The following is a 92,156-nucleotide window of genomic DNA, read 5'->3' on the forward strand; positions in this document are numbered from 1 at the left end:
GCGCTGCGCAGCCGCTGCGCCGGATGCAGCACGGTGTCGCCGCTCATTTCACCCGCTTCATCGCAAGCGAGCAGCGGACCGCCCATGTCGAGTGCCTGCACGGCGCCCACGACTCAGACCTTCTCGCGCTTCTTCGGCAGCAGCCCGATCTGCTGCTGCGAGAAGTCGCGGTAGCGCTGCTGCCATTCCGACGGCTGGGTCACGCGGGTCACCTCGACCGCGGTCACCTTGTACTCGGGGCAGTTAGTCGCCCAGTCCGAGTTGTCGGTGGTGATGACGTTGGCACCCGATTCCGGGAAGTGGAAGGTGGTGTAGACGACGCCCGGCTGCATGCGCTCGGACACACGCGCGCGCAGCACCGTCTCGCCGGCGCGCGAGGTGATGCCCACCCAGTCGCCTTCGTTGATGCCGCGCGTTTCGGCATCGGCCGGATGGATTTCCAGGCGGTCCTCGTCGTGCCACATCGAATTCGGTGTGCGGCGGGTCTGCGCACCCACGTTGTACTGCGACAGGATGCGGCCGGTGGTCAGGATCAGCGGGAAGCGTTTGGAAGTGCGCTCTTCGGTCTGCACGTACTCGGTCAGCATGAAACGTCCCTTGCCGCGCACGAACTGGTCGATGTGCATGATGGGTGTGCCTTCCGGCGCCTGTTCGTTGCACGGCCACTGGATGCTGCCCAGCTCGTCCAGCCGCGCGTAGCTGACGCCGTGAAAGGTGGGCGTGAGCCGCGCGATCTCGTCCATGATTTCGGACGGGTGGCCGTAGTCCATCGGGTAGCCGAGTGCATTCGACAGCATGCAGGTGACCTCCCAGTCCTCCTTGCCGGCCAGCGGCGGCATCACCTTGCGCACGCGCGAGATGCGGCGCTCGGCATTGGTGAAGGTGCCGTTCTTTTCAAGGAAGCTGGAGCCCGGCAGGAAGACATGGGCGAACTTCGCGGTTTCGTTCAGGAACAGGTCCTGTACCACCACGCATTCCATCGCGCGCAGCGCGGCTTCGACGTGCTGCGTGTTCGGGTCGGACTGCACGATGTCCTCGCCTTCGCAGTACAGGCCGAGGAAGGTGCCGTCCATCGCCGCCTCGAACATGTTCGGGATGCGCAGGCCCGGCTCCGGTTGTGGCTCCACGCCCCAGGCGTCCCTGAACAGCGCGCGCGTGGCCGCGTCCGACACGTGACGGTAGCCCGGCAGTTCGTGCGGGAAGCTCCCCATGTCGCACGAACCCTGCACGTTGTTCTGGCCGCGCAGCGGATTCACACCCACGCCTTCACGACCGATGTTGCCCGTCGCCATCGCCAGGTTGGCGATGCCGATGACGGTGGTCGAGCCCTGGCTGTGCTCGGTCACGCCGAGACCGTAATAGATCGCGGCGTTGCCGCCGGTGGCGAACAGGCGCGCGGCGGCGCGCACGTCGGCGGCCGGAACGCCGGTGTGGATTTCCATCGCTTCCGGCGAGTTCTCCGGTCTGGCGACGAAATCACGCCACTGTTCGAACGAATGCCACTCGCAGCGCTCGCGCACGAAGTCCTCTTGGACCAGATCTTCGGTCACGACCACGTGCGCCATCGAAGTGATCAGCGCGACGTTGCTGCCCGGCTTCAGCTTCAGGTGCTGTTCGGCGCGGATGTGCGGTGAGCGCACGAGGTCGATGCTGCGCGGGTCGACCACGATGAGTTTCGCGCCTTCGCGCAGGCGGCGCTTCATCTGCGAGCCGAACACCGGGTGACCGTCGGTCGGGTTGGCGCCCATCACCATGATGACGTCGGCCTTCATGACCGAATCGAAGGTCTGGGTGCCGGCGGACTCGCCCAGCGTCTGTTTAAGTCCGTAGCCGGTGGGCGAATGGCAGACGCGGGCGCAGGTGTCGACGTTGTTGTTGCCGAAGGCGGCGCGCACCAGCTTCTGCACGAGGTAGGTTTCTTCGTTGGTGCAGCGGCTGGAGGTGATGCCGCCGACCGATTCACGGCCATGCGTCGCCTGGATGCGCTTGAACTCGGACGCGGCGTAACTGATCGCCTCGTCCCAGCTCACTGGCTGCCAGGCGTCCTCGATGCTCCTGCGTATCATCGGCGTGGTGATGCGGTCGGCGTGGGTGGCATAGCCGAAGGCGAAGCGGCCCTTGACGCATGAATGGCCGTGATTGGCGCCGCCGTCCCTGCTCGGCACCATGCGTACCACGGTCGTGCCTTTCACCTCGGCATCGAAGGAGCAGCCCACGCCGCAGTAGGCGCACGTGGTGGTGACCTTCTTTTCGGCCTGACCGTGTTCGATCACGCCCTTTTCCATCAGCGTTGCGGTCGGGCAGGCCTGCACGCAGGCGCCGCAGGACACGCATTCCGATTCCATGAAGGGCTGGCTTTCGCCCGGGCTGACGCGCGAATCGAAGCCGCGGCCGGAAATGGTGAGCGCGAACGTGCCCTGTGTTTCTTCGCAGGCGCGCACGCAGCGGTTGCAGACGATGCACTTCGACGGGTCGTAGCTGAAGTAGGGATTGGATTCATCCTTTTCCTTCGTCAGCGCCGACAGCAGGTCGAAGTGGTTCTTGCCCTTCATGCCGTAGCGCACTTCGCGCAGGCCGACAACGCCGGTCATGTCCTGCAGTTCGCAGTTGCCGTTGGCCGAGCAGGTGAGGCAATCCAGCGGGTGGTCGGAAATGTAGAGCTCCATCACGCCGCGGCGGATGTCTGCCAGTTTCGGCGTCTGCGTACGCACCTGCATGCCGGCTTCGGCGATCGTCGTGCAGGACGCCGGGTAGCCGCGGCGGCCTTCGATCTCGACCAGGCACAGGCGACAGGAACCGAAGGGCTCCAGACTGTCGGTCGCGCACAGCTTGGGAATGCTGTTGCCGCACTCCTGCGCGGCGCGCATGACCGAGGTGCCGGCCGGCACCGTCACTTCGATGCCGTCGATCGACAGCGTGATGTCCTTTTCGGACTCGCGGGCAGGCGTGCCGTAATCGGTTTCTCTGGGTAGTGACATGGCTGTTCTCCTCGTTCTGTGCTCAGGCCGCTTCGGTCTTGTCGACGCCGAAGTCTTCGGGGAAATGGTTCAGTGCCGACAGCACCGGGTAGGGCGCCATGCCGCCGAGCGCGCACAGCGATCCATTCAGCATGGTGTCGCACAGCGACTGCAGCAGCGCGATGTTCCTGCCGCGCTGCTCGTTGGCGACGATGCGGTCTATCACCTCGACGCCGCGTGTCGAGCCGATGCGGCAGGGCGTGCACTTGCCGCAGGATTCGATGGCGCAGAACTCCATCGCGTAGCGGGCCATGTGCGCCATGTCGACCGTGTCGTCGAACACCACGATGCCGCCGTGGCCGATCATCGCGCCGTGCTTGGCGTATTCCTCGTAGTCGAGCGGCAGGTCGAACTGCGACGCTGGTACGTAGGCGCCGAGCGGTCCGCCGACCTGCACCGCGCGCACCGGACGGCCGGACAGGGTGCCGCCGCCGAAGTCGTGGATGAGCTCGTTCATGGTCACGCCGAAAGCCTTCTCGACCAGACCGCCGCGTTTGATGTTGCCGGCGAGCTGGAAGGGCAGGGTGCCGCGTGAGCGGCCCATGCCGAAGTCGCGGTAGAAGGCGCCGCCCTGGGCCAGGATGGTGGGCACGGAGGCGAGCGAAATGACGTTGTTGATGACCGTCGGCTTGCCGAACAGGCCCTCGAGCGCCGGCAGTGGAGGCTTGAAGCGCACGATGCCGCGCTTGCCTTCGAGGCTTTCCAGCAGCGAGGTTTCTTCACCGCAGATGTAGGCGCCGGCACCGAGGCGAACCTCGAGTTCGAAGGCCTTGCCGGAGTTGCGTACGTTGTCGCCCAGCCACCCGGCGGCGCGTGCCCGGTGGATGGCTTCCTTCAGCGTGGCGAAGGCGTGCGGATACTCCGAGCGCAGGTAGATGTAGCCTTGGGTCGCGCCGACTGCGATGCCGGCGATGGTCATGCCTTCGATCAGGCAGTAGGGGTCGCCCTCCATGATCATGCGATCGGAGAAGGTGCCGGAGTCGCCCTCGTCGGCGTTGCACACCACGTATTTGCGGTCGGCGACCGCGCCGAGCACGGTGTTCCACTTGATGCCGGTTGGAAAGGCTGCGCCGCCGCGGCCGCGCAGACCGGATTCCGTCACTTCCTTCACCACGTCGGCGCCGCTCATCGCCAGCGCGTTGTCCAGGCCGACGAAGCCGCCGTGGTCGATGTAGTCGTCCAGGCTCAGCGGGTCGGTGAGGCCGATGCGCGCGCTGGTCAGGCGCTCCTGGTTCTTCAGATAGCCGATCTCATCGGTCAGGCCGAGTGACAGCGCATGCGAGCCACCGGTGACGAGGCCGGCGTCGAACAGCGCGGCGACATCCTTCGGCTGCACCGGGCCGTAGGCCACGCGGCCGGCGGGGGTCTGCACCTCGACCAGCGGTTCGAGGAAGAAGGCGCCGCGCGAGCCATTGCGTACCAGCTCGATCGCGATGCCGCGCTTTGCCGCCTCGGCAGCAATGGCCTGCGCCACCTTGTCAGCGCCCAGCGACAGCGCGGTGGAATCGACGGGGACGTAGATGCGGGTGTTCATGCGCTCACCTCCGCGCGCAGCTCCGCAACGATCGCGTCGAAGCGCTCCGGTGTGACACGGCCGACGATATCGTCATCGACCCGCAACGACGGGCCGACCGCGCAGTTGCCGAGGCAGTACACCGCCTCCAATGTCACCGCGCCGTCGGCGGTCGTTTCGTGGAAGTCGATGCCGAGGCATTTCTTCGCGTGCGCTTCGAGCGCAACGGCACCGACGGCCTGACAGGCTTCCGCCCGGCAGACCTGCACTACGTGGCGGCCGGGCGCGTGGCTGCGGAAGTGGTGATAGAAGGTGATCACGCCATGCACTTCGGCGCGCGACAGGTTCAGCCCCCTGGCGATGACCGGGACGGCCTGTTCCGGCACGTGGCCGAATTCGTCCTGGATGGCGTGCAGCATCGGCAGCAGCGCGCCGGGCAGATCGGCGTGGCGGTCGACCAGCGACTGAAGCTGTCGCCCGTCGACACCGGGAGCGGGGTGGTGCGATGACATGGCTCTCTGTCTCCTGCTGAATTCCTAATTGGAACTCTTGTTCATAATTGCTAATCAGCCATCATCAAGGTCCAATAATGGCTTCGCAATGCAGGTTAGCAGCCGATCTTGCTTTTAACGATATGAAAACAAATGCCTAACATGCGCATCCAGATCGAGCCTGCATGGCGCTTCCGAAACGCCGAGGGCCGCGAGATCGATCCTTTGCTGTTCCGCGTGCTGGCGGCCGTTCAGCGCAGTGGAAAACTGACCGAGGCGGCGCGCGAGGTCGATTTCTCCTACCGCCACTGCTGGAACCTGATCCGCACTTGGTCGGCCTTCTTCGGCACGCCGCTGGTCGAGCTGTCGCAGGGCAAGGGGGCGGAACTGACGCCGCTGGGCGAGAAGCTGACCTGGGCGGCGCAGCGCATCCAGGCGCGATTGACGCCGCAACTGGAAAACCTGTCGGTGGAGATCGACCGCGAGATCAATGCGGCGCTGATGGACACCCACCCGGTGCTGCGGCTGCATGCGAGCCACGGCTACGCGATCGCCCTGATGCCAGAGCTGATGGAGCGGGTGGCCGGCGTGCGGCTGGAACTGCAGTACCTCGGGTCGATCGACGCGCTGGGTTCGATGTCACGCGGCAGCTGCGACATCTGCGGCTTCCATCTGCCCAGCGGGCGGGTTACGCCGGAACTGGCGGCGCGGCTTAGCCGCTACCTGAAGCCGCGCGCGCACCGCGTGATCCGACTGGTCACGCGCACGCAGGGCCTGTTCGTGGCCGCAGGCAATCCGCTGAACATCCGCTCGCTGCAGGATCTGGTGCGTCCCGACGTGCGCTTCATCAATCGTCAGGCCAGCGCCGGCACGCGCGTGCTGCTTGACCTGCTGCTGGCCGAGCAGACCATCGATGCGGACGACATCAGCGGATACGAGACGGTGGAGTTCACGCACGCAGCGGTGGCGGCACACATTGCCAGCGGCATGGCCGACACCGGCTTCGGCGTCGAGGCCGCCGCCAGCCAGTTCAAGCTGGATTTCGTGCCGGTCGCCGAGGAGCACTACTTCCTCGCCTGCCGGCTGGAGACGCTGGAGCTGCCGTCGATGCAGCGCATGCTCGATGCGCTGAAGTCGGCTGACTTCGCGAAGGCGGTGTCGACCCTGCCCGGCTACGCGCTCAATTCGCCGGGCGAGGTGCTGTCGGTGGTCGAGGCGCTGCGCGCCTGAGCGGACGGCACAAAAGAAAAACGCCGCAGTGTGCGGCGTTTTTCCGTCAAGGCCCGGAGTCGGTTCATCACCCGCGACGCATCGCGTCGAAGAACTCCCCGTTGCTCTTGGTGGCCTTGATCTTGTCGAGCAGGAATTCGATCGCTTCCAGATCGTCCATGTTGTACAGCAGTTTGCGCAGGATCCAGATCTTCTGCAGGATTTCCGGCTTCAGCAGCAGCTCCTCGCGGCGCGTGCCCGAGCGGTTCACGTTGATCGCCGGATAGACGCGCTTCTCCGCCATGCGCCGGTCAAGATGGATTTCCATATTGCCGGTGCCCTTGAATTCCTCGTAGATCACGTCGTCCATGCGGCTGCCGGTTTCGATCAGCGCAGTGGCGATGATGGTCAGGCTGCCGCCTTCCTCGACGTTGCGCGCAGCGCCGAAGAAGCGCTTCGGCTTCTGCAGCGCGTTGGCGTCCACGCCACCGGTCAGCACCTTGCCGGAGGCCGGCTGCACCGTGTTGTAGGCGCGGGCGAGGCGGGTGATCGAGTCGAGCAGGATGATCACGTCCTTCTTGTGTTCGACCAAACGCTTGGCCTTCTCGATCACCATCTCGGCGACCTGCACGTGGCGGGTGGCCGGTTCGTCAAAGGTCGATGCAACCACTTCGCCCTTCACCGAACGCTGCATTTCGGTCACTTCTTCCGGGCGCTCGTCGATCAGCAGCACGATGAGCAGCGCTTCCGGGTGATTCACGGTGATCGCGTGCGCGATGTGCTGCATCATCACCGTTTTGCCGGTCTTCGGCGGCGCCACCAGCAGCGCGCGCTGGCCCTTGCCGATCGGCGCGATCATGTCGATCACACGCGAGGTCGTGTTCTCTTCGCCACGCATGTCGCGTTCGAGCTTCAGCGGCTCGGTCGGATGCAGCGGCGTGAGGTTCTCGAACAGGATCTTGTGCTTGGTCGCCTCCGGCGGCTCGCTGTTGATGCGATCGACCTTGACCAGCGCGAAGTAGCGCTCGCCGTCCTTGGGCGTGCGGATTTCACCCTCGATGGTGTCGCCGGTATGCAGGTTGAAGCGGCGGATCTGGCTCGGCGACACGTAGATGTCGTCGGTTCCCGCCAGATAGCTCGCTTCCGGCGAACGCAGGAAACCGAAGCCGTCGGGCAGCACTTCCAGCGCACCGTCTCCGAAAATGCTCTCGCCCTTCTTCGCCCGGTTGCGCAGGATGGCGAACACGAGTTCCTGCTTGCGCAGCCGGTTGGCGCCTTCGATCTCGAAGGACTGGGCCATTTCGAGCAGCTGGCTGACGTGGAGTGCTTTCAGTTCGGAAAGGTGCATGGTGAAGATCTGCGACAGGCGGGGTGGGGAGATGGAGCGGTCTTCCGCTCCGGCGGGCTGGGCGCGGATTCGCGCCCGCCGCGGGGTAGGCGTTACAGGTGGCTGTCCAGGAAGGCGGTCAGTTGGGACTTCGACAGGGCGCCGACCTTGGTGGCCTCGACATTGCCATCCTTGAACAGCATCAGCGTCGGAATGCCGCGAATGCCGAAGCGCGCAGGCGTTTCCTGGTTCTCGTCGATATTGACCTTGGCCACGCGCAGCTTGCCGGCGTAGTCACGCGCCACTTCGTCGAGGATGGGAGCGATCATCTTGCACGGACCGCACCACTCGGCCCAGTAATCGACCAGAACCGGCAGGTCGGCCTTGATGACCTCGGCTTCGAAACTGGCGTCGGTAACGTGGTGGATGTGTTCGCTCATTGTTTCCTCGCGGTGCTTGACTGGGGAAGTGGATTCGGTGAATCGGAAGGTCTTCGGGGGTGTATCTGGAAGAACCGGATGCCTCGTGCCGGACGCCACGGTTCGGGACGCCTGCAGGACTGGATGGATGTTGCGTGCCGAAAGGTGGGTGTCGGGTCGCTGGACTGGGTTTTCCGGCCACTCACCGAGCGGCCCGATTCGGAGCTTGCTGAAACCCGGCCGCCGGGGTGATCACGGTATCGGCGTCCCCTGCGTCGGAGTTCAGGGTTTCTGCACTGTTTGCAAGATGCTAATACAAAAAACAGTCGGGCGTGCAGAGGCAGATGGCAAGGAAATACAAAAAGTCATGGCGACATGTCGCAGCGGCACGACAGCGTGGGCGAGGTGCCGCCCCGCCCCGGTGCTAAACTCCCGCGTCCGGAAGAGGTGCGGCGCGCCTGTGTTTCGCAGTCTGCAGGCTGCCCCCGCGCGCCGAAGCCCCTCGTGAATTCAGCCTTTTTCAGCCCATGCATGGCCTGCCTGCGAGTGCAGAGCCCCCGCCCAACGGAGAAATCATGACCTACGTCGTCACCGAATCCTGTATCAAGTGCAAATACACCGACTGCGTCGACGTGTGCCCGGTCGATTGCTTCCGCGAAGGCCCGAATTTCCTGGTGATCGATCCGGACGAGTGCATCGACTGCACGCTGTGCGTCGCCGAATGTCCGGCCGAAGCCATTTTCGCCGAGGACGACGTGCCGGCGGACCAGGTGCAGTTCATCGAACTGAATGCCGAACTGGCCAAGGAATGGCCGGCCATCATCGAGCGCAAGGACGCGCTGCCCGACGCCGACGACTGGGCCAAGGTGAAGGACAAGCTCGGCATGCTCGAGCGCTGAGCGCGCTCCCCGTTTCCTTTGTTCGCCCGCGCTGACGCATGAGCGGAGCGGGTTTCGACTCCGTCACGCTGCCCCCCGGTCCGGACCTGTTCGGCCGGGTGGCACGCATCCTCCTCGATCGCCACGGCGACGCGCTCGCCGACTGCGACGTCATCCTGCCGTCCATCACGCTGGCACCGGCGCTGCGCAGCGCGCTGTCGGCGGCGGCCGGCCGTGCGCTGTTCATGCCGCGCGTGCTTACGCCGCAGCTGCTGGCCGCGCGCTGGCGGGGCGATGCGGCGACCGATCCCGATTCGCGGCGTCTGCTCGGGCTGGTCGCCCAGTTGCGTCGGGTCGGCTGGCTGGGTGACGCCGACCTGTGGGCGGTCGCACGCGAGCTGATGGATCTCGCCGACACGCTGGCCGATGTGCCGGTGCCGGACGAGGCCGCGCTGGAGGGCGCATTCGCCCGGGCGCACGCGCTGCACGATAGCGCGGCGCTGTCGCTGGAGGCGCGGCTTGTTCACGCGGTGTGGCTGGCCGACAGCACCGGCACGCCCGGTCACGCCCGGGCAACGACGCAGGCGCTGTATCGCGCAGCCGCGTCTGCGCGGCGGCCCGTGGTGCTGCTGGCCGACACGCTCGATCCCGCTCCGGACTGGCTGGCTGCGTTCGCGCGACGCGTTCCGGTGCTGCACATCGGCGTACGGCGGGCGGCGGGCGAAGACGCACTGTCGCGCGCGCTCGATGCCGCCTGGCCGGTTGCCGCCGACGATGTGCGCACGCTGTGGTCGCGCCGCGTGCCGGCGGATGCGGCGCAGCGCCTGCGCGACCGTGTGCGACTGGTCAGTGCGCAATCGCTGGAGCAGGAGGCGCAGCACGCTGCCGCCTGCATCGCCCGCTGGCTGGCGGAGGGGCGCCGCCGCATCGCCCTGGTCGCCAGCGACCGCGAAGCCGCCCGTCGTACCCGTGCGCTGCTCGAACGCCGGCAGGTACTGCTGGCTGATGAAACCGGCTGGAAGCTGTCGACCACGCGCGCCGCTGCAACGGTCGATGCCTTTCTGCAGTGCCTGGCGTCCGACGGCTATCACCGCGATCTGCTCGATCTGGTGCGCTCGCCCTATGTCGCGGGCGACATGGATGCCGACACGCACGCGCGGGCGATCGCAGAGGTCGATCACTGGGTGGTGCGGCGCAATCATGTCGACGGGCTGCAGGCCTTGCTCGCCGACGCGGCGCGCGAACTGGCCGGACGGGCGGGTGCGGCGCTGATGGTCCCGTTCGCGCAGGCGGCGAACCTGATGCCGACACAGGCCGCGCCCGCCGCCTTCTGGATCGAACGGCTGCTGGCCGCGCTCGACGCGCTGCAGGCGCGCACGGCGTTGCTGCAGGACGCGGCCGGCGCACAGGTGATCGCGCTGCTCGAACAGCTGCGCGCCGACAGCAGTGGCGTATCCCTGGCGCTGACCTTTGCCGATTGGCGTCAGTGGCTCAACGGCGAGTTCGAACGGGCGCTGTTCCGCGACACCGCGATCGACAGTCCGGTCGTGCTGACCCATCTTGCGGCGACCCGGCTGCGCGTGTTCGACGCCGTGTACGTGATCGGCGCCGATGGCGAACATCTGGCGCCGCCGCAATTGCGCGGCGTGCTCGGTCACGAGGGGCTGCGACGCGAACTGGGGCTGGCCGATACGCAGCAGGCGGCACGCCAGCTGCGCGAGGACCTCGCCGGGCTGATCCTGAACAGTGACGAAATCGTGTTCAGCTGGCAGGCGCAGCGCAACGGCGAAGCCAATCTGCCCGGTGCCGACCTGCAACTGCTCGACCTGATGTTCGTGCGTGCCGGGCTGCCGAGTGCGGTCAGCGCCGCGCCGGCACAGCCCGATCCCGAGCCGGCCGCACTGCCGCGCCAGACCAGCGCACCGGTGCTCGACGCCGGACGGGTGCCGCAGCGGCTCACCGCCAGCGCGATGGCCGATCTGATGGCCTGCCCCTACCGCTACTACGCGCGCCGCGTGCTCGGTCTGGGCGAGGGCGACGAGGTCGAGGAAACGATGGGCAAGGGCAGCGTGGGCGAACTGGTGCATGCGCTGCTGCACGATTTCCATGTTGCGCATCCGCGCCTGGACAGCGAGACGCCGCAGGCGCTGGCAGGCGACATGCGCGCGCGCATCGCCGCCGCCTTCGACGGCGCGATCGGCCGCAACTTCCAGGAGCACGTGTGGGCCGATCGCCTGCACGACCGCGCCGACGCCTACGTTGCCTGGGCCTGCGCGCGCGAGGCCGAGGGCTGGGTGTTCGACAGCGGCGAGCAGTCGCGCGCGCGACCGCTCGACCTGTCGGACGGCGGTGCGCTGTCACTCGAAGGGCGCATCGACCGTATCGACCGTGGTGCGGCGGGCGTGTCGTTGCTCGACTACAAGCTGCGCAGCAGCGAAGCCGTGAAGAAGAGCTTGCAGGGCGGGGAAGACCTGCAACTCGCCTTCTACACGCTGCTCGAAGGTGACACGGTGAGCGAAGCCGCCTATCTGGCGCTCGACGAGCCGGCGCCGGTTCCGCACCCGCAGGCCGAGCCGCACGCGGCGGCCGAAGCGCTGCAGGGACTGATCGGAACGCTGTTCCCGGCGCTGCGTGCCGGTGCTGCGCTGCCTGCGCATGGCGACGACCGCGCCTGCGCCTACTGCGAAATGCGTGGCCTGTGCCGCAAGGACTGGCGCACATGAACGACGGCCTGCGCGCGCTCGATCCATCCGCCAGCGTCGTCGTCGAGGCCTGCGCCGGCAGCGGCAAGACGTGGACGCTGGTGTCGCGGCTGATCCGCCTGTTGCTCGCCGGCGTGGCGCCGGGCGAGATACTGGCCATCACCTACACGCGCAAGGCGGCGCGCGAGATCGACGAGCGGCTGCAGCACTGGCTGGGCGAACTGGCGGTGGCGGACGACGCCGGCGTGATCGCCTTCCTCGATCAGCGCGGGGTCGATGCGCGCAACGACGCGGCGCTGATCGAGCGTGCGCGCGGCCTGTTCGAACACGTCGCCAGCGCCCGTCCGGGGCTGACCATCAACACCTTCCACGGCTGGTTTTCGTCGCTGCTCGGCGCCGCGCCGCTGTCGGCCGGCCTCGGCGGGCTGCAACTGGCAGAGCGCACCGCACGCCTGCGCGACCAGGCCTGGGGTGTGCTGATGCGGCGTGCCGGCAGTGCGCCGGACGGCGAACTGGCGCAGGCGGTGCGCTGGCTGCTCGCACAGGCCGGTCTCGCCGGCGCGCGCAGCCTCGCCGAATCGCTGATCGAACGGCGCGCCGAGTGGCAGGCCTGGCTGGCTGCGCACGACGGACTCGATGGTGTGTTCGCGCATCTCGAATCCTTTTTCGGCGCCGATCGTGAAGCACCGGTCGATGCACTGGCGCAGGACGCCGCGCTGCGCGCCGCAGTGCTGGAACTCGCAAAGCTGCTGGGGCAGGGCACGGAGGCGCAGCAGCGCAAGGCGGTGGCGCTGGAGACGGCCGCCAGCCAGCACGACGCCCAGGCCTTTTTCGACGGGCTGTGCGCCGAACTGCTGACCCGCGCCGGTGTGCCGATCGCCTTCAAGCCGGGCAAGTCGATGGAAAAGATCGGCGCAGCCGAGCGCACGCAGCAGTTGTTCGAGTCCTGCGCCGAGCGCCTGCTGGCCTGCCTGCACGCGCTGAGCGACCGCGCCGCCTGGGAACTGAACCGACACGCGCTGACCGTTGCTTCGGCCATGCTCGACGCCTACGACCAGGTCAAACGCGGCGCTGGCGTGCTCGATTTCGGCGACCTCGAATGGCACGCGGCGCGCCTGCTCGGCGACGCGCAGACCGGCCCCTTCGTGCAGGCGCGGCTCGACGCGCGCTACACCCACCTGCTGCTCGATGAGTTCCAGGACACCAATCCGCTGCAGTGGCAGGTGCTGATGCACTGGCTCGACGCCTACGCGCCGGATCAGGTGCAGCCGCGCGTGTTCGTGGTGGGCGATCCGAAGCAGTCGATCTATCGCTTCCGCCGCGCCGATCCGCGCATCTTCGCGCATGCGCGCGCGGCTTTCGCCGAGCGCTTCGGTGCCATCGACATCCGGCGCAACGAAACGCGGCGCAGCAGCCCGGCGGTGGTCGAGGTGGTCAATGCGCTGTTCGGCGCGCTCGATGTGTTCGAAGGTTTCGCGCCACACGGCACGACGCAGGTCGGCCTGCCCGGCGCGGTCGAGGTGCTGCCGGCTTTCGGCCACGACGTCGATGCGCCGGACGAAGCGACGTCTTCCGATTCGGGTCTGCGCAATCCGCTCACCACGCCGCGCGTGACGGCCGAGGACAGCCGGCGCCGTCGCGAGGCCGACGCGATGTGTGCGCGACTGCAGGCAATGGTCGGGCGGGTTGCCGTGCGCGATGCGCACAGTGGCGCGGTGCGGCCGGCGCGCTACGGCGACGTGATGATCCTGCTGCGCCGACGCACCGGTCTCGCAGTGTATGAGGCGGCGTTGCGCGCACACGGCATTCCGTACTTCGGGGCCAGCCGCGGCCGACTGCTCGACACGCTGGAGGCGGCCGATCTGCAGGCGCTGCTGCGCTTCCTCGCTGCGCCGGCCGATGCGCTGGCGCTGGCGCACGTGCTGCGCAGCCCGCTGTTCGCGTTGTCCGACGCGCACCTGCTGCGCCTGACAAGCGCCGGCCCCGCACTGTGGGCGGCGCTGCGTGCTGCGCGGGGTGGCGACGACGCCGAACTGACGCGTGCGGCGTCGCTGCTGAGCGACTGGCTGGCCGCGGCTGCGCAGCTGCCGGTGCACGACCTGCTCGACCGCGTGTTCCACCGTGGTGAGCTGATGCAGCGCTATGCCGCCCAGGTCGATCCGATGGCCTGGCCGGGCGTGCGGGCGAATCTGGACGCTTTCATGGAGCTCGCGCTCAAGGTCGATAGCGGCCGCTTCCCCAGCATGCCGCGCTTTCTCGACGAGCTTGCACGATTGCGCAACGAGGACGACGAGGCGCCGGACGAGGGGCTCATCCTCGGTGAGGACCCGGCACGCGGCCGCGTGCGCGTGCTCACGGTGCATGCGGCGAAAGGGCTGGAGGCGCCCATCGTCTGGCTGGCCGACGCCATCGCGAAGCCGCGCGCCGACAGCGGTGCGCGCGTACTGCTCGCCTGGCCGCCGGGCGCGCCAGCACCCGAACACCTGTCGCTGCTGCAGCGCAAGGATAACCAGGGGCAGGCGCGCGCCCGGTTCATCGACGCCGAAGCCCGCGCTGCGGCGCGGGAGGACGCCAATCTGCTGTACGTCGCGGTCACCCGGGCGCGGCAGTTCCTGTTCGCCAGCGGCGTCAGCCCGGCGCGGGGCGTGGCCGACGACAGCTGGCTGGCGCGTTTGCAGACGGCCCTGCGTGGATGCCCGTCGGTACAGACCGCCGACGACGGTGCGCTGCGCCTGAGTACAGGCACGGCCGATGCATGCCCCGACATCGATACGGTTGCCGCGGCGCCAACGGTTGCCGAAGCGCTTCCATCGACACCGGTGGGCGAGCGCCGCGTCATGGTGCCGATGAACGACGCGCAGATCTGGGGCACCGGCCTGCACGCCTGGCTGGAGGCGCTGGCCTGCGGCGAGCCGCCGCCGCCGCGTCCGCCGGCGCTCGATGCGGCCCGCTGGAGCGAACTTGAACGCCTTGCGCGCGCCATGACCGGCAGCGCTTCGCTGCGCCGATTCTTCGATCCGGCGCTGCATCGCTGGGCGGCCAGCGAAGTGGAATTCGTGCTGCCCGACGGCAGTCTCGGCCGCATCGATCGGCTGGTCGAGTTCGACGACGAGATCTGGATACTGGATTACAAGAGCGGGGAAGGCGTGGGATTCGCCGAGGAATATGCCGAACAGCTGAAGCGTTACGCCGAGTCGGTAGGCCTGATCCGCCCCGGAAAGACGCCACGAGCGGCGTTGCTGCGTCCGGATGGGCGTCTGGATTGCCTGTTCTGAACGCCGGCGCTTTGCGGCGCCGACGCTTTTGACTACCATCGACGCATGGTTATCCGCAGCGTGCACCCCGTGCCCGCGCGGCGAGGAGGAGAGTGGCAACCATGCAAGTACATGAAATCCTGCGTATCAAGGGCACCGTGCTCTACACGGTGGCACCGCAACAGACGCTGGGCAACGCAGTCGTCACGATGACCGACCTCGACGTCGGTTCGCTGGTGGTGATGGAGCATGGCCGCATGGTTGGCATGCTCACCTTCCGCGAAGTCCTGCGCTCGGTGCGGGCGTCTGGCGGCGACTGGCAGTCGCTGACCGTGTCCGCCGTCATGCATCGCGATCCGGCGACCGCCCACCCGGACATGGAAGTCGACGAACTGCGCCGACTGATGCTCGAGAATCGCTGCCGCTATCTGCCGATCATGGAAGGCGATACGTTGATGGGCGTGCTGTCCTTCCACGACGTCGCGCGCGCGATGCTGGAGGAACAGAGTTTCGAGAACCGAATGCTGAAGAGCTATATTCGCGACTGGCCGATGGAAGACATGTCGGGTTGATGCCCGGCCGCACGATCATGCAGCACGCTGCCGCGTTCGCACGGCAGCGGCACGACGACGCGAGGAGGCGGTAATGGAGAAGGTGTGGCTCAAAAGCTACCCCAAGGGTGTTCCGGCCGAGATCGATCCGTCGGAGTTCATGTCGGTCGGCGAGGTGTTCGAGCGCAGCTGCCGCGAGTTTGCGGAGCGCGATGCCTATGTCTGCATGGGCAAGGCCATCACCTATGCGGAACTTGACCGCCTGAGCGCCGCCTTCGCGGCCTATCTGCAGTCGGTGCTCGGTCTCGCGCCGGGGTCGCGCGTCGCGATCATGATGCCCAATGTGCTGCAGTACCCGGTGGCGATGTTCGGCGCGTTGCGTGCCGGCTACACGATCGTGAACTGCAACCCGCTGTACACGCCGCGAGAGCTCGAACACCAGCTCAACGACAGCGGTGCGGAAGTCATCGTCGTACTGGAGAACTTCGCGTCGACGCTGCAGCGCGTGATTGAACGCACTTCGGTGCGCCACGTCGTCGTGACCGCGCTGGGCGACCTGCTGCCGGCGCCCAAGGGCTGGATCGTCAATCTGGTCGTGCGCCACGTGAAGAAGATGGTGCCGTCCTTCGACCTGCCGTCGGCGGTCCGCTTCAACGAGGCGATCAAGCTGGGGCTGGCGCACAGGCTGAATCCGGTCAATGTCGTGCACGAAGACATCGTCTTCCTGCAATACACGGGCGGCACGACCGGCGTGGCCAAGGGCGCCATGCTCACCCATCGCAATATCGTGTCCAACATGATGCAGGCCGACGCTTGGATACGGCCCTTCATGAGTGGGCCGCAGATCGTCATCACGGCGTTGCCGCTGTATCACATCTTTGCGCTGACCGCGAATTGCCTCGTATTTCTGAAGCTTGGTGCAACCAACATACTGATCACCAATCCACGTGACATTCCAGGCTTCGTCAAGGAACTTCAGAAATACCGTTTCACGGTCATTACCGGTGTCAATACACTGTTCAATGCGCTGCTGAACAATCCGGATTTTGCGAAGCTCGATTTTTCCGGGTTACGCGTTTCGCTGGGCGGCGGCATGGCAGTGCAGCGGGCGGTTGCCGAACGCTGGAAGAAAATCACCGGTCAGCCCCTGATCGAAGCCTACGGCCTGACCGAAACCTCGCCAGCGGTGTGCATCAATCCGCCGGATCAGAAGGAATTCAACGGCGCGATCGGGCTACCGGTTCCCTCTACCGAAATATCGATACGTGACGACGAGGGGCGGGAAGTGCCGCCGGGTGAAACAGGCGAATTGTGCGTGCGCGGCCCGCAGGTGATGAAGGGGTACTACCGTCGTCCGGCGGAAACCGCCCAGGTGATGACGGCAGATGGATTCCTGCGTACCGGCGATGTCGCCACCGTCGATGAAGCCGGTTTCGTACGTATCGTCGACCGCAAGAAGGACATGATTCTGGTGTCCGGCTTCAACGTCTATCCGAACGAGGTCGAGGACGTCGTCGCCGCCTGTGCCGGCGTGCTCGAGTGCTGTGCGATCGGGCTGCCAGACGCGCATTCGGGCGAGGTGGTGAAGGTGTTCGTCGTCAGCTCGGACGCGACGCTGACCGCCGATGCCGTGATCGCCCATTGCCGTACCCAGCTCACCGCATACAAGATTCCGCGTCACGTTGAATTCCGCAGCGAACTGCCGAAAACGAATGTCGGAAAGATATTGCGCAGGGCGCTCAAGGAAGAGGCCGCGGCGGCGCGGAAGCAATGAATGAAAAAGGCACCTTGCGGTGCCTTTTTTGTGCGCGACCGAATCGAAGTCAGGACACGCGGGCGGCAGCAAGTTCGTCGGCACTCATCGCTGCAAGCCAACCCGGCTTGCGGCCGGCAGCACCGACTTCCTTGATTTCGCCGGTGGCCGGATTGCGATATTTGCCGGGTGCGATCTTCACCTTGGCTGCTGCAGCCGGACGACCCGAGCGACGTGCCGCGCCGCCGGCAAGGCCGACATCGGAAGCCGACAGATTGTATTTCTTGATTTTGGCACGCACGTCCGAAATGACTGCTTCGAGCTCCGCCCGGCGCACTGCTTCAGCCTGCTGCTGCAGTTCCGCGATTTTTGCCATCAATTCGTCGTAGCTCTGACCGGACATTGCGTTGTCTCCATGGGTTGAGGAAATCGAATGATAAGCGCGGAAATTCATTCCGTAAATTGATTTGATCGAATTTCCGCTCGTGATTCGATCAGGGTGCAATATCATTTCTCGCGGGAAAATGCGGCCGGCATCGGTGCACACGCTGTGACGGTGAAAGACGGTGAAACGATAGGCCGCTTGACGTGGGTCAAGACCCGAAAGCGGGCGAGCACATAACCTTCGGGCCGGATCATGCGTGCGTGCGCCCATGCGGGCGTGGCGGTGCAATTTCAATGTGGGAGCAGGCAAAAATGAAAACAGAAGCAATGGGGTCCGTTCACGGCACCTACGACTACCGGGTGGTGCGGCAGTTCGCACTGATGACGGTGGTGTGGGGCATCGTGGGCATGCTGGTCGGCGTCGTCATTGCCGCCCAGCTGGTCTGGCCGCAACTGAACGTCGGCGAGTGGTTCCACTTCGGCCGACTGCGGCCGCTACACACCAACGCAGTCATCTTCGCCTTCGGCGGCTGTGCGCTGATGGCGACTTCGTTCTTCGTCGTCCAGCGCACCTGCCACACACGGCTGTTCGCGCCGTGGCTGGCCGAATTCGTGTTCTGGGGCTGGCAACTGGTGATCGTGCTGGCCGCGGTCACGCTGCCACTGGGCTACACCTCGGGCAAGGAGTACGCCGAACTCGAGTGGCCGATCGACGTGCTGATCACCCTGGTCTGGGTGGCCTACGCCGTCGTGTTCTTCGGCACCATCGCCAAGCGCCGCACCTCGCACATCTATGTTGCGAACTGGTTCTACGGCGCCTTCATCCTGACCGTCGCTGTGCTGCACCTGGTCAATAGTGCAGCCATCCCGGCCGGCTTCTGGAAGTCCTACTCGGCCTACGCTGGCGTGCAGGACGCCATGGTGCAGTGGTGGTACGGCCACAACGCGGTCGGCTTCTTCCTGACCGCCGGCTTCCTCGGGATGATGTATTACTTCGTGCCGAAGCAGGCCGAACGTCCGGTGTATTCCTACCGCCTGTCGGTGGTGCACTTCTGGGCGCTGATCTTCACCTACATGTGGGCGGGTCCGCACCACCTGCACTACACCGCGCTGCCGGACTGGACGCAGTCGCTGGGCATGGTGTTCTCCCTCATCCTGCTGGCACCGAGCTGGGGCGGCATGATCAACGGCATCATGACCCTGTCGGGCGCCTGGCACAAACTGCGCACCGATCCGATCCTGAAGTTCCTGATCACCTCGCTGTCCTTCTACGGCATGTCGACCTTCGAAGGTCCGATGATGTCGATCAAGACGGTCAATGCGCTGTCGCACTACACCGACTGGACCGTGGGCCACGTGCATTCGGGCGCGCTGGGCTGGGTGGCGATGATCTCGATCGGTTCGATCTACTACCTGATCCCACGCCTGTTCGGCCAGGAAAAGATGTATTCGGTGCCGGCCATCAGCATCCACTTCTGGATGTCCACCCTCGGCGTCGTGCTCTACATCGCCTCGATGTGGATCGCCGGTGTGATGCAGGGCCTGATGTGGCGCGCGATCAACGACGACGGCACGCTCACCTACACCTTCGTCGAGAGCGTCAAGGCCAGCTATCCGTTCTGGTTCATCCGCTTCCTCGGTGGCGCGCTCTTCCTGTCCGGCATGTTCGTCATGGCCTGGAACGTGTGGAAGACCATCGCCGGCCAGAAGCCGTACAACGCACCGGTGGTGGCGCCTGCTGCCGCGCACGCCTGATCACTGGAGAAAGACATCATGGCTGCATCCAAACACGAAGCAATCGAACGCAACGTCGGCCTGCTGGCGATCCTGACGGTGATCACCATCGCCATCGGCGGTCTGGTCGAAATCGTTCCGCTGTTCTTCCAGCACTCGACCACCGAACCGGTCAAAGGCGTCGAGCCGTACAGCCCACTGCGACTGGCCGGTCGCGATATCTATGTGCGCGAAGGCTGCTACAACTGCCACTCGCAGATGATTCGTCCGTTCCGCGCCGAAACCGAGCGCTACGGCCACTACTCGGTCGCCGGTGAGTTCGTCTATGACCGTCCGTTCCAGTGGGGCTCCAAGCGCACCGGTCCGGATCTGGCGCGCGTCGGTGGCCGCTACTCCGACGAGTGGCACCGCGTTCACCTGATCAATCCGCGCGACGTCGTGCCGGAGTCGAACATGCCGGGCTTCCCCTGGCTCGACCGGCCGGTCGATGCCAGCACCATCGAACAGCGCATGCGAGCGCTGACCGTGGTCGGCACGCCCTACACCGAGGAACAGATGAAGGGTGCGGCGGCGGAGCTGAAGGGCAAGACCGAGATGGATGCCCTGATCGCCTACCTGCAAGGTCTGGGCACCGCGATCAAGCGTGTGAACTGAGGGAGCCCTTCATGGAACTCGACATCAACGCACTGCGCTCGGCAGTCACCGTCGCGGGCTTCGCCTGCTTCGTCGCCATCGTGATCATGGCTTGGCGTCCGGGCGCGCAGCGCGCCCACAACGAGGCAGCGATGCTGCCCTTCGCCGACGACGATCGCGCGCACACCGAAACCGGAGAACAAAAGTGAGCGACTTCATCAACGACTTCTGGAACATGTACGTGGTGGTGCTCGTCGTCGCCAGTATCGCGTTTTGTGCCTTCATCATCCTGTCCAACCGTGGCGCCCGTCCGAAGGGACAGGTCGAACTGCACGGTCATCAGTGGGACGAAACGCTGGCCGAGTGGAACAACCCGCTGCCGCGCTGGTGGGTGTGGCTGTTCTGGATCACCATCGTGTTCGCCATCGTCTATCTGGCAGCTTACCCGGGCCTGGGCAACTTCGGCGGCAAGCTTGCGTGGTCGTCCACCGGCGCCTACGACAAGGAAGTGAAGGAAGCCGAAGCCAAGGTGGCGCCGCTGTTCGAGCGCTACGCCGGTCTCGACGTGAAGGAAGTGGCGGCCGATCCCGAAGCACGCGCCATGGGCGAACGTCTCTACCTGAACAACTGCGCCCAGTGCCACGGCACCGACGCACGCGGTTCGCGCGGCTTCCCCAACCTGACCGACGCCGACTGGCTGTACGGCGGCGAGCCCGAGGCGATCAAGACCACGCTGGTCAATGGCCGCAACGGTGCGATGCCAGCCTTCGGCGCCATCCTCGACGGCGAGCAGCAACGCGACGTGGTGCATTACGTGCGTTCGCTGTCCGGTCTGGCGGCCGATGGCGTGCGCGTGCAGCGCGGCAAGGCGGTGTTCGGAGCGAACTGCGCGGCCTGCCACGGCGCGGACGGCAAGGGCAACCAGATGGTGGGCGCGCCCAACCTGACCGACGGCATCTGGCTGTACGGCAGTACCGAAGCGATCGTGCTGCAGTCTGTGGCCAAGGGTCGCAACGGTCACATGCCGGCACACGGTGAACTGCTTGGCGACAAGAAAATCCATCTCGTCGCTGCCTACGTCTGGGGCCTGTCGAACAACGCGGGTGGAGCGAAGTAAATGGCGTCCAATCCCTCTCCCGGCGACAGTACGTCCGGTAACGAAGCAAAGCGGGCGGCACGGGTGATTCCGATCACCGACCTGTCGTCGGACGAGGGAGATCTGTACGCGGCGCGCAAGAAGATCCAGCCGCGCAGCATCAAGGGGCGCTTCAACACTGTGCGCTGGGCCATGGTGTGGATCACGCAGCTGGTGTTCTACGGCCTGGCCTGGCTGCCCTGGAACGACAGACAGGCCGTGCTCTTCCACCTGGTGGAGCGCAAGTTCTACATCTTCGGGCTCGTCCTGTGGCCGCAGGACGTGCTCTTCCTCGCGCTGCTGCTGATCATCAGTGCGCTTGGACTGTTTCTGGTCACCGCGGTGGCCGGGCGGGTGTGGTGCGGCTACGCCTGTCCGCAGTCGGTCTATACAGAAATCTTCATGTGGATAGAGCGGCACATCGAGGGCGACCGCTCGGCCCGCATGAAGCTCGACGCAGCGCCGATGAGCGCGCGCAAGCTCGGTCTGCGTGCCGCGAAATTCGGTGCCTGGGGTGCGCTGGCCTTGTGGACCGGCTTCACCTTCGTCGGGTACTTCACGCCCATCCGCGAACTGGCCTCGGAGATCGCCTCCTGGTCGCTCGGTCCGTGGGAGGCGTTCTGGATGTTCTTCTACGCCGCCTTCACCTATGTGTTCGCCGGTCACATGCGCGAGCAGGTATGCAAGTACATGTGCCCGTATGCCCGCTTCCAGGGCGTCATGTTCGATCCCGACACCCTGATCGTCAGCTACGACGCCAATCGCGGCGAGCCGCGCGGCAACAAGAAGAAGGCGCGCGAGGGGCAGTCGGTCGGCGACTGCGTCGATTGCGACTGGTGCGTGCAGGTCTGTCCGACCGGCATCGATATCCGTAACGGCCTGCAGTACGAGTGCATCGGCTGTGCGCTCTGTATCGACGCCTGTGATCAGGTGATGGACAAGGTCGGTCGCCCGCGCGGACTGATCGCCTACACCACCGAACGCACCTTGCTTGCGAAGAAGCCGGCTCACGAGGGCTGGCGAGAGGTGATGGCGCACATCCTGCGACCGCGCGTCATCCTGTACACCAGCCTGCTGGCCATCATCGTGTCCGGTTTTGCCTGGGCACTGTTCACCCGCACTCCGGTCAAGATGAACGTGCTGCGCGACCGCGCCACGCTGGCGCGCGAGGTCGAGGGCGGCAAGATCGAGAACGTCTATCGGCTGCGCATCATGAACACCTCTGAAGTGGCGCGGCGCTACGTGCTTGCCGTCGAAGGCCTGCCGGGTGCGGCCATCGCCGATCTGCGCGAAATCGAGGTCGAAGCGGCCGGCTCGCGTGACATCGCCGCACGGGTACAGGTCGACGCCGAAGCCCTGCAGCCGGGTTCCCACGAAATCTATTTCAATCTGCAGGCCGTCGATGCACCGGATGTCCGCGTGCACGAGAAGACGTCCTTCCTGCAGCCGAGGTAAGCCGCATGAACAACGACGCATCGATGCAGTTGCCGTGGTACCGCCACCGCTGGCCGTGGATACTTGCGGCCGGGCCGGTCACCGTCATCATTGCCGGCGTGATCACCACCTGGCTGGCCGCGACCGGCAATACCGCACTGGTCGCCGACGATTACTACAAGCAGGGTCTGACGATAAATCGCACGATAGAACGCGAGCGCAAGGCGACCGAACTCGGGGTCGAACTGACCGTGTCGGCGACGCCGGCCGGCGCCGATGACACCCGCTTCGAGCTGGTTCTGCGCATGACCGATGCGACGGCGATGCCGGCGCGTCTGCGCGTGCTGCTGGCGCACCCGACGCGCAGCGAACTCGACCGCGAACTGCTGTTCGATGGGCGGGACGGGCATTTCGGCGGTGTCGTGCGTGCCCTGCAGCCGACGCACTGGAAGCTGGTGATCGAGGACGAGGCGCGCAGCTGGCGCGTGCAGCAGTCCCTGTCGGTGGAGGCGAGCGGTGGCTAGGGAAATCGATATCGAGGAGGTCGAGACGCGGCGCGTGCCCGGACGTTTCGGCCGCCTGTTCGCGCTGGTGTCCTGGCCATCCTTCCTGGTTGCCGCGGTCGCGGAGACCGTCTTCTTCAGCCTGATCAACCCGCGGGAGCTGTATCTGCTCGGAGAGCCGGTGCATTTCTCGCCGCTGGCGACCTACACCATCGGCTTCTTCGGCTTCTGGTGCGTGGCTGGTGCGTCCAGCCTCATTTCATCGTGGATGGCCGAGAAGATGCCCGCCTGCGCCGACCGCTGCGTCGGCCGCAAATGAAAACGGGGATGCCGTCGCCGGCATCCCCGTCCTTTTCCGCCGGTCGCGGTCGCGTCGCTCAGCGATAGACCAGCACCGGAATCTTCGAATTCGACAGCACCTTCTGCGTCACGCTGCCCAGCAGCAGGTTGGCCAGACCGCGGCGGCTGTGCGACGCCATGAAGATCACGTCGGCGTTGCGCTTCAGCGCCACCTCGATGATGGCCTTGTGCGGCTCGTCATGGGTCACCGCAATGCTGTCGACCTGGACACCATCGGCTTCCGCTTCAGCGCGTGCCGACTGCAGAATGCGGTCGGCGTGGGTACGCATTGCGTCGGTGAAGTCGTTCGGTGCAATCGGGTCGATGTTCTCCTCGTCCTGCTCGCTGTGCAGCGCCGATACGTGATAGTCCTTCATCACGTACAGGAAAGTGACGCGACCCTTCACGTCCTTGGCGAAGCAGACGGCATGCTTGACTGCGGCCTTGGAAAGATCCGAACCATCGATCGGTACGAGTACGTGGCGAAACATCCTTGACTCCTTCTCGTTGTTATTGGCCGGCACCGCCACGGTGTCCGGCCGTGCTCCACTGCATGGCTCCTGCAAATTCTATCGGCTAACCGCACATTATTTTGAGGGTATGCCGGCGATTTGGTTTGATCCAAGTAAAAAGCCGGAAGTGCGACGCACTTCCGGCTTCCAGGGTGCAGCGAATGCGTATCAGATCGCGTAAGACTTGAGACGCATCGAGAAGTCCTGCAGTTGCTTGATGCCGCTGGCTTCGGCACGCGCGCACCAGTCCTGCAACTGCTTCAGCAGCTGTTCGCTCGACGCAGTGGAGCGGGCCCACAGCGCGGTCAGCTCCTGACGCATCGTGTGCACCGTTTCCAGACGGCTGCTGTGCGACAGCATCGAAGCCATTTCGGCGTCGTCACTGGTCGGCTGCGCGTTCTCGCTGCGGTTCAGCCAGCGCTTGAATCGTTGATAGCGCTCGCTGTCCGCCAGCGCGGCGTTCGACGCGCGCAGCTTCTCGACTTCCTCGGCGTAGATCGAGCGCAGCGACTTCATGTAGCGCGTCATCACGTCGTAGCGGTGAGTGATGACTGCTTCCAGCGTCTGCGTATCGACCACGTTGCGTGCTTCGAAACGCGGCTGCGGAATGGTCTTCTTAGCCTTGGCCAGACCGAGGATCTCGAGGATGCGGATGTACATCCAGCCGATGTCGAACTCGTACCACTTCGACGACAGCTTGGCCGAGGTCGCGAACGAGTGGTGGTTGTTGTGCAGTTCCTCGCCGCCGATGATGATGCCCCAGGGCACCAGATTGGTCGCCGCGTCGTTGCAGTCGTAGTTGCGGTAGCCGATGTAGTGGCCCAGACCATTGACGACGCCGGCCGCCCAGATCGGAATCCATGCCATCTGCACGGCCCAGATCGTCAGACCGAGCGGGCCGAACAGCAGCACGTTGATGACGAGCATCAGCTTGATGCCCAGCGCCGAGCGACCGGTGTACAGATTGCGCTCAAGCCAGTCATCCGGCGTGCCATGGCCATAGCGGCTCATGGTTTCCTTGTTCTTCGCTTCGGCGCGGTACAGCTCGGCGCCTTCGAACAGCACCTTCTTGATGCCGAGAACCTGCGGGCTGTGTGGATCCTCCGGCGTTTCGCACTTGGCGTGGTGCTTGCGGTGGATGGCTGCCCATTCCTTGGTGACCATGCCGGTCGTCAGCCACAGCCAGAAGCGGAAGAAGTGGCTCGGAATGGCATGCAGCTCAAGCGCACGGTGTGCCTGGTGGCGGTGCAGAAAAATCGTCACCGACGCGATGGTGATGTGGGTGAACACCAGCGCAACGACGATATAGCCCCACCAGGGCAGGTCGATAAGACCATTCAACATTAAGGATTTCCCTTGATACACGATTTGAAGATGCGGATTCTACGCGAGAGTGGCTAGCGGTCAATTTGCGCAGCGTCAAGCCTTGGCGTCACACAATGCAACATTGCCGGTGTCCCCCAGTATTCTTATTTCGCGCTGGGGGAAGGGTATTTCAATCCCTTCGGCACGGAAACGGCGCAGGATTTCGAGCTGTACGGCCGAGCGGATGCCCAGCGTACCGTTCTCGGGGTCGGTGATCCATACGCCCAGTTCCAGATTGATGCCGGAATCGCCGAAGGAATGCAGGAAGGCACGTGGCACCGGTTCGGACAGCACGCGCTCGTGCGCGCGGGCGCATTCTTCCAGGATGACCATTGCCCGCTCGACGTCGTCGGCGTAACTGACCTGGACCGATATCGCCACGCGTACCTCGCGATCCGACAAGCCTTCATTCTGTACGACCGAACTGACCAGTGTTTCGTTCGGCACGATGGACTGAACGCCCGACGGGCTGCGCAGTACCGTGTAGCGGGTGGTGATCTGCTGCACCTGTCCTCGGTCGCTGCCGACCGAAATGAGATCGCCGATGCGGATCGAGCGGTCGAGCAGGATGATGAAGCCCGACACGTAATTGGCCATGATCTTCTGCAGGCCGAAACCGAGACCGACGCCGAGCGCACCACCGAACACCGACAGCGCGGTCAGGTCGATGCCGACCAGCGGCAGCGTGATCATCAGCGCCAGGAACATCAGCGCAACCTTCGACAGCCGCGCCAGCACGATGCGCAGATTGCTGTCCAACGGAGCGCGCATCAGCTTGCGTTCGACCGAACCGGACAGCCAGACGGCGGCAATCAGTGTCACCAGCACCCAGGCGCCGCCCTGCAGCAGCGCCCACAGCGACAGCTTCTGCGTGCCAAGCGCGACTTGCTGACCGTCCAGCCATTCGATCACCTCGGGCAGGATGTCGAGCGCGTGCAGCACCCAGGCCGACCAGATCGTGAGGCTGATCAGCAATTCGAAGGTGCTGAGCCAGCCGGCCGGAGAGAACACCTGACGCAGTGCATAGACGATCAGGCGGATGACGCCCATGGCCACCAGCAAGGCGATGACCAGGTGCATCAGCACCGGCGGTTGCTGCAGCAGTTCGATCACGAGGCGGGCAATCGACAGCAGGGCGATGCCCACGAGCGGGAACAGCAGGCGCTGCAGACCTTCAAGCCCGAGGCGGGCGGTGGCGCCGAGCGTCTCAACACCCGCCTGCCGGCGCTGGCGCCGGATGAGCAGGCGAGTGATCAGGCCGGCCAGCGCCAGACAGACCGCCACCACGGCAAGCTCGATGCGCGTGCTGTTCAGCGACAGCATGTGCATCAGCGCGTCGAACGAAATTTCCGTCATTGAGCTGCCGCGTCCTTCGCCTGGGTCTGCACCACCGCGTCGGCGAAGCTCATCGATTTCGCGCGGTGGCGTTTCCAGTTCTCCAGATAGGTCTGTGCCAGCGCGCGATGGCCGCTCAGCACCATCACGTTCTCGGCGTTCTCGCTCTTCGCCGAGTAGCTGAAGTTGTACGAGCCGGTGACCACCACCGGTTCCTTGCCGTCCGGGTCGATGATCATCACCTTGCTGTGGGCGGCCGCGTGGTCGCCGTCCAGCCATACCTTCACGCCGTTGCCGGCGGCACGTGGCAGCGCGCTGCGCTCGTCCTTCAGTACCTTGTCGCGGTCGGCCACCACCTCGACCTTGACCCCGCGCTCGGCGGCGGCGATCAGGGTCTTGACGATGTTGCGGCTGGTCAGCGTGTAGGCCTGCACATAGACCGCCTGGCGGGCGCCGTCTATCTGGTCCATCACCAGCCGTTCGACGTCGTCCCAAGGGGCGAACGCAACCTCGACCTTGCCTTCGGCCGGCAGCGTGCGACCGGCGCTGAGCGGCATCGCCGCCAGCATCGTTGCGGCGAACAGCGCGCCGCGCAGATCACTCCTCACTCTTGTCCTCCTTCTTGTCTTCGGCGCCGCGGCGCTCCAGCACCGCCGCGTAGAAGCCATCGGTGCCGTGCGCGTCGGGCCGCAGTTCGAGATCGATTCCGGTGTCGAGTTCGATGCGGGCGGCGGCGAGCAGCTCGTTCACCGGCACGCGGACGAAATCGGGGTGGGACGACAGGAAGTCATCGACCACGCCGCGGTTCTCCTCGTCGAGCAGGCTGCAGGTCGCGTAGACCAGTCGGCCACCCGGCTTCACCAGGCGCGACGCACCGGCAAGGATGGCGCGCTGCTTGGCGATCAGTTCGGTGACCGCCTGCGGCGTCTGGCGCCACTTCAGATCCGGGTTGCGGCGCAGCGTGCCGAGGCCGGAACAGGGGGCGTCGACCAGCACGCGATCGATCTTGCCGGCCAGCCGCTTCACCTTGATGTCGGATTCGCTGTCTATGAGTACCGGGTGTACGTTGGACAGCCCGGAGCGCGCCACGCGCGGACGCATCTTGAGCAGCCGTTTCTCCGACACGTCGAAGGCGTACAGGCGGCCGGTCGACCGCATCATGGCGCCGATGGCCAGCGTCTTGCCGCCGGCGCCGGCGCAGAAATCGACCACCATCTCGCCGCGCTTGGGTGCCAGCAGCAGGGCCAGCAGCTGGCTGCCCTCGTCCTGCACCTCGATGATGCCCTTCTCGTACAGCGGGTTCTTCGACAGCGACGGGCGCTCGTTCAGGCGCAGCGCCCACGGCGACCAGCGGCCGGGCTCGGCGACGATGCCGTTGTTGGCCAGCGTCGCCATGACCGCCTCGCGGTCGGATTTCATCAGGTTGATGCGCAGATCCAGCGGTGCCTGCTGGTTCAGCGCGCGCGCCAGCGACAGTAGCGCCGCTTCGTCCATCTGCGCCGACAGCCGCTCGATCACCCAGTCCGGCAGGTCGGTGCGCTCGCCCAGCGACAGCTCCTCGGCCTTGCTCGGCGCCAGCGTTTCCAGCCATTGCGCCTCGTTGCGCGACACCAGCGGCGCGAGCTGCTTCAGGCCGAGACCTTCGATGCGCGCCATCGCGGCGATCAGCAGCTTGCGCGCGCCGGCGTGCTCGCCCGCGATCGCACGAAGCCAGCGCAGCCGGCGCAGCACCAGATAGGCGTGTTCGGCGATGAAGGCGCGATCGCGCGACTGCAGTGCGCGCTGCTCGCGGAAGTAGGCGGACAGCACGCCGTCGGCCGGGTGTTCGAAGCGCAGCAGCCGGGTCAGTACGTCGGCGGTGGCGTCTATCAGTTTCTCGTTCGGTTTCATCGCAGGAATATGGGAATGTCTGAATCGGTCTGGCGTTGGTCGGACGCCGGTGGCGTCGTGCCCGGTGCGGCGGTGGCCGGCGCGGCGACGATGCTGCGGTTTTCGTACTCGATGCGGCGCACGCGCTGGTCGTACACGTCGCCCTTGCGGTCGGTGAAACGGATGCGCACCGGCAGCCAGCGCAGGTCGGGCGCCAGCCACACCTCGATCTGGTTGTCGCCGGGCTGGGCCCTGACCTGCAGGCGCTTGACCAGCAGGCGCCCCAGCGCGGTATCGAGTCCGGTCGGCGCGTCGTCCGGCACGAACCAGCGCGGCGTATAGCGGCGGCCGGTCGCGACGTTGAAGTCGAACTCGCCGCCCCGCTGCGCGCGCCAGATGATTTCCAGCCACAGGCTCGCCATATCCTGCGAACCCGGCGTCAGCGCGTGCGTCGTCGTCTTCGAACCGCTGCGCAGCATAACCTGACTGGCCGTCCAGTCGAAATCGACCTGTTCGTCCGGCGGTTTGGCCTGTTCCGAATCCTGTACGAAGCGCCGCGGCTGCAGACCGTCGCTGCCGACGTCGCCCTCGCTGTACTGTTCGATGCGCAGCGGTTTGAGCAGGCCGGCCAGTCCGGTGGTTTCGGTCACTGTGTCCATCCGGTAGCGCGTGCCGTCATGTACCCAGTGATAGCGGGTTTCGCCGATGCGCAGGCTGTCGCCGCGATAGACCTCGAATTCCAGCCTGGCTTCGCCGACCAGAGCCTGTTGCGGTGACACCTCCTGCGTGTCGTCCACGGCCGTATCGCGCCCGGGCTCGTCGTTCTCATCGCGCTCGGGTTCATCCGGCGTTCGCGGTCCGTCGGACTCCGCGTCTTCGGTGTTGCCGACCTGCGGTGGGACGTCGGCCTGCCCGACGGACGGCGTCTCGGGCGGCGCCGGCACCGGCGCGCGTGGCTCTCGGGGCGGCTTGGGCGCGGGCTTCGGCGGAGGCGGCGGCGCGGGCTCGGGTGAGGGCGCCGGCACCGGCGGTGGCGGCGGCAGCGGTGCCGGCACCAGGGCGGCGCGGATCAGCAGCGATTCGTCCGGTCCGGCGCGGTGATCGAAGCTGCTCAGCCCGCTTGCCAGCAACAGGTGCAGCAGCAGCGAAACGAGCAGCGCGAGGGCCAGGCGCGAGCGGGTCAGCGGCTCAGTCATCCGCACCCGGAGCAGTCAGCGCGCCGGCGGCCGGCGTCGCTTCGTCGCGCAGCACGGCGCGACCGTGCTGCAGTGTCAGCCTGTCCTCGAGGAACCAGCGCACCACCCGTGGATAGAGCAGATGTTCCTGCGCCAGCACGCGTGCGGCCAGCGTCGCCTCGTCGTCGCCCGCGAGCACCGGCACGGCGGTCTGGGCGATGATCGGGCCACCGTCCAGTTCGCCGGTCACGAAATGCACGGTCACGCCGGCGATGCGGCAACCCGCTTCGATCGCGCGGCGGTGCGTATGCAGGCCGGTGAAGGCCGGCAGCAGCGAGGGGTGGATATTGATCATGCGGCCGGCGTAGTGCTCGACGAAGCCGGGCGTCAGGATGCGCATGAAGCCGGCCAGCACCACGAGGTCGGGCGCGTGGCGGTCGATTTCCTGCGCCAGTGCGCGGTCGAAGGCGGTGCGATCCGGGTGTTGCGTATGGTCGACCACCGCGGTGGCGATGCCGTGCTCACGTGCGTAGGCAAGGCCACCAGCGTCCGGGCGATTGCTGATGACCGCACGCACGTTGGCGGCCAGGCCCGCTTCGACGATGGAGCGCATATTGCTGCCGCGCCCGGAGATCAGGATGACGACGGATTTCATTCGGTTTCGGTGACGAAGGCGAAGGTCGGGGTGTGAAGGCCGGATTATCGCCCAGCCGCTGTCTGCACTACCTGACCGGCAGGAAGACGGCGGTCGCCAGCGACTGCAGGATGCGGGTGACGACGCGGCGATTCTTGTCGGCGACGATCTGCGCGCTCATGTCCAGCCAGCCGATCATCTTGCCCATCTCCCGCTCGAAACTGAGATTGCGCATGCCGTCGACGCCGATCTCGTTCGACAGGAGGAGTGGGGCGCCAAGTTCGTCGCGCGACTGCGCCAGCTTCCAGGCGGTGATTTCGATATTGCGCGCGCAGTTCGACAGCGCCTGCGGATCGAGCTCGTCCATGATGAACAGTTCGCTGCGGTCGGCCCAGGCGGTCTGGATCATGCCACCCATGCCGATGATGAGCGCGGCGACCCGGTCGCCGGCGAAATCCGGCGCGAAGGCCAGTCGCATCACGTCGATGCCGCGACGGTTGTCGAACTCCGGCAGTCGCCAGTCGTGCTGCGCGGCGAACAGCCGGGCCATCGCCGCTTCGCGGCTGTCCAGTCCGGCGCGTCGCCACTCGCGCGGATTGCGCTTGTACAACTTGTCGGCCAGACGCTCCAGGCTGGCGAATATTTCCCTGTGATGCGCTTCCAGCACCCGGTCGATGTCACTTTTAACAATCTGTTTAGGATGCATGGAATCGGCCACTGGCGCGGGTTTCTGACCCGCGCCCGAACAGCCCGTGACCAAGTTGGCTATCGCGGCGCAACACAGGGCGCGCACAATCGGCTTGCAGGCTGTCATAGCGTTCATGACCGACAGCGTACGACAACCCGGGCCATTCGTGGCGGATCGCCGCAGTTGCGGAAAGCCGCCCGCGCAGGGCCCCGAAAGAGCCGAAACCGCCATGAAGATGGAACCGCTGGAAAGGGTGCGCGCACCCGGTGTGAAGGCAGGCAGCCGCCGTTTCGGCCGGCTGCTGCGCACGCTGGCGCGCGCCGGTCACGGCGGTGTTCTGATCTGCGGCGGTCAGGACGTGCAATGCGATGCGCTGGCGATGGCGCTGGCGCGGCTGCGCGACCAGCCTCTGATGCGGGTCGAACTGGAAGCGGCCAACGACGAGCCGATCACCTCGGAACAGTGGCGCCCGTCGCTGCAGCAGGCGCGCGAACATTCGGCGCTGCTCTATCTGCACCTCGGCCAAGGCGCCGACACGGTTTTCGGCCGTACCGACCAGCGCATGGCCAGCGTACGCGCCGAACATCTGCTGGCCGACGTGCAGCGTGCCGGCGTCGTCGTCATCGTGGCCGGCGCTGAGCGCTACTGCATCGCGCTCGAGGCCTGCTGGCCGCGGATCAGGCTGCCGGATTCGACGCGCCGGACACTTTCGACTTCACCCAGGCCACTGCCACTGGCGCAAGTGATATCGCGATGATGGCCAGGATGACCAGCGTCAGGTTCTGCTTCACCCAGGGCAGGTTGCCGAACCAGTAACCGGCCAGCGTCAGCGACACCACCCACAGCAATGCACCGGTCACGTTGAACATCGCGAAGCGGGCGTAGCGCATCCGCGCCACGCCGGCCACGAAGGGCGCGAAGGTGCGGATCAGTGGCATGAAGCGCGCGATGATCACCGTCTTGCCGCCGTGCGTCTCGTAGAAGGCGTGCGTGCGGTCGAAGGCCGAGCGGTTGAAGAAGCGCGAACTTTCCCAGCGGAACACCTTGGGGCCGAACCACGCGCCGACCCCGTAGTTCACCGCGTCGCCCAGCACCGCGGCAATCACCAGCAGCACGATGAGCAGTCCGATGTGCATGCCGCCTGCCGCGGCGAGTGCGCCGGCGACGAACAGCAGCGAGTCGCCGGGCAGGAAGGGCGTCACCACCAGACCGGTTTCGCAGAACACGATGGCGAACAGGATGGCGTAGACCCAGGCGCCGTACTGCGCCACCAATGCCGCGAGGTGGGTGTCCAGATGCAGCATCAGGTCGACGAAGGTGGTGAGCAGTTCCATGGCAAGGCCGGCTGAAATCGAGCGGCGATGATAGCGGATGCATGTTGCGGCCCGTAAAATCGCGCACCGAATACCTTTTGCGCGCTGCCATGCCCTCGATTCACCTGTTGCCCGACCTGCTGATCAGCCAGATTGCCGCCGGCGAGGTGGTCGAACGACCGGCGTCGGTGCTGAAGGAACTGCTGGAAAACAGCCTGGACGCCGGCAGTCGCGATATACGCGTGCAGCTCGAAGCCGGTGGCGTCAAGCGGCTGCGGGTCGCTGACGACGGCTGCGGCATGCCGCCGGAAGACCTGCCCCTTGCGCTCGCCCGCCACGCGACGTCGAAGATCGCCTCGCTCGACGATCTGGAAGCGGTGGCCACGATGGGCTTTCGCGGCGAAGCGCTGGCGTCGATCGCCAGCGTTGCGCGCGTGACCATCACCAGCCGCGAAGCGGGCAGCGCGCACGCCTGGCGTATCGACAACGGCGGTTCGCCGGAGCCGGCCGCGCTCGACGCCGGCACCGTGGTCGATGTTGCCGACCTCTACTACAACACGCCGGCGCGGCGGAAATTCCTGCGCACCGAACAGACCGAGTACGGCCATTGCGACGACGTGTTCGGCCGCATCGCGCTGTCTGTGCCGCAGGTCGCCTTCCAGCTGATGCACAACGGCCGACTGATGCAGCGCCTGCCGGCGGGCGACATGGCGACCCGCGTACGTGCGCTGCTCGGCGATGAATTCATGCAGCACGCGCGCCCGGTCGAGGCCGACGCCGGCCAGATCCGCGTCAGCGGCTACGCGGCCCAGCCGGCTTTCTCGCGCTCCGGGCGCGACGCACAGTATTGCTTCGTCAATGGCCGCTTCGTGCGCGACCGCCTGCTCGCGCACGCGTTGCGCGAGGCCTATGCCGACGTGCTGCACGGCGCGCGGCACCCGGCCTACGTGGTGTTCATCGAACTCGATCCGCGCGCAGTCGACGTGAACGTGCATCCGGCGAAGACCGAAGTGCGCTTCCGCGATTCGCGTGGCGTTCATCAGTTCGTCTTCCACGCGGTCGAACGCGCGCTGGCGCCGTCGACACAGGTGGCCGCAGCCGTCGCGCCGTCGTCGCCGTTCGAGCCGTTGCCGGAGCGCCCGCAATGGCCCTCCCTGCAGCAGGGCATGAATGTCGAACAGCCGCTGGCGCGCTACTTCGACTTCGTCCGCCAGGACGCGCCGGTCGCCGCGTCGGCTGCGCCGGTGCTGCGCCCCGACCTGCCGGCGCAGCAGAACGACGCGCCGCCGCTCGGCTTTGCGCTCGCCCAGTTGCAGGGCGTATACGTGCTGGCGCAGAACAGCGCCGGCCTGGTGCTGGTGGACATGCATGCCGCGCACGAGCGCATCCTGTACGAACAGCTGAAGAAGGTGCTCGAAGGCGCGCCGGCGGTGCAGCGGCTGCTGATTCCGGCCGTGCTGTCGATGAGTACGCGCGAGGTGGCGACCGCCTTCGAGTACGCCGACGTGCTGGAGCGGCTGGGTTTCGACATCGGTCAGGCCGGCCCGAACGAACTGATGGTGCGCGCGGTGCCGGCGCTGCTGGCGCGTGCCGACACCGGTGCGCTGCTGCGTGCGCTGCTGGAGGAACTGCGCGAGGCGCCGGCCAGCCAGGTGGTGGAGCGCCGGCGCAACGAACTGCTGGCCACCATGGCCTGCCACGGCGCGGTACGTGCCAACCGGCTGCTTTCGCTGCCGGAAATGAACGCGCTGCTGCGCGACATGGAAGCCTGCGAACGCGCCGACCAGTGCAACCACGGGCGGCCGACCTGGGTCCAGCTCAGCATGGCGGAACTGGACCGCCTGTTCATGCGCGGCCGATGAGTGCGCCGGTACTGGTGCTGCTCGGCCCGACCGCCAGCGGCAAGACGGCGGCAGTCGCCCGCATCGCGCGCGTGCTGCCGATCGAACTGATCAGCGTCGATTCGGCGCTGGTGTTCCGCGACATGGATATCGGCACCGCCAAGCCCTCCGCCGAGGAACAGGCGCTGTGCCCACACCATCTGATCGACATCGTGTCGCCGGAAGAGGCCTACTCGGCGGCGCGCTTCGCCGCTGACGCCCGCCGCCTGATCGCCGACATTCGCGCGCGCGGCCGCATCCCGCTGCTGGCCGGCGGCACCATGCTCTACATCAAGGCCTTGCGCGAGGGACTGTCCGATCTGCCGGAAGCCGACGCATCACTGCGCGCCAACATCGATGCGCGCGCGGCGGAGCAGGGCTGGCCGGCACTGCACGCCGAACTTGCCCGGCTCGATCCCGATGCCGCCGCTCGTCTCAAGCCGACCGACGCGCAGCGCATCCAGCGCGCACTCGAAATCGTCATGCTGACCGGCCGGCCGCTGGCCGAGAGCTATGCGAAGCGTGAGGACGACGCGCCGCTGCCGCCGATGACCGTGCTGTCGCTCGAACCATCGGATCGCGCCTGGCTGCACCGGCGCATCGAACAGCGCTTCGACCAGATGCTGGAAAAGGGCCTGGTCGACGAACTGCGCAGCCTGCGCACGAAGTACCGGCTGGAGGCCGGCATGCCGTCGATGCGCTGCGTCGGCTACCGGCAGGTGTGGAACTACCTGGAAGGCGAAGTCGATGCATCGACCATGCGCGACACCGGCATCTACGCGACGCGCCAGCTGGCGAAGCGGCAGATCACCTGGCTGCGCTCGATGCAGATCGACCAGCGCATCGACTGCCTGCGCGACGATGCGGCGGATGCGGTGCTTGAAGCCTTCACCCAATCATGTAGGTGAAGGTTTCAAGCACCGAGAGGCAACATGCACGATGCAGGGAAGCCCGGACGAACGTCGCAGTCCGGACCTCGCACCTGCAACCGTCCGAAACGAAAAGGGCGCCTTGCGGCGCCCCTGACTTTCATCTTGCATCCTGAAGCTCAGCAGCGCGGACTCATCGCCCGCTTCAGGTCGTCCAGCTTGTGGATGCGGATGTTCTTGTTGCTGACCGACAGCAGACCTTCATCCTGCAGCCGGGACAGGCCGCGGCTGACGGTTTCGAGCTTGAGGCCCAGGTAGGAGCCGATCTCCTCGCGCGTCATGCGCAGGTTGAACTCGGTCGCCGAATAACCACGCGACGCGAAGCGCTGCGACAGGTTCACCAGGAAGGCAGCCAGGCGCTCTTCGGCACGCATGGTGCCGAGCAGCATCATCACCGCCTGATCACGCACGATTTCGCGGCTCATCACCTTGTGGAAGTGATGCTGCAGCGTGTCGATCTCGCGCGACAGCTCCGACAGGCGGTTGAACGGGATGACGCACACCTCGCTGTCCTCCAGCGCGCGCGCGTCGCAGTTGTGCTGGCCGGTACCGATGCCGTCCAGCCCCATCAGTTCGCCGGCCATCTGGAAGCCGGTCACCTGTTCGCGGCCATCTTCCGAGATCACTTCGGTCTTGAAGAAACCGGTGCGGATGGCGTACAGCGACTGGAAGGATTCACCTGACAGGTAGAGCGGCATGCCGCGCGGAATCTTGCGGCGGGCACCGATCAGCGTGTCGACGCGTTCCAGCTCGTCGTCGGACAGGCCGACCGGCATGCACAGTTCGCGGAGGTTGCAGGCAGAGCAGGCGACCTGAAGTCCCTGCGTGGTGATCGGTATCGATACGCTGTTCATTGATTGCGATCAATGCGCGGTGATGGCCGCGCTTGCATGATGAACATACCTCAAAGTGTGCCAATAAATCATGAATGTCGCAAAGGAACTGGTGTTCGACCCGCAGCTGATGCGTCGTTTCGACGTACCGGGGCCGCGCTACACCTCATACCCCACCGCCGATCGCTTCAATTTCTCGCACGACGCGCGGGCGCATGCCGCACGCCTCGCGGCGCGCACGGCGAGCGCCGGTCCGCTGTCGATCTACGTCCATATCCCGTTCTGCGACACGATTTGCTACTACTGCGCCTGCAACAAGATCATCACCAAGGATCACGCGCGTGCCGATGCCTATCTCGACACGCTGCTGCGCGAAATGGCGATGAAGGCGTCGCTGGTCAAGGGTAGCCGCGAGATCGCCCAGTTGCATCTCGGCGGCGGTACGCCCACCTTCCTGAACGACGCGCAGATGACGCGACTGATCGAGGGCCTGCGCACGCACTTCCGCGTGTCCGACAGCGCCCAGTGCTCGATCGAGCTCGATCCGCGCGGCGTCACTGCGGCCCGCATTGCACACCTGGGTTCGCTCGGTTTCAACCGCATCAGCGTCGGCGTGCAGGATTTCGATCCGGTCGTGCAGCGCGCGGTCAACCGCATCCAGAGCGTCGAAGAAACCGAAATAGTGCTGAAGGCGGCGCGCGAGAACGGCTTCGTATCAACCGGCGTGGACCTGATCTACGGCCTGCCGGGCCAGACCTTGGACAGCTTCGACGCGACGCTGGCGACGCTGATCCGGCTGGCGCCGGACCGCGTGGCGATCTACCACTACGCCCACCTGCCCAAGCAGTTCATGCCGCAGCGGCGGATCGACGAAGCCATGCTGCCCGGCCCGGAAGTGCGGCCGCAATTGCTGCGCCTGGCGATCGACCGGCTGCACGAGGCGGGCTATGTGCATGTGGGCATGGACCATTTCGCCCGCCCGGACGACGAACTGGCGCAGGCGCAGCGGCACGGCCGCCTGCAGCGCAACTTCCAGGGCTATTCGACGCACGCCGGCTGCGACCTGCTTGGTCTGGGCGTGTCCGCCATCTCCCGCGTCGGTGCGAGCTTCGCGCAGAACCACCGGACGATAGAGAGCTGGACCCAGGCCATCGACGACGGCGAACTGCCGGTCATGCGCGGTCTGAACATGACCGCCGACGACAGCGTGCGCAGCGCCGTGATCGGTGCGCTGATGTGCCACTTCGAGCTGTCGATCGAAGCGATAGAAAGCGCGTACGCGATCGATTTCAAGAAGTACTTTTCGGCGGAGCTGGACGAGCTGGCGGAGCTCGAAGCGGCCGGTCTGCTGACCATCGAGCCGGACTGGATCGCCATCACGCCGCGTGGGCGCCTGCTGGTGCGCGCGGTCTGCATGGTGTTCGACCGCTATCTGCGTCTCGACAGCGAAACGGTGCGCTACTCTAAGGTGGTGTGAGCCGGCGGTCCGACCGACCGGCGCCCGTTTTCCACCGGACCTTCAATGAACCTCGGATTGGCAGCTGTTTTCGTCGTCGGCCTGCTCGGCGGTGTGCACTGCGCCGGCATGTGCGGCGGCATCGTGTCGGCGATCTCGGCCGGCGTGCCGCAGCCGGTGCGTCGCGGCTGGCGAGCCCAGCTGCCCGCGCTGGCGATGCACGCGGCCTACAGCGGCGGGCGCATCGCCAGCTATTCGCTGGCCGGTGCGGTGGCTGGCGGTGTCGGCGGCGTCAGCCTGCTGGCCGGCGACGCCGCGCCGGTGCAGATGACGCTTTACGTGCTCGCCAACCTGATGATGATCGCGCTCGGTTTCTATCTGGCCGGTTACACGCGCCTGCTGGCGCCGGTCGAGGCTCTGGGGCGTCCGCTGTGGGCGCGCATCCAGCCGCTGGCCCGGCGTTTCCTGCCGGCGCGCACGCCGGCGCAGGCGCTCGGCGTCGGTCTGCTCTGGGGTTTCCTGCCCTGCGGTCTCGTCTACAGCATGCTCGGACTGGCGCTGCTGTCGGGTTCACCCGGCAGCGGGGCACTGATCATGCTGGCCTTCGGTCTGGGCACGCTGCCCAACCTGCTGCTGGCCGGCATGCTGCTGACCCGACTGCGTGCGGCGACCCGCCATCCGGCGCTGCGGCGAGTGGCCGGGCTGCTGGTGCTCGGCTTCGGCATCGTCGGTCTGGCGCGGGCATCCACGCTCGGCGACGGGCTGTGGAACGGCCTCATCTGCCATACTTAGACACCTTCCTATAACAAGTGTCGAGAACACCATGCGTATCCTCCTTGCCGTAGACGGTTCCGATCATGGCGTGCGCGCCACGGCCGAAGTGCTGCGTCTTGCCGCCATGCTGACCAATCAGCCCGAAATCCACCTGCTGTTCGTGCACGCCCCGGTACCGGGGGGCCTGCTGCAGCACCACGTCAGCCGTGAAGCGCTGAACGACTACTACCGCGAAGAAGGGCAGGACGCCGTGCGCTCGGCGCTGGAAACCCTGCGCAACGCGAAGATCGAGCCGGTGCTGCACCTGCACGTCGGCCCGCCGGCCGAAACCATCGCCCGCTACGCCGAACAGCACGACTGCGAAATGATCGTGATGGGCCGTCGTGGTCACGGCGCGCTCGCCAGCTTTGCCCTCGGCTCGGTGGCCAGCGGCGTGCTGCACCACTCCAACCGCCCGGTGCTGCTGGTCAAGTAAGCCCGGTACGGCCGGTGGCGCCCGCTCAGGTGCGCCGGCCGCTCGCACGCTGCCTCAAGAATTCGCGGTGGCGCGCCGTTAGCGGGACATGATGTCAATTTTTGTGTCCCGCACCCATCCATGAGCGCACCCACCGCCACCGCATCCGACCCGCTCGAAGCCTGGGTGGACCGCCTGCGCAGCCAGGACATGCCCATCTTCAGCGCCACGCTCGCCGCCATCGGCGAGGTCGCGGGCGACGAGGCGAGTCCGACTTCCGCGCTCGGTACCATCATCCTGCGCGACGCCGGCATGACCGCACGCGTGCTGAGGATGGCCAATTCCGTTTTCTTCCGTGGCGAAAGCCAGCGCGTCAGCACGATTTCGCGCGCCATCGTCGTGCTCGGCTTCGACACGGTGCGCAATATCGCAGTGTCGGTCGCGCTGATCGACGCCTTTCTCGCCGGCGGCGTGCGCGAGCGCGTGGCGGCGGAGATGGCGCGCTGTTTCCACGCCGCGGTACATGCGCGGCACGCCGCGTCGGCGCGCGGCGACGCGTCGCCCGAAGAAGTGTTCATCGCGACGCTGCTGTCGCACATCGGCGAGATGGCGTTCTGGTGCTTTTCCGGCGAGGTCGGGCAGAAACTGGACAAGGCACTGCGCCAGAGCAAGGCGCAGCCCGAACAGGTCGAGATGGAGGTGCTGGGCTTTCGCCTGCGCACGCTGACACAGCAGCTGGCGCGCGAATGGGCGCTGCCCGGTCTGGTCGTGAACGCCTGCGCCGACGGCGTGCGGCTGGACAGCCGCGAGGCGCTGGTGGTCGCCGGCTACCGGCTTGCCGTGGCAGCCGAGGGTGGCTGGGACAGCGAACGCGCACGCGGCGCGATGCGCGATTACGCCAGGGTGTTGCGGCAGGACATCACCACCGTCGCACCGGTGGTCGCCGCGCACGCTCGCGAGGCGGCCCGCATCGCCGGCTTCTACGGTTGCGAGGACGCGGCAGCGCGCATTCCGCAGCCGACACCGGCATCCGATGCTGCGCCGGCGGAGGGTGGCGACGGCGCCGAGGCGGATCCGCTGCTGCAACTGGATGTTGCGCGCCGCATGACCTCACTGATGGCGGCCCGTTCGGCCAGCACCGCGGTGCTCGATCTGGCGCTCGAAGGCGCAGGGCGCGCGCTGGGTGCCGATCGCGCAGTGCTCGCGCTGGTCGCGCCCAACCGCGCACAACTGGCTGCGCGCGCGACCGAAGGTCACGGCGCGCAGCAGCTGATGCGCCATTTCACTTTCCTGCTCGCCGGTGCGCCGCGCGACGCGCTGACCGAACTGGTCGATCACGGCCGCGTCATCGATATCGATGCCGACCACGTGCCCGCACCCGGGCTGCCCTCGGTGGCCCGCCTGCGTGCTGCGCTGGGCGAGCGGCACCAGATACTGGTGCCGCTGCACGCGCAGAATCAGGTGGTCGGCGTGCTCTACATCGATCGCGCACCGTCACGGCCGCCGTTTCCGGCCGGCACCCAGGACGCGCTGCTGCATCTGGCGCAGCTGGCCGGCCTGGCGCTCGACGCCGCGGCCGCACCGCGTCGCGGCTGAAGCGCGTACGCGGCGCGCGCGGCTCAGCCGCGACGGCGGCGGGCGGCTGCGCCGATCAGGCCCAGACCGGCCAGCAGCAGCGCGTACGTTTCCGGCTCGGGCACCGGCGCCAGCATCAGCGTGCCGGCCATCAAGCCGCTTTCTTCGAAGCCCTGGACGGTGCCGGCGGGGATGTCGATGGCCGCGCCCACCCAGCCCGGGCGGGTGATGTAGCTCAGCGACAGCGTGACCTCGGCGCCGACCACGGTGTCGAGGCTCAGATCGAACGCTTCCATCGAGCCATTGCCGGTGTAGCTCACCGACTGACCGCCCCAGGACGCGATCAGGCTGAAGGACGTGTCGGGCTGGATCACGGACAGGCTGGCCGAGAACAGCGACTCGGCGGTGCCGCTGATCAGCATGCGGATGGCGCTGCCGGCAGCTTCGCCGTCCGACGCGATCTTCAGCGTCGTATCCAGCGTCACGCGCGACGATTCAACCAGTCCCTGCAGGCCCTGTACGCCGTCGAATCCGAGCACCGAGGTGCCGCCGAGCGTAAAGCCGACGGCTGAGGCGTCGGTCTGCGCGTCCAGCGTGACTTCGCGTACCCAGTCGTAGCGGATGGTCGAGCTGCCGTCGGTCGCCGAGTCGCTGTACATGCCGAAGCCGAGCAGCGCTTGATCTGAGGACAGGTCATCGACCAGGGCGTCGGCCGACACCGTGCCGAACATGCTGGTGGTGGCTTCGGCATAGGTATAGCCACCGACGAGGCTGGGGCCGACGATCTGGAAGTGTGCAGCCTGTGCGGACAGGCCGGTGGCGGCCAGCGCGAGCGCCAGCGAGGTCTTGATCAGGTTCATTTCTGTTCTCCGGAATCAGGGGCGGGCGTCAGTCATTCTTGGTGATGCGGTTCTGCGGGCCCGGCGCGACGCCGGTCGGGTTTGCCTGCAGATAGGCTTCGAAGGCGTCGGTATCGACCGCACCGCCGAGGCGCTGCGCGCCGTCCTTCAGCACGGCGAAGCCGTCGCCGCCGTCGGCGAGGAAGCTGTTCACCGTCACCCGGTAACTGGCCGACGGATCGATCGCCACGCCATCCAGGGTCATCGACGTGACGCGCGCGTTGCAGGCGTTGCCGGCGGTGTAGGCGTAGTGGAAGCCGCGCGACACCTGCAGGATGCGGGTCGCGGTCTGGCCGTTGCAGCCGTTGAACTGCGTTTCCAGCAGCGTGCGGATCTGGGCGCCGGTCAGCGTCATGGTGACCAGCGAATTGCCGAAGGGCTGCACGGTGAAGGCGTCGCCGTAGGTCACCTTGCCATCCGGCGTATTGAACGGCAGGTCGGCACGGATGCCGCCGGGATTCATGAAGGTCACCACGGCTTCGCCGGTGCCCGCATCGTCCGTCGCGTCGAGCTGGGCGTCAGCGATCACGTCGCCCAGTGCCGATTCGCCGGCCGCGTTCTGCGAGCGGCTGATCGCCGCCGTGATCGTGCCGATGACGCGTGCCTTGGGCACGGCGGACAGCGCGTCGTAGTGCGCTACCAGATCGGTCAGCGCCGCATCTTCTTCGGTCGTGGTGCCGGTGACCAGGTTGTTGGCGGCCACCGCGATCACGTCACGCGTGCGGGTATCGATGGTGAGATCGATGTCGCTCAGGTTGCGCGCGTACTGCCCGGCCGACGTCACGCGCACCGGCTGGCCGGCAGCGTTGTTGATCAGGCAGTTGTATGCGGCGTGGGTGTGGCCGGACACCACCAGGTCGACCTCGGGGTCGAGCCGGTTGACGATGCCGACGATGGGGCCGGACGCACCGGTGCAGCCATTGATGCCGCCGGACGCAAAGCCGCCTTCGTGGATCAGCACGACGATGGACTCGATGCCCTGCGCCTTCAGTTTCGGGATCAGCGCATTGACGGTGTCGGCCTCGTCGTTGAACTGCAGGCCGGCCACGCCGGACGGCGACACGATGCTCGGCGTGCCTTCCAGCGTCATGCCGATGAAGGCCACCTTGTTGCCGAGGAAGTCCTTGACGCCGTAGCCGGGGAACACGGTGCTGCCGGTGGCGGTGTCATGTACGTTGGCGGCGAGGAAGCGGAACTTCGCGCCAGCGAATTCGCCGCCCTTCAGATCCTCGTTCATGCCCAGACCGGAGTAGGCGTCAGTCGGGTGGTTGCCGCCGTGCTGCATGCGCAGCAGTTCGTCCTTGCCTTCGTCGAACTCGTGGTTGCCGACGGCATTGAAGTCGATGCCGATGCGGTTCATCGCCTCGATCGTCGGCTCGTCCTTGAACAGCGCCGAGGTCAGCGGGCTCGCACCGATCATGTCGCCGGCCGACACCACGGCGTGCAGCGGGTTCTGCGCCTTCAGTTCCTTGATGCGGGTCGAGAAGCGGGTGACACCCGGGTTGCTGCTCGAACCTTCGAACGGCTTGATGTAGCCGTGGAAGTCGTTGAAGGCGATCAGCTTCACCTTCAGCGTGCTGCCGATCTGCGAATTGCGTGCGGCGATCAGCAGGCGGGCGCGTTCGACCGCACTGATCTTGCCGGCCTTCTGCTGCGCCAGCGTCACCGACGATACGTGGGCGATGAAGGCGGCCTGATTGCCCCACGGGTCCTCGTCGCGGATCTGGCTGTCGACGGTGGCGCAGCTGGCGTCCAGTACGCGGTTGGGCACGCCGGCATCGGTGCTGCCGAACAGTACGTTCGCGCTGTGGGTGCCGGGCGTGCAGGCGAGGGCGGACTGGCTGACAATGCCGGCCACGGCCAGCGCGAGAAGTTTGAGACGCATGGTGTTTCTCCGGAAGGGGGGCGGGCTCAGGCAGCCTTGCGGCGCACGGCGAACGACAGCAGGCCGAGGCCGGCGATCAACATGGCCCAGCTGTCGGCTTCGGGAACGGCGCTCACTTCGATGTTCAGCGTGGGGCCGGCATAGGTGTTGTTGTTGTAGCCGGCATAGGTCGCGGCCACACCGCCGTCGCCATCGACCAGCGCCAGCGTCACGCGCGAATCGGCCAGGATGTCGGCGGCCAGCGCCTGCGCGCCGGCGTTGTTGCCGGCAGCGCGATCGAACAGCGTGTAGGTGTCGACCGTGCCGCTGGACACCTGAACGAATTCATAGCTCATCACCTGCTGCGCATCGGCGAAGTCGCCGGCGAACGGGTACTGCAGCGGGCTCGGTGACACGATGCTGACGGTGTCGTTGCCGGTGAAGTAGACATCGACCGAGCCATCGGCAGTGAAGGCGGCGTTCGACTGGGTCAGCGACAGGCTGATGCTGTCGATCACCCAGCCATTGATGCCGTATTGCGCGTCGAACTGCGCCTTCAGCGACGCGATGTCGAAGCGCGCCACGCCGTACGACGCGAAGCTGCCGTAGTCGGCGCCTTCGACGTTGAAGAAGTTGATGCCGCTGCCACCGGTGCGCACGCCGCCCGGCTGGACGGTGGCGTTCTGGATGGCCTCGACGCTGGCCGCGTGGGCCGACAGGCCGGTGAAGCACAGCACGGTGGCGGCAAGCAGTTTCTGCATGTTCATGGTCTGACCTCTGTGGGGTGGAGTGGTGATTCGCGAGACCGCGGTGCTTCAGCGACGACGGCGTGCGGCGGCGCCGATCAGGCCGAGACCGGCCAGCAGCAGCGCGTACTGTTCGGGTTCGGGCACCACCTGCACGTCGACCCAGACCGCCTTGTGGTCCGAACTGGGCAGGCCGCCATACAGGCCCGGATTGCCGAAGGTGCCGACCAGATCGAACGCGTCGCCGGTGTTGTTCGCCGCCGAAGTGTCCGGATCGACCGGCCAGTAGATGCCGCTGCCTTTGACGTCCAGATTCGCCGACGGCAGCACGTAATCGACACGCAGATTGCCGGGTGCGGCATCGCTGAAGTCCGCCGTGTCCTGCGACGGATCGCCGACGTGGCTCTGATTGGCGCTGCCGTTGTTGCTGGGGTAGCCGGCCGCCGCGGTGCCGCCGTCGGATGACGGGGTGACCGAGGTGTTGATCAGCGGGTTGTCCAGCAGCTGACCGATGGCGTTGTACTGCTCGCCATTGACCGTGCCCTTGAAGCTGTCGCCGTCGAAGGGGTCGGCGTTGTAGTCGCCGGCGATGACGAATTTCGCGCCGGCTTCGAGACCGCCGGTATTGCCCTGGTCGTCGTAGATGTAATCGGCGCCGGCGACGTAGTCGGCCCAGAAGCGGATCTCATCGTGATTGCGCTTGCCGTTGCGGTCTTCCGCGCCGTCGAAGGTGGGCGGCGTCGGGTGGGCGGTCAGGAAATGCACGTCCTGACCGTTGATGCGCACCGTCACATCGACGTGGTTCTTCGACGACAGGCGCAGCGCGTCGATTTCGGCCTGCGAGTAGAAATTGCCGAGCTTGTTGGCGGTCGGGTCGTTGGTCAGCAGATTGCCCGGCATGTCCTTCCACAGAAAGGTCTGGAAGCTGCGCACGCTGACGATTTCGTACTTCGAATAGATGGTGAAGCCGTACTGCCCGCCGAAGTTTCCGAAGCCGTAGGCGTCGTCGCCGCCGGCCACCACGCCGTTGTTGTTCAGGTCGAAGCCCGACGCCAGACCGGTGTTGGTGTTCGGCGTGTAGCGATAGGCGTAGTCGACGCCCGAGGTCATGCCACGCACTGCATTGCCGTGCGCAGCCGACAGGAAGTTGTCCTGGAACAGCTTTGACGCGTTGCTCGAATAGCCCAGACCCATCGCCGTGCTGCTGGCGGTCGGCGTGCCGTTCAGGTCGAAGTCGAATTCATTCACCAGCAGCACGTCGGCATTCACGCGCTGGATGATTTCCGCCACGTTGTGCGCCTGCTGGATGCGGTTGGCGACCGTGGTGCCGACGCCGCTGGCCAGCGGGTTGGCGAGGTCGGACAGCAGCTGGCCCGATGCGTCGCGGTTCAGCGACGCATTGAAGGTGGCGAAGCGGACGGTGTCGGCTTGCGCGGCGCCGGCGGCGGTGGCTAGCAGCAATGCGGCGACGATCGGTTTCAGCGTGGCTTTCATCGGACTCTCCTGGTCGGTTCAGCGACGGGCGGCACGACGCGCGAAGGCCAGCAGGCCGAGGCCGGCCAGCAGTTGCGCGTACTGTTCGGGTTCGGGGACGGCGCTCACTTCGATGGCGATGAACTGCGTGCTCTGCGTGGCGCTGAAGTTGTTGTCGGCGACCAGCACCAGCGTGCGGTTGCCGTTGGCCAGCGTCTTGCCCCAGCTCACGCCTTCGATGTTGTCCAGCGTGATGCCTTCGTAGGTGATCGGCATTTCCAGCAGCAGCGTGCGGCGCATCGGCGTGTAGTCGGCGCCGGCCAGGCTGGCGAAGTTACTCACGTCGGTGGTTTCGGCGGTGATTTCCGCCAGCGTCAGCTGGATGGTGTTGCCGACGCCAAAGGCGAAGGCGCGCTCGATCGCGATGAACTGCGTGTCGGAAATCGCCAGCAGTTCGGGCAGGCCGTTGTCCGGGCCGAAGGGCGCGCCCGGCACTGCGTCGACCGGAATCGGCGGCAGTTCGTAGGCATATTGCGCACCGGCCGCGCCGCTCACCGGGTCGAGCGCGGTCAGGCGCACCACGCTGCCGTTGCTGATGGACGTGATCGGGCCGTCCTGCACCAGCGCGTCTTCGTTGGCGGTGTAGATCGTGCCGTCCGGCGTCACCGTGAGCGCTTCGAACAGCTTGTTGTTGCGCCCGCCCGTGGTGGCGTTGTCGACGTAGTTGTACATGGCCGGCGTGGCGAATTCGCGCACGAACACGCCTGACGTCGTCATTTCACGGACGAAGGGCTGGTAGCGGCTGGCGGCGTTCGCGTTCCAGTTGCCTTCCGACGACCAGTACAGATTGCCGTTCGGCGCGACGCGGATGCCTTCCGGGTCCACCGTGCGGGCGTTCGACGGGAAGGTCGTGCCGTCCGGCCGTTGCATGTAGGTCTGGCTGTTGATGGTGACGCCGTTGAAGCCGGCGGCGTCGTAGTCCAGCGACAGGTTGTAGAAGCGCGGCGTGCCGCGCTCGCCGCCGCGGTCATCGGCGATCGCCCAGTAGGTGCCGTCGGCGGCGCGGTCGAGGCCGGAGATGCCGCCGAATTCGACGCCCTGGAACAGCGTGCCAGTCGGCAGCGAGGTCGCGCCGATCACGCGCAGCGAGAAGTCGGCCGCCTGTGCGGCGCCGAACGAGAGGGCCACGGCGGTGGCCAGAAGCAGTTTCTTCATGATGGATTCCTGCAGGCGTGACAAACCGGCCCCGACGCGGCGGGGCCGGTGCGAAGGATCAGCGGCGGCGCTTTGCGGCCAGGCCGATCAGGCCCAGGCCGGCCAGCATCAGCGCGTAGGTTTCCGGCTCCGGCACCGGGTTGGCCAGGCTGATCTTCAGGAACTCGGTGTGGTCGGAACCGAAGTCGCGGCCGCCGGTGCCCGGGTAGTTGTTGTCGTTGATCACCAGCAGCGTGTTGGCGTCGAGGATGAGCACGTCCTCGATGGTCACGTAGGGGAAGGTGAAGGTGGTGAGGCCGTCGCCGTTCAGATCGTCCGGGTCGGCGATGTTCATCAGGTCGACCAGTTCGGTCTTGGTGACGAAGCCGCCGTCGGCGACACCGGTGGTGTCGGCGATGAAGATCTTCTTGAACGGCGTGCCGCTGGTGGCGGTGCCGCCGTTGCGCTCGATCACTAGGAAGCGGTGGTCGTCGATGGCCGTCATGTCGCCGATCGCGGTGCCTTCGGCTTCGAGCTGGTACAGGTAGTCAAGGCCGGTATAGCTTTCGCTGTCGATGCTGAATTCGTTGATGCGCAGGCTCTTCGCCGGATCGCCGGCCACGGTCTTTTCGAGCAGCGTGTAGAGCTTGTCGCCGCTGGCGTTGATGGCCATGCCCTCGAAGCCGCCCGAGCCGCCGAGGTTGCTCGTGACCGAACCGTTCAGCACCGCCTCGTGCTGCGGCGCGAACACGCCGGGCAGCGCGATTTCGCGGCGCTGGACCACGCCGGTAGCGTCGGTTTTCACCAGGTAGGGACCGAATTCATCGCCGAACCACAGATTGCCGTTCTTGTCCTGGCGCACCGATTCGACGTCGAGGTCGGCGCCGGTGAGCAGGCGGCCGGCCTTGATCGACGGATCGACCAGCGGGTTGGCGGCGTTGTTGTAGTAGTGCGTGTAGTCGGCCTGGACCTTGATGCTCAGCAGGTTCTTCGGGTCGCTCAGCGTGATCCGGCTCGCGGCGTTGAAGGCGGGCAGCGAGGCGCCGGTATTCCAGTTGGCGGCGGACACGGTGCCGCTGCCGCCCAGCGCGGTGCGGAAATCGACATTCACCGCGTAGCTGCGCAGCAGCGTGTCGGCCGAATTGCCCTGCGCGCCGAAGCCGTTGTCGGTGATGACGCGGAAGCTGCCGTTGGCGCCGGCCAGCACGCCCGAGAAGCCCTGCACCGGCTGCATGTCGACCAGCGGCAGCGGATTGCCGCCGGCACCTGCGCCGGCAAACTGACCCGAGGTCGGGCCGTCGGCGAAGGTGTTGGCCGGCATCACGGCCCAGCCGGACAGCGTGTTCTGCGCGGCGTTGGCCGAGGTGGCGGCAAAGGCGGCCGCCACGGCCAGCACCAGGGTGAGTTGCGTGCGTGCGTTCATGTCGTGTCTCCCACAGGTTTCATGCCGGCGGAGTGCCGGGAACGCGCCGACCATAGGGAGAGGTCTTTTCAATGCCATGAAGGGCAGGTGAGCCGTTCGGCCCATGCCGCCTGCAAATCCGCGCCCGGCCGGGGCGTGCGTGTCGACGTGGGGGTGCCTGCGCGGCCTTGCCGCGGCCGCCCGCGCACGCGGCAGATGACGACCGTGTGACGGAATGCGTTTCTTCCTGTTACGCCGCGGACCCCGTGCACGGCCCGGCAACGGCTGCGGCCTGCATGTAAACTCCGCGCTTTACCTCCCGCGAACCGAGCCTGCCATGCCCGTGAACTACCAGACGCCCCCCGCCGAATCCATCCTGCCGGTTGCCGGCGTCCGTCTGGGCATCGCCCAGGCCGGCATCCGCAAGGCCAACCGGCGCGACCTGTGCCTGATTTCGCTGCTGCCGGGCGCGCGCGTGGCTGGCGTGTTCACGGTGAACCGCTTCTGTGCGGCGCCGGTGCAGGTGTGCCGCGACCACCTGTCGCGCAGCGACATCCGCGCGCTGGTCATCAACACCGGCATCGCCAATGCCGGCACCGGCGAACCGGGTCTGGTCGCCGCCCACGCCACCTGCGTGGCGGTCGCCCGCGCGCTCGAACTGGCGCCGGAACAGGTGCTGCCCTTCTCGACCGGCGTCATCATGGAGCCGCTGCCGGTGGACCGCATCGAGCGTGGCATCCCGGCCTGCATGGACGATCTCGACGAGGCCAACTGGTACGAGGCGGCGCACGCCATCATGACCACCGACACCATCGCCAAGGCCGGATCGCGCACGCTCACCCTCGACGGCCGCAAGATCACCGTCACCGGCATCAGCAAGGGCGCCGGCATGATCAAGCCGAACATGGCCACCATGCTCGGCTTCATCGCCACCGACGCGGCGGTGTCGCAGGCCGCGCTGGAAGACATGGTGAAGCACGCCGCCGACCGCTCGTTCAACTGCGTCACCGTCGATGGCGACACCTCGACCAACGATTCCTTCATGCTCATCGCCTCCGGCACGGCCGGCAACGCCGAAATCACCTCGCTCGACAGCGCCGACGGCCGCGCGCTGGCCGACGCCGTTACCTCGCTGGCAGCCGAACTGGCACAGGCCATCGTGCGCGACGGCGAGGGCGCGACCAAGTTCATCACCATCGAGATCGAAGGCGGCACTGACGTGCCCGAGTGCAAGGCGGTCGGCTACGCGATCGCCCACTCGCCGCTGGTCAAGACCGCCTTCTTCGCGTCCGACCCCAACCTCGGCCGCATCCTGGCCGCGGTCGGCAACGCCGCGCAGACGCACCCGTCGCTGGCTGATCTCGACACGTCGAAAGTGAGCCTGTGGATCGGTGACTTCCTCGTGTCGAAGGACGGCGGCCGCAACCCGGACTACAAGGAAGAGCAGGGCGCGGCCGCGATGGCGCCGGCCGAGATCACGATCCGCGTCGCGCTCGGCCGCGGCGACGCCCGCGCCACCTGCTGGACCTGCGACTTCAGTTACGACTACGTGAAGATCAACGCGGACTACCGCAGCTGAGCGCATCGACGCGCTGAGCCCCCACCCGGCGCTGCGCGCCATCCTCTCCCGCATCCGCGGGAGAGGGGCCGGAGGTGAGGGTCGAAGTCGATCCCGGAGCGCAGCCCGGCCGATTCACCGCCGGCGCCCGCACCTCGTGGGCGCGAGCCTGCTCGCGATCAGGCGGCCGACGCAGCCCGGAAATCGGCCGCTTGCGCGGAACACGCGCCAGTCAGTCCGCATCCTCCCTGCGCCTTGACCGCAGCGCCGCAGCCACCGCCTGAGCAAGTGCCTCGAGCAGGGCATCGGCTGCCCTGCTTCGCTGATCACCGTGGGCCGCGGTAATCGCCGCTTCATCGACGTTGCGGCAGGCGGACAGCGCGGTGCGCAGCATCGCTGCCTTGGGGTAGGGGCGCGAGGCGCGTCCCGGGTAGGCGCGGAAGTCGCAGGTGCACAGGGTCATCAGCTGGTCGAAGCGCTCGGGATGCCCGAAGGCGTCCACCCGTTCCAGCATCGCCGTGATCGAACCGGCGCGCATTTCCGCCGCGCGATGCACGCGCTCGCATTCGGCGTTGGCCAGCAAGGCCAGATCAAGGCAGTCGTCTGGCACGCCAAAACGCGCGCTGATCGCTTCGATGCGCGGCACCCCGCGCTCGATGTGCCGGTAGTGCACCGGCAGGTGCTCGCGCGGCGAATCCGACTTGCCGACGTTGAACACCAGCGCCGCGTAACGCACCGCGAAAGGCGCGTCGCGGCGCGCCACTTCATCGACGGTGCGCAGCAGGTGTTCGCCGATATCGACCTGATCCGGGTCGTCCGCTATCTGCGGCACGCCGAACAGCGCGTCGACCTCGGGCAGCAGCACGGCCAGTGCATCGCACTCGCGCAGCGCGCGCAGCATGCGCGACGGCGCCCGCGCCGACAGGCCGCGCGCCAGTTCGCGCCAGGCGAGCTCGGGCGCGAGATCGACCAGCACGCCGGCGGCCACCTGTTCGTACATCAGGTCCAGCGTGTCTTCGTCGAGCCCGTCGTCCTGGCTCGCAGCCAGGGCCGCTATGCGCAGCACGGTGAGGGCGGGGCTGGCGAGCAGGTCGGTGAAGGACTTGCCGAACGGTCCGGGGGTGAGGTTCGCGCTCATGAATGACGTCTTCGTGGGGTATCCGGTGCGCATTCTGGCGCCGTCGCGGCGCAGTGCATCGTCGATGGCCTGACCGTCCACCGCCCGCCGCGACCGATGGCCCGTTCGGACCACGTTGCGGCGCCGATGCCGTCACGCAGTCGACACCCGCCGCGCCGATGATGAGAATCTCGTCACCGCGCCCGGAGTCCCGAATGTCCTCGTCCTGTATGTCTCCCAGCCGTCGCCGCCTGCTCCAGGGCTCCGGCGCGCTGGCCGCCACCCGCTTCACCGGCCTGATGGGCGCGTTGTATGCGCAGAACGCGCTGGCCGCCACCGGCAAGCAGACGGTGTCGGCCCTGTCGCCCTACGGCGCGCTGGCGCCGGTCAAGGACGCGACCACCGGCCTGCCGCTGCTGCAACTGCCGCCGGGCTTCAGCTACCGCAGCTTCGGCTGGACCGGCGACAGCATGAGCGACGGCAATCCGACGCCCGGCAATCACGACGGCATGGCCGTGGTCACGTCGCGCCGCGCCGGCCGCAGCACCGAACTCGTGCTGGTGCGCAACCATGAGCGCGGCCTGGTCGCCACGCCGGCGGAAGCCATCCAGGCGCCGCGCAGCTACGCCACCCAGCCGGTGAACGGCATCATCACCGTCTTCTACGGCAGCCTGCCCATCCGCATCGGCGCCGGCGGAATCGTGACCGACCCGTCGGCGGCGGCACCGGCGCCCTTCGTCGGCTACCCGGCCGGCGGCACCACCAATCTGCTGTTCCGCGACGCGGGCTGGGCCGGTGCCACCGGCTCGATCGGCGGCACGCTGGGCAACTGCGCCGGCGGTCCGACGCCCTGGGGTACCTGGCTCACCTGCGAAGAAACCATCTACGACTTCTCCGGCATCGGCGGCAAGAAGCACGGCTATGTGTTCGAAGTCGACGCCGACGCCGGCGACTCGATCGCCGACCCCATCATCGGCATGGGCCGTTTCGTGCACGAAGCGGTGGCGGTCGACCCGACCACCGGCTACGTCTACGAAACTGAAGACAACCGCAACGTGTCGGCCTTCTTCCGCTACGTGCCGGCCGACACCTCGGGCGAAATGGGCAGCCTGCATAACGGCGGCAAGCTGCAGGCGGCGCGCATCAAGACCATCGTGCGCAAGGCCGCGCCGGCCACGCTGGCCCAGGCCAACGACCAGGGCCTGCTGAACCCGGACATCGGTGACGAGTACGAACTGGAGTGGGTCGACATCGCCAACCCGGACGCCGACCCGGTGGTTGTCGCCGGCCAGCCCGGCGGCGTCAGCCTCGCCTTCATGTCCGGCCCCACTCACCAGGCCATCAGCCAGGGCGGCGCGCGCATGAGCCGCGGCGAAGGCATCTGGTATTCGGCCGGCAAGATGTTCATCGTCGATACCGCCGCCGGCACCGACAGCCGCTCGCGCGTCGGCCAGGGCGAAGGTGCGGTGTGGGAACTGACGCTGGCCACCATGCGCCTGCGCGCCATCTTCGTCAGCGGCAACCAGACCGCCGGCAACAACCCGGACAACGTCACCGTCAGCCCGCGCGGCGGCGTGCTGCTGTGCGAAGACGGCGGCGGCACCACCGACGCCTACGGCACCGGCAACCGCCTGCTCGGCCTGAACCCGGCCGGCGAGGCCTACATCTTCTGCAAGAACAACGTGAACCTTGCCGCCGACCAGATCGCCGCCGCCGGCAAGACCGTGGCCGCGGCCGACTATCGCAACTACGAATTCTGCGGCGCCTGCTTCGACCCGACCGGCCGCGTGCTGTTCGTGAACATGCAGACGCCGGGCATCACCGTGGCCATCACCGGCCCGTGGGCCAGGGGCAATCTCTAAGCACCGATCCGGGAGCCATCACATGAACATTCGCCACACCTTCGCCGCCGTACTTTGCGCCTTCGCACTCGCCCCGGTCGCCCACGCCTACACGCTCGACGTCGTCGCCGCCAACGGTAATACCGTGGACACCAGCTTCAGCACGCCCGACATGCTGTCCATCGACTTCGGCCTGATCAACACGCTGCCGGTTACGCTCACGCTGACGCGCGACGACAGCGACCTGCCGCTGCTGCCGTTCAACGCCATCGTCCGCAATTACATCGGTCTGGGCTTCGAAAGCCTGACGCTGACGATATCCGGTGGCCTGTTCAACACACTGGGCAGCGCCGGCGGCACCTTCGGCTCGGTCGCCACCGTCACCGGCAGCCACGACAGCGCACGCATCACCTTCAGCGGCCCGGAATACGTCGAAGCCGCGCTCGGCGACTGGTTCCTCGACGGCAGCCAGACCGACTTCGTGCTCGACATCGCCAACGCCACCGGCCCGGTCACCCTGACACTGACCGCCGCGGTGCCCGAGCCTGAAAGCTGGGCCATGATGCTGGCCGGCCTGGGGCTGCTCAGCGCGGCGGCGCGTCGACGTCGCTGAGGGGCGGGGCGGTGTATCCGCTGCGGTGCGCACCATGTGCGTCGGTTCCCGTGACGCTCAGGCGGACTTGGGGTCGCTGAATTCGAGCAGTGAGAGCAGCAGTTCTTCTGCGCTGATCTTGGTCGCGGCGATGCCATGACGGCCGGGCAGGACCTTTAGGACCTTCCCGTTCAAGACGTTTCAATCCACGCGCCTGCGGGGGAACGGCTCAAGCCGCTCATCTACCAGGAGCGCAAGCCCGGTTCATCCCCGCGCATGCGGGGAACGGGACAGCGACGCGCTGGACAAGGACTACAACGACGGTTCATCCCCGCGCATGCGGGGAACGGCAGTACTCGGTCAGCGGCGGCGGTGTCCACACCGGTTCATCCCCGCGCATGCGGGGAACGGTCGGGGGTCGAGGATGTCCGCAAGGGCGCCGCCGGTTCATCCCCGCGCATGCGGGGAACGGGATCTCGTGTGTCATGAGCGCTTCTTCGCCGGCGGTTCATCCCCGCGCATGCGGGGAACGGTCATGGCTGGCCGCCGACGAGGCGCCGGAGCACGGTTCATCCCCGCGCATGCGGGGAACGGCCCGCCGTCGTCGGACCGGCGCAGGGCGCGGAACGGTTCATCCCCGCGCATGCGGGGAACGGACCACGTTCAGGGTCACGCCGATAGGCGTTGCCGGTTCATCCCCGCGCATGCGGGGAACGGCTGAAGTCGCGGCAGATCGGGGCGACGTGGTACGGTTCATCCCCGCGCATGCGGGGAACGGTTGAGCGGCAGAAAGGCGATGCCACATGAACACGGTTCATCCCCGCGCATGCGGGGAACGGCGAGGTCGCGGGTCATGACGCCGCTGGACATGCGGTTCATCCCCGCGCATGCGGGGAACGGTCGACCGGCGTTTCCTTGCGCGCGGCGCAGAACGGTTCATCCCCGCGCATGCGGGGAACGGTCGTGCCGCGCGCTGTCGGCGTGCAGCAGCTGCGGTTCATCCCCGCGCATGCGGGGAACGGATGCAGCGCACGAAGACAGGATCGGCCGTCCGCGGTTCATCCCCGCGCATGCGGGGAACGGGCGGCATCTCCGGTCAGACCACGACGCAGATGCGGTTCATCCCCGCGCATGCGGGGAACGGGCCCATTACCTGAAGTGCGACCTGGCCAACTTCGGTTCATCCCCGCGCATGCGGGGAACGGCGCGAGCCGGCAGACCACCTGCGGCAGACGGTCGGTTCATCCCCGCGCATGCGGGGAACGGACGCTCATGATCATCGACAGCAACACGGCAGTCGGTTCATCCCCGCGCATGCGGGGAACGGCGCTTCGGCGTCGTTGATGAGTGATTTGATCTGGGTTCATCCCCGCGCATGCGGGGAACGGGGCCTGCACTCGATGGTGTGCAAGGCCTGCAACGGTTCATCCCCGCGCATGCGGGGAACGGGAAGGCGTCGGAATGCAGACTGAAATGCCGTTCGGTTCATCCCCGCGCATGCGGGGAACGGACAAACATGGTTTGCATGTCGAGTAAAGCATGCGGTTCATCCCCGCGCATGCGGGGAACGGTTGCGGAAACGCCGTCGGAAATCGCGGTGAAACGGTTCATCCCCGCGCATGCGGGGAACGGACGGCGGCAGCGCGCTCGCCCACCTCTACGGCCGGTTCATCCCCGCGCATGCGGGGAACGGCCCGCCCCCGAACTCACCCCCGAGCAATCCGACGGTTCATCCCCGCGCATGCGGGGAACGGCCGGAAGCCGCCGTCGCTGCCCTTGTCGCGGCCGGTTCATCCCCGCGCATGCGGGGAACGGTCGCGCTGCGCCAGGAGGAAAAGCTGCTCATGCGGTTCATCCCCGCGCATGCGGGGAACGGGGCCGGGAAGATGCCGAGGTCGTGCGCGCTGGACGGTTCATCCCCGCGCATGCGGGGAACGGCTGCCAACGGTCGATGTCTTTGGGGGTGGTGTGCGGTTCATCCCCGCGCATGCGGGGAACGGGTCGTGCGGTCCGCGCAGTGCGCGTGCAGACACGGTTCATCCCCGCGCATGCGGGGAACGGGTAGCTGACGCTTTCCCGCAGTTCGTGGATCGGAGGTTCATCCCCGCGCATGCGGGGAACGGCGTTCGAATCTTTCGCTGGACGGGATAGAACACGGTTCATCCCCGCGCATGCGGGGAACGGGCGATGACGTGTCGGCTCACCATGCCGACCTACGGTTCATCCCCGCGCATGCGGGGAACGGGCACGAGATCGACCTGTGGGAGGCCGATGCGACCGGTTCATCCCCGCGCATGCGGGGAACGGGGTCGCGTTACGCTGACCAGCGGCAGCAAGACCGGTTCATCCCCGCGCATGCGGGGAACGGCTGACCGAAGATTTCCCCGAATATGCCAAATACGGTTCATCCCCGCGCATGCGGGGAACGGTGTCGGAAGCGCTCGCGTGCTCGGCAAAGTAACGGTTCATCCCCGCGCATGCGGGGAACGGATCATCGTGCCGATGTTCATGCCGTAGGTATTCGGTTCATCCCCGCGCATGCGGGGAACGGGCGAACCCGTCGGCACGCGCCCAGTCGTACAGCGGTTCATCCCCGCGCATGCGGGGAACGGCACAAAGCGGGGGTGCTGTTTTGCAACGTCAGCGGTTCATCCCCGCGCATGCGGGGAACGGTCGACCATGCTGAGATTGACATACAGCCCCGGCGGTTCATCCCCGCGCATGCGGGGAACGGTGCGTCAGCCCCTTAAATGAGAACGTGCGAACCGGTTCATCCCCGCGCATGCGGGGAACGGTTCGGCACGACGGCCGGCATCATCGTCCCGGACGGTTCATCCCCGCGCATGCGGGGAACGGCTCACGCCGCGCGAGTGCGAGCGCCTGCAAGGCGGTTCATCCCCGCGCATGCGGGGAACGGTAGTGTCCAGACAGTCCGAGAGTTGGCGTGCACGGTTCATCCCCGCGCATGCGGGGAACGGCCGTTTGCTCGGGCGTTTGCGATTCGCTGGTACGGTTCATCCCCGCGCATGCGGGGAACGGATGCCGTCGTCAGCCAGCAGCAACGATGCTGCCGGTTCATCCCCGCGCATGCGGGGAACGGGGAGGCGATCTCCGCGATACCTTCGAGGAACACGGTTCATCCCCGCGCATGCGGGGAACGGGGTATTCGCGCGGATTGCGGGATGCGGTGCATCGGTTCATCCCCGCGCATGCGGGGAACGGCGCTCATACAGGCAGATGCGCCGCGTATGGGTCGGTTCATCCCCGCGCATGCGGGGAACGGAGGGTATCGACATGCAGTATCGAGAGCGCGCGCGGTTCATCCCCGCGCATGCGGGGAACGGCGTAGGCAGAATCTGCCGGCGCTCGATCTTGGCGGTTCATCCCCGCGCATGCGGGGAACGGACGGCTGCCTTGCTCTCCGTCGACGACACCAGCGGTTCATCCCCGCGCATGCGGGGAACGGGATTGCTGCCGCAAACGGTTATCTCGCCGGTGGCGGTTCATCCCCGCGCATGCGGGGAACGGTCCATCGTTTGAACTCGTTGCGGCCCGAGGCGCGGTTCATCCCCGCGCATGCGGGGAACGGGCGGCGCTTAAGGTGCTCGCTCAATACGCAGGCGGTTCATCCCCGCGCATGCGGGGAACGGACATGAACTACTGGCTGGCGCAGTCAGGCGACCGGTTCATCCCCGCGCATGCGGGGAACGGCATCCGGCGCGCCACGCCAACGTGCAGGCGCGCGGTTCATCCCCGCGCATGCGGGGAACGGGCGAGGCTGCGCTGGCACCCTGCGCTTCGATGCGGTTCATCCCCGCGCATGCGGGGAACGGCACACTCGCGTGATTTGCGGGCGCTGCACGACCGGTTCATCCCCGCGCATGCGGGGAACGGCTGCAGCTGGTCGCGATGATCGCCATCGCCTACGGTTCATCCCCGCGCATGCGGGGAACGGGCCGCCGCATTTAACGCACGGCACGTCGTCCCCGGTTCATCCCCGCGCATGCGGGGAACGGCGAGGAGGAGGAGCGCACAGAGAAAGGGGACATGGTTCATCCCCGCGCATGCGGGGAACGGGCGCTCCAGGTGCTGCCGTTCCACACCGGCAGCGGTTCATCCCCGCGCATGCGGGGAACGGCGCTATCCGCAGTAACCAGCGCGGTGTTCAGACGGTTCATCCCCGCGCATGCGGGGAACGGACCGTCGTCACGCGCAACTACCGCGCATATCACGGTTCATCCCCGCGCATGCGGGGAACGGTGCCGCCGTCACCGAAGGCCAGTTCAAGACGGCGGTTCATCCCCGCGCATGCGGGGAACGGTGGTGCTTCGAGCAGACGACCGACGCGGCGGCCGGTTCATCCCCGCGCATGCGGGGAACGGTCGAATCCCAGCTGAACAAGCCGCAGGGATGGCGGTTCATCCCCGCGCATGCGGGGAACGGGTGAGCCTGATCAAGTCCATTGCGTCCGAGTACGGTTCATCCCCGCGCATGCGGGGAACGGCGCGATTCGAACTCGGCTTGATTGGCGAGGGCCGGTTCATCCCCGCGCATGCGGGGAACGGTGCCGGCGTAGGTGAGCCGGCCTGCACCTGGGCGGTTCATCCCCGCGCATGCGGGGAACGGACGCCTGTTCCGGTCCGAGACTGGCGCGCAGTACGGTTCATCCCCGCGCATGCGGGGAACGGGTCACCGGCTGGTCGGGCTTCACCGAGGCCACCGGTTCATCCCCGCGCATGCGGGGAACGGCGGTTTGCCGACCACGCGTCCGAAGTAGAACGCGGTTCATCCCCGCGCATGCGGGGAACGGATGATTTCGTCAGGATCGGTGACGGGATGACCCGGTTCATCCCCGCGCATGCGGGGAACGGCCCTGTCCATGCCGCGCCACCCGCAACGACAGCGGTTCATCCCCGCGCATGCGGGGAACGGTTGACGTCTGCAATGGTCTGCGCGCCGGTCGTCGGTTCATCCCCGCGCATGCGGGGAACGGTGGGCAACGATGCATGCGCTGATCAACGAGCCCGGTTCATCCCCGCGCATGCGGGGAACGGCGCATCGAATCGCCGGTCGACCAGCTGGTCACCGGTTCATCCCCGCGCATGCGGGGAACGGCAGCGCGGTAGCCGGAGCGAATCCGACCCCGTTCGGTTCATCCCCGCGCATGCGGGGAACGGTTGCGCGGCATCTCGTAGGCGAGTGTCGTGGCCGGTTCATCCCCGCGCATGCGGGGAACGGGGATGAAGTGGATCTGCGCCAATGAATACAGCCGCTTCATCCCCGCGCATGCGGGGAACGGACGCTGTGCTACGTCGGCGGCGAGCTCATCAGCGGTTCATCCCCGCGCATGCGGGGAACGGGCGTATGCGCACATTGCGATAGCAGCCGTACAACGGTTCATCCCCGCGCATGCGGGGAACGGGCAGGTTTCGGAAAAACATGTCAGTTACCTGCCGGTTCATCCCCGCGCATGCGGGGAACGGCTGGGCGGGCGTGGCGACGCCGAACGGAAACTCGGTTCATCCCCGCGCATGCGGGGAACGGGCAAGAGCAATGCCCATTACCGACGTCACACGCGGTTCATCCCCGCGCATGCGGGGAACGGCTCCGCGATGCGTGCGCGCAGGGGTTCGATGTCGGTTCATCCCCGCGCATGCGGGGAACGGGGCGAGGTTGTCCCGCAGCGGGTTGGCGATGTCGGTTCATCCCCGCGCATGCGGGGAACGGGCCCGTGAAGGTGCTCTGCACCCGGGTGCCGAACGGTTCATCCCCGCGCATGCGGGGAACGGACCTTCACGTTCCCCTCGGCGGGCGCCTATACCGGTTCATCCCCGCGCATGCGGGGAACGGTGAAGCCCGCTCTGGTGGCGGCTCTTCCTAACCGGTTCATCCCCGCGCATGCGGGGAACGGACGGCAGAAACCAAAGCTCTACGTTTTTGACTCGGTTCATCCCCGCGCATGCGGGGAACGGACTATCTCCATCTCCATGAAAAACCATGGAAATTTCGACTGCAAAAAATCTACCGGCAAAAGCTCATGCCAGGGGAATGTGTTTCGGTTGTTAAAGACCGGAGTCGTCTTGAGCCGGAAAGAAGCTCACGAGCTTCACACCATCCCATTCCACGGGCTCGCGACGATTTGTGCCGAGCGTCTGAAAATCGAAACCGGCTTCGTTGTTGCTCGTCCAGGCGAGTACCGCATTGCCATCCTCGATGCCCGCTTCGACTTGCTCCCAGATGTGTTCCCGAAGTTTGCGCGAGTAGTTGCCCACGTAGACGCCCGCACGCACTTCGAGTAGCCAGATTGCAAGTCTTCCGCGCAATCTCGGCGGCGCGTTCTCAACTACGATGACCAGCATCGCCGAGGCTGTCCGGGTTGGGGATGGCGGGGCCCACCAGTCCTTCGGGCTCAGGTGGACGCGGAAGATCGGCCGCCGCCAGCATGTCTTCGATGTCCGGGATGATGCGTTCGAGCAGGCGGCTCTGTCGGAAGATGTCCCGACAGGCGAGCCTCACTGCGCGTTCCGGATTGGGCGGGTTGCTCGCCGCGATCTTGAATGCGACCGGCACGACGGTGTCGAATTTGTAGATGTCGGCTACGTCGTAGACGAATGACAGTGGCTTTCCGGTATGGATGAAGCCCACCGCGGGTGCGTAGCCCGCCGCCAGCACGGCGGCTTCGGTAACACCATAAAGTGCCGCGGTGGCGGATGACAGACAGCGATTGGGCAGGTCGGATACGTCCCAATCCTCCGGGTTATAGTCGCGGCCCTTCCACTGCACGCCGAATTTCTGCGCCAGCAACTGATAGGTCCGTCGCACTCGCGCGCCCTCGATGCCGCGCAACTGTTCGACGCTGCGACGAGCGGGTGGCTCCTCGCCGAAACGAAGGGCATACATCTTCCGTACTACTTTCAGGCGCAGGTTCTCATCCAGCGCAAGCTTCGCCTGATATAGCAGGCGGTCGGCGCGTGCACCTCCGGGCTGACCTGACGAGTAGAGGCGAACCCCTGCTTCGCCGACCCAGACCAGCAGCGTACCGACGCGCGCAGCCAGGGCGGCGGCGCGGTGCGAAACGCGGGTACCCGGCTCCAGCATGATGCAGGCGACACCGCCGACCGGGATGTGCGTGAGCACGGCGCGCACGCGAAAGCCTTGCTGATCAACCACGACGAAGGCGCCGTCCACCACGTCGATTTCGCCCTTCTCGACGAAAACGATGGAAAGCCTCTCCTTTATCGGAATGGGTTTGAGCGGCGGCAGCATCGTTATGGCTGATCGTCTGCGATTTCGCCTGCCAAGGCGAGTGCCGCGGTGATCGCAGATCCGCTCAGGTGGTGGCCGCCTGCGGCAAGAAGATCGATGACCGGTGCAATCGCTGCAAGGTGACCGTGCTTCTTCGCCATGAGCAGAACGCCAAGTGTGCCGATCACTTTCAGGCCGATGGCTCGGGCATGCAGGACGGCGACCCGGTCATCCATCAGGATGCCGATACCCGCCGCAAGCGCGTACGCAATCGCACTCGATTCACCTGCATCGAGCGCAGCAGACGTCGTACCGGCGAGGTCCGGGCAGCGCCGAAGCCATCCTTGTTCCAGCGCATGTGCGATGCGCGCGGCATCAGGCAGGTCAGGTCTTGCGAGGCATTCGGCGATCACGCTTTCGGTCACGTCGACGCGCAAGAACAGGCGCGGCAGCAGATCAAGGGCGTTGATGCGGCCGAGCGCGATCAGCGGGCCGGCATCGGCAACAACGATTTGACGCAGTTCATCCGAAATCGGCAAGCGACTGCTCCAGTTCCTCGCGTGTCGTCCGGATGACCGGGATGCCGTAGCTGGCCAGCAGGTCCGTCATCTGTCCGACCGAAAGCCCCGCCATCTTTGCTGCTTTGCCCAGGGACACGTGTTCCTCATCGAACAAACGCACTGCCAGCGCGGTCGCGACACCTTCGCGCAGCAGCGTCTCGTCGAAGGGCACGGCAATAAAGACAGGCGTTCCATGTTTGGTCACCACGGACAGCCTGCCTTCTTCCGCGCCGCGAATCAGTTCGCCGGTGCGTTCCCGCAAGTCGCGGACAGTGAAGGTTTCCATGATCAGTTCCGGATTAAATTTGTGCCATCAAATGATAGAACAAATTAATCGTCCCGACAGACCAACAGCAGTCCGCAGCCGAATGCCTTGGCCCGACCGATACCCTCCCGCAGTGTTTGGGCGAAGCGTTCACGATGGGTGACGATCAGCGCCCCGTTGAAGTCGACCGTGCTGAAGCGCAGTTGAGCCTTCTTGCCGCCATGTTGTGTGTAGCCTTCGACGCGTAACGATGAGCAGTCGAGCGAGAAACCATGTCTTTCGGCTCTGGCTTGCAGCCAGGCCGTGCAGGTGTGTGCAACCAGTTCCGCCAGTTCCGGGCGGGAGTCGTCCTCGCCGTTTGCTGTCTTGCGACCGGGCGTCCAGGCTGCCCAGTCTGTGAGACCTCTGGCGGCAAGCAGACGCTTTTTCTCGTCCATCACGACATCGTGCCGTTTGCCGCGGCCCTCGGATCCGCGCGCAATGACAGGGTTGGCGCGCAATTCGAAGTTCAGACGCGTGCCTTCTGCAAGATCTGGCGTGTAGCCGCGTGTCTGAACATGCCAGGCGGGGTGCGGCGCTTGGGGGCTGCGTTGAGACACTACATAAAAGCGGGGCACGCCATCTACATCCCTGCGCCGGAACAGGAAATCGCGCCTGGTACCGTGTGGTGACGGAAAGAACCGCCACAGCAGTTGATGTTCGCTGTATGCGCCCTGAAGCCATTCGTGAGCGGCGTCGCGCTCAAGGCCCGGTTCGGGCGTAACGAGACTGAAGTACACGGTCAGCCCTCCTGCGAAATCAGTGCGACATATTCAGTGCGATCACCGAACATCCAGCCCTTGCGTCTGAGCGGGTGGTCCTTGCGCGTCGTGGTGAGGTCCGGCGCCCGGCCGACGGTCGCATTGACGCCCCAGGCAAGGCGGGTGAGGGGCGGGGGCGGCTCAAACAGCGGGCGATCCGGTGCCGGACTTTGGTGCGCGAGTTCAGCGCGGACCCGGTCGAGATACGTCTCGAAAGCGCTTTCGGCATTAGCCGCTTCGATCACCTGCGGGAACAGCGGGGCGCCAGGCGGACAACTTTTGCGGCCGAGATACAGCGTGAAACGCGGCCGGCGCAGCGCGTGAGCCAGCTGCTCGAGCGAGTAGCCAGCCGTTTCGCCGGCCTCGACGGCGACCACACATGCAGCACCCTGACGGTAGTCGCGCGTCGAAAGGATGGTATTCAGATCGTGGCCGGGTATGGCGAGCTCGTCGCGACGCGATGCATGTGCGCGCTTCTTCAGCGTTGCCTGACTGGGTACTTGCGCGGTGTGAAAGTCGCGCAGCAGATCGCCGGCTGACTGGATGCCGACGGTGTAGGCGTAGTGGTCGCGCAGCGCCGCGTGGGCAGCCTCGTCATCTCTTCGAATGCCGAGGGCCGCCCCGAGCAACCCGACCAGCGCCGACAACCCCGGGTAGTCCCGGCTCGGTCGATACTCACCGACTGCCGTATCGCCCCAAGACGCGAGCGGAGCCTGCAGCTGAAAGATTAGGAAACGCATGGCGTCAGGTCCGGACGAACTGAACCAGGGCGTCCAGAGTGCCCTCGCCGGTTTCCACGTTTATCGCGTAGTGCGCGTCCGAGCAAGCACCGTACACCTTGTCGAAATTCTCCCGCCGCTGTTCGAGCGCCTTGACTGCGAGCGTCAGCATGTCGCCATCGTTGCGCGGCTGCACCGGCTTCAGGAATGATTGCGCCAGCGAGCGCGGCTGCTGGTCGCCCTTCTCGACGAGAACGTAACTGGCATAGGCGCGTGAAGCGTGACTGTTCTGCATGCCAGTGGGCGATACCTTGGTGATGGCATGGACCAGTGCCTCGATTGCCTTGCCGGTCAGTGCCTCGTCGCCGCCGAGGTTCTCCTTAAGCAACTCCCGATCGATGCACACATAGATGTAGAAGAGGCCGGCACCGAAGCTGCGCTCTCCAATGTGTGCCGCCCCACGGTCGCTCTGACCATCGTTGAGGTCATCCACTGCACTGAAGTAGTCGTCCTCGACAGCGCTCTTGTGCACGGTGATGGCGTGAGCAACCTGCACGGCGGCTTCGACGTTGTAGGCCGGACTGTCTGCCAGCATGCGGCCGAACATCGCGATGTCTGCAGCCTTGCGCGGCAGGCGTAGCAGTTTGAGCTCTTCATCCGTGGGCCCTGCATTGCGGGCGGAGCATGCGCTTGCGAGTTCGTTGATCGACTCGATCTCTTCCGGGCCGAAGTGGGCAAGCTGTTCGATCTGGAGGTCTTCGTCCTTGTCGGATTTCTTGTCCGACTTGAGCTTTCCGAACTGTCCTGCGATCTGGCGCGCCCACTCCCGGGCGGTTTTGTCGGCGACACCGGCTGCGATGAGATCGGCGTGTATTTGCTTGCCAATGTCCTTGGTGCGCGTTCCGATATGCCCCGCCAGTGCGGATTCGAAAATATCGGAGGTTCGCCATGCACGCTTCTGGCTCTGCGAGGAGATGCGCAGGCGCAAGGCGTCACCCATCAGCGCCGTTTTCGGTCGGCCGGTGTCGTCGCGGTTCAGATTGGAGGGCGGATAGCTGGTCAGGATGTGCAACTGGGCGAAACGGGACATGGTGTTCTCCTGGTCGAATCGGTGCGGCAAGGGGTGTGCGTGGTCTGAGAGTTCAGGTACGAGCGGGCCATTCGTAGTCGTAGGCCCATTTCTTCTTCACTTTGTCGCCCCAGAACAGAACGTCATTGACGAGTTCGATCACGTCGACGCGCTGTTCCATCAGCGGCAGTACTCGGCGCAAGCCGGTGAGCAAGCTGTCGGGGCTGTCGCTTTCAAGCAGACGCATGAAGCGAAGTTCGCTCACTGCCGGCCGCTCTTCGCCGGCCGCCTTGTGGCTCATGGACTTGGCCGGGGAGAGAGGGCCGTCCTGTTCGACATGTACCAGCAGGCCAATGGCTGCTGCGAGGCGGTCGTTCGCTGGGGAGGCGCTGTCCTCCTTCCATCCGGCTTCGGACAGACGGCGGAACAGGTGCTGATAGGGGGCGCTGAGCACGACCGCCGTCGTATTGCCGGCACGGCGCAGGACGGCGCGGCTCGCGCGGTCGTCAGCCAGCCCCTGCCACCAGTTCAGCAGAACCTTTCCGATAGCGTTGTCACGCGAAAATCGATCTGACATGCGCAGCTCCTCAAGCTTGAGCGGACCCAGCACGCGTTCGCCGGGTTGCTGGTTTCTCGGGCGAGGGCAGCCGCAGCGCCTCGCGCATCTTGTTGCCGTACAGGTTGTTGAGCAGCTTCCGCCGCGCTTCCGCGATGCGATGAGGCCTTTGCCGTTCGATTGGCCCGGTGCCCACAAACGCCTGATCGAACAGGTCGAGCGCAGTGCGGACGAGCGCGGCGTGCCAGGTCTGGCGAACCTCAAGCTCATCGACGTCGGCCAGCGGATCGGCGCGCAGCGCTTCGAGGCTTTGCCTGAGCAACTGATAGAACGGTGCCTCGGTGTGCCCCCAGAACTCGGCATCGACCGAACTGAAATCGCCCCGTGCATCGCCGCCGAACCAGGCATCCTTCACCGCGCCGCGAAGACTGGTCGCTGCGCTCTGTGCACCGGAGAGCCAGCTTGATACGCAGGACGACACGGTGCGCAGGGCATCCGATTCGCATTCGTCGAGGCCATAGAGCGGCAGACTGGCGTCGTACCAGCAGCGGGCCTTCATGTTGTCCATGTCGTAGCCGAACGCCCACAGGCGCAGCGCGCCGCCCATCTGACGCTTCCGCTCATTCAGTGCATGGGTCACCACGCGCGAGGGGCGCTGTTTGCTCTTTATGTCATCCGCGCCCAGCAACCAGGCCAGCCAGTGCCGGTAGCCGAGGCCGCCCGGCTGCGGATGCAGTGGCAGCCAGTCGCCCTTCGCTTCGTAGTACGGGGACAAGGGGTGATCCCATGCACCCTTGTAGTTCAGGCCGTAGTTCTTCGCGATGAACTGCCTGATCAACGTGTCGGAATACCGCCCGCACACGTCGCATTCGCCCGCATGCACGTCATCGACATCCAGACGGATGCGCCGGGGCATGGCCCAGAACACGTGGTCGGGATGAACCTGGGCGGGGCTGATGGCCTCACCGGTCTGCAATTGATCAATGGACCTGAGCCAGGGGAACCTGAAATGCAGCGCGGTTTTCTCCGCGTCACCGCTGTGAGCGCAATGCAAAGGGCCTTCGAGTACGTTGAGCCAGAGGTCTTGCCACAGGCTTTGCGGCTTCTGTCTGAGCAGCAGCGTGGTCAGCGGGCCGCCGCCGCGCAGTCCGGTCCGGTAGCCCACGCCGCCTGACGGTGCATTCGTCTGCAGCGTGAACAATGCCGTGGCCGCGCACGCCGGACACAAGCTTTCGATCCGGCCCCGCTTGACGAAGTGGTCGCTGTTGTTGCGCAGCGCGTTTTCGCCGGGCGAGTCGATGAACAGCGCGGCAACAGGGTTGAGCGTTGCTTCGTCGGCTCTCAGCGTCAGGTCCTGCATGAAGCGCGGGCCATCGCCTTCCAGCAGGAAGGCCTCGGCAACCGGTGCGAACCATGCGGAAAGTTCCTGCTCGGTAGGGGGCGTCGTCAGCAGCCGTCGCCACTCGGCAGGGCTGTCGGCTGGAGTGGTGCTCTGCAGCAGCCCGATCGCGAACTGAGCGAGTGCGCCATTGAAGTCCGGGCGGTCGGCGGCAAAAGCGACGATGTCCGGGTCGGAAAGCTGTGGTGGTGAGATCCAGTCGCGCTGACCGGCGCGCCGCCGGACGGGTATCCAGCGATCATCTAGAAGCATGAAATACCTCCGTTGGGTGTGATGGGGAGGGTTTGGAGGCCTCCCTTTCTCAGTACTTTCCAGAGCCGCCGCTTGGAGGGGCGACTCACAACAAAAAGGCCGAGATGCATCACGTGAGCTAATCCTAGTGGCACGTTCAGGCAACGTCAACTTTTTCTAAGTGCGTAGGTTCTAACAGAAATTGTCTAACTCTGTGTTTTCCGTCTAAGGCGTGAGACACTTTTTGCGTTCTTCACCTAGGTGGAGATGAACCATGCGTCGGCTCGAACAGTGCTAAGGCGTGTGTAATGTTCCTCGCTTCCGCGGGGCAAACGCCGGATGCGGTTACGCATCCGGCACCTCCAGGTTCTGCAAACCGCGCTTCGGGCAGTAAGCCCATGCAGTGCGTTTCCGGCTATTTCCCCGATCAGTTTTCGCATAAGCAGTGGCTGTCCACCTGCCATTTGTCTCGTTAAGAGCGAGAAGTGCCGACCACTTTCCGCTCCCTGGTAGGCTCTCCATTGCATCCAGCACTGCCTGTTCGCGAACGGGGTCGGACTCGGGTATGCGCTCGGCGATCAGGCGTTCGGCAACCTTCACCGTGCTGTAGGCCCATGCGTGGCGAAGGGTTTCGTGATCGACCCACGGCCGCAGCCGATTGCCCTCCCAGCGGGCAAGCACGACAGTCATCGTCGCCTCCCCGAGGCGGGAGGGCGTGCTGGCTTCGCTCCACCAGTCGATGGCGTCGCGTACATAGCCTGCTGCCGGCTTCAGCGTGTTCTGCATGGCGATGCTGATGCTGGCGTAGGTATCGCCCTCGGCTTTTCCTGCATTCGCCTGCAGGCCTTCAGGCAGGTCGACGTATTCACTGAATACGCCTTCGATGAGTGAGCGAGCGTCACCCGGCATCGTGAAACTGCCGGACTGCAAAGCCTTGGCGGTAAGCCATAGCTGAGCGTGATTCGGGTACACGCCAGCCGCCTTCGGCAGGAAGGTCTTGAACCAGTTCGGGGCCGGTGTTTCGGCCCACTCGGGACCGAAGACCCAAAGGCATGGGCGTCCGCGCTCGTCCGGTGCGGTGGGGTCAGCATGGCGTCGGCCGGATGTGTCACGAGGGTGCCGCTGCAAACGTCCGGCGCGCTGTATCAGCCGGTCGATCGGTGCGAGGTCGGTGACGACGAAGTCCCAGTCCGCGTCCAAGCTCTGTTCCGCGACCTGGGTAGCGATGACGAGACGCCCTGCGCGTTCTTCCGGCGTGCTGGATTTGCCAAAATGCTTGAGGATGCGCTGTTCGGTATCGAGCCGGTCGCGCAGCGCAAAACGCGCGTGGAACAGGATGAGGTGTTCGTCGTCGAGTTCGTGTTCGAACTGCGCGCAGGCCACCAGTGCGTCGGCGACCGTATTGCGCATCCAGCACACGCACTGACCGGCAGCAAGCGCGGCACGGATCGACGCAACGACAGTGCCTTCGTCTGATACGTACTGCACATCCACGCTCCGGCAGACGGCTTCACGCGCCTCGATGGCCTGCATGGACGGCTCGGCCAGGCCATCGTGCCAGGACGTGACAAGCGGGAAATCGTGCGAAGGCCTCGCTATGGGCGGAGGAGCGCCGCGCCCGCGAGCAAAGGCGTCGAACAGCGCATCTTTCGTATGTTGCGGCAGCGTGGCCGACAACAGCACGACGCTGCCGCCAGCGCGGGCATGAAACTCGAGCACTGTTTCCAGTACCCGCTGCATGTAGTCGTCGCAAGCATGCACCTCGTCGATGATCAACACCTTGCGCAGCATGCCCAGCAGGCGCAGCGACTGATGCTTGCTGTAGAGCACGCTCAACAGGATCTGGTCTATCGTGCCGACGCCAGCCGGTGCCAGCAGCGCGCGCTTGTTGTGATCGGCCAGCCAGGCGCTGCAGCGGGCGCTGGCGGTCTCGTCGAGTTGTGCGCGGTCGCCTTCGTCACGGGTGGCGGGCAGTACCGACTCCGCGAAAGCTTCGACCAGGTTGCGCTGCCCATGCGCCAGTACGAGGCTCGGGTCGCCCTTGAACAGTCTTGGATTCACCTCGGCGATGCGTTCGTACATTGCGTTCGCGGTCGCCATCGTCGGCAGGGCGACGAAGAAGCCGTCCGCACAGCCACTGGCAATCATGCGCTGGGTCAGCGTGATGGCCGCCTCGGTCTTGCCAGCGCCCGTCACGTCTTCGAGCAGATGAATCTGCGGGGTGGGTGAAATCTTCGCTTCGATTGCCCACGCCTGCAGCGGTGAGGGCGAAGGGATGTCGGGGAACAGCTCGTGAAACGACTGCTCGGTGTGAGGGGTGGGCAGGACGCCCGCCGCGGTCAGTGCGCTGTCAGCCAGTGCTTGCGCATCGATCCAGTACTTCCCGAGTTCGGTGCGCTCGCTGCAGTACGGAAAGAAATCGGTGTTCGAGCCGATCCAGTCGCACATGACGGCAAGGCCAGCGATCCACCACGAGATCTGACGGCTGACTGTTTCGAGGCGTTCTGCGCCCATGCCTGCTGGCACCGTGCGCAACACCGCGGGAGGGAACAGGTCGAACAGCTCGTCGATGAAGGTCTTGATGGCCTGGGCGTCATGAGGCGTACTGAAGTGCTGTCGCCAATGTCCGGCGCTGGTGCTTATCGGTGGCTGGCCATGATGACCGGTACATGCCCGCACCCACCAGGCCACTCCGTCCAGGAGCGATTCACCGTCTTCGCCGAACCACTGGTTCTCAATGGCAATATCTGCAAGGTACTGCTCCCATATCATCCAGCCGAGGGTGTCGTGGCGCAGGCCATAAGGCTTTCCGGGATCGGGCTGTCGCTGTCTCAGCTCCGCGAAAATTTCGGAGCGCTGGCTCTGGAATGCCTCGGAGAACTTGCCGAGGTCATGTAACGCGAGAAAGAAGCCAAACCATGATTGGAGCGCGGATTTCGACTCGATCTGCAATGCACTCATGAAGAACGCACAGATCGCGGGCGAACGGTCGAGAAATGCAACGCCGACCGCTGCGACATCGAGAGAGTGATATGCCAGCCGGTGGAAAGCAGGGCCGTCGTTGTCGGGCTTCGCTTTGCCCCAGTATTCGAGATGAGTCGGCTGCCGGTTCATGTCGGGCTATCGGATGGACGAATGGAGCGCATTGTTGTGCATGCCGAGCTCAATTCCTGAGCCTGCATCAAAGGCGCTCTGCGTAAAGTGCTCGCAGCGTTTCGATCTCGGACTCAACGATCTCGCGCAGCGTCTCCGGCCACAGCACCTCGCAGTGTCTTCCGTGCTTGAGGATGTCCATCATCAGTTCGCGATGGTCCGCGTAGGGGATGTCGAGCAGATAGTGACCGTCGGCGTCGAAGCGCCCCTTCTGTTTCGGGTGCCAGGCCTCGTGGGCCACCCAGCGGGCGCGCTCGGGCGAGAAGCGCAGTCTTGCCCACTGGATGCGCTGGCCCGAGAAGATGCCGTAGCCAGGCCCGAACACCGTCTGCAGCGTGCGCAGACTGACTTCGCGTGCCGGGGTAGCGAGCAGGTGCGCTTCGCGTATGGCATCCAGCGCGAAGCTGCGCAGGTCTTTGCGCAGATGACACCAGGCTTCGAGGTACCAGTTCTCGCGGTAGTGCACCAGCCGTTGCGGCGATATCTCGCGCTCGGTAACGGTGTCGCTGCTGCGCGCGGCGTAGCGGATCGTCAGTCGCTTGCGGCGCAGCAGCGCCGAACCGATGCGTTCGAAGTGAGTGAGCGTGACGGGTCTTTTCCCCAACCCGACGATGAGTACACGGCGGCGCACCGCTTCTGCGTCGTCCTTGGCGGCGCCCAGAAGCGCGTTGAGCTTTTCCATCAGCGGCTGTACCTGGCGCGTGAGGATGCCGCCTTCGTCGAGATTGGCCAGCAAGTGCTGCATGGTCAGCAAGGCGTGGATTTCGGCGCTGGAAAACCAGATGGACAGTTCCAGCTGGGCGCCGCTGTGTTGTTCCGGACTCAGGATGTAGCCACCTCGGTCGCGGTCGAACTCGACCGGTGCGCCCATCACGTTGCGCAGATAGGCAATGTCGCGGGTGAGGGTCGCGCGCGATACTTCAAGCTCGGCCTGCAGCCGGTCAAACGAGATCGCCGTACGTGTGCTCAGGCACTGGCGGATGCGGGCTGCTCTGTCCGTTCTTGACATCCGGATCTGTCCTCGTGGCACTTGCCGAATGGGTCGGAATGGTAGCGCCTTGTCATGGCCGCTTGTTTTAGGCCTTATGGATGATGGTATCGAGCGCGCGAAGGGCGCAGGGGGACGTGATCATGAAAGAACAGCGCAAGAATGATGGAGTCGTTGCGGCTCCCGTGCAGCGACGCAATGAAGCGTTTCGCTTGTTGAGCGACAAGCTGCGCAAGCTGAGCGAGGGGCGGCCACAGACGCCGTCGGAGGTGCTGCTGCGGCAGTCGCGGGAGGAGCGCTGAGCAATTTCGCTTTGCGGCATCCCTGCCGCAGCCGGGTCGGGCGCTCTCGTCGTTGTGCTGGCTGGACGAATGCGGGTTCGTCGCTGTCGCACCGCTTGGCCCCGTCACCCCCGCGTTGCACGGCCGATTGTCGATGTATATCCTGTATGTACATCGTTCCAGTCTCTTGCTCATCATGCGAACCCGTATCTTCAAAAGTGGCAACTCACTCGCCGTGCGCATTCCGAAGGAACTGGCCATCGCCGGGGTGTCGGAAGAGGTCGAGATCGAGCGGGTGGGCAATACCCTGGTGCTGCGACCTGCACAAAGACCGTCGCTGGCCGATCTGCCGGAGATATTCGCGTCCTTTCCGAAGAGCTTCATGGCTGGCGGCCGCGAGTTCCATGAGCAGCGCGAGCGCGAATGGGACCTTGCCGAGCTTTCTGCAAAGGACTGAGCTTTGGTCTGGATGCTCGATACGAATATCTGCATCTACCTGATGGGGCGGCAACCGCCGCAGGTGGTGGCCCGATTCCAGCAGGCGAGGGCGGGCGACATTGCGATTTCGGTGGTCACCTACGCGGAGTTGTGCCACGGCGTCGAGCGCTGTCAGGGCGCTGATCGCGAGCAGGCCGCCGCGGGTTTGCGACGCTTCACGCAGCGCGTGCCGGTGCTTGCTTTCGACGAGGCAGCCGCAGAGCGTTACGGCGCCCTGGCAGCCGCCGTGCGCGACCGCCGCCGCGACGCGCTTGACCGGATGATTGCCGCCCATGCGGTGAGCGTCGATGCTGTCCTGGTCACGAACAATGAAGCGGACTTCGCCGATTACCCCGGGCTGGTGGTAGAGAACTGGACGCGCGACCCTGCTGCGCCCGCGTGAGCGCCGGCGGCCGCCTGGCGCTTTCGCATATATATATGCAATGTAGATTCATCCGGTGACCGAACTTTGACCGATACACGACTTGCGTTGCCCGATGGCGACGCTGCACACAGCGTCCGCTGGCAATCCGAAGCGGGCGTAGCCCCGCCGAAGAAGGTGGTTGTCGCCGACGATACGCTGACTGCCGACATGGCCTTCCGGCTGGCGAGCGAGGGCACGGCGTTGCTGTGGCGCGGCGACTTCCAGAACGCGCGGCAGTTGCTGCAGGCGATGGCGCGGCGGGTGGATCGCAAGCCGCGCAAGCCGGCGGCCACGCTGCGCGATGCGTTCAACCAGCACCGGCTGGCGCAGTCGCAGCGCGCGCGCACGCTGGGCATGCTGCTGATTCCGTTCGAGGTGGGTCACGTCATTCCGCTGCGCCGCGCGCCGGACGTGGTCGAGGCCTGCACGCAGGCCCACGGCGCGGCGACAGAGCCCTATGTCTGTTCGCTGCGCGAGCTGCTGGGCATGATCAGCGCCTACGAGTGGCGGCGCAATGGCGTCGACATTCCGGCGCTGGGCGCGCACATCCACCCGCATTACGGCGTGTTCTCGCCGGTGCGCGGCGAGTATGTCGATCTGGTCGCGAAGGCGCCGCTGCCGGCGGCGCTGAAGAGCGATTCGACCGCTTTCGACATCGGCACCGGTACCGGTGTGCTGTCCGCGGTGCTGGCGAAGCGCGGCGTTGAGCGCGTGGTGGCGACCGATCAGGACGCACGCGCGCTGGCCTGTGCGCGCGACAACGTCGCGCGGCTGGGCATCGGTGCGCAGGTCGAGGTGGTCGAAGCCGATCTGTTCCCGGCCGGCCGCGCACCGCTGGTCGTGTGCAATCCGCCCTGGCTGCCGGCGCGGCCCAGTTCGCCGCTGGAGTATGCCGTCTATGACCCGGACAGCCGCATGCTGCGCGGTTTCCTCGCCGGGCTGGCGGCGCATCTGGCGCCGGGCGGAGAGGGCTGGCTCATCCTGTCGGACTTCGCCGAACACCTCGGTCTGCGCGCGCCGGACGAACTGGCGGGCCTGATCGCCGCGGCTGGTCTGAAAGTGGTCGGCCGGCTCGATGCTCGGCCGCGTCATCCCAAGGCTTCCGACGCCACCGACCCGCTGCACGCAGCACGCGCGAAGGAGGTGACGACGCTGTGGCGGCTGGTGGCGGCCGACGCATGAGCTACTACGTGATCGGCCACATCCGCGTACTGGATGCCTCACGCTGGACGGATTACCGCGCGCGCGTCGGCGCCACGCTGCTGCCCTTTGGCGGCGAAGTGGTGATGCGGGGTGGGGTGGACGTGGTGCTGGCCGGCGACTGGCCGGGCACCGATACCGTGGTGCTGCGCTTCGCCGATGCGACCCGCGCGCGCGCCTGGCATGACTCGCCGGCCTATCAGGCGCTGGTGCCGCTGCGCGAGGCCGGGGCCGACGTGGTGCTGGTCGGTTACGAGGGCGAATAGCCGGCCGGAGCCGTGTACGCCCGGCGCCTCAGCCGGTGGCCCACAACACGAGGCCGATCAGCACGACATTGACCGCGATGGCAGCGAACAGCCCGCCGAGCAGGAAGTGCTGCGGGCCCAGCCCTTCGGTGGTGCGGTTGATCATCCGCGCGCGGCCGATGCCGGTGAAGGTGAGCAGGATGATTTTCAGTGCGCGCAGACTGCCGCGCAGCAACGGTACGGGGGCGTGATCCATCGCCGGATTGTGCCCGATCGGCAGTCTGCTGCGCTCGTGGCATCATGCGGCGATGACATCCGGAAGCGATCCGATGGACGACAGCCTGTCCCGTACCGAGGCCCAGCAGCGCGCCGATGACATCCACGCCTTCCGTCGCGAACAGGCGCGGCTGGCAGCGGACGGGCTGGCGGCGGCCGATGCGGCGGCGATCCGCGCCCATCACGACGCACTGCTCGCGCGCTTTGCCGCACGGCCCGATGTCGACACCACGCAGCGCGCGCGCCAGCTGACGCTGGGCCTGCGCATCGCGTCCTTCCTCGGCGCGCTGGCGCTGGCGGCCAGCGTGTTCTTCCTGTTCCGCCAGTACTGGCCGCTGTTTCCCGAAACGGTGCAGGTGATCGTGCTGGCCGGTGCCTCGCTCGGCACGCTGGCGCTGACCGCCTGGCTGCACCGGCGCGACGCCTCGGGCTACTTCACCAAGCTGGCCGCGCTGGTGGCCTTCGCCTGCTTCGTGCTGAACCTGAGCCTGCTCGGTTCCAGCTTCAACATCACCCCGTCGGACAAGGCCCTGCTGCCGTGGGCGGCTTTCGCGCTGCTGCTCGCCTATACCTGCGAACTGCGCCTGCTGCTGGTTGCCGGGCTGGTCTGCATCACCGGCTTCATCGCCGCCCGCGTTGGCAGCTGGTCGGGCATGTACTGGCTCAGCGTCGGTGAGCGGCCGGAACATTTCTTCCCGGCGGCGCTGCTCATGTTCTGCGTTCCGTTCCTCGTCGATCACCGGCGGCATCCCGGCTTCGACGCGACCTGGCGGCTGGTCGCACTGCTCGCGCTGTTCCTGCCCATGCTGGTGCTGTCGAACTGGGGCCGCGCGAGTTATCTGCCCTTCGATGCCGATGTGGTCGAAGGCGTCTACCAGCTGGGCGGCTTCGTTGCCGGCGGCCTGCTGACCTGGCTCGGTGCGCGCCGCGGCTGGCCGGAAGTGATGAATACCGCGGTCGTGTTCTTCATCATCTTTCTGTACACGAAGCTGTTCGACTGGTGGTGGGCGGTGATGCCGAAGTTCCTGTTCTTCCTCGTGCTCGGGCTGGTGGCGCTGCTGGTCATCCTGGTGCTGAAGCGGCTGCGCGCGGTGACGCAGACGGAGTGCGGGCGATGAAGCGCGCACAGAAAATCCTGCTGGTGGGCGGTGTGGCCCTCATCGTCGCGGTGAATGCCTTCGTGCTGGCGGGTGTCGCGTGGAACCGCTCGGGCGCCCCCGCCAGTGCGCTCACGCTCTCGCAACGCGAACTGAGCCTGCCCTATGCTTTCGGGCTGGACGGCGAGCGCGGCGGCGTCGAGGTGGTGCTGCTCTGGCGCTCGCCGATGATCGACGACAGCGCGGAGGCTGCCTACGACATGCACTACGGCCGCGGCCCCGACTGGCTGGGTGCAGACAAGCTGCGCGAACTGGGCTTCGACCTGAAGGACGAGCGCGACGCCTATCGCCAGAAGCGCGAGGTGTATGTCGTGCTCGAACTGGCGGGTGCTGACTGGCAGGCTGCGCTTGCCCAGGCGCAGCGCCGGCTGGACCGTGCGCTGGCCCGCGGCGACGCCGAAAAGCAGGATATCGATGCGCAGAAGTCGGCACAGGAGGCGCTGAAGTACGAACAGCACAAGGCGTCGCGGCTGTTCGCCGTCGACGCCGGGCTGGACGCCGCCGCACTGCGTCAACGCTATCCGGATACGCGTCGCCACCTCATCGTCGTGGCGACGGTGACGCCGTCGGTGATGGTGATCGACAAGAAAACCACTGTCAGCGGCCACATCGGCGAACTGGCGGTCGCCCGCATCAGCGTGCCGCACGCGTTGCGCGGCGCGATGGACGGCATCGACCGCAGCGCGCTCGACAGCGGGCGCGCCGCCTTCGAAATGGACGTCGCGTGGGGCCGCCGCTTTGAACCGTGGGTGACTGCGGTGCGGCCGCAGCGCACGGCGCCGGCCGAATAATCCTGAAAACCTCAGTTGACCGCTCGCCATGAAGTTGAAAGCCCTGCCCATCAAGGACATTGGTCGGTTTGCATCGTTCGCCCCGGGTGAGACCGCTTCGACGTCGTGTGCACGGCCGGCGGGGCGCCCGGCCGCGTTGCTCGTCCTTGCAGGGAGCCATCCTGCCGCGTCCTCGCGCCTTGCCGTACACCCCGCCAACCATGCCCACAACGCCGATCAACTGAGGTTTTCAGGATGAAGCAGCCGATCACCGGCTATCTGATCGACGAGGAGGGCGACTGGGTTGCCCGGCTGGCCTGCGGGCACCGCCAGCACGTGCGCCACCATCCGCCCTTCATCAACCGCCCCTGGGTGGTGAGCGAAGAGGGGCGCGCGGCCCACCTCGGCGCGCTGCTCGATTGCCCGCGCTGCGACGCCTTCGAGTGGCCGGACCACATCGTCGAACAGGCAGGGCGCGACCAGCGGTGATATCGTCCGCAACCTCTTTTCCGGGGTAAGCAGCATGCGCAGCGAAGGTCGCATCCGGTCGTGGAAGGACGACAAGGGTTTCGGGTTCATCACGCCGGACGGTGGCGGCGAGGACGTGTTCGTGCACATCAGTGCGTTCGACGCCGAAGGACATCGGCCGAGCGAGGGCGAACGCGTGGAGTTCGATCTTGGCCGCGACCGCAAGGGCCGGCGCTGTGCGCAACGCGTGACGCTGGCCGGTGTGCCGCTGAAGACACGGCGGGTCGAGGTGCGCGACGAGGCGTCGCCGGCGCAGTGGGGTGGCGCGACGCTGTTCCTGATCCCGGCCTTCCTGCTGCTGATGGTGCTGGTCAGCGTGCTGTGGCGGGCGCCGCACGGCTGGTTCCTGCTCTACCTGACGGTCAGCCTGGTGACCTTCGCGCTGTACGCGATCGACAAGCAGCAGGCGGCAATCGGTGCGATGCGCGTGCCCGAACCGCGCCTGCACCTGCTGGCCCTGGTCGGCGGCTGGCCGGGCGCGCTGCTGGCGCAGCAGTTCCTGCGTCACAAGACCGTGAAGGCCTCGTTCCGGCGCGGCTTCTGGATCACCGTGGTTGGGAATGTTGCGCTCTTCCTGCTGCTGACCAGCCCGTTCGGGCGTCCGCTGGTGGCACGGGTGCTCGGTTGAAGGGCTGACCTGCATCCAACAGAGCCCGACCCGGTGCCGCGCCCGGTCCGCCGCCGCTGTCGGGGTCGGAAGACCCCTCCCACAGAACCCCGGCGCCAGCCACAGATTGGGCGCATTCCCTGTGGGAGCGGCCCCTGTGGGAGCGGCCTTGGCCGCGACGCGGCTGTTGCGGGCCGCCGGCTTTGAGATCAAGACCCCCAATCGCGAGCAAGCTCGCTCCCACAGTCTTTGTTCCGGGGCCGAGCGAGCGACCAGTTGGGAGGTGGCGATTGCTGCCGACAGGCCCTCGACCCGGCGCCGCACCCAGCCCGCCGCCGTTGTCGGGGTCAGAAGACCCCTCCCACAGAAACCCAGCCCGGGCACCGGCCGAGGGTCTGGGCGCGTCCTCTGTGGGAGTGGCCTTGGCCGCGACGCGGCCGCGGTGTGCCGCTGGCTGTGTTCCACGCCCGCAGCGCACTCCTGCCGTTCGAAACGCGACCCTGATCCCGCTCAAGGGCCGAACGCTTTCGGCTGGTCATGATGAAGGCCTGTGCACTGCAGGAGCCCGGCCATGAGCCGTATCGTCGTCATCCAGGGTCACCCGGAATCCCGCCCCGGGCTGTTGCGCGCGCTGGCCGACAGCTATGTCGCCGCGGCGCGTGAAGCGGGGCACGCGGTCAGCGTGATCGACGTCAGCCAGCTCGCCTTTCCGCTGCTGCGCTCGAAAGCCGAGTGGTCGGCGCCGGCCGAGGGCGACATCGCGCAGGCCCAGGCGCTGATCGCCGACGCCGAACATCTGGTGGTGTTCTTTCCGATCTGGCTGGGCACGTTGCCGGCGGTGCTGAAGGCCTTCTTCGCACAGGTGTTTCGCCCGGGTTTCGCGATCGGCGAAGGGCGCGGGCGCAATCCGTTCACGCGGCTGCTCACCGGACGTTCGGCGCGGCTGGTGGTAGCTATGGGCATGCCGGCCTGGCTGTTCCGCACCTTCTATCTGGCGCACGGCGTCATGAGCTTCAAGCGCAACATCCTGCATTTCGTCGGCATCGAGCCGGTGCGCAGCACGCTGATCGGCAGCGTAGACGCGATGAACGACGCCGGGCGGGCGCGCTGGCACGAACGCATGCGGCGTCTCGGCCGCGCCGCTGCGTGAGCCGGCTCAGGTACGCAGCAGTCTCACCTGTCTGAACCAGCCGCCGAAGGCCGCCGGTTCGTCGCTGACGATGCCGAAGGGCAGGCCGTCGAGCGCGTCTTCGAGCACGACGTCGAGCCGGGTGGCGATGCGGCCCGCCAGCGGCGACAGCAGGCGACGCAGCGGGGCCGGGCGGCCGCGGCGCAGGAACTTGTCCAGCACCAGCGCCGCGCCGCCGGGGCGCAATACGCGCGCCGCTTCACGCAGGCAGGCGGCGCCGTCCGGCACCACGGCGACGATCAGATGCAGCACCACGCAGTCGAACTGCGCGTCGGCGAAGGGCAGGCGCATCGCGTCGCCGCGCACGGGCGCGTAGTTCAGGCCCGAGGCGCGCGGCAGGCTGCGCGCCAGCATGGCGGCGTTGAAGTCGATCGCGGTGTAGCGGTGATCAGCGGGCAGATGGGGCAGGTCCAGCCCGGTGCCGACGCCGACCAGCAGCACGTCGGACGCTGTGCGTGGCAGGTGGGCCAGGCTGGCGCGGCGCGCGCCGCGCGACGCGGCGGCGACCACCGTGTCGTAGAGGGGAGCGAGGCGGGTGTAGGACGAGGCGAGCGACATCGCCCCGTCGCTCAGTGCAGCACGCGCGGCATGGCCAGCGTGAATTCGGGAATGTCGGCTTCGAACTGCGTGCCGTCTTCGGCCACCATCTGGTAGCTGCCGCGCATCGTGCCAACCGGCGTGTTCAGCGCGCAGCCGCTGGTGTATTCGAACTTCTCACCGGCCTTCAGCAGCGGCTGCTGGCCGATCACGCCAAGCCCGCGCACCTGCTGTTCGGCGTTGTGGGCGTCGCGGATGATCCAGTGCCGGCTGATCAGCTGCGCCGGCACGGTGCCGGTGTTGGTGATGCTGACCGTGTAGGCGAACACGAAGCGGCTATCCTCGGGGTCGGACTGCTCTTCGACATAGCGTGCCTGCACGCTTACCGTCACTTCGTATTTTTTCGCTTCGGCCATGGCCCTTATTTAACCGAAGTCTGATGACGCGGCAAGCGCTGCGGCAGGAAGGCGCGTGTCCGACCCGATACAATCGCGGCTTCGACCTTCGGAGCCGTACCGTGAGCACCACCAATCTGGATTACCTGATCGCCCCCAGCATTCTGTCCGCCGACTTCGCCGCACTCGGCCAGGAAGTGCGCAACGTCATCGCCTCGGGCGCCGACTGGATCCATTTCGACGTGATGGACAACCATTACGTGCCCAACCTGACCATCGGCCCTCTGGTGTGCCAGGCGCTGCGCCCGCACACCGAAGCGGTGATCGACGTGCACCTGATGGTGAAGCCGGTGGACCGCATCATTCCCGATTTCGCCAAGGCCGGTGCCAACGTGATCACCTTCCACCCGGAAGCGTCCGAGCACATCGACCGCACGCTGTCGCTGATCCGCGAGCACGGCTGCCAGGCGGGCCTGGTGTTCAACCCGGCCACGCCGCTGCACTACCTCGACCACGTGATGGACCGCCTCGACGTCGTGCTGCTGATGTCGGTGAACCCGGGCTTCGGCGGCCAGAGCTTCATTCCGTCCTCGCTCGACAAGCTGCGCGCGGTGCGCGCCCGCCTCGACGAGTACGTGTCGCGCACCGGCCGCCACATCCGGCTGGAGATCGACGGCGGCGTCAAGATCGACAACATCGCCGAGATTGCCCGCGCCGGGGCCGACACCTTCGTCGCCGGCTCGGCCGTGTTCGGTGCCGGCAAGGACAGCGACCCGCACCGCTACGACAGTGTGATCGCCGCGCTGCGCAAGCAGCTGGACGCCGTCTGAGCATGACGCAGCGCTTCTCGGTCGCCGCCATCACCTTCGACCTCGACGGCACGCTGCTCGACACCGTGCCCGATCTCGCCGCCGCGGCACAGGACATGGCGGCCGAACTGGGCATCCCGCCGCGCCGCGAGGACGAGGTAAGGGTGTTCGTCGGTCGCGGCATTCCGAATCTGGTCGAACGCTGCCTCGGCGAGCGGGCGCAGGACGCGGCTCTTCTCGCGCGGGCGATCGAGGTTTTCAAGCGCTGCTACCGGGTGCGCAACGGCGAGCGCGCCGTGCCCTACGACGGCGCACACGACACGCTGGCGGCGCTGCAGAAGGCTGGCTTCAGGCTGGCCTGCGTCACCAACAAGGCGGTCGATTTCACGCTGCCGCTGCTCGAACAGATGGACATGCGCCAGTACTTCGGCAGCGTGGTCGGTGGCGACACCCTGCCGCAGAAGAAGCCGGACGCGGCGCCGCTGCTGCACGCCGTGCGCGAACTGGGCGTGGCACCGTCGGCCGCGCTGCACGTCGGCGACTCGTACAACGACATCGACTGCGCGCGCAATGCCGGCATTCCGGTGCTGGGCGTGCCCTGGGGCTACAGCGAAGGGCGCGTGCTGGACGCAAAAGATTGCGATGGGCTACTATCTTCGCTCCCCGATCTGCTCTCGCGGGTCGCACTTCCGACCGAACACTGAATGGACAGCCTGACTTCCAAGGAGACACCCGCCCGCAGCTGCGCGCCCGCGCCCCTGCACGGGTACCTGTGGCGAGCCGCCTGAGTCCGCTCCTGGTCAGGCGCGCGCGGTGACACCGCGGCGTCGTTCAAAACCCCGCTCTCCGGTCTGTCCATGAATCAAGATCAATTCGAGGCGCTCGCCCGCGCCGGCTACAACCGCATCCCCGTTTCGCGCCAGGCACTGGCCGATCTCGACACCCCGCTGTCCGCCTACCTCAAGCTGGCCGACGCGCCGTATTCCTATCTGCTGGAATCGGTGCAGGGCGGCGAGCGCTGGGGCCGTTACTCGATACTCGGCCTGCCGGCGCAGACGCGCATCGTCGTGCGCCGCGACCGGATCGAGGTGCTGCGCGACGACGCGGTGATCGAGCGGACGGAAAGCAGCGACCCGCTGGCCTTCGTCCAGGCTTTCCTCGGTCGCTACCGCGTGCCCGACCTGCCGGGCCTGCCGCGTTTTTCCGGCGGCCTGGTCGGCTATTTCGGCTACGACGTGGTGCGCTACGTCGAGCACCGGCTCGCCGCCGGCTGGGACAAGGCCGACCCGCTGGGCGTGCCGGACATCCATCTGCTGCTGTCGGACGAGCTGGCGGTGTTCGACAACCTGTCCGGCCGGCTCACCTTCATCGTCTATGCTGACCCGGCGAAGCCGGACGCGCTGGTCAATGCGCATCTGCGCCTCGATGCGCTGACGGCGCGCCTGCGTTCGCCGCTGCGCGAGCCCGACACACCGCGTGGCGAATCGGTGGCCGCCGAATCCGGCTTCGGCCACGACGCCTACTGCGCGGCAGTCGAGAAGGCGAAGCGCTACATCTTCGACGGCGACATCATGCAGGTGGTGCCGTCGCAGCGCATGAGCAAGCCGCTGGCGACCACGCCGATGGCGGTGTACCGCGCGCTGCGTGCGCTGAATCCGTCGCCCTACATGTACTTCTTCAACCTCGGCGACACGCACATCGTCGGCGCCAGCCCGGAAATCCTCGCCCGCCTCGAAGGCGACAAGGTGACCGTGCGGCCGATCGCCGGCACCCGCAAGCGCGGCGCCAACGCCGAGGAGGACCGCGCGCTGGCCGAAGACCTGCTGTCGGACGAGAAGGAACGTGCCGAACACATCATGTTGGTCGACCTCGGACGCAACGATCTGGGCCGCGTCGCCGCCACCGGCACGGTGGAGGTGACCGACCGCATGGTGGTCGAGAAGTACTCGCACGTGATGCACATCGTCAGCAATGTCGAAGGCGTGCTGAAGCCGGGCCTGACCGCGATGGACGTGCTGCGCGCGACCTTCCCGGCCGGCACCGTCAGCGGCGCGCCCAAGGTGCGGGCGATGGAAATCATCGACGAGCTGGAGCCGGTCAAGCGCGGCCTCTATTCCGGCGCCGTCGGCTACCTCGGCTTCAACGGCGGCATGGACGTCGCGATCGCGCTGCGCACCGCAGTGATCAAGGACGGCGTGCTGCACGCCCAGGCCGGTGGTGGCGTGGTGATGGATTCGACGCCCGAAGGCGAATGGCAGGAAACGCTGAACAAGGCACGCGCCGTGCTGCGAGCGGCAGAACTGGCCGAAGCGGGGCTGACGCCCGGCTGAGTCCGGTCCGCGGTGTTGTGGGAGCGAGCTTGCTCGCGATGCGGCATCGATCGAAGCCGGCGGCCGGCAACAGCCGCATCGCGGCCAAGGCCGCTCCCACAGGGAATGCACCCGACCCGCGGCCGGCGCCGGGCTTTTGTGGGAGGGGTCTTCCGACCCCGACACGGTCTGCATCGAAGCCTGCGGACAGCAGAGGCCGCATCGCGGCCAAGGCCGCTCCCACAGGAAGTGCGCCCGATCCTTGGCCGGCGCCAGGCTTTTGTGGGAGGGGTCTTCTGACCCCGACACGGTCTGCATCGGAGCCTGCGGACAGCAGAGGCCGCTCCCACAGGAGGCGAGCCGATGCCCGGTCTGCCCCTACAATTCACGCCTCGAACACGTCCGGTAGTGCGACATGCAGAACTTCATTGCCGTCGGTGGTGGCGCCGCGCTGGGTGCATGGATGCGCTGGGGTCTTTCGCTGGCGCTGAACCCGCTGTTCGCAGGCTTCCCGCTCGGTACGCTGGTGGCCAACCTGATTGGCGGCCTGTTGATGGGGGTGGCGCTGGCGGTGCTGCAGGCCATGCCCGAGTTGCCGGCCCATCTGCGCCTGCTCGTGACCACCGGATTCCTCGGTGGCCTGACCACCTTCTCCAGCTTTTCCGGCGAGGTGTTCGCGCTGTTCGAACGCGGCCACACCGGCTGGGCGCTGGTTGCGGTGGCGGCTCATGTGCTCGGTTCGCTGGCGATGACCGCGCTGGGCTGGTGGGGCTGGCAGCTGCTGCGCGGCTGAGCGGTTCGCGCAGGCGCCGTCTTTCGCGGACAATGGCGCCCTTTCTGCGCGACGCAGACCGCAGCCCGATCCGATGAAAGTGCAGCACCCCGATCTGAATTCCCTGCTCGAACAGTGCATGAGCCGCGACGCGGCGGCGATTTCGCGCGCGCTGCGCGAACTGCCGCCGGCGATGCGCGCGCCGGACAAATGGCCGGCGAAGATCGCTGAACGCGTGGCGGCATCGCAGGCGCGCGTAGCCGCGCGGCGCGCATCGGCGCCCAAGGTCGACTATCCGGAAGAGCTGCCGGTGTCGGCGCGGCGCGACGAGATCGCGGCGGCGCTGGCGGCGCATCAGGTGGTCATTGTGTGCGGCGAGACCGGCTCCGGCAAGACGACGCAGCTGCCCAAGCTGTGTCTGGAACTGGGCCGTGGCGCACGCGGGCTGATCGGCCACACGCAGCCGCGCCGCATCGCCGCGCGCGCCACCGCCGACCGCGTGGCGAAGGAACTGAACGTGCCGCTCGGCCGCGAGGTCGGCTTCGCCATCCGCTTCACCGACCGCACGTCGGAAGACAGCCGCATCAAGCTGATGACCGACGGCATCCTGCTCGCCGAAACGCAGCGTGACCGCTGGCTGGCCGCCTACGACACGCTCATCATCGACGAGGCGCACGAGCGCAGCCTGAACATCGACTTCCTGCTCGGCTACCTGCGCCAGCTGCTGCCGCGCCGTCCGGACTTGAAGGTGATCGTCACCTCGGCCACGCTGGACGCCGAGCGCTTCGCCAACCACTTTGCGCAGAACGGCAAGCCGGCGCCAGTGATCGAGGTCAGCGGCCGGCTCTACCCGATCGAGATGCGCTGGCGGCCGTTCGACGCCAACAAGGAGCGCGACCTCTACGAAGCGGTAGCCGACGCGGTCGACGAGGCCTTCTCGTGCGGACCGGGCGACGTGCTGGTATTCATGCCGGGCGAGCGGGAAATCCGCGAGTGCGCGGAAACGCTGCGCAAGCACCATACGCGTCTGCCCGGCGTGAAGCCGGACATCCTGACGCTGTTCGCGCGCCAGTCGGCGCAGGAACAGTCGCGCGTGTTCCAGGGCTCGAACGGCCGGCGCGTCATCCTCTCGACCAACGTCGCCGAAACGTCGCTGACGGTGCCCGGCATCCGCTACGTGGTCGATACCGGTCTGGCGCGCGTCAAGCGCTACAGCTACCGCAACAAGGTCGAGCAGTTGCAGGTCGAGCCAATCGCGCAGTCGGCTGCGAAGCAGCGCGCCGGCCGCTGCGGCCGGGTGTCCAGCGGCGTCTGCTTCCGCCTCTACGACGAGGACGACTTCAAGCAGCGCACCGCGCACACCGACCCGGAAATCCTGCGTTCGTCGCTGGCCGGCGTCATCCTGCGCATGAAGTCGCTCGGCCTGACCGACGTCGAGGAGTTCCCCTTCATCGACCGCCCGGCGCCGCGCGCGATCGCCGACGGCTACCAGCTGCTGCAGGAACTGGGCGCGGTGGACGAGGAACGCACGCTGACCACGCTGGGGCGCGAACTGGCCAGGCTGCCGCTGGACCCGCGCGTCGCACGCATGATCCTGGCGGCGCGCAACCACGGCGCGCTGAAGGAAGTGCTCATCATCACCGCCGGCCTGTCGGTGCAGGACCCGCGCGACCGCCCGGAGGAGCGTGCCGGCACGGCCGACCAGGCGCACGCGAAGTTCGCCGACGAGCGCAGCGAATTCCTGTGGTACCTGAAGGCCTGGGCGGCTTTCGACGAGGTGTGGCATCACCAGTCGCAGGCCAAGCAGCGCGAGTGGTGCAGGGCGAACTTCCTGAACTGGCTGCGCATGCGCGAATGGCGCGACGTGCATACCCAGCTGCACACGCTGTGTGCCGAGCACGAGTGGCCCGAGAACGAACAGCCGGCGGCGTTCGACGCGCTGCACCGCGCGCTGCTGACCGGCCTGCTCGGCAACCTCGGCCTGCGCATCGAGGACGCGCGTGCCGGCGAGCCTCCGTATCTGGGGGCGCGCGGCATCAAGTTCTGGCCGCACCCCGGTTCGGCGCTGGCGAAGAAGGGCGGCAAGTGGATCATGTGCGCCGAACTGGTCGAAACGACGCGGCTGTTCGCGCGCTGCATCGCGCGCATCGAGCCGGAGTGGGTGGAGGAGGTGGGCGCCCATCTGATCCGCCGCTCGACCTACGAGCCGCACTGGTCGAAAAGCCGCGGCGAAACGGTGGCCTGGGAGCGCGGCGTCATCCACGGCATCACGCTGTACGCCAAGCGCCCCGTGCAGTACGGCAAGACCGACCCGAAGCTCGCGCGCGAACTGCTGATCCGTGAGGCGCTGGTGAATGGCGACGTCAGCGACGTCGCGCTGAAGCAGATGAAATTCCTGCAGCACAACCTCGACCTGATCGCGCAGATCGAGCGGCTGGAGGAGAAGCAGCGGCGACAGGACCTGCTGGTCGACGAATCGCTGATCGAGGCCTTCTACGATTCCATCGTGCCGGCCGACGTGATCGACCTGCGCGGCTTCGAGCGCTGGCGCCGCGACGCCGAGCGCGACAACCCGAAGCTGCTGCACCTGACACGCGAACAGCTGATGCGGCACGAGGCGGCCGGCGTCAGCAGCGAACGTTTCCCGGCGAAGATGGATCTGCTCGGCCAGCGCCTGAAGCTCGAGTACCGGCACGAGCCGAATGCGGCCGACGATGGCGTGACGCTGACCGTGCCGCTGACGCTGCTGAACCAGATTCCGGCGGCGCGGCTGGACTGGCTGGTGCCCGGGCTGATCGAGGAAAAGGTGGTGCAGCTGGCGAAGACGATTCCGCCCAAGCTGCGCCACCGCATCCAGCCGATCAGCGGCTTCGTGGCCGACTTCCTCGCCCAGCAGCACGACCAGTCGGAGCCGCTGGTGAAGGTGCTGGCGCGCGCGATCGAGGTCTATGTGAGCCTCAAGCTGCCGCCGGACGCGATCCGGGCCGAGAACCTGCCGGCGCACCTGATCATGAACATCCGCGTGATCGACGAGCACGGTCGCGTGCTCGGCCAGTCGCGCAATCTGGCTGAACTGCGCACGCGGCTGAAGGACGAGGTGGCGCGCCGCTTCGAACAGGCGCGCATTGCGTTGCCGACGGCGTCGTCATCCCCGGCGCCGGTCGCCGCCTCGCCATCGAAGACGGTCGATGCGGTATCCGCCGCGCCAGCTGTCGAGTCCCGGTCCGCCAGCGCGCGCGGCAGCATGGCCGACGCACTGGCCGCGCTCGGCGCGCGCGACGCTGTCGCGAAAGCGCCGGTGCCGCCGCCGGCCGCGAAGAAGGGTCGCGCCGAGCCCGCGCCCCCGGCGGCCGTTCCTGCACAGTCGGCGGGCGAGGGCCGCTACACCAGCTGGGCCTTCGGCGAACTGCCTGAACTGATGGAGGTCGAGGTCGCCGGCCGCATGGTGATCGGCTTTCCGGCGCTGCAGGACGATGGCGACGCGGTCAGCGTGCGTGTGTTCGACACGCCGGAGGCGGCGCACGAGGTGCACCGCCGCGGCCTGCGCCGGCTGTTCGCGCTGGAGCTGCGCGACCAGGTCAAGTTCATCGAGAAAAGCCTGCCCGGCCTGCGCGACATGGCGATGCAGTTCATGAATCTCGGCAGCGAGACCGAACTGCGCGCGCAACTGGTCGCTGCCACGCTGGAACGCTGCTGCATGATGGAACCGTGGCCGCAGGATGCCGCCACCTTCGCCACCCGGCGCGACGAGGCGCGGCCGCGCATATCTCTGGTGGCGCAGGAAATAGGCCGGCTGGCAGGCAGTGTGCTCACCGAATACGCGGCGCTGAACAAGAAGCTGATCGCGCTGAAGGCGCACCCCGACGCTGGCGCTGACATGCGCGCCCAGCTCGACGCGCTGGTCGGCAAGCACTTCATCGAGCGCACGCCTTTCGAGCGGCTGACCCACTATCCGCGCTACCTGAAGGCGATCGTGCTGCGCATCGACAAGCTGCGCAGCGACCCCGCGCGCGACGCGCGCGCCATGGCCGACTGGCAGTCACTGGCGACCTTGTGGGAGCGGGAGCGCATCGCCCGCGCGCGGGCAGGCGTGAGTGACCCCTTCCTCGATGAATTCCGCTGGCTGCTCGAAGAGCTGCGGGTGAACCTGTTCGCGCAGGAACTGCGCACCCCGGTGCCGGTCTCGGTGAAGCGGCTGCAGAAGATATGGGAGTCGCGCTCGCACGGGTGAGGCGGCGACGCTTCCGTATGTGGGCGGCTTCGATGCAGGCTGTTATCGCGAGCAAGCTCGCTCCCACGGAACCCCAGTTCCGGCGGCGGGTTCGGTCTTTTGTGGGAGCGGCCTTGGCCGCGACGCGGCGGACCCTCATCCGCCGACCTAGATAACTGGAGATGACCGAATGCCCGCCGATGACCGCCTGCGCACCTTGATATCGGCTTTCGAGAGGCTGACACCCGCTACCGTCGACACGCTCGCCGCGCTCTACGCCGATGACGCGCACTTCCGCGATCCGTTCAACGACGTGCGTGGTCGCGCCGCGGTGGCGCGCATCTTCGGTCACATGTTCGAACAGGTCGAGGCGCCGCGCTTCGAAGTTCATTCGGCGATGAGCGACGGCGACGCGGCGTGGCTGGAATGGACCATGCATTTCGTCATGCGCGGCCGCGCTCAGACCATCGTCGGCGCGACCCGGCTGCGCTTCGACGCGCAGGGCCTGATTGTCGAGCACCGCGACTACTGGGACGCGGCGCAGGAACTGTACGAGAAGCTGCCGCTGATCGGCAGCGTGCTGCGCGCGATCCGGCGACGTCTCGCCGCCGGATAGGGCAGCGCGACCTTACTGCTTCGGGCTGTTGTTGCCGCCCGCCGCGTCGAGGCGTCGCGCCTCTTCCGGGCTGACGATTTCGAAGATCGCCACCACCTTGCGCACGCCCGAGGTCGAGGCGGCGACTTCCTTCGCGGCCTTGGCTTCGGTCTCGGTCAGCAGGCCCATCAGATAGACCTTGCTCATTTCGGTCACCACCTTCACGTGGTTGGCCTTGACCCGTTGCGAATCGAGGATGCGCGCCTTCACCTTGGAGGTGATCAGCGCGTCGTTCGAGCGCTGGGTCAGCGAGGACACGCCGGCGATCTCGGTTTCGTTGCTGACACCGCGCACGTTCGGCACCTCGCCGACGATGGCGGCCGCTTCGGCGCGGGTCGCTTCGTCCGCGACCTGGCCGGTCAGCAGCACGTTGCGGTTGTAGCTGGTGACGCTCACGTTGGCGCGGCTGCCGAGCTTTTCGCGCAGGCGATTGCTGGCGCGCAGTTCGATGCCTTCGTCCTCGACCTGGGTACCGCTGGTGCGGCGGTCGAGCGCCGACATGACGGCCGTGCCGGCACCGGCGGCGACCACCGGGAAGCAGCCCTGCAATACAGGCACCGAAACGCCGATCAGGGCGGCCAGCAGCAGCGGGCGGGTGAAGGAAACGGTCTTGCGGGTTGTTGTCATCATTCGGTTCCTAGAAGCATGCAGTCGATGCCGTCGCACAGGCAGTGCAGCGTCAGCAGGTGAACTTCCTGTATGCGTGCCGTGCGTTCGGCCGGTACACAGATGTGGATGTCGCGGTCGGTCAGCAGTTCCGCGATGCGGCCCCCGCCGCGGCCGGTCAGTGCGACCACGCGCATTTCGCGCTCATGGGCCGCATGTATTGCCTCGATCACGTTGGCCGAATTTCCCGAGGTCGAAATCGCCAGCAGCACGTCGTTCGGCTGCCCGAGGGCACGCACCTGCTTGGCAAACACCTGGTCGAAGCTGTAGTCGTTGGCGATGGCGGTCAGGATGGAGCTATCGACGGTCAGCGCGATGGCGGCCAGTTCGGGGCGCTCGCGTTCGTAGCGGCCGACCAGTTCGGCGGCGAAGTGCTGGGCGTCGGCCGCCGATCCGCCGTTGCCGCAGGCGAGTATCTTGCCGGTGGCCATCAGGCTTTCCACCATCAGTTCGACCGCGTCGGCAATCGGCGCGGCGAGAACTTCGGTGGACGAGAGCTTGGTTTGCGCGCTGTCGATGAAGTGCTCGGAAATGCGTGAAACCAGATTCATGAGAGCTCGCAGCGTTGGATGTGGCCAGAGTGTACCAAGATCGGCCCGGCAGGCCGTCTTTGTGAAGCCTTCTTGCAGTCCGATACCTGCGCTTGCAATTCAGTCTGGGCGCGAAGGCCTTCATCGACCCAGTTCGACCCAGACGTCGACGCGCAGCCGCTTCCACGGATCGGGGTCGGGCACAAGCGCGCCGATGCGCGCGCTGAGCCGGGCGCCGGCGTCCATTTCGTCGGCCGCCTCGAAATTGGCGGCGCGCGGCAGGTAGCCGATCATGATGCCGCGCCACAGCACGCGCACGGCGCGGGCGTCGTGCCGGTTGCCCGGCTCCCGCTCCAGCGTCAGCGCGTCGCCCACCGTGAGCTGCGGCCATACCTCGGCGAGCCGGTGGTACTGCGCGCCGGCCAGCGGCGAGCGCTGTGCCAGCAGGCGCAGGCCGTCGGCCTGTGCGCCGACGCAGACGAGTGCAAGCAGGGCGCTACAGACCGAACGCATCACGTATCCAGTCGATGCTGGCGGCGTCGAGCGCTGACAGCGCGATCACGTCGAAGCGGGCAGGGCGGGCCTGTGCGCGGCGCCCCTGTTCGGCGAGCCAGTGCTGTGCGGCGCGGATCAGCCGCGCCTGCTTGACCGGGCCGACGCTGGCAGCGGCGCCGCCGAAGCGGCCGTCGCGCCGCATGCGCACTTCGACGAACACCAGCGTGTCGCCGTGCTCGCACACCAGGTCGAGCTCGCCATCGCGCCAGCGCAGATTGCGGCCAAGCACGCGCAGGCCTCTCGATTCGAGAAAGCGGGCCGCGAGTTGTTCCGCGGCGGCGCCGTGCTGCGCCCGTATGCTCATGGATGCTTGTGGCGACCGGCAGCGACGCTCAGAATGGCGGGCCGCCTGCACTCCGCCGCCCGATGGACACGCCCGATCTTCCTGTTTCCACCCACGACGACACCCCATCCGAATTCAGGACATCGGCATTGTATGTCGTCGGCACACCCATCGGTCATCTGGGCGAACTGTCGGCGCGCGCCATCGGCGCCTTGCGTGCGGCCGACCTGATCGCCTGCGAGGACACGCGCGAGACGGCGCGTCTGGCGCGTCACCTCGGCCTGCGCGCGCAGTTGATTGCGGTGCATGAGCACAACGAACGCAGCGGCGCCGAGCGACTGATCGCGGCGCTCGGCGACGGCAAGCGCGTGGCCCTGGTGTCGGACGCCGGCACGCCGGCGGTGTCCGATCCGGGCGCGCGTGTCGTCCGCGCGGTGCAGGAGGCCGGTTTCCGCGTGGTGCCGATCAGCGGGCCGAGTGCGGCCGTGGTGGCGCTCTCGGCCAGCGGACTGCTCGATGCGCAGTTCCGCTTCGTCGGCTTCCTGCCGGTCAAGTCGGCGGCGCGCCGCAGGATGCTGGAATCGCTGCGTGACCAGGACTGCGCGCTGGTGTTCTACGAGGCGCCGCATCGCATCGTCGAATGCGTGGCCGACATCGCGGCGGTGATGCAGCCGGAGCGCGAACTGGTGATCGCGCGCGAGCTGACCAAGCTGTTCGAACAGATCGTGCGCCTGCCGGTGTCCGAAGCGCCGGCCTGGCTGGCGGCCGACGCCAACCACCAGCGCGGTGAATTCGTGCTGCTGCTGTCCGGCGCACAGCCGGAAGAGGGGCTGGATGCCGCCGCGCAGCGCACGCTGGACATCCTGCTCGAAGAACTGCCGCCCAGCCGCGCCGTGAAGGTGGCGCAGGCCATCACCGAGGCGCCGCGCAAGCTGCTGTATGACTACGCGATGGCACACGGCGTCGATGCGCCGCAGGACGACGAAGCCGACTGATCCACCGGCGGGCGTGACCGATCCGTGCCGCCCACAGGTCGCGGTTGGGCCGGTGGGCGACTATGCGGGATAATCGTGCGCTACACCTCGTCGGCGTTGCGCCGGCGGCTCTCGTTGACTGGATTGGAACGCTCTTGAACCGACTGACCCTTACCCGACCCGACGACTGGCACCTGCATCTGCGCGACGGCGCAGCTCTGACGGCGGTGCTGCCGGACACGGCGCGCCGCTTTGCGCGCGCCATCGTGATGCCAAACCTGCGCCCCCCGGTGACCACCGTAGCGCTGGCCGGCGCCTACCGCGAGCGCGTCCTGGCCGCGCACGCAGCCACGCCGGGCCTGCCGCCGTTCGAGCCGCTGATGACGCTCTACCTGACCGACAATACATCGCCCAACGAGATCGACCGCGCCTGCGACAGCGGTTTTGTCAAGGCGGTGAAGCTCTACCCGGCGGGCGCCACCACCAATTCCGATTCCGGCGTGACCGACGTGGCGCGCTGCGACGCCGCGCTGGCGCGCATGGCCGAGCGCGGCCTGCCCTTGCTGATCCACGGCGAAGTGACCGACGGCGACGTCGATGTGTTCGACCGCGAGGCGGTGTTCATCGAGCGTGTGCTGCGCCCGCTGCTGGCGAGGCATCCGGCGCTGCGCGTGGTGTTCGAGCACATCACGACGAAGGACGCGGCGGAATTCGTCGCCGCGGCTGGCGACAACATCGCAGCCACCGTCACTGCGCATCACCTGCTGATGAACCGCAACGCCATCTTCGCCGGTGGCGTGCGACCGCATCATTACTGCCTGCCGGTGCTGAAGCGCGAGGTCCATCGCGAGGCGCTGGTGGCCGCGGTCACCTCCGGCAACCGTCGCTTCTTCCTCGGCACCGATTCGGCGCCGCACGCCAAGGGCGCCAAGGAGGCGGCCTGCGGCTGTGCCGGCTGCTACACCTCGCACGCCGGCATCGAGCTGTACGCCGAAGCCTTCGACGCCGTCGGCGCGCTCGACCGGCTGGAAGCCTTCGCCAGCTTCAACGGTCCGGACTGGTACGGCCTGCCGCGCAATACGTCGCAGATCACGCTGGTCCGTGAGTCTTGGGAGGTCAAGGCCAGCCAGGAATTTGCCGATGGTGATGTACTGGTGCCGCTGCGCGCGGGTGAGCGCGTGGCCTGGCGAATCGAGTGAACCCATCCATGACACGACACCTGCGCCTTCTGCTGCTGCCGCTTGCGAGCCTGCTGGCCGGCTGCGAGATCGACAACGCGGCCTTCATGATCGAGGGCAAGGAACACGCCCTGATCATAAACCGCGAGAAGCCGTACTTCTGGAGCGACCAGTACGAACTGGCGGTGATCGTGTCACGCATGCCCACCTGCCAGCGCCGCTTCGACATGAAGCCGGCGCGGCTCAATACCGCCGTCGTCACCGTGTTCGACGGCGGCGAGCCCAACCGCTACATCCTTCGTCAGGGTTCCAGCCGCTGGTATGCGGTGAACACCACCGACTGCGTGTTCTCGGTGATCGACAAGCCGGCGACCGAACCGCCGGCCATCGGCACCTTCCGCAAGAAGGACGAGCAGTTCACCTTCGTGCCGGTCAAGGCCGGAGCGGCAGGCGCCTCCTGAGCGCGACGCTGGCCGACCGCGTCGGCGACGGGCCGCTGCACGCGAGCATTCGTCCCCTGCTGGCGCGACTGCCCGGCGCCAAGCCTCCACCGGCTGCAGAACTGGATGGGCTCGCCGGCAAGGTGGGACGTCCTGTGACCGCCCGCGACCTGCCGATCTCCTTCGTTGCGGACGCGGCTGCGGAAGGCGGCTACGAAGCCCGCATCGCTGTCACCGGTCGTGTCGCTACACGCGATGCAAACTGGCATGACCTGTTCAACGCGCTGGTCTGGCTGCGCTACCCGCGTATCAAGGCGGCGATGAACGCGCGCCACTGCATCGAGATCGAGAACCGTCCCGGCGGCGATCGCGGCCCGGTGCGCGACGCGCTGACCCAGTTCGACGAAGACGGGCTGGTGCTGGTGACGGACGATGCGGCGCTGATCGATGCACTGCGTTCGCACCGCTGGCGCGAGGCGCTGTTCGAGCGGCGCGGGTCGGTCGAACGGGCGGCGCTGCACGTGATCGGCCACGCCCTGATGGAAAAGGCGCTGGCACCGCACTTCGGCCTGTGTGCGAAAGCACTCTACATGCATGCCGATGAAGTGCCGTCGGGCCATGAGGCGCTAGATAGCTCGCTCGCGGCCCGCATCACGGAGGGCTGCTGGCCGACGTCGCCGCGCGACCTGAGGCCTTTGCCGGTGCTCGGTCTGCCCGGCATGACCTCAGCGAATACCGATCCTGCCTACTTCGACGACACCCGCCAGTTCAGGCCGCCGCCGTCGAAGCGGCGGTAACGCGCTCGACTGGCGCGGATTTCATCGCGCGCCCTCTTGTGGGAGCGACCTTTGGTCGCGATGCGGCGTTGGCAAGTCGCAAGCTTCGTTACAGGCCTCAATCGCGAGCAAGCTCGCTTGTATGTTCTGCCCTGGCAAGCGTAGGAATAGCTT

Annotated in this window: 85 protein-coding genes and 1 CRISPR repeat array (1 of these 86 running past the window's edge); of the genes, 43 read left to right on the forward strand and 42 right to left on the reverse strand. The window is 66.6% G+C overall.

The genetic code is table 11. The annotated features are described in order from the left end of the window. The 4 genes in view from fdhD to IV112_RS13540 are tightly spaced (at most 27 nt apart) and all read right to left on the reverse strand, a layout consistent with a single transcriptional unit that may run on beyond the window. Positions 1 to 86: the start of a formate dehydrogenase accessory sulfurtransferase FdhD gene (gene fdhD, locus IV112_RS13525; RefSeq protein WP_304004234.1), read on the reverse strand. It extends 781 nt beyond the left edge of the window; only the first 86 of its 867 coding nucleotides appear in the window; the start codon lies at positions 84 to 86; its stop codon lies off the left edge, out of view. 27 nt (positions 87 to 113) lie between these two features. Continuing rightward, positions 114 to 2,978 carry a formate dehydrogenase subunit alpha gene (gene fdhF / locus IV112_RS13530; protein WP_304004094.1) on the reverse strand — a complete coding sequence of 955 codons (2,865 nt, stop codon included), beginning with the start codon at positions 2,976 to 2,978 and terminating at the stop codon, positions 114 to 116. A gap of 22 nt (positions 2,979 to 3,000) precedes the next feature. Further along, on the reverse strand, positions 3,001 to 4,551 hold the full coding sequence (locus tag IV112_RS13535) for a formate dehydrogenase beta subunit (protein ID WP_304004096.1): 1,551 nt from the start codon (positions 4,549 to 4,551) through the stop codon (positions 3,001 to 3,003). Then, positions 4,548 to 5,042, reverse strand: coding sequence for a formate dehydrogenase subunit gamma (locus IV112_RS13540; protein ID WP_304004098.1), 495 nt, complete (start codon positions 5,040 to 5,042; stop codon positions 4,548 to 4,550). The genes IV112_RS13535 and IV112_RS13540 overlap by 4 nt, the downstream gene beginning before the upstream one ends. A gap of 132 nt (positions 5,043 to 5,174) precedes the next feature. Here IV112_RS13540 and IV112_RS13545 point away from each other — a divergent pair, with 132 nt between their 5' ends. Further along, positions 5,175 to 6,251, forward strand: coding sequence for a substrate-binding domain-containing protein (locus tag IV112_RS13545; protein WP_304004099.1), 1,077 nt, complete (start codon positions 5,175 to 5,177; stop codon positions 6,249 to 6,251). Positions 6,252 to 6,318: 67 nt separating this feature from the next. On the opposite strand, the gene rho is transcribed toward IV112_RS13545, so the two are convergent. Further along, the gene (gene rho / locus IV112_RS13550; RefSeq protein ID WP_019919371.1) at positions 6,319 to 7,578 is read right to left on the reverse strand and encodes a transcription termination factor Rho; all 1,260 of its coding nucleotides are present in this window, start codon (positions 7,576 to 7,578) and stop codon (positions 6,319 to 6,321) included. Positions 7,579 to 7,670: 92 nt separating this feature from the next. Next, entirely contained in the window at positions 7,671 to 7,997 is a 327-nt protein-coding gene (trxA, locus tag IV112_RS13555; RefSeq protein ID WP_008062188.1) for a thioredoxin TrxA, read from the reverse strand. A gap of 554 nt (positions 7,998 to 8,551) precedes the next feature. Between trxA and fdxA the strand changes: the two genes are divergently transcribed. The 5 genes from fdxA to IV112_RS13580 all read left to right on the forward strand — a co-directional run bounded on the left by fdxA (position 8,552) and on the right by IV112_RS13580 (position 17,135). Continuing rightward, positions 8,552 to 8,875 (forward strand): ferredoxin FdxA, encoded by a 324-nt coding sequence (gene fdxA / locus IV112_RS13560; RefSeq protein ID WP_019919370.1) that lies wholly within the window; start codon positions 8,552 to 8,554, stop codon positions 8,873 to 8,875. 38 nt (positions 8,876 to 8,913) lie between these two features. Next, complete coding sequence (locus IV112_RS13565) at positions 8,914 to 11,577, forward strand: PD-(D/E)XK nuclease family protein (RefSeq protein ID WP_304004103.1); 2,664 nt, start codon at positions 8,914 to 8,916, stop codon at positions 11,575 to 11,577. Beyond that, a complete protein-coding gene (locus tag IV112_RS13570; RefSeq protein ID WP_304004105.1) occupies positions 11,574 to 14,831 on the forward strand; it encodes a UvrD-helicase domain-containing protein in 3,258 nt (1,085 codons plus the stop codon). The genes IV112_RS13565 and IV112_RS13570 overlap by 4 nt, the downstream gene beginning before the upstream one ends. 101 nt (positions 14,832 to 14,932) lie before the next feature. Beyond that, complete coding sequence (locus IV112_RS13575) at positions 14,933 to 15,382, forward strand: CBS domain-containing protein (RefSeq protein ID WP_020163656.1); 450 nt, start codon at positions 14,933 to 14,935, stop codon at positions 15,380 to 15,382. A gap of 73 nt (positions 15,383 to 15,455) precedes the next feature. Continuing rightward, entirely contained in the window at positions 15,456 to 17,135 is a 1,680-nt protein-coding gene (locus IV112_RS13580; protein ID WP_304004108.1) for a long-chain-fatty-acid--CoA ligase, read from the forward strand. Between the two features lie 49 nt (positions 17,136 to 17,184). Here the strand turns inward: IV112_RS13580 and IV112_RS13585 are convergent, their stop codons facing one another. Further along, entirely contained in the window at positions 17,185 to 17,769 is a 585-nt protein-coding gene (locus tag IV112_RS13585; RefSeq protein ID WP_304004110.1) for an H-NS histone family protein, read from the reverse strand. Between the two features lie 56 nt (positions 17,770 to 17,825). Between IV112_RS13585 and ccoN the strand changes: the two genes are divergently transcribed. The 7 genes from ccoN to IV112_RS13620 all read left to right on the forward strand — a co-directional run bounded on the left by ccoN (position 17,826) and on the right by IV112_RS13620 (position 23,256). Next, a complete protein-coding gene (gene ccoN, locus IV112_RS13590) occupies positions 17,826 to 19,253 on the forward strand; it encodes a cytochrome-c oxidase, cbb3-type subunit I (RefSeq protein WP_296810066.1) in 1,428 nt (475 codons plus the stop codon). 18 nt (positions 19,254 to 19,271) lie between these two features. After that, positions 19,272 to 19,886 (forward strand): cytochrome-c oxidase, cbb3-type subunit II, encoded by a 615-nt coding sequence (gene ccoO / locus IV112_RS13595; RefSeq protein ID WP_304004112.1) that lies wholly within the window; start codon positions 19,272 to 19,274, stop codon positions 19,884 to 19,886. Between the two features lie 11 nt (positions 19,887 to 19,897). Beyond that, entirely contained in the window at positions 19,898 to 20,074 is a 177-nt protein-coding gene (locus tag IV112_RS13600; protein WP_020163661.1) for a cbb3-type cytochrome oxidase subunit 3, read from the forward strand. Continuing rightward, a complete protein-coding gene (gene ccoP / locus IV112_RS13605; RefSeq protein ID WP_304004115.1) occupies positions 20,071 to 20,982 on the forward strand; it encodes a cytochrome-c oxidase, cbb3-type subunit III in 912 nt (303 codons plus the stop codon). Before IV112_RS13600 ends, ccoP begins: the two co-directional genes overlap by 4 nt. Before the next feature lie 63 nt (positions 20,983 to 21,045). Then, positions 21,046 to 22,455 (forward strand): cytochrome c oxidase accessory protein CcoG, encoded by a 1,410-nt coding sequence (ccoG, locus tag IV112_RS13610; protein ID WP_368500504.1) that lies wholly within the window; start codon positions 21,046 to 21,048, stop codon positions 22,453 to 22,455. A gap of 5 nt (positions 22,456 to 22,460) precedes the next feature. Next, positions 22,461 to 22,958: a FixH family protein gene (locus IV112_RS13615; RefSeq protein WP_304004119.1), complete on the forward strand. Its 498-nt coding sequence runs from the start codon at positions 22,461 to 22,463 to the stop codon at positions 22,956 to 22,958. After that, positions 22,951 to 23,256 carry a hypothetical protein gene (locus IV112_RS13620; protein WP_304004121.1) on the forward strand — a complete coding sequence of 102 codons (306 nt, stop codon included), beginning with the start codon at positions 22,951 to 22,953 and terminating at the stop codon, positions 23,254 to 23,256. The genes IV112_RS13615 and IV112_RS13620 overlap by 8 nt, the downstream gene beginning before the upstream one ends. Positions 23,257 to 23,314: 58 nt before the next feature. Here the strand turns inward: IV112_RS13620 and IV112_RS13625 are convergent, their stop codons facing one another. The 8 genes from IV112_RS13625 to IV112_RS13660 all read right to left on the reverse strand — a co-directional run bounded on the left by IV112_RS13625 (position 23,315) and on the right by IV112_RS13660 (position 30,872). Beyond that, complete coding sequence (locus tag IV112_RS13625) at positions 23,315 to 23,767, reverse strand: universal stress protein (protein ID WP_019919357.1); 453 nt, start codon at positions 23,765 to 23,767, stop codon at positions 23,315 to 23,317. 189 nt (positions 23,768 to 23,956) lie between these two features. Further along, positions 23,957 to 25,132, reverse strand: a complete 1,176-nt coding sequence (locus IV112_RS13630; protein WP_304004123.1) for a DesA family fatty acid desaturase — start codon at positions 25,130 to 25,132, stop codon at positions 23,957 to 23,959. Positions 25,133 to 25,207: 75 nt separating this feature from the next. Beyond that, a complete protein-coding gene (locus tag IV112_RS13635; RefSeq protein WP_304004125.1) occupies positions 25,208 to 26,509 on the reverse strand; it encodes a mechanosensitive ion channel family protein in 1,302 nt (433 codons plus the stop codon). Then, positions 26,506 to 27,096 (reverse strand): phospholipase D family protein, encoded by a 591-nt coding sequence (locus tag IV112_RS13640; protein ID WP_020163668.1) that lies wholly within the window; start codon positions 27,094 to 27,096, stop codon positions 26,506 to 26,508. The genes IV112_RS13635 and IV112_RS13640 overlap by 4 nt, the downstream gene beginning before the upstream one ends. Beyond that, on the reverse strand, positions 27,086 to 28,378 hold the full coding sequence (locus IV112_RS13645) for an RsmB/NOP family class I SAM-dependent RNA methyltransferase (protein ID WP_304004127.1): 1,293 nt from the start codon (positions 28,376 to 28,378) through the stop codon (positions 27,086 to 27,088). The genes IV112_RS13640 and IV112_RS13645 overlap by 11 nt, the downstream gene beginning before the upstream one ends. Further along, positions 28,375 to 29,553 (reverse strand): DUF3108 domain-containing protein, encoded by a 1,179-nt coding sequence (locus tag IV112_RS13650; protein ID WP_304004128.1) that lies wholly within the window; start codon positions 29,551 to 29,553, stop codon positions 28,375 to 28,377. The genes IV112_RS13645 and IV112_RS13650 overlap by 4 nt, the downstream gene beginning before the upstream one ends. Further along, positions 29,546 to 30,187, reverse strand: a complete 642-nt coding sequence (gene purN / locus IV112_RS13655) for a phosphoribosylglycinamide formyltransferase (protein ID WP_304004129.1) — start codon at positions 30,185 to 30,187, stop codon at positions 29,546 to 29,548. Before purN ends, IV112_RS13650 begins: the two co-directional genes overlap by 8 nt. A gap of 67 nt (positions 30,188 to 30,254) precedes the next feature. Continuing rightward, complete coding sequence (locus IV112_RS13660; RefSeq protein WP_304004131.1) at positions 30,255 to 30,872, reverse strand: hypothetical protein; 618 nt, start codon at positions 30,870 to 30,872, stop codon at positions 30,255 to 30,257. A 211-nt stretch (positions 30,873 to 31,083) separates the two neighbouring features. Here IV112_RS13660 and IV112_RS13665 point away from each other — a divergent pair, with 211 nt between their 5' ends. Next, positions 31,084 to 31,611, forward strand: a complete 528-nt coding sequence (locus tag IV112_RS13665; RefSeq protein WP_304004133.1) for a hypothetical protein — start codon at positions 31,084 to 31,086, stop codon at positions 31,609 to 31,611. Here the strand turns inward: IV112_RS13665 and IV112_RS13670 are convergent. Then, positions 31,532 to 32,188, reverse strand: a complete 657-nt coding sequence (locus IV112_RS13670) for a DedA family protein (RefSeq protein ID WP_304004135.1) — start codon at positions 32,186 to 32,188, stop codon at positions 31,532 to 31,534. The two genes, IV112_RS13665 and IV112_RS13670, sit on opposite strands and share 80 nt — an antisense overlap. Before the next feature lie 89 nt (positions 32,189 to 32,277). Between IV112_RS13670 and mutL the strand changes: the two genes are divergently transcribed. Beyond that, positions 32,278 to 34,029, forward strand: coding sequence for a DNA mismatch repair endonuclease MutL (mutL, locus tag IV112_RS13675; RefSeq protein WP_304004137.1), 1,752 nt, complete (start codon positions 32,278 to 32,280; stop codon positions 34,027 to 34,029). Next, the gene (miaA, locus tag IV112_RS13680; RefSeq protein WP_304004138.1) at positions 34,026 to 34,955 is read left to right on the forward strand and encodes a tRNA (adenosine(37)-N6)-dimethylallyltransferase MiaA; all 930 of its coding nucleotides are present in this window, start codon (positions 34,026 to 34,028) and stop codon (positions 34,953 to 34,955) included. The genes mutL and miaA overlap by 4 nt, the downstream gene beginning before the upstream one ends. Before the next feature lie 140 nt (positions 34,956 to 35,095). Here miaA and fnr read toward each other — a convergent pair whose 3' ends face one another. After that, positions 35,096 to 35,830, reverse strand: coding sequence for a fumarate/nitrate reduction transcriptional regulator Fnr (fnr, locus tag IV112_RS13685; RefSeq protein ID WP_304004139.1), 735 nt, complete (start codon positions 35,828 to 35,830; stop codon positions 35,096 to 35,098). A 70-nt stretch (positions 35,831 to 35,900) separates the two neighbouring features. On the opposite strand from fnr, the gene hemN reads away from it, so the two are divergent. From hemN to IV112_RS13705, 4 genes are all read left to right on the forward strand, one after another. Beyond that, positions 35,901 to 37,286: an oxygen-independent coproporphyrinogen III oxidase gene (gene hemN, locus IV112_RS13690; protein ID WP_304004140.1), complete on the forward strand. Its 1,386-nt coding sequence runs from the start codon at positions 35,901 to 35,903 to the stop codon at positions 37,284 to 37,286. A gap of 45 nt (positions 37,287 to 37,331) precedes the next feature. Then, positions 37,332 to 38,057 (forward strand): sulfite exporter TauE/SafE family protein, encoded by a 726-nt coding sequence (locus IV112_RS13695; RefSeq protein ID WP_304004141.1) that lies wholly within the window; start codon positions 37,332 to 37,334, stop codon positions 38,055 to 38,057. A 31-nt stretch (positions 38,058 to 38,088) separates the two neighbouring features. Next, a complete protein-coding gene (locus tag IV112_RS13700; RefSeq protein ID WP_304004143.1) occupies positions 38,089 to 38,514 on the forward strand; it encodes a universal stress protein in 426 nt (141 codons plus the stop codon). Positions 38,515 to 38,634: 120 nt separating this feature from the next. Then, positions 38,635 to 40,089, forward strand: coding sequence for an HDOD domain-containing protein (locus IV112_RS13705; protein ID WP_304004145.1), 1,455 nt, complete (start codon positions 38,635 to 38,637; stop codon positions 40,087 to 40,089). Positions 40,090 to 40,112: 23 nt separating this feature from the next. On the opposite strand, the gene IV112_RS13710 is transcribed toward IV112_RS13705, so the two are convergent. From IV112_RS13710 to IV112_RS13735, 6 genes are read right to left on the reverse strand one after another with little or no spacing between them, the layout of a single operon-like run. Further along, positions 40,113 to 40,928 carry an FxDxF family PEP-CTERM protein gene (locus tag IV112_RS13710; RefSeq protein ID WP_304004148.1) on the reverse strand — a complete coding sequence of 272 codons (816 nt, stop codon included), beginning with the start codon at positions 40,926 to 40,928 and terminating at the stop codon, positions 40,113 to 40,115. Positions 40,929 to 40,956: 28 nt separating this feature from the next. Further along, on the reverse strand, positions 40,957 to 42,852 hold the full coding sequence (locus IV112_RS13715; RefSeq protein WP_304004150.1) for a bifunctional metallophosphatase/5'-nucleotidase: 1,896 nt from the start codon (positions 42,850 to 42,852) through the stop codon (positions 40,957 to 40,959). 26 nt (positions 42,853 to 42,878) lie between these two features. Next, positions 42,879 to 43,598: a PEP-CTERM sorting domain-containing protein gene (locus tag IV112_RS13720; protein ID WP_304004152.1), complete on the reverse strand. Its 720-nt coding sequence runs from the start codon at positions 43,596 to 43,598 to the stop codon at positions 42,879 to 42,881. Positions 43,599 to 43,646: 48 nt separating this feature from the next. Further along, on the reverse strand, positions 43,647 to 45,071 hold the full coding sequence (locus IV112_RS13725; RefSeq protein ID WP_304004154.1) for an endonuclease/exonuclease/phosphatase family protein: 1,425 nt from the start codon (positions 45,069 to 45,071) through the stop codon (positions 43,647 to 43,649). Between the two features lie 18 nt (positions 45,072 to 45,089). After that, positions 45,090 to 46,265, reverse strand: a complete 1,176-nt coding sequence (locus IV112_RS13730) for an esterase-like activity of phytase family protein (RefSeq protein WP_304004156.1) — start codon at positions 46,263 to 46,265, stop codon at positions 45,090 to 45,092. Between the two features lie 58 nt (positions 46,266 to 46,323). Beyond that, a complete protein-coding gene (locus tag IV112_RS13735; protein ID WP_304004157.1) occupies positions 46,324 to 47,667 on the reverse strand; it encodes an esterase-like activity of phytase family protein in 1,344 nt (447 codons plus the stop codon). Between the two features lie 316 nt (positions 47,668 to 47,983). On the opposite strand from IV112_RS13735, the gene argJ reads away from it, so the two are divergent. After that, entirely contained in the window at positions 47,984 to 49,225 is a 1,242-nt protein-coding gene (argJ, locus tag IV112_RS13740) for a bifunctional glutamate N-acetyltransferase/amino-acid acetyltransferase ArgJ (RefSeq protein ID WP_304004159.1), read from the forward strand. Positions 49,226 to 49,436: 211 nt separating this feature from the next. Here argJ and IV112_RS13745 read toward each other — a convergent pair whose 3' ends face one another. Next, complete coding sequence (locus IV112_RS13745) at positions 49,437 to 50,342, reverse strand: tRNA nucleotidyltransferase (RefSeq protein WP_304004161.1); 906 nt, start codon at positions 50,340 to 50,342, stop codon at positions 49,437 to 49,439. A 194-nt stretch (positions 50,343 to 50,536) separates the two neighbouring features. On the opposite strand from IV112_RS13745, the gene IV112_RS13750 reads away from it, so the two are divergent. Beyond that, entirely contained in the window at positions 50,537 to 52,183 is a 1,647-nt protein-coding gene (locus IV112_RS13750; protein ID WP_304004163.1) for a PhoX family protein, read from the forward strand. A gap of 22 nt (positions 52,184 to 52,205) precedes the next feature. Then, positions 52,206 to 52,775 carry a PEPxxWA-CTERM sorting domain-containing protein gene (locus IV112_RS13755; protein WP_304004165.1) on the forward strand — a complete coding sequence of 190 codons (570 nt, stop codon included), beginning with the start codon at positions 52,206 to 52,208 and terminating at the stop codon, positions 52,773 to 52,775. 239 nt (positions 52,776 to 53,014) lie between these two features. Next, positions 53,015 to 58,726: direct repeats of the CRISPR family, unit length 29 nt; unit sequence CGGTTCATCCCCGCGCATGCGGGGAACGG. Between the two features lie 90 nt (positions 58,727 to 58,816). Here the strand turns inward: IV112_RS13755 and cas2e are convergent. The 11 genes from cas2e to IV112_RS13810 all read right to left on the reverse strand — a co-directional run bounded on the left by cas2e (position 58,817) and on the right by IV112_RS13810 (position 69,760). Continuing rightward, entirely contained in the window at positions 58,817 to 59,113 is a 297-nt protein-coding gene (cas2e, locus tag IV112_RS13760) for a type I-E CRISPR-associated endoribonuclease Cas2e (RefSeq protein WP_304004167.1), read from the reverse strand. Further along, positions 59,094 to 60,020, reverse strand: a complete 927-nt coding sequence (gene cas1e, locus IV112_RS13765; RefSeq protein ID WP_304004169.1) for a type I-E CRISPR-associated endonuclease Cas1e — start codon at positions 60,018 to 60,020, stop codon at positions 59,094 to 59,096. The genes cas2e and cas1e overlap by 20 nt, the downstream gene beginning before the upstream one ends. A 2-nt stretch (positions 60,021 to 60,022) precedes the next feature. Further along, on the reverse strand, positions 60,023 to 60,538 hold the full coding sequence (locus IV112_RS13770) for a DUF3368 domain-containing protein (RefSeq protein WP_304004171.1): 516 nt from the start codon (positions 60,536 to 60,538) through the stop codon (positions 60,023 to 60,025). Continuing rightward, complete coding sequence (locus tag IV112_RS13775; RefSeq protein ID WP_304004173.1) at positions 60,522 to 60,845, reverse strand: type II toxin-antitoxin system prevent-host-death family antitoxin; 324 nt, start codon at positions 60,843 to 60,845, stop codon at positions 60,522 to 60,524. Before IV112_RS13775 ends, IV112_RS13770 begins: the two co-directional genes overlap by 17 nt. 44 nt (positions 60,846 to 60,889) lie before the next feature. After that, on the reverse strand, positions 60,890 to 61,603 hold the full coding sequence (gene cas6e / locus IV112_RS13780) for a type I-E CRISPR-associated protein Cas6/Cse3/CasE (RefSeq protein ID WP_304004174.1): 714 nt from the start codon (positions 61,601 to 61,603) through the stop codon (positions 60,890 to 60,892). A gap of 2 nt (positions 61,604 to 61,605) precedes the next feature. Then, entirely contained in the window at positions 61,606 to 62,364 is a 759-nt protein-coding gene (gene cas5e / locus IV112_RS13785) for a type I-E CRISPR-associated protein Cas5/CasD (protein ID WP_304004176.1), read from the reverse strand. Positions 62,365 to 62,368: 4 nt separating this feature from the next. After that, positions 62,369 to 63,433 (reverse strand): type I-E CRISPR-associated protein Cas7/Cse4/CasC, encoded by a 1,065-nt coding sequence (cas7e, locus tag IV112_RS13790; RefSeq protein WP_304004178.1) that lies wholly within the window; start codon positions 63,431 to 63,433, stop codon positions 62,369 to 62,371. A gap of 52 nt (positions 63,434 to 63,485) precedes the next feature. After that, the gene (casB, locus tag IV112_RS13795; protein ID WP_304004180.1) at positions 63,486 to 64,022 is read right to left on the reverse strand and encodes a type I-E CRISPR-associated protein Cse2/CasB; all 537 of its coding nucleotides are present in this window, start codon (positions 64,020 to 64,022) and stop codon (positions 63,486 to 63,488) included. Next, positions 64,000 to 65,619, reverse strand: coding sequence for a type I-E CRISPR-associated protein Cse1/CasA (casA, locus tag IV112_RS13800; protein WP_304004182.1), 1,620 nt, complete (start codon positions 65,617 to 65,619; stop codon positions 64,000 to 64,002). The genes casB and casA overlap by 23 nt, the downstream gene beginning before the upstream one ends. A gap of 324 nt (positions 65,620 to 65,943) precedes the next feature. Then, a complete protein-coding gene (gene cas3 / locus IV112_RS13805) occupies positions 65,944 to 68,712 on the reverse strand; it encodes a CRISPR-associated helicase Cas3' (protein ID WP_304004184.1) in 2,769 nt (922 codons plus the stop codon). A 67-nt stretch (positions 68,713 to 68,779) separates the two neighbouring features. After that, a complete protein-coding gene (locus tag IV112_RS13810; protein WP_304004185.1) occupies positions 68,780 to 69,760 on the reverse strand; it encodes a helix-turn-helix transcriptional regulator in 981 nt (326 codons plus the stop codon). Positions 69,761 to 69,882: 122 nt separating this feature from the next. Here IV112_RS13810 and IV112_RS13815 point away from each other — a divergent pair, with 122 nt between their 5' ends. The 5 genes from IV112_RS13815 to IV112_RS13835 all read left to right on the forward strand — a co-directional run bounded on the left by IV112_RS13815 (position 69,883) and on the right by IV112_RS13835 (position 72,387). Next, positions 69,883 to 70,041, forward strand: coding sequence for a hypothetical protein (locus IV112_RS13815; protein WP_304004187.1), 159 nt, complete (start codon positions 69,883 to 69,885; stop codon positions 70,039 to 70,041). A 133-nt stretch (positions 70,042 to 70,174) separates the two neighbouring features. Further along, positions 70,175 to 70,477 carry an antitoxin gene (locus IV112_RS13820; RefSeq protein WP_304004189.1) on the forward strand — a complete coding sequence of 101 codons (303 nt, stop codon included), beginning with the start codon at positions 70,175 to 70,177 and terminating at the stop codon, positions 70,475 to 70,477. Positions 70,478 to 70,489: 12 nt separating this feature from the next. Next, complete coding sequence (locus tag IV112_RS13825) at positions 70,490 to 70,900, forward strand: type II toxin-antitoxin system VapC family toxin (protein WP_304004238.1); 411 nt, start codon at positions 70,490 to 70,492, stop codon at positions 70,898 to 70,900. Positions 70,901 to 70,966: 66 nt separating this feature from the next. Beyond that, on the forward strand, positions 70,967 to 72,103 hold the full coding sequence (locus IV112_RS13830) for a class I SAM-dependent methyltransferase (RefSeq protein WP_304004191.1): 1,137 nt from the start codon (positions 70,967 to 70,969) through the stop codon (positions 72,101 to 72,103). Beyond that, positions 72,100 to 72,387, forward strand: coding sequence for a DUF1330 domain-containing protein (locus tag IV112_RS13835; RefSeq protein WP_304004193.1), 288 nt, complete (start codon positions 72,100 to 72,102; stop codon positions 72,385 to 72,387). The genes IV112_RS13830 and IV112_RS13835 overlap by 4 nt, the downstream gene beginning before the upstream one ends. 28 nt (positions 72,388 to 72,415) lie before the next feature. Here the strand turns inward: IV112_RS13835 and IV112_RS13840 are convergent, their stop codons facing one another. After that, positions 72,416 to 72,622 (reverse strand): DUF2970 domain-containing protein, encoded by a 207-nt coding sequence (locus IV112_RS13840; RefSeq protein ID WP_232415971.1) that lies wholly within the window; start codon positions 72,620 to 72,622, stop codon positions 72,416 to 72,418. 73 nt (positions 72,623 to 72,695) lie between these two features. On the opposite strand from IV112_RS13840, the gene IV112_RS13845 reads away from it, so the two are divergent. From IV112_RS13845 to IV112_RS13865, 5 genes are all read left to right on the forward strand, one after another. Further along, the gene (locus IV112_RS13845; RefSeq protein ID WP_304004195.1) at positions 72,696 to 73,760 is read left to right on the forward strand and encodes a DUF2157 domain-containing protein; all 1,065 of its coding nucleotides are present in this window, start codon (positions 72,696 to 72,698) and stop codon (positions 73,758 to 73,760) included. Then, positions 73,757 to 74,590 carry a DUF4824 family protein gene (locus IV112_RS13850; protein WP_304004196.1) on the forward strand — a complete coding sequence of 278 codons (834 nt, stop codon included), beginning with the start codon at positions 73,757 to 73,759 and terminating at the stop codon, positions 74,588 to 74,590. The genes IV112_RS13845 and IV112_RS13850 overlap by 4 nt, the downstream gene beginning before the upstream one ends. A gap of 234 nt (positions 74,591 to 74,824) precedes the next feature. Further along, a complete protein-coding gene (locus tag IV112_RS13855; protein ID WP_304004198.1) occupies positions 74,825 to 75,058 on the forward strand; it encodes a DUF3565 domain-containing protein in 234 nt (77 codons plus the stop codon). 34 nt (positions 75,059 to 75,092) lie between these two features. Beyond that, positions 75,093 to 75,725: a DUF1294 domain-containing protein gene (locus tag IV112_RS13860; RefSeq protein ID WP_304004200.1), complete on the forward strand. Its 633-nt coding sequence runs from the start codon at positions 75,093 to 75,095 to the stop codon at positions 75,723 to 75,725. A 550-nt stretch (positions 75,726 to 76,275) separates the two neighbouring features. After that, positions 76,276 to 76,854 carry an NAD(P)H-dependent oxidoreductase gene (locus IV112_RS13865; protein WP_304004202.1) on the forward strand — a complete coding sequence of 193 codons (579 nt, stop codon included), beginning with the start codon at positions 76,276 to 76,278 and terminating at the stop codon, positions 76,852 to 76,854. 6 nt (positions 76,855 to 76,860) lie between these two features. Here the strand turns inward: IV112_RS13865 and IV112_RS13870 are convergent, their stop codons facing one another. Both IV112_RS13870 and apaG read right to left on the reverse strand, forming a co-directional pair. After that, on the reverse strand, positions 76,861 to 77,451 hold the full coding sequence (locus IV112_RS13870) for a class I SAM-dependent methyltransferase (RefSeq protein ID WP_304004204.1): 591 nt from the start codon (positions 77,449 to 77,451) through the stop codon (positions 76,861 to 76,863). An 11-nt stretch (positions 77,452 to 77,462) separates the two neighbouring features. Further along, a complete protein-coding gene (apaG, locus tag IV112_RS13875; RefSeq protein ID WP_020163699.1) occupies positions 77,463 to 77,846 on the reverse strand; it encodes a Co2+/Mg2+ efflux protein ApaG in 384 nt (127 codons plus the stop codon). Positions 77,847 to 77,947: 101 nt separating this feature from the next. Between apaG and rpe the strand changes: the two genes are divergently transcribed. The 6 genes from rpe (at position 77,948) to IV112_RS13905 (ending at position 86,541) form a co-directional block, all read left to right on the forward strand. Then, positions 77,948 to 78,655, forward strand: coding sequence for a ribulose-phosphate 3-epimerase (gene rpe / locus IV112_RS13880; RefSeq protein ID WP_029143560.1), 708 nt, complete (start codon positions 77,948 to 77,950; stop codon positions 78,653 to 78,655). Positions 78,656 to 78,657: 2 nt separating this feature from the next. Beyond that, the gene (locus tag IV112_RS13885; RefSeq protein ID WP_304004207.1) at positions 78,658 to 79,338 is read left to right on the forward strand and encodes a phosphoglycolate phosphatase; all 681 of its coding nucleotides are present in this window, start codon (positions 78,658 to 78,660) and stop codon (positions 79,336 to 79,338) included. A gap of 153 nt (positions 79,339 to 79,491) precedes the next feature. After that, positions 79,492 to 80,964 (forward strand): anthranilate synthase component I, encoded by a 1,473-nt coding sequence (trpE, locus tag IV112_RS13890; protein WP_304004209.1) that lies wholly within the window; start codon positions 79,492 to 79,494, stop codon positions 80,962 to 80,964. Between the two features lie 394 nt (positions 80,965 to 81,358). Beyond that, positions 81,359 to 81,736 carry a fluoride efflux transporter CrcB gene (gene crcB / locus IV112_RS13895; RefSeq protein WP_020163703.1) on the forward strand — a complete coding sequence of 126 codons (378 nt, stop codon included), beginning with the start codon at positions 81,359 to 81,361 and terminating at the stop codon, positions 81,734 to 81,736. Between the two features lie 73 nt (positions 81,737 to 81,809). After that, positions 81,810 to 85,946 (forward strand): ATP-dependent RNA helicase HrpA, encoded by a 4,137-nt coding sequence (gene hrpA, locus IV112_RS13900; protein WP_304004211.1) that lies wholly within the window; start codon positions 81,810 to 81,812, stop codon positions 85,944 to 85,946. 169 nt (positions 85,947 to 86,115) lie between these two features. After that, complete coding sequence (locus IV112_RS13905; protein ID WP_304004213.1) at positions 86,116 to 86,541, forward strand: nuclear transport factor 2 family protein; 426 nt, start codon at positions 86,116 to 86,118, stop codon at positions 86,539 to 86,541. A 12-nt stretch (positions 86,542 to 86,553) separates the two neighbouring features. Here IV112_RS13905 and IV112_RS13910 read toward each other — a convergent pair whose 3' ends face one another. The 4 genes from IV112_RS13910 to IV112_RS13925 all read right to left on the reverse strand — a co-directional run bounded on the left by IV112_RS13910 (position 86,554) and on the right by IV112_RS13925 (position 88,635). Continuing rightward, positions 86,554 to 87,210 carry a BON domain-containing protein gene (locus IV112_RS13910; RefSeq protein ID WP_304004215.1) on the reverse strand — a complete coding sequence of 219 codons (657 nt, stop codon included), beginning with the start codon at positions 87,208 to 87,210 and terminating at the stop codon, positions 86,554 to 86,556. After that, complete coding sequence (locus IV112_RS13915) at positions 87,207 to 87,797, reverse strand: phosphoheptose isomerase (RefSeq protein WP_304004216.1); 591 nt, start codon at positions 87,795 to 87,797, stop codon at positions 87,207 to 87,209. Before IV112_RS13915 ends, IV112_RS13910 begins: the two co-directional genes overlap by 4 nt. 120 nt (positions 87,798 to 87,917) lie before the next feature. After that, positions 87,918 to 88,289 (reverse strand): HIRAN domain-containing protein, encoded by a 372-nt coding sequence (locus tag IV112_RS13920; protein ID WP_304004218.1) that lies wholly within the window; start codon positions 88,287 to 88,289, stop codon positions 87,918 to 87,920. Further along, positions 88,273 to 88,635: a YraN family protein gene (locus IV112_RS13925; RefSeq protein WP_304004219.1), complete on the reverse strand. Its 363-nt coding sequence runs from the start codon at positions 88,633 to 88,635 to the stop codon at positions 88,273 to 88,275. The genes IV112_RS13920 and IV112_RS13925 overlap by 17 nt, the downstream gene beginning before the upstream one ends. 128 nt (positions 88,636 to 88,763) lie before the next feature. Between IV112_RS13925 and rsmI the strand changes: the two genes are divergently transcribed. The 4 genes from rsmI to IV112_RS13945 all read left to right on the forward strand — a co-directional run bounded on the left by rsmI (position 88,764) and on the right by IV112_RS13945 (position 92,003). Continuing rightward, positions 88,764 to 89,609 (forward strand): 16S rRNA (cytidine(1402)-2'-O)-methyltransferase, encoded by an 846-nt coding sequence (gene rsmI, locus IV112_RS13930; protein ID WP_304004220.1) that lies wholly within the window; start codon positions 88,764 to 88,766, stop codon positions 89,607 to 89,609. A 134-nt stretch (positions 89,610 to 89,743) separates the two neighbouring features. Further along, a complete protein-coding gene (gene pyrC, locus IV112_RS13935; RefSeq protein WP_304004222.1) occupies positions 89,744 to 90,787 on the forward strand; it encodes a dihydroorotase in 1,044 nt (347 codons plus the stop codon). Positions 90,788 to 90,795: 8 nt separating this feature from the next. Next, positions 90,796 to 91,227 (forward strand): hypothetical protein, encoded by a 432-nt coding sequence (locus IV112_RS13940; protein WP_304004224.1) that lies wholly within the window; start codon positions 90,796 to 90,798, stop codon positions 91,225 to 91,227. Positions 91,228 to 91,361: 134 nt separating this feature from the next. Next, a complete protein-coding gene (locus IV112_RS13945; RefSeq protein ID WP_304004226.1) occupies positions 91,362 to 92,003 on the forward strand; it encodes a DUF3025 domain-containing protein in 642 nt (213 codons plus the stop codon). Positions 92,004 to 92,156: the final 153 nt, after the last annotated feature.

It is taken from the genome of Methyloversatilis discipulorum (genome assembly GCF_018780585.1).
Taxonomy (GTDB): Bacteria; Pseudomonadota; Gammaproteobacteria; order Burkholderiales; family Rhodocyclaceae; genus Methyloversatilis; species Methyloversatilis discipulorum_B.

What these genes read in the sequence shown, in the direction of transcription:
- fdhF (WP_304004094.1), bottom strand. Translation starts at nt 2,978, where the DNA reads ATGTCACTACCCAGAGAAACCGATTACGGCACGCCTGCCCGCGAGTCC.
- IV112_RS13535 (WP_304004096.1), bottom strand. Translation starts at nt 4,551, where the DNA reads ATGAACACCCGCATCTACGTCCCCGTCGATTCCACCGCGCTGTCGCTG.
- IV112_RS13540 (WP_304004098.1), bottom strand. Translation starts at nt 5,042, where the DNA reads ATGTCATCGCACCACCCCGCTCCCGGTGTCGACGGGCGACAGCTTCAG.
- IV112_RS13545 (WP_304004099.1), top strand. Translation starts at nt 5,175, where the DNA reads ATGCCTAACATGCGCATCCAGATCGAGCCTGCATGGCGCTTCCGAAAC.
- rho (WP_019919371.1), bottom strand. Translation starts at nt 7,578, where the DNA reads ATGCACCTTTCCGAACTGAAAGCACTCCACGTCAGCCAGCTGCTCGAA.
- trxA (WP_008062188.1), bottom strand. Translation starts at nt 7,997, where the DNA reads ATGAGCGAACACATCCACCACGTTACCGACGCCAGTTTCGAAGCCGAG.
- fdxA (WP_019919370.1), top strand. Translation starts at nt 8,552, where the DNA reads ATGACCTACGTCGTCACCGAATCCTGTATCAAGTGCAAATACACCGAC.
- IV112_RS13565 (WP_304004103.1), top strand. Translation starts at nt 8,914, where the DNA reads ATGAGCGGAGCGGGTTTCGACTCCGTCACGCTGCCCCCCGGTCCGGAC.
- IV112_RS13570 (WP_304004105.1), top strand. Translation starts at nt 11,574, where the DNA reads ATGAACGACGGCCTGCGCGCGCTCGATCCATCCGCCAGCGTCGTCGTC.
- IV112_RS13575 (WP_020163656.1), top strand. Translation starts at nt 14,933, where the DNA reads ATGCAAGTACATGAAATCCTGCGTATCAAGGGCACCGTGCTCTACACG.
- IV112_RS13580 (WP_304004108.1), top strand. Translation starts at nt 15,456, where the DNA reads ATGGAGAAGGTGTGGCTCAAAAGCTACCCCAAGGGTGTTCCGGCCGAG.
- IV112_RS13585 (WP_304004110.1), bottom strand. Translation starts at nt 17,769, where the DNA reads ATGGGCGCACGCACGCATGATCCGGCCCGAAGGTTATGTGCTCGCCCG.
- ccoN (WP_296810066.1), top strand. Translation starts at nt 17,826, where the DNA reads ATGGGGTCCGTTCACGGCACCTACGACTACCGGGTGGTGCGGCAGTTC.
- ccoO (WP_304004112.1), top strand. Translation starts at nt 19,272, where the DNA reads ATGGCTGCATCCAAACACGAAGCAATCGAACGCAACGTCGGCCTGCTG.
- IV112_RS13600 (WP_020163661.1), top strand. Translation starts at nt 19,898, where the DNA reads ATGGAACTCGACATCAACGCACTGCGCTCGGCAGTCACCGTCGCGGGC.
- IV112_RS13615 (WP_304004119.1), top strand. Translation starts at nt 22,461, where the DNA reads ATGAACAACGACGCATCGATGCAGTTGCCGTGGTACCGCCACCGCTGG.
- IV112_RS13625 (WP_019919357.1), bottom strand. Translation starts at nt 23,767, where the DNA reads ATGTTTCGCCACGTACTCGTACCGATCGATGGTTCGGATCTTTCCAAG.
- IV112_RS13630 (WP_304004123.1), bottom strand. Translation starts at nt 25,132, where the DNA reads ATGTTGAATGGTCTTATCGACCTGCCCTGGTGGGGCTATATCGTCGTT.
- IV112_RS13635 (WP_304004125.1), bottom strand. Translation starts at nt 26,509, where the DNA reads ATGACGGAAATTTCGTTCGACGCGCTGATGCACATGCTGTCGCTGAAC.
- IV112_RS13645 (WP_304004127.1), bottom strand. Translation starts at nt 28,378, where the DNA reads ATGAAACCGAACGAGAAACTGATAGACGCCACCGCCGACGTACTGACC.
- IV112_RS13650 (WP_304004128.1), bottom strand. Translation starts at nt 29,553, where the DNA reads ATGACTGAGCCGCTGACCCGCTCGCGCCTGGCCCTCGCGCTGCTCGTT.
- purN (WP_304004129.1), bottom strand. Translation starts at nt 30,187, where the DNA reads ATGAAATCCGTCGTCATCCTGATCTCCGGGCGCGGCAGCAATATGCGC.
- IV112_RS13660 (WP_304004131.1), bottom strand. Translation starts at nt 30,872, where the DNA reads ATGCATCCTAAACAGATTGTTAAAAGTGACATCGACCGGGTGCTGGAA.
- IV112_RS13665 (WP_304004133.1), top strand. Translation starts at nt 31,084, where the DNA reads ATGAAGATGGAACCGCTGGAAAGGGTGCGCGCACCCGGTGTGAAGGCA.
- IV112_RS13670 (WP_304004135.1), bottom strand. Translation starts at nt 32,188, where the DNA reads ATGGAACTGCTCACCACCTTCGTCGACCTGATGCTGCATCTGGACACC.
- mutL (WP_304004137.1), top strand. Translation starts at nt 32,278, where the DNA reads ATGCCCTCGATTCACCTGTTGCCCGACCTGCTGATCAGCCAGATTGCC.
- miaA (WP_304004138.1), top strand. Translation starts at nt 34,026, where the DNA reads ATGAGTGCGCCGGTACTGGTGCTGCTCGGCCCGACCGCCAGCGGCAAG.
- fnr (WP_304004139.1), bottom strand. Translation starts at nt 35,830, where the DNA reads ATGAACAGCGTATCGATACCGATCACCACGCAGGGACTTCAGGTCGCC.
- hemN (WP_304004140.1), top strand. Translation starts at nt 35,901, where the DNA reads ATGAATGTCGCAAAGGAACTGGTGTTCGACCCGCAGCTGATGCGTCGT.
- IV112_RS13695 (WP_304004141.1), top strand. Translation starts at nt 37,332, where the DNA reads ATGAACCTCGGATTGGCAGCTGTTTTCGTCGTCGGCCTGCTCGGCGGT.
- IV112_RS13700 (WP_304004143.1), top strand. Translation starts at nt 38,089, where the DNA reads ATGCGTATCCTCCTTGCCGTAGACGGTTCCGATCATGGCGTGCGCGCC.
- IV112_RS13705 (WP_304004145.1), top strand. Translation starts at nt 38,635, where the DNA reads ATGAGCGCACCCACCGCCACCGCATCCGACCCGCTCGAAGCCTGGGTG.
- IV112_RS13710 (WP_304004148.1), bottom strand. Translation starts at nt 40,928, where the DNA reads ATGAACCTGATCAAGACCTCGCTGGCGCTCGCGCTGGCCGCCACCGGC.
- IV112_RS13715 (WP_304004150.1), bottom strand. Translation starts at nt 42,852, where the DNA reads ATGCGTCTCAAACTTCTCGCGCTGGCCGTGGCCGGCATTGTCAGCCAG.
- IV112_RS13720 (WP_304004152.1), bottom strand. Translation starts at nt 43,598, where the DNA reads ATGAACATGCAGAAACTGCTTGCCGCCACCGTGCTGTGCTTCACCGGC.
- IV112_RS13725 (WP_304004154.1), bottom strand. Translation starts at nt 45,071, where the DNA reads ATGAAAGCCACGCTGAAACCGATCGTCGCCGCATTGCTGCTAGCCACC.
- IV112_RS13730 (WP_304004156.1), bottom strand. Translation starts at nt 46,265, where the DNA reads ATGAAGAAACTGCTTCTGGCCACCGCCGTGGCCCTCTCGTTCGGCGCC.
- IV112_RS13735 (WP_304004157.1), bottom strand. Translation starts at nt 47,667, where the DNA reads ATGAACGCACGCACGCAACTCACCCTGGTGCTGGCCGTGGCGGCCGCC.
- argJ (WP_304004159.1), top strand. Translation starts at nt 47,984, where the DNA reads ATGCCCGTGAACTACCAGACGCCCCCCGCCGAATCCATCCTGCCGGTT.
- IV112_RS13745 (WP_304004161.1), bottom strand. Translation starts at nt 50,342, where the DNA reads ATGAGCGCGAACCTCACCCCCGGACCGTTCGGCAAGTCCTTCACCGAC.
- IV112_RS13750 (WP_304004163.1), top strand. Translation starts at nt 50,537, where the DNA reads ATGTCCTCGTCCTGTATGTCTCCCAGCCGTCGCCGCCTGCTCCAGGGC.
- IV112_RS13755 (WP_304004165.1), top strand. Translation starts at nt 52,206, where the DNA reads ATGAACATTCGCCACACCTTCGCCGCCGTACTTTGCGCCTTCGCACTC.
- cas2e (WP_304004167.1), bottom strand. Translation starts at nt 59,113, where the DNA reads ATGCTGGTCATCGTAGTTGAGAACGCGCCGCCGAGATTGCGCGGAAGA.
- cas1e (WP_304004169.1), bottom strand. Translation starts at nt 60,020, where the DNA reads ATGCTGCCGCCGCTCAAACCCATTCCGATAAAGGAGAGGCTTTCCATC.
- IV112_RS13775 (WP_304004173.1), bottom strand. Translation starts at nt 60,845, where the DNA reads ATGGAAACCTTCACTGTCCGCGACTTGCGGGAACGCACCGGCGAACTG.
- cas5e (WP_304004176.1), bottom strand. Translation starts at nt 62,364, where the DNA reads ATGCGTTTCCTAATCTTTCAGCTGCAGGCTCCGCTCGCGTCTTGGGGC.
- cas7e (WP_304004178.1), bottom strand. Translation starts at nt 63,433, where the DNA reads ATGTCCCGTTTCGCCCAGTTGCACATCCTGACCAGCTATCCGCCCTCC.
- casA (WP_304004182.1), bottom strand. Translation starts at nt 65,619, where the DNA reads ATGCTTCTAGATGATCGCTGGATACCCGTCCGGCGGCGCGCCGGTCAG.
- cas3 (WP_304004184.1), bottom strand. Translation starts at nt 68,712, where the DNA reads ATGAACCGGCAGCCGACTCATCTCGAATACTGGGGCAAAGCGAAGCCC.
- IV112_RS13810 (WP_304004185.1), bottom strand. Translation starts at nt 69,760, where the DNA reads ATGTCAAGAACGGACAGAGCAGCCCGCATCCGCCAGTGCCTGAGCACA.
- IV112_RS13815 (WP_304004187.1), top strand. Translation starts at nt 69,883, where the DNA reads ATGAAAGAACAGCGCAAGAATGATGGAGTCGTTGCGGCTCCCGTGCAG.
- IV112_RS13820 (WP_304004189.1), top strand. Translation starts at nt 70,175, where the DNA reads ATGTATATCCTGTATGTACATCGTTCCAGTCTCTTGCTCATCATGCGA.
- IV112_RS13825 (WP_304004238.1), top strand. Translation starts at nt 70,490, where the DNA reads ATGCTCGATACGAATATCTGCATCTACCTGATGGGGCGGCAACCGCCG.
- IV112_RS13835 (WP_304004193.1), top strand. Translation starts at nt 72,100, where the DNA reads ATGAGCTACTACGTGATCGGCCACATCCGCGTACTGGATGCCTCACGC.
- IV112_RS13840 (WP_232415971.1), bottom strand. Translation starts at nt 72,622, where the DNA reads ATGGATCACGCCCCCGTACCGTTGCTGCGCGGCAGTCTGCGCGCACTG.
- IV112_RS13845 (WP_304004195.1), top strand. Translation starts at nt 72,696, where the DNA reads ATGGACGACAGCCTGTCCCGTACCGAGGCCCAGCAGCGCGCCGATGAC.
- IV112_RS13850 (WP_304004196.1), top strand. Translation starts at nt 73,757, where the DNA reads ATGAAGCGCGCACAGAAAATCCTGCTGGTGGGCGGTGTGGCCCTCATC.
- IV112_RS13855 (WP_304004198.1), top strand. Translation starts at nt 74,825, where the DNA reads ATGAAGCAGCCGATCACCGGCTATCTGATCGACGAGGAGGGCGACTGG.
- IV112_RS13860 (WP_304004200.1), top strand. Translation starts at nt 75,093, where the DNA reads ATGCGCAGCGAAGGTCGCATCCGGTCGTGGAAGGACGACAAGGGTTTC.
- IV112_RS13865 (WP_304004202.1), top strand. Translation starts at nt 76,276, where the DNA reads ATGAGCCGTATCGTCGTCATCCAGGGTCACCCGGAATCCCGCCCCGGG.
- IV112_RS13870 (WP_304004204.1), bottom strand. Translation starts at nt 77,451, where the DNA reads ATGTCGCTCGCCTCGTCCTACACCCGCCTCGCTCCCCTCTACGACACG.
- apaG (WP_020163699.1), bottom strand. Translation starts at nt 77,846, where the DNA reads ATGGCCGAAGCGAAAAAATACGAAGTGACGGTAAGCGTGCAGGCACGC.
- IV112_RS13885 (WP_304004207.1), top strand. Translation starts at nt 78,658, where the DNA reads ATGACGCAGCGCTTCTCGGTCGCCGCCATCACCTTCGACCTCGACGGC.
- trpE (WP_304004209.1), top strand. Translation starts at nt 79,492, where the DNA reads ATGAATCAAGATCAATTCGAGGCGCTCGCCCGCGCCGGCTACAACCGC.
- crcB (WP_020163703.1), top strand. Translation starts at nt 81,359, where the DNA reads ATGCAGAACTTCATTGCCGTCGGTGGTGGCGCCGCGCTGGGTGCATGG.
- hrpA (WP_304004211.1), top strand. Translation starts at nt 81,810, where the DNA reads ATGAAAGTGCAGCACCCCGATCTGAATTCCCTGCTCGAACAGTGCATG.
- IV112_RS13905 (WP_304004213.1), top strand. Translation starts at nt 86,116, where the DNA reads ATGCCCGCCGATGACCGCCTGCGCACCTTGATATCGGCTTTCGAGAGG.
- IV112_RS13910 (WP_304004215.1), bottom strand. Translation starts at nt 87,210, where the DNA reads ATGATGACAACAACCCGCAAGACCGTTTCCTTCACCCGCCCGCTGCTG.
- IV112_RS13915 (WP_304004216.1), bottom strand. Translation starts at nt 87,797, where the DNA reads ATGAATCTGGTTTCACGCATTTCCGAGCACTTCATCGACAGCGCGCAA.
- IV112_RS13920 (WP_304004218.1), bottom strand. Translation starts at nt 88,289, where the DNA reads ATGCGTTCGGTCTGTAGCGCCCTGCTTGCACTCGTCTGCGTCGGCGCA.
- IV112_RS13925 (WP_304004219.1), bottom strand. Translation starts at nt 88,635, where the DNA reads ATGAGCATACGGGCGCAGCACGGCGCCGCCGCGGAACAACTCGCGGCC.
- IV112_RS13940 (WP_304004224.1), top strand. Translation starts at nt 90,796, where the DNA reads ATGACACGACACCTGCGCCTTCTGCTGCTGCCGCTTGCGAGCCTGCTG.